Annotated in this window: 103 protein-coding genes, 1 pseudogene and 2 riboswitches (1 of these 106 cut by a window edge); of the genes and pseudogenes, 66 read left to right on the forward strand and 38 right to left on the reverse strand. The window is 46.0% G+C overall.

Annotation, left to right across the window (positions count from 1 at the left end; genetic code table 11):
• Positions 1-193 precede the first annotated feature (193 nt).
• From MHH50_RS01815 to MHH50_RS01825, 3 genes are all read left to right on the forward strand, one after another.
• Entirely contained in the window at positions 194-1,798 is a 1,605-nt protein-coding gene (locus tag MHH50_RS01815) for a sensor histidine kinase (RefSeq protein WP_339174374.1), read from the forward strand.
• Complete coding sequence (locus tag MHH50_RS01820; protein ID WP_076134814.1) at positions 1,795-2,523, forward strand: LytTR family DNA-binding domain-containing protein; 729 nt, start codon at positions 1,795-1,797, stop codon at positions 2,521-2,523. The genes MHH50_RS01815 and MHH50_RS01820 overlap by 4 nt, the downstream gene beginning before the upstream one ends.
• 126 nt (positions 2,524-2,649) lie before the next feature.
• Positions 2,650-3,906, forward strand: coding sequence for an OFA family MFS transporter (locus MHH50_RS01825; protein WP_139330079.1), 1,257 nt, complete (start codon positions 2,650-2,652; stop codon positions 3,904-3,906).
• A 677-nt stretch (positions 3,907-4,583) separates the two neighbouring features.
• Here MHH50_RS01825 and MHH50_RS01830 read toward each other — a convergent pair.
• Positions 4,584-5,495 carry an AraC family transcriptional regulator gene (locus MHH50_RS01830; protein ID WP_340033886.1) on the reverse strand — a complete coding sequence of 304 codons (912 nt, stop codon included), beginning with the start codon at positions 5,493-5,495 and terminating at the stop codon, positions 4,584-4,586.
• Between the two features lie 190 nt (positions 5,496-5,685).
• On the opposite strand from MHH50_RS01830, the gene MHH50_RS01835 reads away from it, so the two are divergent.
• The 17 genes from MHH50_RS01835 (at position 5,686) to MHH50_RS01915 (ending at position 27,513) form a co-directional block, all read left to right on the forward strand.
• Positions 5,686-6,801 (forward strand): glycoside hydrolase family 88 protein, encoded by a 1,116-nt coding sequence (locus MHH50_RS01835; RefSeq protein ID WP_076124674.1) that lies wholly within the window; start codon positions 5,686-5,688, stop codon positions 6,799-6,801.
• Between the two features lie 127 nt (positions 6,802-6,928).
• Complete coding sequence (gene iolG / locus MHH50_RS01840) at positions 6,929-7,975, forward strand: inositol 2-dehydrogenase (RefSeq protein WP_076278932.1); 1,047 nt, start codon at positions 6,929-6,931, stop codon at positions 7,973-7,975.
• Positions 7,976-8,013: 38 nt separating this feature from the next.
• Positions 8,014-8,844: a 5-deoxy-glucuronate isomerase gene (iolB, locus tag MHH50_RS01845; RefSeq protein WP_076219003.1), complete on the forward strand. Its 831-nt coding sequence runs from the start codon at positions 8,014-8,016 to the stop codon at positions 8,842-8,844.
• Between the two features lie 181 nt (positions 8,845-9,025).
• Positions 9,026-10,036, forward strand: coding sequence for a LacI family DNA-binding transcriptional regulator (locus MHH50_RS01850; RefSeq protein ID WP_076307956.1), 1,011 nt, complete (start codon positions 9,026-9,028; stop codon positions 10,034-10,036).
• A 263-nt stretch (positions 10,037-10,299) separates the two neighbouring features.
• Complete coding sequence (iolC, locus tag MHH50_RS01855; RefSeq protein ID WP_076307955.1) at positions 10,300-11,310, forward strand: 5-dehydro-2-deoxygluconokinase; 1,011 nt, start codon at positions 10,300-10,302, stop codon at positions 11,308-11,310.
• 115 nt (positions 11,311-11,425) lie between these two features.
• Entirely contained in the window at positions 11,426-12,886 is a 1,461-nt protein-coding gene (locus MHH50_RS01860) for a CoA-acylating methylmalonate-semialdehyde dehydrogenase (protein WP_076307954.1), read from the forward strand.
• Positions 12,887-12,912: 26 nt separating this feature from the next.
• The gene (iolD, locus tag MHH50_RS01865) at positions 12,913-14,877 is read left to right on the forward strand and encodes a 3D-(3,5/4)-trihydroxycyclohexane-1,2-dione acylhydrolase (decyclizing) (RefSeq protein ID WP_076307953.1); all 1,965 of its coding nucleotides are present in this window, start codon (positions 12,913-12,915) and stop codon (positions 14,875-14,877) included.
• A 39-nt stretch (positions 14,878-14,916) separates the two neighbouring features.
• On the forward strand, positions 14,917-15,813 hold the full coding sequence (iolE, locus tag MHH50_RS01870; RefSeq protein WP_076307985.1) for a myo-inosose-2 dehydratase: 897 nt from the start codon (positions 14,917-14,919) through the stop codon (positions 15,811-15,813).
• A 281-nt stretch (positions 15,814-16,094) separates the two neighbouring features.
• Positions 16,095-18,344, forward strand: coding sequence for a helix-turn-helix domain-containing protein (locus MHH50_RS01875; RefSeq protein ID WP_076302307.1), 2,250 nt, complete (start codon positions 16,095-16,097; stop codon positions 18,342-18,344).
• Positions 18,345-18,721: 377 nt separating this feature from the next.
• Complete coding sequence (locus tag MHH50_RS01880) at positions 18,722-20,332, forward strand: extracellular solute-binding protein (protein WP_076124659.1); 1,611 nt, start codon at positions 18,722-18,724, stop codon at positions 20,330-20,332.
• A gap of 74 nt (positions 20,333-20,406) precedes the next feature.
• Positions 20,407-21,309 (forward strand): ABC transporter permease subunit, encoded by a 903-nt coding sequence (locus tag MHH50_RS01885; RefSeq protein ID WP_038568353.1) that lies wholly within the window; start codon positions 20,407-20,409, stop codon positions 21,307-21,309.
• A gap of 25 nt (positions 21,310-21,334) precedes the next feature.
• Positions 21,335-22,207: a carbohydrate ABC transporter permease gene (locus MHH50_RS01890; RefSeq protein ID WP_038568356.1), complete on the forward strand. Its 873-nt coding sequence runs from the start codon at positions 21,335-21,337 to the stop codon at positions 22,205-22,207.
• 34 nt (positions 22,208-22,241) lie between these two features.
• A complete protein-coding gene (locus tag MHH50_RS01895) occupies positions 22,242-23,192 on the forward strand; it encodes a TIM barrel protein (protein ID WP_076124657.1) in 951 nt (316 codons plus the stop codon).
• Complete coding sequence (locus MHH50_RS01900; protein ID WP_076124655.1) at positions 23,192-23,878, forward strand: hypothetical protein; 687 nt, start codon at positions 23,192-23,194, stop codon at positions 23,876-23,878. Before MHH50_RS01895 ends, MHH50_RS01900 begins: the two co-directional genes overlap by 1 nt.
• A gap of 28 nt (positions 23,879-23,906) precedes the next feature.
• The gene (locus MHH50_RS01905; RefSeq protein ID WP_340033887.1) at positions 23,907-25,655 is read left to right on the forward strand and encodes a hypothetical protein; all 1,749 of its coding nucleotides are present in this window, start codon (positions 23,907-23,909) and stop codon (positions 25,653-25,655) included.
• A 326-nt stretch (positions 25,656-25,981) separates the two neighbouring features.
• Entirely contained in the window at positions 25,982-26,590 is a 609-nt protein-coding gene (locus tag MHH50_RS01910; RefSeq protein WP_076124651.1) for an RNA polymerase sigma factor, read from the forward strand.
• The gene (locus MHH50_RS01915) at positions 26,551-27,513 is read left to right on the forward strand and encodes a hypothetical protein (RefSeq protein ID WP_340033888.1); all 963 of its coding nucleotides are present in this window, start codon (positions 26,551-26,553) and stop codon (positions 27,511-27,513) included. Before MHH50_RS01910 ends, MHH50_RS01915 begins: the two co-directional genes overlap by 40 nt.
• Positions 27,514-27,937: 424 nt before the next feature.
• On the opposite strand, the gene odhB is transcribed toward MHH50_RS01915, so the two are convergent.
• Complete coding sequence (odhB, locus tag MHH50_RS01920) at positions 27,938-29,224, reverse strand: 2-oxoglutarate dehydrogenase complex dihydrolipoyllysine-residue succinyltransferase (RefSeq protein WP_076124648.1); 1,287 nt, start codon at positions 29,222-29,224, stop codon at positions 27,938-27,940.
• A 52-nt stretch (positions 29,225-29,276) separates the two neighbouring features.
• Positions 29,277-32,144, reverse strand: a complete 2,868-nt coding sequence (locus MHH50_RS01925) for a 2-oxoglutarate dehydrogenase E1 component (protein ID WP_076302313.1) — start codon at positions 32,142-32,144, stop codon at positions 29,277-29,279.
• A gap of 470 nt (positions 32,145-32,614) precedes the next feature.
• A riboswitch (cyclic di-GMP riboswitch) is annotated at positions 32,615-32,699 on the forward strand.
• Positions 32,700-32,726: 27 nt separating this feature from the next.
• Here MHH50_RS01925 and MHH50_RS01930 point away from each other — a divergent pair.
• Positions 32,727-32,882, forward strand: coding sequence for an anti-repressor SinI family protein (locus tag MHH50_RS01930; RefSeq protein WP_232061118.1), 156 nt, complete (start codon positions 32,727-32,729; stop codon positions 32,880-32,882).
• A gap of 107 nt (positions 32,883-32,989) precedes the next feature.
• On the opposite strand, the gene MHH50_RS01935 is transcribed toward MHH50_RS01930, so the two are convergent.
• From MHH50_RS01935 to MHH50_RS01970, 8 genes are all read right to left on the reverse strand, one after another.
• Entirely contained in the window at positions 32,990-33,319 is a 330-nt protein-coding gene (locus MHH50_RS01935; protein ID WP_036682795.1) for a helix-turn-helix domain-containing protein, read from the reverse strand.
• Positions 33,320-33,488: 169 nt separating this feature from the next.
• The gene (locus MHH50_RS01940; protein ID WP_036682781.1) at positions 33,489-34,097 is read right to left on the reverse strand and encodes a TasA family protein; all 609 of its coding nucleotides are present in this window, start codon (positions 34,095-34,097) and stop codon (positions 33,489-33,491) included.
• Between the two features lie 90 nt (positions 34,098-34,187).
• Positions 34,188-34,778, reverse strand: coding sequence for a signal peptidase I (locus tag MHH50_RS01945; RefSeq protein WP_076124645.1), 591 nt, complete (start codon positions 34,776-34,778; stop codon positions 34,188-34,190).
• 1 nt (position 34,779) lies between these two features.
• Positions 34,780-35,955 carry a hypothetical protein gene (locus MHH50_RS01950; protein WP_076307952.1) on the reverse strand — a complete coding sequence of 392 codons (1,176 nt, stop codon included), beginning with the start codon at positions 35,953-35,955 and terminating at the stop codon, positions 34,780-34,782.
• 379 nt (positions 35,956-36,334) lie between these two features.
• On the reverse strand, positions 36,335-37,312 hold the full coding sequence (locus tag MHH50_RS01955) for an aldo/keto reductase (RefSeq protein WP_076124641.1): 978 nt from the start codon (positions 37,310-37,312) through the stop codon (positions 36,335-36,337).
• A gap of 52 nt (positions 37,313-37,364) precedes the next feature.
• A complete protein-coding gene (locus tag MHH50_RS01960; protein WP_076307951.1) occupies positions 37,365-37,580 on the reverse strand; it encodes a hypothetical protein in 216 nt (71 codons plus the stop codon).
• A gap of 90 nt (positions 37,581-37,670) precedes the next feature.
• Positions 37,671-38,237, reverse strand: coding sequence for a PadR family transcriptional regulator (locus MHH50_RS01965; RefSeq protein WP_076307950.1), 567 nt, complete (start codon positions 38,235-38,237; stop codon positions 37,671-37,673).
• A 5-nt stretch (positions 38,238-38,242) separates the two neighbouring features.
• Positions 38,243-39,763, reverse strand: coding sequence for an MDR family MFS transporter (locus MHH50_RS01970; protein WP_036682771.1), 1,521 nt, complete (start codon positions 39,761-39,763; stop codon positions 38,243-38,245).
• A gap of 266 nt (positions 39,764-40,029) precedes the next feature.
• Here MHH50_RS01970 and MHH50_RS01975 point away from each other — a divergent pair, with 266 nt between their 5' ends.
• From MHH50_RS01975 to MHH50_RS02015, 9 genes are all read left to right on the forward strand, one after another.
• Positions 40,030-40,377: a metal-sensitive transcriptional regulator gene (locus MHH50_RS01975; RefSeq protein WP_076124636.1), complete on the forward strand. Its 348-nt coding sequence runs from the start codon at positions 40,030-40,032 to the stop codon at positions 40,375-40,377.
• Between the two features lie 53 nt (positions 40,378-40,430).
• Positions 40,431-40,631, forward strand: a complete 201-nt coding sequence (locus tag MHH50_RS01980) for a copper ion binding protein (protein ID WP_076124634.1) — start codon at positions 40,431-40,433, stop codon at positions 40,629-40,631.
• A 113-nt stretch (positions 40,632-40,744) separates the two neighbouring features.
• Positions 40,745-43,207, forward strand: coding sequence for a heavy metal translocating P-type ATPase (locus MHH50_RS01985; protein WP_076278920.1), 2,463 nt, complete (start codon positions 40,745-40,747; stop codon positions 43,205-43,207).
• Between the two features lie 31 nt (positions 43,208-43,238).
• On the forward strand, positions 43,239-43,991 hold the full coding sequence (gene nfsA, locus MHH50_RS01990) for an oxygen-insensitive NADPH nitroreductase (protein ID WP_076220221.1): 753 nt from the start codon (positions 43,239-43,241) through the stop codon (positions 43,989-43,991).
• A 195-nt stretch (positions 43,992-44,186) separates the two neighbouring features.
• Positions 44,187-45,095: an ABC transporter ATP-binding protein gene (locus tag MHH50_RS01995; RefSeq protein WP_076124631.1), complete on the forward strand. Its 909-nt coding sequence runs from the start codon at positions 44,187-44,189 to the stop codon at positions 45,093-45,095.
• A 2-nt stretch (positions 45,096-45,097) separates the two neighbouring features.
• Positions 45,098-45,832, forward strand: a complete 735-nt coding sequence (locus MHH50_RS02000) for an ABC transporter permease (RefSeq protein WP_036682760.1) — start codon at positions 45,098-45,100, stop codon at positions 45,830-45,832.
• Between the two features lie 4 nt (positions 45,833-45,836).
• A complete protein-coding gene (locus tag MHH50_RS02005) occupies positions 45,837-46,991 on the forward strand; it encodes a sensor histidine kinase (RefSeq protein WP_076282343.1) in 1,155 nt (384 codons plus the stop codon).
• On the forward strand, positions 46,988-47,590 hold the full coding sequence (locus MHH50_RS02010) for a response regulator transcription factor (protein ID WP_036682756.1): 603 nt from the start codon (positions 46,988-46,990) through the stop codon (positions 47,588-47,590). The genes MHH50_RS02005 and MHH50_RS02010 overlap by 4 nt, the downstream gene beginning before the upstream one ends.
• Before the next feature lie 18 nt (positions 47,591-47,608).
• A complete protein-coding gene (locus MHH50_RS02015) occupies positions 47,609-48,310 on the forward strand; it encodes a histidine phosphatase family protein (RefSeq protein ID WP_076282342.1) in 702 nt (233 codons plus the stop codon).
• 521 nt (positions 48,311-48,831) lie between these two features.
• Here the strand turns inward: MHH50_RS02015 and infC are convergent.
• Entirely contained in the window at positions 48,832-49,350 is a 519-nt protein-coding gene (infC, locus tag MHH50_RS02020; protein WP_076124627.1) for a translation initiation factor IF-3, read from the reverse strand.
• A 61-nt stretch (positions 49,351-49,411) separates the two neighbouring features.
• Complete coding sequence (locus tag MHH50_RS02025; protein ID WP_076124625.1) at positions 49,412-50,317, reverse strand: LysR family transcriptional regulator; 906 nt, start codon at positions 50,315-50,317, stop codon at positions 49,412-49,414.
• A 110-nt stretch (positions 50,318-50,427) separates the two neighbouring features.
• Here MHH50_RS02025 and MHH50_RS02030 point away from each other — a divergent pair, with 110 nt between their 5' ends.
• The 5 genes from MHH50_RS02030 (at position 50,428) to MHH50_RS02050 (ending at position 56,558) form a co-directional block, all read left to right on the forward strand.
• The gene (locus tag MHH50_RS02030; RefSeq protein ID WP_076124624.1) at positions 50,428-50,832 is read left to right on the forward strand and encodes a tautomerase family protein; all 405 of its coding nucleotides are present in this window, start codon (positions 50,428-50,430) and stop codon (positions 50,830-50,832) included.
• Position 50,833: 1 nt separating this feature from the next.
• Positions 50,834-51,163, forward strand: a complete 330-nt coding sequence (locus MHH50_RS02035; protein ID WP_076124622.1) for a carboxymuconolactone decarboxylase family protein — start codon at positions 50,834-50,836, stop codon at positions 51,161-51,163.
• Positions 51,164-51,247: 84 nt separating this feature from the next.
• A complete protein-coding gene (locus tag MHH50_RS02040) occupies positions 51,248-52,822 on the forward strand; it encodes a sigma-70 family RNA polymerase sigma factor (protein WP_076307984.1) in 1,575 nt (524 codons plus the stop codon).
• A gap of 265 nt (positions 52,823-53,087) precedes the next feature.
• Entirely contained in the window at positions 53,088-55,478 is a 2,391-nt protein-coding gene (locus MHH50_RS02045; RefSeq protein ID WP_076307949.1) for an ABC transporter permease, read from the forward strand.
• Between the two features lie 102 nt (positions 55,479-55,580).
• On the forward strand, positions 55,581-56,558 hold the full coding sequence (locus tag MHH50_RS02050; RefSeq protein ID WP_076307948.1) for a phosphotransferase: 978 nt from the start codon (positions 55,581-55,583) through the stop codon (positions 56,556-56,558).
• A 47-nt stretch (positions 56,559-56,605) separates the two neighbouring features.
• On the opposite strand, the gene MHH50_RS02055 is transcribed toward MHH50_RS02050, so the two are convergent.
• Entirely contained in the window at positions 56,606-57,499 is an 894-nt protein-coding gene (locus MHH50_RS02055; protein ID WP_076307947.1) for a helix-turn-helix transcriptional regulator, read from the reverse strand.
• Positions 57,500-57,644: 145 nt separating this feature from the next.
• Between MHH50_RS02055 and MHH50_RS02060 the strand changes: the two genes are divergently transcribed.
• From MHH50_RS02060 to MHH50_RS02070, 3 genes are all read left to right on the forward strand, one after another.
• Positions 57,645-59,897 (forward strand): glycoside hydrolase family 127 protein, encoded by a 2,253-nt coding sequence (locus tag MHH50_RS02060; protein WP_076307946.1) that lies wholly within the window; start codon positions 57,645-57,647, stop codon positions 59,895-59,897.
• 306 nt (positions 59,898-60,203) lie between these two features.
• Positions 60,204-61,919, forward strand: a complete 1,716-nt coding sequence (locus MHH50_RS02065) for an ABC transporter ATP-binding protein (protein ID WP_076307945.1) — start codon at positions 60,204-60,206, stop codon at positions 61,917-61,919.
• A 35-nt stretch (positions 61,920-61,954) separates the two neighbouring features.
• Positions 61,955-62,437, forward strand: a complete 483-nt coding sequence (locus MHH50_RS02070; protein ID WP_076101239.1) for an NUDIX hydrolase — start codon at positions 61,955-61,957, stop codon at positions 62,435-62,437.
• Between the two features lie 66 nt (positions 62,438-62,503).
• Here the strand turns inward: MHH50_RS02070 and MHH50_RS02075 are convergent, their stop codons facing one another.
• Positions 62,504-63,400, reverse strand: a complete 897-nt coding sequence (locus MHH50_RS02075; protein WP_076124612.1) for a LysR family transcriptional regulator — start codon at positions 63,398-63,400, stop codon at positions 62,504-62,506.
• A gap of 339 nt (positions 63,401-63,739) precedes the next feature.
• On the opposite strand from MHH50_RS02075, the gene MHH50_RS02080 reads away from it, so the two are divergent.
• Entirely contained in the window at positions 63,740-64,411 is a 672-nt protein-coding gene (locus tag MHH50_RS02080; protein ID WP_076307944.1) for an O-methyltransferase, read from the forward strand.
• Positions 64,412-64,625: 214 nt separating this feature from the next.
• Here the strand turns inward: MHH50_RS02080 and MHH50_RS02085 are convergent, their stop codons facing one another.
• The 5 genes from MHH50_RS02085 to MHH50_RS02105 form a co-directional block, all read right to left on the reverse strand.
• On the reverse strand, positions 64,626-66,572 hold the full coding sequence (locus MHH50_RS02085; protein ID WP_076185672.1) for an ABC transporter permease: 1,947 nt from the start codon (positions 66,570-66,572) through the stop codon (positions 64,626-64,628).
• Entirely contained in the window at positions 66,562-67,323 is a 762-nt protein-coding gene (locus MHH50_RS02090; protein ID WP_038568421.1) for an ABC transporter ATP-binding protein, read from the reverse strand. Before MHH50_RS02090 ends, MHH50_RS02085 begins: the two co-directional genes overlap by 11 nt.
• A 106-nt stretch (positions 67,324-67,429) precedes the next feature.
• Positions 67,430-68,434, reverse strand: coding sequence for a sensor histidine kinase (locus MHH50_RS02095; protein ID WP_340033889.1), 1,005 nt, complete (start codon positions 68,432-68,434; stop codon positions 67,430-67,432).
• Positions 68,431-69,120 carry a response regulator transcription factor gene (locus tag MHH50_RS02100; protein WP_076124606.1) on the reverse strand — a complete coding sequence of 230 codons (690 nt, stop codon included), beginning with the start codon at positions 69,118-69,120 and terminating at the stop codon, positions 68,431-68,433. The genes MHH50_RS02095 and MHH50_RS02100 overlap by 4 nt, the downstream gene beginning before the upstream one ends.
• A gap of 77 nt (positions 69,121-69,197) precedes the next feature.
• Positions 69,198-70,088, reverse strand: a complete 891-nt coding sequence (locus MHH50_RS02105; RefSeq protein ID WP_248549116.1) for a TetR/AcrR family transcriptional regulator — start codon at positions 70,086-70,088, stop codon at positions 69,198-69,200.
• 204 nt (positions 70,089-70,292) lie between these two features.
• Here MHH50_RS02105 and MHH50_RS02110 point away from each other — a divergent pair, with 204 nt between their 5' ends.
• Entirely contained in the window at positions 70,293-71,816 is a 1,524-nt protein-coding gene (locus MHH50_RS02110) for a DHA2 family efflux MFS transporter permease subunit (RefSeq protein ID WP_076124605.1), read from the forward strand.
• Between the two features lie 46 nt (positions 71,817-71,862).
• Here the strand turns inward: MHH50_RS02110 and MHH50_RS02115 are convergent, their stop codons facing one another.
• Positions 71,863-72,909 (reverse strand): YncE family protein, encoded by a 1,047-nt coding sequence (locus MHH50_RS02115; protein WP_340033890.1) that lies wholly within the window; start codon positions 72,907-72,909, stop codon positions 71,863-71,865.
• A 185-nt stretch (positions 72,910-73,094) separates the two neighbouring features.
• Here MHH50_RS02115 and MHH50_RS02120 point away from each other — a divergent pair, with 185 nt between their 5' ends.
• On the forward strand, positions 73,095-73,976 hold the full coding sequence (locus MHH50_RS02120) for a nucleotidyltransferase domain-containing protein (protein WP_340033891.1): 882 nt from the start codon (positions 73,095-73,097) through the stop codon (positions 73,974-73,976).
• A 213-nt stretch (positions 73,977-74,189) separates the two neighbouring features.
• Complete coding sequence (locus MHH50_RS02125) at positions 74,190-74,939, forward strand: WecB/TagA/CpsF family glycosyltransferase (RefSeq protein WP_076124599.1); 750 nt, start codon at positions 74,190-74,192, stop codon at positions 74,937-74,939.
• 502 nt (positions 74,940-75,441) lie between these two features.
• On the opposite strand, the gene MHH50_RS02130 is transcribed toward MHH50_RS02125, so the two are convergent.
• From MHH50_RS02130 to MHH50_RS02160, 7 genes are all read right to left on the reverse strand, one after another.
• Positions 75,442-75,831: a hypothetical protein gene (locus tag MHH50_RS02130; RefSeq protein WP_340033892.1), complete on the reverse strand. Its 390-nt coding sequence runs from the start codon at positions 75,829-75,831 to the stop codon at positions 75,442-75,444.
• Between the two features lie 231 nt (positions 75,832-76,062).
• Complete coding sequence (locus tag MHH50_RS02135) at positions 76,063-76,896, reverse strand: ABC transporter ATP-binding protein (protein ID WP_076124748.1); 834 nt, start codon at positions 76,894-76,896, stop codon at positions 76,063-76,065.
• Between the two features lie 34 nt (positions 76,897-76,930).
• On the reverse strand, positions 76,931-77,692 hold the full coding sequence (locus MHH50_RS02140) for an ABC transporter permease (RefSeq protein ID WP_036682669.1): 762 nt from the start codon (positions 77,690-77,692) through the stop codon (positions 76,931-76,933).
• Positions 77,689-77,982: an MTH1187 family thiamine-binding protein gene (locus tag MHH50_RS02145; protein ID WP_036682688.1), complete on the reverse strand. Its 294-nt coding sequence runs from the start codon at positions 77,980-77,982 to the stop codon at positions 77,689-77,691. The genes MHH50_RS02140 and MHH50_RS02145 overlap by 4 nt, the downstream gene beginning before the upstream one ends.
• 78 nt (positions 77,983-78,060) lie before the next feature.
• The gene (locus tag MHH50_RS02150; RefSeq protein ID WP_076124596.1) at positions 78,061-79,110 is read right to left on the reverse strand and encodes an ABC transporter substrate-binding protein; all 1,050 of its coding nucleotides are present in this window, start codon (positions 79,108-79,110) and stop codon (positions 78,061-78,063) included.
• Positions 79,111-79,271: 161 nt separating this feature from the next.
• Positions 79,272-79,382, reverse strand: a riboswitch (TPP riboswitch).
• A gap of 158 nt (positions 79,383-79,540) precedes the next feature.
• Entirely contained in the window at positions 79,541-80,992 is a 1,452-nt protein-coding gene (locus MHH50_RS02155; RefSeq protein WP_052096734.1) for a hypothetical protein, read from the reverse strand.
• 72 nt (positions 80,993-81,064) lie between these two features.
• On the reverse strand, positions 81,065-82,285 hold the full coding sequence (locus MHH50_RS02160) for an MFS transporter (RefSeq protein ID WP_076192749.1): 1,221 nt from the start codon (positions 82,283-82,285) through the stop codon (positions 81,065-81,067).
• 160 nt (positions 82,286-82,445) lie between these two features.
• Here MHH50_RS02160 and MHH50_RS02165 point away from each other — a divergent pair, with 160 nt between their 5' ends.
• From MHH50_RS02165 to MHH50_RS02195, 7 genes are all read left to right on the forward strand, one after another.
• Positions 82,446-82,865 carry a pyridoxamine 5'-phosphate oxidase family protein gene (locus MHH50_RS02165; RefSeq protein WP_038568443.1) on the forward strand — a complete coding sequence of 140 codons (420 nt, stop codon included), beginning with the start codon at positions 82,446-82,448 and terminating at the stop codon, positions 82,863-82,865.
• A 119-nt stretch (positions 82,866-82,984) separates the two neighbouring features.
• Entirely contained in the window at positions 82,985-83,659 is a 675-nt protein-coding gene (locus MHH50_RS02170) for a response regulator transcription factor (protein WP_038568445.1), read from the forward strand.
• The gene (locus tag MHH50_RS02175) at positions 83,656-85,083 is read left to right on the forward strand and encodes a HAMP domain-containing sensor histidine kinase (RefSeq protein WP_076304327.1); all 1,428 of its coding nucleotides are present in this window, start codon (positions 83,656-83,658) and stop codon (positions 85,081-85,083) included. Before MHH50_RS02170 ends, MHH50_RS02175 begins: the two co-directional genes overlap by 4 nt.
• A 70-nt stretch (positions 85,084-85,153) precedes the next feature.
• The gene (locus MHH50_RS02180; RefSeq protein ID WP_076307938.1) at positions 85,154-86,065 is read left to right on the forward strand and encodes an ABC transporter ATP-binding protein; all 912 of its coding nucleotides are present in this window, start codon (positions 85,154-85,156) and stop codon (positions 86,063-86,065) included.
• Complete coding sequence (locus tag MHH50_RS02185; protein ID WP_340033893.1) at positions 86,062-86,778, forward strand: ABC transporter permease; 717 nt, start codon at positions 86,062-86,064, stop codon at positions 86,776-86,778. Before MHH50_RS02180 ends, MHH50_RS02185 begins: the two co-directional genes overlap by 4 nt.
• Before the next feature lie 4 nt (positions 86,779-86,782).
• The gene (locus tag MHH50_RS02190) at positions 86,783-87,514 is read left to right on the forward strand and encodes an ABC transporter permease (protein ID WP_340034577.1); all 732 of its coding nucleotides are present in this window, start codon (positions 86,783-86,785) and stop codon (positions 87,512-87,514) included.
• A gap of 100 nt (positions 87,515-87,614) precedes the next feature.
• Positions 87,615-87,980: a metalloregulator ArsR/SmtB family transcription factor gene (locus tag MHH50_RS02195; protein WP_036682656.1), complete on the forward strand. Its 366-nt coding sequence runs from the start codon at positions 87,615-87,617 to the stop codon at positions 87,978-87,980.
• A gap of 452 nt (positions 87,981-88,432) precedes the next feature.
• Here the strand turns inward: MHH50_RS02195 and MHH50_RS02200 are convergent, their stop codons facing one another.
• The gene (locus MHH50_RS02200) at positions 88,433-89,194 is read right to left on the reverse strand and encodes a CPBP family intramembrane glutamic endopeptidase (protein ID WP_076124584.1); all 762 of its coding nucleotides are present in this window, start codon (positions 89,192-89,194) and stop codon (positions 88,433-88,435) included.
• 264 nt (positions 89,195-89,458) lie between these two features.
• Here MHH50_RS02200 and MHH50_RS02205 point away from each other — a divergent pair, with 264 nt between their 5' ends.
• Together MHH50_RS02205 and MHH50_RS02210 are read left to right on the forward strand one after the other, a co-directional pair.
• On the forward strand, positions 89,459-91,702 hold the full coding sequence (locus MHH50_RS02205; protein WP_340033894.1) for a heavy metal translocating P-type ATPase: 2,244 nt from the start codon (positions 89,459-89,461) through the stop codon (positions 91,700-91,702).
• Positions 91,703-91,883: 181 nt separating this feature from the next.
• On the forward strand, positions 91,884-93,926 hold the full coding sequence (locus MHH50_RS02210) for a methyl-accepting chemotaxis protein (protein ID WP_254848740.1): 2,043 nt from the start codon (positions 91,884-91,886) through the stop codon (positions 93,924-93,926).
• A 99-nt stretch (positions 93,927-94,025) separates the two neighbouring features.
• On the opposite strand, the gene MHH50_RS02215 is transcribed toward MHH50_RS02210, so the two are convergent.
• From MHH50_RS02215 to MHH50_RS02225, 3 genes are all read right to left on the reverse strand, one after another.
• Complete coding sequence (locus MHH50_RS02215) at positions 94,026-94,988, reverse strand: L-lactate dehydrogenase (RefSeq protein ID WP_076124580.1); 963 nt, start codon at positions 94,986-94,988, stop codon at positions 94,026-94,028.
• 400 nt (positions 94,989-95,388) lie between these two features.
• Entirely contained in the window at positions 95,389-95,889 is a 501-nt protein-coding gene (locus tag MHH50_RS02220; protein WP_076185218.1) for a cytochrome c biogenesis protein CcdC, read from the reverse strand.
• Positions 95,890-96,096: 207 nt separating this feature from the next.
• Entirely contained in the window at positions 96,097-96,357 is a 261-nt protein-coding gene (locus MHH50_RS02225; protein ID WP_036682650.1) for a GlsB/YeaQ/YmgE family stress response membrane protein, read from the reverse strand.
• 250 nt (positions 96,358-96,607) lie between these two features.
• Here MHH50_RS02225 and MHH50_RS02230 point away from each other — a divergent pair, with 250 nt between their 5' ends.
• Entirely contained in the window at positions 96,608-97,657 is a 1,050-nt protein-coding gene (locus MHH50_RS02230; protein ID WP_076124578.1) for a lactonase family protein, read from the forward strand.
• Between the two features lie 128 nt (positions 97,658-97,785).
• On the opposite strand, the gene MHH50_RS02235 is transcribed toward MHH50_RS02230, so the two are convergent.
• Positions 97,786-100,053 (reverse strand): hypothetical protein, encoded by a 2,268-nt coding sequence (locus MHH50_RS02235; RefSeq protein WP_076142067.1) that lies wholly within the window; start codon positions 100,051-100,053, stop codon positions 97,786-97,788.
• Between the two features lie 387 nt (positions 100,054-100,440).
• Here MHH50_RS02235 and MHH50_RS02240 point away from each other — a divergent pair, with 387 nt between their 5' ends.
• The 4 genes from MHH50_RS02240 to MHH50_RS02255 all read left to right on the forward strand — a co-directional run bounded on the left by MHH50_RS02240 (position 100,441) and on the right by MHH50_RS02255 (position 103,843).
• Positions 100,441-101,568: a sulfate ABC transporter substrate-binding protein gene (locus tag MHH50_RS02240; RefSeq protein WP_340033895.1), complete on the forward strand. Its 1,128-nt coding sequence runs from the start codon at positions 100,441-100,443 to the stop codon at positions 101,566-101,568.
• Positions 101,569-101,661: 93 nt separating this feature from the next.
• Positions 101,662-102,510: a sulfate ABC transporter permease subunit CysT gene (gene cysT, locus MHH50_RS02245; RefSeq protein ID WP_076124574.1), complete on the forward strand. Its 849-nt coding sequence runs from the start codon at positions 101,662-101,664 to the stop codon at positions 102,508-102,510.
• A gap of 127 nt (positions 102,511-102,637) precedes the next feature.
• Positions 102,638-103,501: a sulfate ABC transporter permease subunit CysW gene (gene cysW / locus MHH50_RS02250; protein WP_076101318.1), complete on the forward strand. Its 864-nt coding sequence runs from the start codon at positions 102,638-102,640 to the stop codon at positions 103,499-103,501.
• A gap of 117 nt (positions 103,502-103,618) precedes the next feature.
• Positions 103,619-103,843, forward strand: a complete 225-nt coding sequence (locus MHH50_RS02255; RefSeq protein ID WP_076101319.1) for a YezD family protein — start codon at positions 103,619-103,621, stop codon at positions 103,841-103,843.
• Between the two features lie 719 nt (positions 103,844-104,562).
• Here the strand turns inward: MHH50_RS02255 and MHH50_RS02260 are convergent.
• Positions 104,563-104,871: a hypothetical protein gene (locus tag MHH50_RS02260; RefSeq protein ID WP_076134873.1), complete on the reverse strand. Its 309-nt coding sequence runs from the start codon at positions 104,869-104,871 to the stop codon at positions 104,563-104,565.
• Between the two features lie 179 nt (positions 104,872-105,050).
• On the opposite strand from MHH50_RS02260, the gene MHH50_RS02265 reads away from it, so the two are divergent.
• The 3 genes from MHH50_RS02265 (at position 105,051) to MHH50_RS02275 (ending at position 108,067) form a co-directional block, all read left to right on the forward strand.
• Positions 105,051-105,464, forward strand: coding sequence for a GNAT family N-acetyltransferase (locus MHH50_RS02265; RefSeq protein ID WP_081383325.1), 414 nt, complete (start codon positions 105,051-105,053; stop codon positions 105,462-105,464).
• 230 nt (positions 105,465-105,694) lie between these two features.
• On the forward strand, positions 105,695-106,327 hold the full coding sequence (locus tag MHH50_RS02270) for an NAD(P)H-binding protein (protein ID WP_076282334.1): 633 nt from the start codon (positions 105,695-105,697) through the stop codon (positions 106,325-106,327).
• A gap of 90 nt (positions 106,328-106,417) precedes the next feature.
• Positions 106,418-108,067 (forward strand): NAD(P)H-hydrate dehydratase, encoded by a 1,650-nt coding sequence (locus MHH50_RS02275; protein WP_340033896.1) that lies wholly within the window; start codon positions 106,418-106,420, stop codon positions 108,065-108,067.
• Positions 108,068-108,083: 16 nt separating this feature from the next.
• Here the strand turns inward: MHH50_RS02275 and MHH50_RS02280 are convergent, their stop codons facing one another.
• Positions 108,084-108,539: a hypothetical protein gene (locus MHH50_RS02280; protein ID WP_076142073.1), complete on the reverse strand. Its 456-nt coding sequence runs from the start codon at positions 108,537-108,539 to the stop codon at positions 108,084-108,086.
• A gap of 31 nt (positions 108,540-108,570) precedes the next feature.
• Complete coding sequence (locus MHH50_RS02285; RefSeq protein ID WP_076142074.1) at positions 108,571-109,470, reverse strand: SDR family oxidoreductase; 900 nt, start codon at positions 109,468-109,470, stop codon at positions 108,571-108,573.
• 125 nt (positions 109,471-109,595) lie between these two features.
• On the opposite strand from MHH50_RS02285, the gene MHH50_RS02290 reads away from it, so the two are divergent.
• From MHH50_RS02290 to sdaAA, 4 genes are all read left to right on the forward strand, one after another.
• Complete coding sequence (locus MHH50_RS02290; RefSeq protein ID WP_340033897.1) at positions 109,596-110,171, forward strand: DUF4269 domain-containing protein; 576 nt, start codon at positions 109,596-109,598, stop codon at positions 110,169-110,171.
• A gap of 2 nt (positions 110,172-110,173) precedes the next feature.
• A complete protein-coding gene (locus tag MHH50_RS02295) occupies positions 110,174-110,593 on the forward strand; it encodes a GNAT family N-acetyltransferase (RefSeq protein ID WP_076142075.1) in 420 nt (139 codons plus the stop codon).
• Positions 110,594-110,747: 154 nt separating this feature from the next.
• Positions 110,748-111,458, forward strand: a complete 711-nt coding sequence (sdaAB, locus tag MHH50_RS02300) for an L-serine ammonia-lyase, iron-sulfur-dependent subunit beta (protein WP_076124558.1) — start codon at positions 110,748-110,750, stop codon at positions 111,456-111,458.
• Positions 111,455-112,333: an L-serine ammonia-lyase, iron-sulfur-dependent, subunit alpha gene (gene sdaAA / locus MHH50_RS02305; RefSeq protein WP_076124557.1), complete on the forward strand. Its 879-nt coding sequence runs from the start codon at positions 111,455-111,457 to the stop codon at positions 112,331-112,333. Before sdaAB ends, sdaAA begins: the two co-directional genes overlap by 4 nt.
• Before the next feature lie 2 nt (positions 112,334-112,335).
• On the opposite strand, the pseudogene MHH50_RS02310 reads toward sdaAA, so the two are convergent.
• A pseudogene (locus MHH50_RS02310) lies at positions 112,336-112,576 on the reverse strand (hypothetical protein).
• 62 nt (positions 112,577-112,638) lie between these two features.
• Here MHH50_RS02310 and MHH50_RS02315 point away from each other — a divergent pair.
• Positions 112,639-112,836, forward strand: a complete 198-nt coding sequence (locus MHH50_RS02315) for a YwbE family protein (protein ID WP_036682616.1) — start codon at positions 112,639-112,641, stop codon at positions 112,834-112,836.
• A gap of 73 nt (positions 112,837-112,909) precedes the next feature.
• Here MHH50_RS02315 and MHH50_RS02320 read toward each other — a convergent pair whose 3' ends face one another.
• Positions 112,910-113,626, reverse strand: a complete 717-nt coding sequence (locus MHH50_RS02320; RefSeq protein WP_076276010.1) for an HNH endonuclease signature motif containing protein — start codon at positions 113,624-113,626, stop codon at positions 112,910-112,912.
• Positions 113,627-113,992: 366 nt separating this feature from the next.
• On the opposite strand from MHH50_RS02320, the gene MHH50_RS02325 reads away from it, so the two are divergent.
• Both MHH50_RS02325 and MHH50_RS02330 read left to right on the forward strand, forming a co-directional pair.
• Positions 113,993-114,382 (forward strand): hypothetical protein, encoded by a 390-nt coding sequence (locus MHH50_RS02325; RefSeq protein ID WP_249267764.1) that lies wholly within the window; start codon positions 113,993-113,995, stop codon positions 114,380-114,382.
• Between the two features lie 52 nt (positions 114,383-114,434).
• Positions 114,435-115,343: the 5' portion of a LacI family DNA-binding transcriptional regulator gene (locus MHH50_RS02330; RefSeq protein ID WP_076276011.1), read on the forward strand. The gene runs 111 nt beyond the window's last position; 909 of the gene's 1,020 nt are visible here — the first part of the coding sequence; it begins with the start codon at positions 114,435-114,437; its stop codon lies off the right edge, out of view.

The following is a 115,343-nucleotide window of genomic DNA, read 5'->3' on the forward strand; positions in this document are numbered from 1 at the left end:
CGAATATTCATGCTTCCAATCTGTTAATATCATACAACAAGAGTTTCAATAGAGGTATAAAGGGACAGGCTGAATGGACAGAGGCATGAACTATCTTTATAATGAATCGACATCGAGACCTTTGGAGGCGGTGACCGTGCAATATACGTTTACTATATTACTGCAATTGTTGGAAAGAGCTGCGTTATTGCTGATGTGTCTGTTTGTATTGACTCGTCTGCCGCGGTTTAAAGAGGTTTTTCAAAAAGGGAGTTACGCTCCGCAAGAGCTTGCTATTGCGACGATGATCTTCAGCTTATTTGCCATTTTCGGCACTTATAGCGGGATTAATGTGGAAGGTTCGCTTGTGAATGTGCGAATTATCGCCATCGTATCTGGCGGGATTTTGTTCGGGCCATGGGTTGGACTTATAACAGGCATCATCTCAGGGGTTCACCGTTTTCTGATTGATATCGGAGGGGTAACCTCTCTTCCTTGTCTGATTACGAGTATCACCGCAGGCATAGTGTCTGGGATAATCTATCGCCGCACCTCTGGTGAACGTCGCTGGATAGCAGGGATTTTGGCGGGAATGGCCTGTGAGGCACTGACGATGCTGCTCATTCTAGCGATGGCTCAGCCGATGTCGCTGGGTGTGGATATCGTGTCCAAGATCGCTTTTCCGATGATTATGAGCCAGATTAGTGTCGGCCTGATTGTTGTGCTAGTGCAGAGCGTGGAAGGTGAGAAGGAACGGATCGCGGCTAAGCAGTCCAAGCTGGCGCTTGATATTGCCAATAAGACCTTGCCGTATTTTCGCAATATTAATCAGGAGTCGCTGCACACCATCTGCCAGATCATCAAAGAGGATATCGGTGCAGACGCTGTAGCGATTACGGATACTCGGTTTATTCGTGCCTATGTTGGCGTGGGTGAGGAGGATTATGAGACAACTAACGATATTATCAGTGAGGAAACTAAAGTAACGTTGTCCAGTGGTGAAATTACCATCCGTAACGATGATAGTGATTACGTGAATCCGCAGATCAAGTCGCTGATCATTATTCCTTTGAAGGAAAAGGGTGAGGTGACGGGAGCGCTCAAAATCTATTACACCAAAGCCCACAAGATTACCTATTCGCTTCAAGCTATGGCCGTGGGTCTGTCACAAATGATCTCTACCTTGATGGAAGTGTCGCGGGTGGAAGGCATTAAGGAAATGGCGAACAAAGCGGAGCTGAAGGCACTGCAGACCAGCATTAACCCGCATTTTTTGTTCAATGCACTGAATGCGATTGCGTCCTCGATTCGAATTAATCCGGATAAGGCACGCGAGCTGATTGTGAATCTGTCCGGTTATATGAGATACAATCTGGAGCTTACCGATGAATTCATTGATATCAAACGAGAGCTACAGCAGGTCCAGCAATACGTAGAGATCGAAAAGGCGCGTTTTGGAAGCCGGCTTAACGTGCTTTATGATATTGATGAGGTTCAGGTTCGAATTCCGAGTCTGATCATTCAGCCGCTTGTAGAAAATGCGATTATACATGGCATACTGAAGGTAAGAGGGACAGGAACAGTAACGATTTCTGTAAAAGACCACGGGGATACCGTACGGGTGGGCATTCGCGATACCGGAGCTGGCATCAGCGAGGAAACGATAGAGAAGGTCTATACTGGCGATATGCCGGAGAATAAAATCGGACTGTTTAATGTACACCAACGGGTAAAGCTGATCTATGGGACTGGACTTACCATTCAGAGATTGGATAAAGGGACGAACATCTTTTTTGATGTTAAAAAGGAGGAACAATGAGAGCGATCATTGTAGAGGATGAAGAGCTGGCAAGACAGGAGCTGGCTTATTTAATAGAGACGCACAGCGGGATTGATATAACGGCACAGTTTGAAGATGGGCTGGACGCGCTTAAATTTTTGCAGAGTGATACGATAGATGTGATTTTTCTGGATATTAATATTCCCTCCATCGACGGAGTGCTGTTGGCACAAAATATCAGTAGATTCTCGGTAAAACCCTACATAGTGTTCATCACTGCGTATAAGGAGCATGCCGCTGAGGCGTTTGAGATTGAAGCTTTTGACTATATTCTTAAGCCTTATAGCGAGGTACGCATCAAAGCCATGCTGCACAAGCTGGAGAATGCGTTTGCCAGCCGTGGACGACAGGGGGAAGAAGAGCGTAATCCGGTCAGTGACAAGGTTAATCTGTGGAAAAATGAAAAGATTATCGTAGTGAATGCCGACGATATTTATTACGCCTCCGCGCAGGAAAAAAGTACAAGTGTGATGACTAAAGGTGAGGAATACAGCATGGCACTTAGTATTAGCGATTTCTTTCAGCGGCTGCCGCAGGATCGTTTTTTTCGCTGCCATCGTTCCTATATTGTTAACCTGTCCAAGATCAAGGAAATCATCCCGTGGTTCAACAATACGTATTTGCTGCGCCTGCATGATTTAGGTTTTGAAGTGCCGGTAAGTCGTAGTAAGGTAAAGGAATTCAGGCAGATTATGCGCTTATAAATGCAATTCATTCTTCATTTCCGTCATCTCATGCCGGATTTCTCTCAACATCGGCTGGTTTAGCTACAATAAAGAGGCGATAGAAGCTCTTGTAGCAGACAACGAGAGAGAAAGAAGGAAAAGACCATGACTACGACAATGGACAGCAAAAGCACCAAACGGTGGCTAATCGTATTAGGTACAGTAATTATGCAAATGGGCCTAGGTACCATCTATACATGGAGTTTATTTAATGCGCATCTGGTAACAAAATTTGGCTGGGAGCTTAACTCCGTTTCGATTACTTTTTCTATAACGAGCTTTGCACTCGCTTTCGCGACTTTGTTCGCAGGGAAGCTGCAGGATCGTTTCGGGCTTCGCCGTTTGACTGCTACTGCTGGGATTGTGCTCGGACTAGGATTGATTCTTAGCTCTCAAGCCAATTCACTCTTCATGTTCTATTTATTGGTTGGGGTGATCGTTGGTTTTGCGGATGGGACAGCTTATATCACTTCATTATCTAATTTAATTAAATGGTTTCCGAATAATAAAGGTTTAATCTCCGGCGTGTCCGTTGGTGCTTATGGAACGGGGAGTTTGATCTTTAAATATATTAACGGCGGGTTGATTGACTCAGTGGGTGTGTCTAATACATTTATGTATTGGGGTTTGATTGTTATGGGCATGATTGTAATCGGTTCCTTGCTCGTAAGAGAAGCTCCGGTTCAAGCGGCCCCAGCACCAGCGGGTTCAACGACAGCTACAGTAATGAGTTCACCGAAAGACTATACGGTCAAAGAAATGCTGCGGACAAAAGAAGCTTATCTGCTATTTATCATCTTTTTCACCGCTTGTATGTGTGGTCTGTATTTGATCGGTATTGTAAAAGATATCGGCGTGCAGCTGGCGGGACTTGATGTACAGACAGCAGCTAGTGCGGTGGCTATGATTGCGATCTTTAATACAGCGGGACGTTTAATTCTGGGTGCTTTATCTGACAAAATGAGTCGCTTGAAGCTGGTAGGCGCATCGCTTGCTGTAACTGCGGCGGCTATGCTGACCCTCAGCTACGCGACCCTGAATTTCGGACTTTTCTTCACTTGTGTAGCAGCCATTGCGTTCTGCTTTGGCGGGAATATCACGGTGTTCCCCGCCATTGTCAGCGACTTCTTCGGACTGAAAAATCACAGTAAGAACTACGGAATTGTTTACCAAGGTTTTGGTATTGGTGCCCTTTCCGGTTCGTTTATCGCCGTCTTCCTAGGCGGATTTAAACCAACCTTTGTTATCTTTGGCCTCTTGTGCCTGCTGGCCTGCATCATCGCGATTTCTCTGAAACCGCCAGTGGCGAAGTCGAAAGAGAAAAAAGCGCTGCGTCTCAAAGCAACGGAACGTACGGCTTAAGATGTAATTGAAGCTAGACCAGGCAGCGATTCTCCCGTTAGTGGAGAATCGCTGCCTGTTTTTTTTGATTTGTGGTGGCTTGCTGAGCTGAGACTTGTTTGGGCGGATTATCTTCAATTGGGAGAAGGAGTTTTGCTGGGATCTGAGAAGTAACTGCATTCTGTGCAACTATTCCGTATGAAATAGTGAATCTTCGGATTTTAGCTGTATTCTGTACAACTAAAAACTCGAGATGTAGCTTATAGGCGAAAAAACCAAGGAAATAGTTGCACCAAATACAGCTATATCTAATGGTGGCGTGATGCGTGAAAAAATAGTTGTATGAAATACAGTTAAACGTGACTACCCTTGCACCAGCACCAGCACCAGCACCAGCACCAGCACCAGCACCAGCACCAGCACCAGCACCAGCACCAGCCCAAGCCCCAGCCCCAGCCCCAGCACCAGCCCCAGCCCCAGCCCCAGCCCCAGCCCCTACATCACTACGAGCACCTACACCAGTACCTGCATCTATCCCAACATGTGTGTGATTGCACCATCGCTTTTGCTATCCCTTTCCCTTCGGCTCTCTTTTGCGTCTAAACATTGCCTCTGTTACTGCTCAATATAGTTACTTAGAGGGTAGATAGATTTGTCGGACGCACAGCGGATTTTTTGTAACTAGGTAAGCAAGTACATCAATAGGAAAATGTGGTCGAAGCAGTGTTGGATATGACCTGATTCTTGCGGAACTCGGATGGGGACATCCCGCTAAATTTATTGAATATGCGGTTGAACTGGGAGAAGCTGTTGAATCCGGATTGCCCGGCGATCTCGGAAATCTTCAGGCGGGTGTAGATCAGCAATTGCTGGGCATTACGGACCCGGGTCATCTGAATATATTCTGTCAGCGTGGAGCCGGTAATTAACTTAAATTGGTGTGATAAGTAATAGGAGCTGATAGAGAACTCTTTAGCGAGGAAATCAAGGGACAACTCGCTGTTGTAATGGCTATGGATGTATGCGGTGATCGAGTAGATTTTTTGCATAATGGCATTTCCAATCTCCTCTGGGACATAGCTGTTCTGGTCTCTACGCTGGTATAAAGCACAGAGGAACTGTTGGAAAAGGCTGTGAATCAGTACTGGATTTAACGGTGAAGTGCTGTGTGATAAGGTGAAGATAGCGTTAAGAGGATCAAATACGGCTTTGCGCAACTCTTTTGGCAAACGGTAGATCGGTATTTCTTCCCAAAATGAGAGAAACATACTTTTGTAAGCGTTCTCTAAACCGGGTATATCCTTGGGCATGGCGAAGTTTATGATCAGCCGCTTAAACGGCGGCCCTTCCGGATATTGTGTCTTATGCAACCGATAAGGACGCAGGAGCACGATGTCATACTGCTGGAGGGCGCAGACATTCCCATCGATAATATGAGTGGCTCGGGAATCCATTAAGATATGAATCTCGTAAAAATCATGAAAATGCTGAAACTCCATATTGATATCGTGAGAACGCTGGTCATAATCAAAATAATAAAAAAGGGGGTCAACGGGCGTGTTGATACGTACGCTATACCCTTGTTCGTACAGTAAGTCGCTTTCAAGCAAATGCTCTCACCGCCTTATTCTGTAATATGCACTTATTATAGGTTCAGAAAAGCAAGATTTGCAATATATGAGGGTTATTACAGCAAATATAAAGTAGTTTTTGTATGGAATGGTTTGATATATTACGGGTGAATGGAACTACCCAACATGAGGGAAGACCCAAAATAGCAGGCGAAGGGGCGGGAAACAGATGAACAACAGCCGGATTAGTAAAGTTGAGATCATTGAAAAGCTGAACCGCGTGACGGATAAGCTGCTGAAGCTGGAGCGGCCGGAAAACGAAGCCGAACTGCAAAATTTAGGGGAGAATGCGGGACGACGGGGGTATTTTGCTCGTGATTTTGGCATGGAGGAATGGGATTGGCCGCAGGGAGTGGGGCTTTACGGACTTCAAAAGCTTGAGCAGCATTTCAAGGATGAGCGTTATCAAGAATATGCCAAGCTTTGGATGAGCAAGCAACTGGGCAAGGGACTGCCGAGCCGGAATATCAATACAACAGCGCCGTTGCTGTCATTAATGGAACTGAAGGAAGCGGAGGAATTAAGCCTGGAATGGGTGCAGTGGTTGATGCATGACCTGCCGCGGACGGAGGAGTCTGGTTATCAGCATGTCACAACAGGAGCGAGCAAGGATGAAGTTACGCTCAATGATAATGAAATCTGGATTGATACGTTATTTATGGCTATTTTGTTCACGGCAAAAATGGGTGTGAAATACGATAATTCCGCATGGCGGCAAGCGTCGCTTTACCAACTGTTGCTGCATATCAAATACCTGTATGATAAAAAGACGGGGCTGTTTTTTCATGGCTGGCATTTTGGCGGCCGGCATAATTTCAGTGGAGCCTTCTGGTGCCGGGGCAATAGCTGGTTTACACTCGGTCTGCCAGAATACCTGGAGTTGATGGGGCCGTATCTGGACAGTGGAGTGTTTGAATATCTTCAACAGATCCTGAACGCACAGGCAACAGCTTTATTAGCCTGCCAGAGCGGAGACGGATTATGGCATACGCTGCTGGACGACTCTAGCAGTTATACTGAAACGTCAGGCTCAGCAGCTATCGCAGCGGGTATTTTGCATAGCGTACGCAGGGGGTTGTTGCCGGAATCGTATGCAAATCATGCCCTGAAAGCGATCCGGGCGGTGCTGGACAGAATTGACGATGAAGGCACGGTGCTTGGTGTATCCGGCGGCACTCCGATTGGTGCTGCAAAAGAAGATTATAAGGAAATCATTATTGCCCCTATGGCCTACGGACAGGCCATGGTTTTAGTCGCACTAGGTGAAGCGTTACATTACTGTTGAGGAGGAGTAGATAGCTAAGGAGAGAGTTAAAAAAGCTGGAGAAATATTTGCTTGTAACTTCACTTGTGCTTGGAGTATACTATTTTCGGGATGGTTAAGCGCTTACCTCAAAGGAGGATAAGCAAACATGGTAAATCCGATCGTAGTTGGCATTATTGGGGCAGGCAGAATTGGCCGGCTTCATGCAGATAATCTGCGTGTGATGCCGTCGTTTAAGTTGAAATCCATTGCGGAGGCTGTGGTAAGTGAGGAATTGCTGGTCTGGGCAGAGAGCCGGAATCTTGGCTCTGCATTTGTGAATGGGCAAGACATTCTGAATGACCCTGAAATCGAGGCTGTGTTTATCTGCACACCTACGGATACCCACGCCTCTTGGATTGAGCTAGCAGCCCGGGCTGGAAAACATATTTTCTGTGAAAAGCCGATCAGCCTGTCGTCAGAGTTTACCCACCAGGCACTGAAGATAGTGGAGGATGAGGGTGTATTGCTACAGGTCGGCTTCAACCGGCGAATGGACCCTAGCTTCCGCAAACTTAAGCAACTGGTTCAATCAGGAGAGCTAGGCAGTCCACATATTGTGAAGATCACATCACGTGATCCGCAGCCTCCGGGTGAGGCTTATGTGCGGTCTTCCGGCGGGATGTTTATGGATATGACGATTCACGATTTTGATATGGCCCGTTATCTGATGGGTGAGGAAGTAACAGAAGTTTATACCCGAGGTGCCAATCTCGTTGATCCGATGTTTGGGCGCTGCGATGATGTGGATACAGCTGTCATCACGCTGACCTTTGCCAGTGGCGCAATCTGCGTCATTGATAACAGCCGTAAGGCTGTATATGGTTATGATCAACGCGTGGAGGTGTTCGGTTCCTGCGGCTCAGCCACCGCCGACAACTGCCGTCCAACAACTGTAGAGGTTTCAACCGCTGCTTCGGTCACACGCGATCAGCCGCTTCATTTCTTTCTCGAGCGGTATAACCAGGCTTTCGTAGAAGAGGTTGCCGCGTTTGCCCGGGCAATCCGCCTGCAGGAGCCTATCATTTGCAGCGGGCCTGACGGGCAACAGGCGGAACGGATTGCCGAAGCTGCTAAGGAATCCTATCTTACCGGGCTTCCGGTCAAGTTGTCTTCTTGTGCCGGAGAGAGAATATCGGCGACACAAGCTTTGTAAGCGGATGCAGATGCTGAAGATGGGGGAGGTCTGTGAAGATGTCCAATCTAATCATAAAAGCCGGAGCACCCGGCAAAGATGGACTTGTAGCGGCAGTTAGCAAGGAGAGCGCTGGATGGGAGTATGTAGGTTTTGAAGTGTACCAGCTGCAGGTTGGGGATACGCTGAGCCGCAGCGCGGAAGGGAATGAAATCTGTCTGGTGCTGCTGGCGGGCAAGGCGGATGTGAGAGCAGGCGCCCAGTTGTTCGCCGGGATCGGTGAACGTATGTCTGTATTTGAGGATTTGCCGCCGTATGCGGTGTATATTCCGGCGGGAGGGCATTATGAAGTTACGGCCTTGACGGAGCTGGAACTTGCGGTTTGCCTTGCACCAGGAACGGGTAAATATGCGCCGCGTTTGATCGCTCCGTGCGATACTGTGGCCGAAGCCCGCGGTTCTGGCAGTATGTCACGGCGAGTGGTCAACATTTTGCCTGAGCAGAGTGAAGCCGAGAGCCTGCTGGTCGTGGAAGTACGTACGGGTGGCGGCAATTGGTCCAGCTATCCTCCGCACAAGCATGACTGTGACAATCTACCTGCTGAGTCTTACCTGGAAGAGACATACTACCACCGGGTTAACCCGGCTCATGGTTTTGTAGTGCAGCGGGTGTATAATGACGATCGCAGCCTTGATGAGACGATGGCCGTGTCTGACCGCAGTATTGTATTGGTTCCGGAGGGCTATCATCCTGTATCGGCTCCGCCGGGTTATGATTCTTATTATCTCAATGTGATGGCAGGTCCGGTCCGCACATGGGTTTTTCATAATGATCCGGAACATGAATGGCTGTTCGAGATGCAGCAACACCAGAAGGATAAGAAGAAATAGTGTAGCAGCACGCACGAAAAGGGGGCTTCCGCAAGGCGGAGGCTCCTTCTTTGTGTCGATGTATTGACCAAATGATCGCCACAGTAAGAGAGTCTCTTGCACCGCTGAATAGACACTGTCAGAAGAGTTCCTTATAATCTAGGTATAGGATTGTACGAACGTAAAGGCGGGCTCACTAACGATGAAACCTACGATATATGATGTGGCACGGGAAGCGGGAGTCTCCATCGCTACGGTGTCCAAGGTGTTGAACAAGAACGGGAGAATTAGCGATAAGACACGGGAGAAGGTTCATCGGATCATGGAGGAGCTGAATTACCAGCCGAGTCTGGTGGCCTCTGCGCTGACGAGTCGCCGAACGGGAACGATTGGGCTGATGATTCCCGATATTTCCAACCCTTTTTTTGCTGAGGCGGCCCGAGGTATTGAGGATTATGCTCAGGAGCAGGGAAGCGACTTGATTGTATGCAGTACTGACCGGGATGATGAGAAGGCGGCCCGGTATATCTCACTGCTCCTGCGTAAACGGGTGGACGGTATAATCATTGCTTCTCATACAGGGAATCCAGATATGGTCCGCCGCCTGCTGGCTGATCACGTACCGCTTGTGTTATTTTCGGCTGATATCCGGATGATGGAGAGCAACAGCGTCACGGTGGATGACTATAAGGGAGGCTATCAGGCGACAGAATATCTGTTGTCCCTGGGCCATCGCAGGCTCGGCATTATCTCTGACAATTTACCGGGGAGTAAGCTGCGCGTGGAAGGCTTTATGGATGCGCTCAAGGCAGCGGGTGTTGGCTTTGACAATCCGGCTAATCTCACGCATACCTCAGCCACACTGGAGAACGGCCGCAAAGCGGCTGCGGCGATGCTGGTTCAGGCGCAGGAAGACCGGCCGACCGCCATATTCGCCTGCAACGATCTGCTCGCGATTGGGATATTGAAGGAGGCGCGCAGCGCAGGCTTGTCAATACCCCGTGATCTGTCCGTGGTGGGTTTTGACAATACAATGCTGGCTGAAATTTGCCATCCCACCTTGACCAGCATTGCTCAGCCTCTGCGTGAGATGACGGAACAGGCGATGATTCTGCTGAACGAATCTATCGACAATCCCGATAGTCCTAAGCGCAAGATGATGCTGATGCCGGAACTGATAGTCCGCCATTCCACCGGACCGGCACCGCATTAGGAAGACACAAACTCTACAAACGGAGTAAGAACGCCGACTCCTATCTGAAGACCTGTACCTCGCTTAGCGGCGAGGTACAGGTCTTTTCTTTGTTTTTTTCTGATACATGGGTTCAGATCCCAACTTCGTTTAAGTTCAGGATTGCCAAACTCCAATTTCTAAACTATACTAATGGAAATTAGGTTAAGCGCTTAACCCATTCCCCGATGATTGTTGTATCTCATTAATCCATTTTACTGAAGTTTTCTCAAGGAGGCCTCATAATGAACGGTTTACAGTTCGATCCTGCACGACCGCTGGATTTAATCGCTGTCGGTCGGCTCTGTATTGACTTGAACGCTAATGAAACCGGAAGACCAATGGAAGAGACACTGACCTTTACCAAATATGTCGGCGGCTCTCCCGCCAATATCGTAATTGGGGCAGCGCGGCTAGGGATGCGCACTGGCTTTATCGGTAAGATTTCCGATGATCAGATGGGCCGTTTTATCCGAACTTATCTGCAACGGAATGGCATTGACGATAGCCAGGTGCGCGTTGACCAGACCGGTGCAGTGACTGGGCTTGCTTTTACTGAAATAAAGAGTCCTCAGGAGTGCAGCATTCTGATGTACCGGGATCATGTGGCTGATTTGCTGCTGAGTACGGAGGAGATCTCGGAAGAGTATATTCGGAAGTCCAAGGCACTGCTGATCTCAGGTACTGCACTGGCACAAAGTCCGTCCCGTGAGGCTGTGTTTGTCGCTTTGGAGTTCGCCCGCAAGCACAATGTTACTGTATTTTTTGATCTGGATTATCGCCCCTATACTTGGAAGTCAGCCGCAGAAACAGCGGTCTATTATAATCTGGCAGCTGAGAAATGCGATTGTATCATTGGTACCCGTGAGGAATTTAATATGATGGAGAGCCTGTACAATGTGACAGGTGCAGATGACGAAGCAACAGTTAACCGCTGGTTCTCGCACCAAGCAAAGCTGGTCGTTATCAAGCATGGCGGGAGTGGTTCAATCTCCTACACGGCGGATGGGCAGAAGCATCGGAGTGGTATTTTTCCCGCTAAAGTATTGAAGACATTTGGAGCCGGAGATTCTTACGCCTCAGCCTTCATTCACAGTCTAATGCGGGGAGAAAGCGTCGGTGAGGCCATGCGCCGCGGCAGCGCGTCGGCATCCATTGTCATCTCCCGCCACAGCTGTTCGGATGCCATGCCAACCTTGGATGAATTGGAAGCGTTTTTATTGTCTAACGAGGAAATCACTTCAGGTGCAGAGTAAGTAGGCGGAGGTTGGAGAGATCACAACTCAAACAACTCCAGATCGAATAGCTATGCAAGATTAGATTAGATTACATTCGCGGGATCGCATTAATAGAGATGAAGGAGTGAGTAGAATGGCACAGCAAACCGTGCAAGTGCTGAACAACTATATTGACGGGCAGTGGGTTGAGGCGGCTGCGGAGAAGACAGAAACGGTATACAATCCAGCGTCTGGTGAGGAGATGGCAAGGGTTCCGCTGTCCAGCAGAGTCGATGTTGATCGGGCAGTGGCGGCGGCAAAGGCGGCTTTTGCAGGCTGGTCCAAGACACCGGTGCCGCGCAGAGCGCGGATCTTGTTCAAATATCAGCAGCTGCTGGTGGACCATTGGGATGAACTGGCGAAGACGATCACGCTGGAAAATGGAAAAAGCTTCAAAGAGGCCTACGGAGAGGTGCAGCGCGGCATTGAGTGTGTGGAATTTGCGGCAGGTGCGCCGACGCTGATGATGGGCCGGCAGCTGCCCGACATCGCGACAGGCATCGAGTCTGGGATGTATCGCTATCCCATCGGTGTAGTCGGCGGGATTACACCGTTTAATTTTCCGATGATGGTGCCTTGCTGGATGTTCCCGTTGGCCATCGCCTGTGGGAATACCTTTGTGCTGAAGCCCTCCGAACGCACACCGCTGCTGGCAGCGCGTTTGGTCGAATTGCTAGAGGAAGCCGGGCTTCCGAAAGGTGTGCTCAATCTGGTTAACGGTGCACATGAGGTGGTAAACGGCCTGCTGGAGCATCCTGATGTGAAGGCGATTTCCTTCGTTGGCTCACAGCCGGTGGCCGAATATGTCTACAAGAAGGGAACGGCGTGTTTGAAGCGGGTTCAGGCGCTTGCAGGGGCGAAAAATCATTCTATTGTGTTGGCAGACGCGAACCTTGAGGCTTCAGCAACACAGATTGTCAACGCAGCCTTCGGCTCTGCGGGAGAGCGCTGTATGGCTTGCTCCGTGGTAACGGTGCAGGAAGAGGTTGCTGATGAGCTGATCTCCATCCTCCTGCGTGAATGTGAGCAGATGACCATCGGCAATGGTTTGGACGACGACACGTTTCTTGGGCCGGTTATCCGCCAAAGTCATAAAGACAAAACGGTCGCTTATATTGAACAAGGCATGGCCGAGGGCGCTAAGTTGCTAAGAGACGGCCGGGCGGATGCTGCGGTGCAGGGACAGGGTTATTTTATCGGCCCAACGTTGTTTGATGGAGTGACCCGGGAAATGAAAATCTGGCAGGAGGAAATTTTCGCGCCTGTCCTGGCAGTGATCCGTGTCAAGGATGTAGAAGAGGCGATTGAAATTGCCAATACCTCTCGTTTTGCCAACGGGGCTTGTATTTTTACGAATGACGGCGGGAAAGTGCGCTATTTCCGGGAAAATACCGAGTCAGGCATGTTGGGTGTCAATGTTGGAGTGCCAGCCCCGATGGCCTTTTTCCCTTTCTCCGGCTGGAAGGATTCCTTCTATGGCGATCTGCATGCGAATGGAAGCGACGGGGTTGAATTTTATACACGCAAAAAAGTCGTCACTGCCCGCTGGCAGTAACAAAAACGGCGAAAGGGAGGTTTCACGTGGATACGATTAGATTAACGACGGCGCAGGCGCTGGTGAAATTTCTGAACCAGCAATATGTGAACTTTGGCAATGGACCGGAGCGTTTTGTACACGGTATATTCACCGTTTTCGGCCATGGCAATGTACTTGGACTGGGGCAGGCACTTCAGGAAGCGCCGGGTGAGATGACGGTCTATCAGGGGAGGAATGAGCAAGGAATGGTGCATGCGGCGACTGCCTTTGCCAAGCAGAGCCGCAGACGGCGAATCATGGCCTGCACCGCTTCGGTAGGACCGGGTTCAGCTAATATGCTGACAGCCGCTGCCACTGCGACGGCGAATCAGATTCCCGTGCTGCTGCTCCCCGGCGATACCTTTGCCACCCGTCAACCGGATCCGGTACTTCAGCAAATGGAGCATACCTACAATCTGTCGATAACGGTCAACGATGCCTTCAAAGCGGTGAGCAAATATTGGGACCGGATTTATCGGCCAGAGCAGCTGATGACAGCATTGCTGAACGCGATGCGTGTGCTGACTGATCAGGCAGATACCGGGGCAGTCACGATTGCGCTGCCGCAGGATGTGCAAGGGGAGGCCTGGGACTATCCACTTGAGTTCTTCCGCAAGCGCATCCATCGGATCGTTTCCCGTACTCCGCATCCGGATGAGCTTGCTGCAGCAGCTGATCTTATTGCTAGCAAACAGCGACCTCTGCTGGTCTGTGGGGGTGGAGTCCGATATGCGGATGCAGGGACGGAATTACGTGCGTTTGCGGAGAAGTTCGCCATCCCATTCGGTGAGACACAAGCCGGAAAAAGTGCCGTGGCAAGCGACTGTGCCTACAATCTCGGTGGCATAGGAGTTACCGGGAATGGCTGTGCTAATACGTTGGCCGCAGAAGCGGATCTGGTGATCGGTGTGGGTACCCGGTTTACGGACTTCACGACAGGTTCGAAGAGTTTGTTCGCCCATCCCGAGGTGGAGTTCCTGACAATTAACGCTTCCCTTTACCATGCCTCCAAGCTGGATGCACTGGCTGTGGTCTGTGATGCTGCCGAAGGTCTTATTGCGCTGTCTGCTACGTTGGAGGAGCGCGGTTACCGCACCGCTTATACAGATGAAATTGTAGTGGCAAAAAAGGCATGGGAAGTGGAAAGAAAGCGTCTATCTGACGTGGAGTATACGGTGAATCAGGAGGCAGATCGTCCAGATCGTTCTTCAGTTTCCTTCGTGCCGGAAGTTGCCGGACATCTTGACGAGAAGCTATCTGAATATGCGACGAAGTTGAACACTTCGCTGGCGCAAACACAGGTACTCGGGATCCTCAATGAATATCTTCCGAAAGACGCCATTGTGATAGGGGCCGCAGGCAGCTTACCGGGCGACATGCAGCGGATGTGGAATTCCACTGTGCCGGATACTTACCATATGGAATATGGCTTTTCGTGTATGGGGTATGAAATCTCCGGTGCACTCGGTGTGAAATTGGCGGAGCCGGACCGGGAGGTATATGCATTGGTGGGCGATGGCAGCTATCAAATGCTGCATTCGGAACTAGTGACGAGCCTTCAGGAGAACAAGAAGATCAACGTCATTCTGCTGGATAACATGGGGTTCGGCTGCATCAACAACCTGCAGATGGAGCAAGGACTGGATAGCATGGCGACTGAATTCCGCTACCGGGGCCCGGAAGGTCAGCTGAGCGGCGAACTGATAGGCATAGATTATGCAGCAAGTGCCGCGGGATATGGAGTGAAGACCTTTCGTGCGTCAACGGTTGAGCAGCTGCGTGACGCTTTGAGGGAGGCTCAGCTGCAGGATCGTTCCACCCTAATTGACATTAAGGTGCTGCCCAAGACAATGACACATGGTTACGGAGCCTGGTGGAATGTTGGTGTTCCAGAAGTGTCCGGCAGTGAAGCCGTTCGGGCTGCCCACGAGCAGAAGCTTGAACAGCTTGGAAAGGCCCGCAGTTATTAGTATTAGTAATACTGTGAAACGGAAGGGGTAGAATCGATGATGTTCAAAGAACATGCGGTCAAGCTGGCGATTGCTCCTATCGCTTGGACTAATGATGATATGCCTGAACTGGGAAAAGACAATACCTTTGAACAGTGCATTAGCGAAATGGCGCTTGCCGGGTTTCAGGGAAGCGAGGTGGGCAACAAGTATCCACGCTCTCCGGAACGGCTGCACCGGGCACTTGAGCTTCGTGGACTTGAGATTGCCAGCGCTTGGTTCAGCGCATATCTGACTGTGCGGCCATATGAGGAGACAGTGGAGGCTTTTTGCGCGCATCGTGATTTTTTATATGAGATGGGTGCGAAGGTGATTGTCGTCTCAGAGCAAGGGCGGAGTATTCAGGGACAAATGGATACGCCGCTATTTGCTAATAAACCTGTATTCACAGAAGCGGAGTGGGCCGCACTTGCCGATGGACTGGGTGGGCTTGGCCGGCTGGCTGCTGAAAAAGGTATGGCGCTTGTATACCATCATCATATGGGGACAGGGGTGCAGACTGGGGCCGAAATTGCTAAGCTAATGGAGCTCACGGAACCGGAAGAGGTGTCTCTGCTGTTCGATACCGGGCATCTAGCCTTTGCGGGTGAGAATCCCTTAGAGGTACTGCGCATCCATTTACCTCGGATTAAACATGTCCATTTGAAGGATATACGTCCGGAGGTTGTTCAGCGTGTGCTGCGGGATCAGCTCAGTTTTCTCCAGGCTGTAAAAACGGGCGCATTCACCGTACCTGGCGATGGATGTATATCCTTTGCGGAGATTTTCAGCGAATTGGCAAGTTACTCTTATACGGGATGGTTTGTAGTGGAAGCGGAGCAGGATCCGGCACTTGCCGATCCGCTGGAATATGCGATCAAGGCGCGCCGTTATATCAGAGATCTGAGTGGTTTATAGGCCGAGGAGGGCTACAACTTGGTGCTTGGCGGCTGCTCGGACAGATTTATATGCGGGGGTTCACGGCTATGGCTGTGCGCACCTCGCCTTTTTAATGAGCAGGTGTAAAATACGAATGGCTTCGTTGGTCGGGCTCATGTTGTATGTGTTATAATGGCAGCAAATTAGGCGGAAGAGTTTCCATTTCCATGATGGTGCAGCCAAATATCTATGAACTACTCGTGCATTAACGGCTGAACCGTGGCCGGGTATCCTAACGGTTGTACAGAGGGGGTTATCTATTGTTCCGTTCCTGGTATCGCCGATTGCTGCTGTCCTATTTTCCTATTTTTTTGCTTACTGTGACGATACTGATTTTTGCCTCTTTTGTATTTATTAATGATATTTCACGAATGGAAACTAAAAAAGCGGACCGTATCACCGCCAGTTATCTTATGGATAATGTGGACCGAACGATCAAGGAAGCTGAACTGTCAGTGCTGGAGGCTGCTGAACGCAGCGATGCTTATAAACGTTATTTTAACAATCAAGGCCAGATTGATATGGCGACCGTCTACGCTGTTGCCCAGAATCTACGCAACCTGACGCGTGAATCGCCCTATATTCAGTCCATCTATCTTTATGACAAGAGAAATGAAAGCGTTTTAACGGAAACTGGATTAAAGGACCTTTCAGGATTTGTAGACGAGGATTGGATTGGCCGCATCACCTCCGGCTCTTTATCGGAAGGCTGGCAGCCTGTTAGGGAATACAAAGATGAATTTCAGCGCACGTCTATACGTGTGCTTACCATAAATAAAGGTATGCCGCTGCCCTTCGGTTCGGAGGGAGTGCTCGTAATTAATCTCAAAATGAGCGGAATGGAACAGATCGTCGACGGTATGGTCAATGAACAGTTGTCCTTTCTGACCATATTTGGCGCAGATGGACAGGTGGTCTATCAGGCGCATTCGGACAGTGAAGGTGCCAAGAATGGGAAGCAGTTGAACACTTTATATATGGAAAGGCTTGGCTGGACGTTTTCCAGCGGGATCAAAACGGGCAGTCTATTCAGCTGGGTGTCAGTGATTTCTTACCTTTGGGTAGCTATTGCCTTAGGTACGGTTGTGTGCGCGATTTTTTACCTGATCTATGTTACGCGGCGGAACTATAAGCCAATTCAGGTGATTATGAACCGGATTGAAGGTCATCAAATTCGCAAGCTGGACCAATCCAGCGACAGACCGGACGAAATGATGCTCATTGACGGGGTGCTGGAAGATCTAATCAACCATATGACGGATTATGATAAGAAAAGCAGAGAGAATTTGCTGTTACAGCGCAGCAAGCTTTTCAACGATCTCTTGCAAAGCGAGCGGTTGGACAATGTCGTCCAGCGGATGGAAGAGCTGTCGCCGCTCTCCGGAGCTCATTCCACATCCCGCTTTATGGTTGTGCTAAGCGAAATCAACCGCTACGACAAGGTTTTTCAAGATCGTTATACAAGGGGCGATCAGAACACGCTTAAATTTGCCCTGATGAATGTCTTTCAAGAATTGGCGCGGAGTGCGGAATTGCAAGCTTGGGCGGAGTGGATTGGGACTGACCGGGCGGCAATTCTCTTCCTGACCACAGGAAGTGATGAAGAGATGGCAGAGAAAATCCGTGTATTCGCTGAGGACTGCCGCACCTGGGTGGAGCAGAACTTGCGCCTCTCCTTAAGCTTCGCTATCGGGCCAGTGGCGGCTGGGCCAGGGGAGATCCGGGATTCCTATGCGGCAGCGGAGAATGTGATGCAGCACAAGCTTTTAATGCACGAAGACATCGCTTTAACGGAATTTGGAGAAACGCGCCAGCCGCTTCTTGAGACATTCAAGTATCTACAAATGATTGCCGAGTTTGTTAAGCAGTTCCGGATGTCGAGCGGCCAATGGCGGGAACTGCTGGAAGGTGTTTTTGATGGTTTTAAACAGGATTATTTACAAGATGATGATATTCGCTCTCTAATTCAGGCCATGTTACAGATGTTGAGCCGGGAAGTGGCTGTCATGTCTGAGCAGCTGCAGGATGAGCTGTCAGCAGAAAATGCGGAGAAGCAGCTGAAGCGGCTGGAAGAGGCAGAATCCATAGATGAAATGAAGGGGATTTTGTTTGAGTATTTGACTGATTTATTCCGTACTTATGTTTCTGTCAGTGAAACTAAAAGCTACCGGGCGATGGTAACCGAGATGAAGAATTATATTGAAGAGAATTTTACAAATCCCGATCTTTCCCTAAAGCATTTGAGCGACCGGTTTCAGGTATCCGGCAAATATGCCAGCTATCTATTTAAAACAGAATTTAAAATGAAATTTGTTGATTTTCTTACAGAGCTACGCATGAAGGAAGCCGAAAAGCTTTTAGTGGAAACGGAATGTTCGCTGCAGGATATCGCACTCCAGGTGGGATATGCGAATGCAATTACATTCGGCAGGGTATTCAAACGAGTATTAGGAATCACGCCGGGTGACTACCGTTCTTTAAAGCGCGGGCGCGGGAGCTCCAGATTATAGGCTGCCGACTTTATTAATCCAATAGCACGTGAACAATAGTTTTTATAACCGCATCTGTGCACGCCAACCTCTATGATGAGGGCGCGAACACCGATGCGGTCTTTATTTTCACACTTTTGAAAGCGGTTTATTCTACGAAAATGGTTGTATGGATAAACCGGAAGTCCGATTTTGCTGGGATATGAGCATCCGAAAGAGGTTTATTGTCAGACTGCCGAAATTCATGAAATACTGTGGGCATCCAGAACAACAAGCGACCCAGTAGCACGGCAGTAAAAAGCATCACGTGATATGGATTCCGCTGGGGATGGATAGAGTTAAGGCTAGGGGATCATAAATACACCATTAAAGCCTGCAAGGGCGAAGGGGATGGAAAAATGACAGTGAACGTACATCAAGGAGTTCTGAAGAAAGCAATCGGGATCGGATTAACCGCAATAATGGGCGTTTCTCTGCTAGCAGGCTGTTCCAATGATTCTAAAAACAACACAGCATCCGAGGGTGCTCCAGCCGGCGAAAGTGCCAAGCGCGTTACATTAAAGGTGGAAGTGTTTGACCGCGGCAACAGCCCAGCCCCTCATACCATTACCAATAACTACTTAACTAAACTAGTGCAGGAAAAGTTCGGAGATCCGAATAACATTGATGTAGAATTTGTACCTATCCAGCGTTCTGAGGAAGTTACCAAGCTGAATGTTTTGATGGCGAGCAATACGGATGTGCCCGATATCGTATTTACGTATGATTCCAGTGTGTTTTATCGGTATGCCCAGCAAGGTGGCTTGACTGATGTCGGAGAAATTCTCGATGAATATGGCCCGAATCTGAAAAAGTTTATTGGCGAGGATACGCTGGCGTTCGGCCAGCTTGAAGGCCAGCAGTATGCGATCCCTGGTAAACGGGCGATCACAGGCCGTTATAGCTCCTACATCCGTCAGGATTGGTTAGATAAATTAGGACTGCCTGTGCCAACGACGACCGATGAGCTGTACACTACTTTGAAAGCGTTTAAAGAAAAGGATCCGGGCAATCTCGGCAGCAAAAACATCCCGATGGGCATGGCACTGGCACCAGCCCAATTCGAGACGTTGATTTTCTCTTTCATGAAGCCGATCAGCGGCGATCTGACCTACAGCCAACGTTATGAGCTGCCGCTGCATGAGGGCTTTAAGGATGCCCTGCAATTTCTCAATAAGCTCTACAATGAAGGGATGATCAGTAAGGACTTCAGTCTGGACGAGGATAAAACACAGTTGGCCAAGGATATCCAGAACGGCAATGTAGGCTACTGGTCGGAGGATGTGGATGTTTTGTTCTATGCCGATGGTACCTTGGATAATCTCTACAAAAATGTAGAGGGAAGCAAGGTGCTGCCGGTAGACGTCTTAACCAACGCCAACGTTGATAACAAGCACATTAAATCCCGGTATGCCTCCAACGGCATGTACATCATGATTCCGAAGAGTAGTAAACGCGCCGTGGAAGCCGTTAAGTATCTCGATTGGATGGCTTCGGATAATAATCTGATTGATATCCAAAATGGCGTAGAAGGTGAAAACTACGACCTGGTAGACGGTATTCCAGTGGCCAAAACAGATGTTTCCCAGGAGTTCGCCGATCGTCTATTTAATGCTGGCGACATGGCCATTATCTCCAACGGCAAAAACATCGGTGATCAGGCCACTAATGAAAAAGCATGGGCGCTGGGCTTCCCGGAACGTAACCGGGAGATGCTGACTCAATCTATCGCTATCGCCAACGCTGACACGGTGGGTCCGCTCGTCTTCGGCAAGCCGATAGAAGCGGAATCGCAATATGGCACAACGCTCAAAGATAAGCTCAACGTAATTATTGTAAAGACGGCAATGGCCAAACCAGAGCAGTTTGAAGCGGTTTACGAGCAGGAAATGAAAGATTACATGACTTTGGGCGGAACCAAGCTGAAAGAGGAACTGGAGAAGTCGTTTAAGGAACTTTCGGCTCAATAAACAAATATATAGTGAAAACCGGGGGGAGATGGTGCTGCGCTCCACCCGGTTTTTCTCCTTAGGAGGAAAACGACTTGAGCAAAGCGACATACTTTAGACGGTATTGGCAATTGTACGCGCTGCTTTCGCTGCCTATTATTTATTTCCTGATCTTCCGCTATGGTCCGATGTATGGTGTGCAGATTGCTTTTAAGGATTTCAATTTGTTTCAGGGGATTGGAGGCAGCGAGTGGATTGGCTTTGATGCGTTCCGCGAGGTTTTTGGAATGAGAGAGTTCTACACCACCTTGCGCAATACCTTTATGCTGAATTTTCTGGATTTACTTGTCTCTTTTCCGGCTCCGATTATCCTGGCGATTATGCTGTTCGAAATTCGTTCGGTGTGGTTCAAGAAAATATCGCAGACGATTTTGTATATCCCCCACTTTATTTCCTGGGTGATCATCGGGGGGATCGTATATCAATTGTTCGGCAACCAGTCCGGTATGGTGAACGGTGTGCTGGAGAGCTTAGGCCTTACTCCCATCCCGTTTCTGACTGAAAAAAATCCGTGGCTGATCACTTATTTATTCACAGGCGTCTGGCAAAGTGCCGGTTGGGGGACTATCCTTTATCTGGCGGCGTTAACTGGTGTCAACCGAGAGCTGTTTGAAGCTGCTGAAGTGGATGGAGCGACAAGGCTGAAGAAAATCCGCTACATTACGCTTCCTAGCATAAAACCAACCATCGTGACGCTGCTTATCCTCAATCTGGGAAAGATGGTCAGCATCGGTTTTGACCGCCCTTACATTATCGGTAACACTGCTGTGCGTGAGTATTCTGATGTGCTCAGTACCTTTGTGTACCGGGTGGGTCTAGAATCCGGACAATATACGTTGGCTACTGTAGTCGGATTGTTCCAGGCCGTGGTGGGACTGGTGTTTATTTTTGGCTCCAACTATATTTCGAAAAAAGTGACCGGAGACGGTATTTTATGATAAAGAAAGAAGGAGGCGGAGTGCTATGAGTGAACGTACCTCAAACCGGATATTCGATATCGTCAATATAACGTTTGTTGCCTTGTTCGTCTTGTTCTGCTTGGCTCCGTTTTTGCATGTGATTGCCGTGTCGCTTAGTTCCAACCGGGCAATTACTTCTGGAGAAGTAACGATTTTCCCCATTGAATTGAACTGGAATGCATACATTAATGTTTTTTCCAATAATGCGATGATCCGCTCTCTTGTCTTTACGGTTATTCTGACGTTTGCCACAACGGTGCTGTGTATGCTTTTCACTGTCGCAGCAGCTTATCCGCTGACCAAAAGAAAATTGAAGGGCCGTAAATTTTTTATGTATCTGATCGTTATCACTATGTTTTTCAGCGGCGGTATTATTCCTGAATATTTGTTGATCCGTGATTTGCATTTGATTAATTCGGTCTGGTCGCTTATCCTCCCAGGTCTGGTCAGCCCCTTTAACCTGATTATCCTGATCTCCTTTTTCAATAACATCCCTGCCAGCCTGGAGGAATCGGCCGAAATCGATGGCAGTTCCCATCTTCGTACCCTGATGAGTATTATATTGCCGCTATCCATGCCGGTTATGGCCACATTGGCGCTTTTCTACGCAGTGGGAAGGTGGAACGGCTTTCAGGATTCTTTGATGTATATCAATAATCCGGATTTGTATCCGCTCCAGCTCAAGCTGTTCCAGATGGTGCAGAACAACATGGTATCCGAACTGACACAAATGGAAGGTGCCAACCGGACCCCACTGACACCAGAGAGCCTAAAAGCGGCCACCGTTATCTTTGCAACAGTACCGATCCTTGCCGTATATCCATGGCTGCAGAAATATTTTGTCAGCGGTGTAATGCTTGGTGCCGTAAAAGGTTGAACCGTAAGCTGTAACAAGGGAGGAGAAAATAATTATGGAGGACAAAGGCATATTTTCGTTCTCAACTTGCTGGAACATTAAGCGTCATTCCATCGGCAGTGAAATGCTGCGGGAAATCCGCGATCTGGGCTTTCAGCGAGTGGAGCTGAACTATAATGTGACTAAGGAAATGCTGGAAACGATCGAGCCGATGCTTGAGCGGGGGGAGATGGGGATCTCCAGTGTCCACAACACCTTCCCGCATGTGCAGGACTCCGATTATGGCACAGATTCCGTGCTGCTAGGTTTTGAGGATGAGGAGAAGCGGCAGCGGGCGATTGAGCTGCTGATTGGCTCGGCTAAGTACGCTCAGCGTTACGGAGGAGAAGCTGTTGTTGTGCATCCCGGTGAGGTACCCTTTCCAAATGATATCAGCAAAGAGCTGGAGCAGATTTATAACGGAGAGGGTAGAGATTCTAACGCTTATCGCAGCAAATGGGCGGAACTGATGGAGCGGCGGGAAGCCTATAGCGCCGGCTATGTGCAGAAAATTATTGAAAGCCTAGATGAAGTATGTAACCGGGCAGTTTCTGAGGGGCTAAACGTACGCTTTGGTATCGAAACACGTTCCAAACCGCAGCAGATTCCGACGCTTGCGGAAGCCAAAACGATTATTAAGGCGCTAAAAGGAGCGCCTGTGGGCATATGGTATGACACCGGGCATGCCATTATGATGGACCGTTTGGGTTTGTACGACAGTGTGGGGGAAATGGAAGGTCTGATGGATGATATTGTAGGTGTTCACATTCATGAGACCATCGGTCTGTCTGATCACTGGTGCCCTTATGTAAACAGCGGGAATATGGAATTCTATGATGCTTATCTGCCGATGATTGAACGGGCGCGGGTCAAGGTGTATGAGCTGAAGGCAGCTTGCCAGCCGGAAGAAATTGCTGAAAGTCATCGGCTGCTTATGGCCAAGTTGGCGCGTAGAGGGCAGGTCTGATGTTGAACGATGAAGACCGTAGGTTAGCTATGAAGTATGCTCCGCGCTTATTATTCGATCAGAACGAGCCATTTTTTCCGGTAGGTCTCGGTATAACGGTGTTGCGGCAGGAGGAAGAGTCTCCTTCCTTCCGGCGCCGTCTAGCTGTGAACCATCCGGATGTGTTGGCCGTTGTAGAATACGCGATTTATTACGATTATGATATTCAGCATTTATATGATCTGGAGCATGTGTGGGTTTATATCGGTAGAGACGGGGAAGTGGTGGATGCCGAAGCGAGCTTTCACGGGAAATTCCTTAAAGCGCTGCTGCGCGGGGGCAGCAATCTAAGCGGGACACGGGTAGATCTATATGTCCAACCCGGCAAGCATGCTCTTGCCCCGTTCCCTGAAGTCTTTGAGCTGTTACCGGGATTCGCATCCAGTACACAGGATGGAGCAGGTGCGGAGGGTCTGATTTATGGCGACTTTTTTCACGGCATTCTGGCGTCCGATGGAGAAACTGACTGTCTTGTCCACCGTTATCTGCAAACCTGCCGGTTCACGCCTTCCCTGTCCTATTCGTGCTGGGAATATGCGGACCGGGAGGAATTGTTCGTTTCTTGGAATCAACTGTTCACGGAAATTCCTGACCGTATCCGACAAGAGCTGGCGCGGCTTCAGCTCCTGTTACCACCCAGACATTGAGCAGATTGTTAACATGGAGGGAAGTATAATGTACAAGCAACTGGTAGCCAGTAATGATAGAGCGGCAGTGGAGGGATTATCCCGGCAGGTGCTTGATCCGACGAGCCGCTATTATGGAGGGACAATAGATCCGGGTACTGGCGTTGCCTGGGTTAATCATACGACCGGCACACCAACCGATATGTGTTATTGGGGAGCGGCTCTGGTTAACCCGGATTCCGCATTCTACCGTGATGAGCTGCTGCTGGCCCGCCTGCTGCTGGCGACGGAGTTCGTGCTGCGTGCACAACATGAGGATGGCTCGATCTCTCCGGGCTGGACGAACTATCATTCTCCCCCGGATACAGCCTTTGTCATCGTCGGCTATGCTCAGCTATACCAACTGTTGGCGTCGCAGGATTGGGCGCCACTGCAACAGGTGCTTGATAATATGCTCTTGTTTCTTAAGCGAACTATTCCCGTCATGCTTACAGGGGGCTGTCACACGCCGAATCACCGTTGGGTATTGTGTGCAGCACTGGGGTTTCTGCATGAACTGTTCGGACTGGAGGAGGCTGTCCAACGGGCGGATCAGTGGTTGGCGGAAGGGATGGATATTACACCTGATGGAGAATGGACGGAGCGCAGCAACGGTATTTATAGTGCGGTCAGCGACATCATGCTGATTCATGCCGCTCGTCTGCTGGATCGGCCGCAGTTGCTGGAGCCAGTTCGTCTGAATTTACACATGATGGTCTATTTGGTGCATCCTAAGGGCGAAGTTGTGACCGATTATTCTGGACGCCAGGATCTGGGGAGCTTTCACGACCTGTCTCCATATTATTTACCGTACGCTATTCTGGCCCGTTCCGATAAGGAGCCATTGTTTGCGGGGATGGCCGAATGGGCAGGCAGAGCACTGGAAAATCCGGGGGTCTGCTCTGTCAACGTACTTGTACGTATGCTGCTGGAGCCGGAGCTTCAGCAACCTTTTGAAGATTCGGCAGCTCTGCCTGTAAAATATGAGAAAATACTGAACGGCGATTTTCCGCGACACGGCTATCTGCAGGATATGGAGAAGTCCGGCCATCAAGGGCGAATTTACCACAGCCGGCTGCATACTGATTTCGGAGCACCGGTTGCGCGCTACAGGGACGGGAACACTAGCGTGACCTTAATCACGGAGACGCCGTCTTTTTTTGCACTCCGTCACGGTGCCGTCAGGCTGCTTGCAGTGCAACTGGCTTCTTACTTTAATCCGGGATATGTCCCGATGCAGAAAATGATCAAACTACCTGACGGATACCACCTGTCAGGAGAACAAAAGAAGGGTTATTACGGTCCTGTAGAAGGTGAACTGCTTCCGCAAACATCTGGGGAGCCGGTAAGCCCTTGGTATCTGCTACCGCATCAGAGCCGCGCACTTACGCATGAACAGACATTCCGCGTGGAGACGGAGGTTCAACGCACGGACAGAGGGTGGACCCTCCGGTTGCATGCTGAGGAACCTACAGAGGTTATGACACAGCTGTCTTTTATTTTTGGACGGGAAGGATGTTTCACATCGGGTGAATTGCAGGCTGTCGGAGAGGACCATTATCTCTGGAACGGCGGTAACCTCCGCTATAGTTGTGAAGAGGACTGGATTGAACTGACAGGGGGCGAGCTTGGCCATCTGGCGGCTACGGTGCGTGAGGCGAAGCTGCAGGATAACTGCAAGGCGGTGTTGGTCAATTTTATGACCCCGTTCGATAAGACGATTACGATCACTCTATCTCCTTCCATGATAAGAGAGTAACCTTTGCAACAATTTACAATTTAGCAGACGTTGACGTTACACCTCAGTCTTAGAATAATAAGCCTTATTAAAAAACCTTCCATTAGAAGCAAACCTGGAGTTATCAGGTCTAATGGGAGGTTTTGTTATGCATCTGCTAAGTATAGACTCACCAGATTTTAACCGTGCATAATGGTATAAGTAAGAAATCCGGGGACACCAGCCGTCAGAAATTCAAACATTCTCCGAAGCCGTGACTGTCAGCTTTTATAAAATTTCTTTTAGTTTGGTTTACATAGGCACTTTTTTCGGTGGTCAAGTGTTATAGAGATATAAAGGTTAAGGAGGTGCTTACATCGCCACAGGATTCGCTAGACTCGACAGAGTTGGAAGAGCTAATCGTTAGGATTCAAAAGGGAGATTCCGAGCAGTATGCTTTAATTGTCAGGTCATTCCAAAAGCCGATCTATCGATATTGCTATCGTTTGTTAGAAAACAAGCAGGATGCGGAGGACGCGGTTCAGGATATTTTGGTAAAGGGTTATCAATCTATCCGGCAATACAAAACGCAAATGCATTTCTCGGCATGGCTCTATCGTATCGCATATCATCATTGCTTAAATCTGCTGCGCAGGCGTCGTCTGCATAAGCAAGTCATGCGTATTTTTCGTCCGGAAGTACTGTCTGCAAGTCCTGAACAGGAGCTGGATGCTCGGTTGTACAGTCCTTCATTGTCTGCAGCTTTAGCGGGATTGTCGCTTGAGGAGAGAAACATGCTTATTCTGCGAGTGTTTGAAGAACAAACTTATGCAGAGATAAGTGAGATTCTAGGGGTCAGTCCCAATGCGCTAACTAAAAGAATGAATCGGATCAAGCTAAAGGTTCAGGAAGCTATGAAGTCAGAGGAGGAGATCACATGGAAAGAAACAAAATCAGCAATGAATACCAAGATATAATTTATGCCTCGGCGGGCAATGAACTTTTGGATGAGGTAGATGTAGAAGATAAGGTCATGGGGCGTATTACTGGCATAACAGGTCGAAAGCGATCGTTCTCGCTGAGGGTGATGAATAAAACAACGGCAGTGGCCAGTATGTTAACGCTGTTTCTGCTGATTTCTGTGACTGCGTATGCTGCGTCTGAATATATCCAAATCCGCAATAGTGAAGGAGTAGTGAAGGTCCAACATGTTGCGCCGACTGAATCTGCAGAAAGGGCTTCTTATGATAAATATGCGCAGCAAGCAGAAGAGTTCGCTAAACCGGGTGAATTGATCGCTTATCTTGTGAAAAATAAAGCAGGTGCAGCAGGCTTGGCGAAAGAATTGCAGTTTAAGTATAAAGAGCAGCGGATAGATGCGTATTCTGATTTTTTAAAAGAAATCAAAAGAACAGGGGCGCCAATGCTTCCCAAAACGGCAGCGGGGTACGCTTTTAAATATGGTGTAATCCATCCTAATTCTCCGACTACGGATACAGCTAAGCCAGGTTCTCTGTATAAGGAAACATTAAATGATCTTACCGCTCAGGCAAATAAGGACAAGGGGACCCGCAATTTGTTTATGAAGGCTATACCGTGGTCCGAGCCAGGGGCGCTAAGTGTAACGTATTCGAAGAACAATGCTTTTATAGGGATCTCAGCAACGCTCATGCATGGCGGCAAGGTTTTCGTGGAACAAACGCCTGAGAATCAAGCTAATAAGCTCACAGTTGCAGGGACAGAAGTTATCTATAACAAGGTAGTAAGGGAAGAGGTCAGCTATGATTATCTGAACTGGTATAACGAGAAGCAGGATGCGTATTATACACTCACCAGCTATGGAGATAAGATTTTGACCCAGGAGCAATTTTTACAGCTGGCTGAGGAGCTATTGAAGTAGAGTTTTGAAGTTTGAAGTTTGAAGTTTGAAGTTTGAAGTTTGAAGTTTGAAGTTAGTAGTTCGTAGTTCGTAGTTCGTAGTGCGTAGTGCGTAGTGTGTAGTTTGAAGGTGCATGCGCTAAGTTAGTTGTATTATGTGCAATTAAAGTTCACCAATAGCTGTATATAGGCCCTTTAGTTGTATTTGATGCAGCTATTACTGGTTAGATTAGTGGAAATAGAAGTTTTTACGGATTTTAGTTGTAGAGAATGCAATTAGAGAAGAGGCTATGAGCGGATCAGAAATAAATAAGTGTATAAAATACAGTTAAATCGTATGCAAGGAAGGCAGCAATTGGATCCAGATATAAAAAAAGGTATCCCCAAAGCGAGAGCTGTAGGGATACCTTCTTTATATTCTTATGTCTTCGAAAATTCGAAGAGCGTTAGCCTTCTAGCAGTAGTGCTTCCGGATCTTCCAGCAATTCCTTCACTTTGACCAGGAAGCTTACCGCTTCAGAGCCGTCAACGATCCGGTGATCATAGGAAAGGGCGATGTACATCATTGGACGGTTTACGGTTCTTTCTTCGTCCAGCGCGATCGGACGCAGTTGGATCTTATGCATCCCTAGAATACCCACCTGTGGTGTATTCAGAATCGGTGTGGATAACAAGGAGCCGAATACGCCACCGTTGGTGATGGTGAATGTTCCGCCTTGCAGCTCGGAGAGGCTGAGCGTATTGGCACGTGCTTTGGAAGCGAGCTCGCCAATCTGGCGCTCGATTTCCGGGAAGCTGAGCCGATCCGCATCACGGACTACGGGAACTACAAGTCCTTCTTTCGCTGCAACAGCAATACCGATGTCGTAGAATTTCTTAACGACCAGATCTTCACCGTCGATTTCGGCGTTCAGCAGTGGATAGGTTTTAAGCGCACCGATCACGGCTTTGGTGAAGAAGGACATGAAGCCTAGTCCAACTTCATGTTTCTCTTTAAATGCATCCTTGCGGCGCTTGCGGATGTCGAGGATCGCTGTCATGTCCACCTCGTTGAAGGTGGTAAGCATGGCCGCGGTCTGCTGCGCTTCGACCAAGCGGCTGGCAATCGTGAGCCGTCTGCGTGACATGCGCTTGCGCTCCACGTTTTTGCCCTCGTCCGGCGTGGCTTTGCCCGCTGCCGGCTTCGCTGGCTCCGGCTTGCCTTGCGGCGCCGGAGCTACCGGTGCAGCGGCCTGCGGTGCTGCTGCACCATGACCGGACACATCGGCCTGACCAATCCGGCCGATAGGATCACGGGCGCTAACCTCGCCGAGGTCGATGCCGCGCTCCCGTGCCAGCTTGCGTGCGCCCGGCGATGCCAAGGCAGCGTGGCTGTCGCCACCTGCTGCAGGCACTTCGGGCGCAGCTACAGGCGCGGCGGCTGCTACTGCGTTGCCGCCTGCCGGAGCCGCTTTAGGCGCTTCGGCTTCGCTTGCAGCGGCCCGCGGCGTACTGCCGCTTGCGGCTCCAATGATGCCGATGGCTTCGCCAACGGCTACGTTCTCGCCCGCTTGACGCAGGATGGTGGAGATGACACCCTCCACCTCTGCACTAATTTCCAGATTGACTTTATCCGTTTCCAGCTCAGCGAGCACATCGCCTTGACCTACCGTGTCGCCTTCTTTAACCAGCCATTTGTAGATGGTTCCTTCGGATATGGATTCTCCCAGATCGGGTACTAAGATTTCTGACACAGGCCGTTTCCTCCCCAAACATAATGGTTTACGCTATTGTGATACCGTCCTCTTAAGAGGACGGTACAGCCGCTTGTACGTTCGAATTTGATTTTAGGGCTTCTGTTACAATTCTACGTTGTTCGAAGCTATGCACATCTGCATAACCACTGGCCGGGCTGGAACGTTCCGGACGGCCGATATATCTTACGCCGGCATTTTTCGGTGCGATGGCGCGTAACCGAGGCTCACTATAGCTCCAGCCGCCCATATTTTTCGGCTCTTCTTGCACCCAGACAATTTCCTGAAGGGAGCTGAAGGAGTTTAAATGTTCGCTTAGCTCCTGTTCCGGGAACGGATAAAGCTGCTCTAGGCGAAGAACATGCAGCCATGACCAATCCTTATCCGGTGCTGCTTCCAGTTCTGTTTGGATGTCGATAGCGACTTTACCGCTGCAGACTACGAGCCGTTTAACTTCATTTGGTTTCTGGCCAAGCAAAGATTCAGCTAATACAGGCTTGAATTGTCCTGAAGCCAGCTCGGTTCCGGCAGAAGTGCTGCGCGTATTCCGAATGAGACTTTTCGGCGTCATAATGACTAGCGGTCTAGCATCTTCCTGCCCGCATAACGCTGCTTGGCGCCGCAGCAGATGGAAATATTGCGAAGCGGTAGTCAGGTTAGCGACCGTCCAGTTCTCCTCAGCGGATAGCTGCAAGAACCGTTCCAGCCTACCGCTGGAGTGCTCAGGTCCCTGTCCTTCGTAGCCATGCGGCAGCATGATGACGAGATTGCTGCGCTGTGTCCATTTGGCGCGTCCAGCGGCAATGAACTGGTCAAAAATAACCTGACCCGCATTGGCGAAATCACCATACTGTGCTTCCCAGATTACGAAGGTTTCCGGTGCAAACACATTATAACCATATTCAAAGCCTAATACTGATGCCTCTGACAATGGACTGTTGTATACGCCAAAGGAGGCACGGGAATCGCTTAGCTGATGCAGCGGAGAGAATAAATCTCCTGTTTTACTGTCGTGCAGCACCAGATGGCGATGTGCGAAGGTTCCGCGCTGGGCATCTTGACCGCTCAGTCGGATGGGCGTTCCATTTTTCAGAATGGTAGCGAAGGCTAATGTTTCAGCTAGTGCCCAGTCGACCTTTTCACCCTCATTCAGTGCATCTTTACGACGTTGTAAAATGCGCTCCAGCTTCGGATAAACCTGGAATCCAGCAGGAACCGTCAACAGTTCACGATTGATCTCCTGCAGGCTGGAGATGGATACCGCTGTAGTGTTTGCCGCTGCGCGGTCCGTTTGTAGAGGAATGAAGGCTTTGGGTTCTTTTTTCTTATGATTGCCTTCCTTCATAGTATCGTACGCACGCTGCAATACGCTTTCTGCTTCAGCATTCATCTTTTGTACGTCTTCGGCGGTAAGAACCTTTTCGTTTTTCAGTCTCTCTGCATAAACCTTGTAGACGGTTGGATGATTGCGAACCTTGCCGTAGACAATAGGTTGTGTGGTTTCAGGATCATCCATTTCGTTGTGACCATGACGGCGGTAGCCGATGAGATCAATTACGAAATCTTTTTTGAATTGATGGCGGTATGCGCTAGCTAAACGTACAGCTGCTACGCAGGCCTCTGGGTCATCAGCGTTGACATGGACTATTGGGATTTCATACCCTTTGGCGATGTCACTCGCATAATGCGTAGAACGGGAATCTTCACTTTCAGTCGTAAAACCAATTCGGTTATTAACAATGATATGGATCGTCCCACCATTTTGATAACCTTGAAGTTTGCCGATATTAAGCGTTTCTGCAACAATTCCTTCACCTGGAAAAGCAGCATCGCCATGCATCAGCACCGCCATAGCTTTACTGGTATCAATCTTCGGCAGTCCTGCAGTGCTCCGATCTTCTTGTGCGGCACGAGTGAAACCTTCCACGACAGGATTGACGAATTCCAAGTGACTTGGGTTATTCGCTAGTGTTATTCTTGTGCGTACGGTTTCTCCTTCACGGACAGCACGGTCTGCACCGAGATGGTATTTCACATCACCTGTCCAACCATAGTTAATGCCTGTGGAGCCTTCGGAAGGGAAAAGCTCCTTGTTCGGAGAATGATGAAACTCTGAAAATATGATATCATAAGGTTTGCCCAAAATATGTGCAAGAACGTTGAGGCGGCCGCGATGCGCCATGCCCATCAAAATATGCTCCGCACCGTCATGTGCAGCAGCACGTACGATTTCATCTAACATCGGCACAAGAGCATCATTGCCTTCAAGACTGAAACGCTTCTGACCTACAAAAGTCTTGTGGAGGAAGGTTTCAAATTGCTCTACCTGAATCAGGCGGTTCAGGAGCTCTTTGCGTTCTGTATTATTTAGGGGTGCTGGTGAGCTGGTGGATTCTGCCTGTCTATTTAGCCATTGCAGTTCTTTTTCTTCATGCACATGCCCGAATTCATAGGCGATAGTCTTGGTGTATGCCTGACGCATACGTTGCACGGCATCCCATCCGGTATGCACATCATTCGGCGCATTTTCCCATATAAGCGTGGCAGGCAGTGCGATCAGGTCTTCGCGGGTCAGCCCATAGGTTTCAAGCTCAAGATATTTTGCCATGGGATTCTGATCGCGTACCAGCGGATCAATTTCAGCGGCCATATGGCCATATATACGAATATTGGCGATTAGCTTGGAAGCTCTTACTGCTTTTCTAAGCCATTCGGTGTCTCCCGAGATGCGCGGCTGAGGAGCCGGTTCGCTATCCGGAGTTAGGGGAGGAGGTCCCGAATTTGTAAAAAGCTCGCGATAATTATTTTCTACGGTGGAGGGATCTTTCACAAACTGTTCATATCTTTCTTGAATGTAGCCTAAATTGGGTCCGTAATACTTACTCCAAATGGATTCGTTATAGGGCTCTTTGGCTGCCATGAATACATCCTCCTTAACGGATGAACTCCATACGTGACATTTTGTGTCAACGCTTACTGGAGCTGTGATGATTGCGGTTTCATTTCTCATCTTATTGTGCTACTTTCGGCCACTGTAATCAATTCATTCTTTCGTCCAATACGTTCGCAAAATGGTATGGGTTAGCTTGTTCTAATGAAAAGAAGGGTGTTTCTTCTCATTACCCATTCTAAAGGCCTATTAAAATGATTCTATTATCCTTATTTTTAACTATTAGGTCAGTAAATATTTATTTTGCTAGTACAATTTATTTTATGTAACGGACGAGTATCGTGATAATCGGACAAGATCTTTGAAAAAAAATCTTTTATTTTTCGTTTTTAAAATAGAAAGTAACCAGGAATCGACACACTTTTCCGCTTTCTTTTTGTATAATGTTATTGCAGATAGTAATTTTATAGTTTTTTAAGTAGATCCTTTCGTGAAAAGGGTCCAGTAAAAGGTAAACTTGCCGAAAGGCAGGGGCACAAAGTCGCGGGTCTAAGGTAGAGATACTATGACAGCCGGATTGCCTGGGGACGTAAAATCTTAGGGGGAGATTTTTTGGAAAAGTCCAACCAGGGTAGCAACAGAGAACAGCAGTTTATTGATCTGGATCAAGAGTGGGTACATTTATTATTAGCAGCTAAGAAGGCTGGCATTAAGGCAGATGAAATCCGCCAGTTCTTTCATGAGAAAACTGTGCAGATCGTGCAGTAATACATTAGAGGGGTTACATATCGAAAAAGGGCACAGCGGTTCTTCGCTGTGTCCTTTTTCGATATGATTTAGTAGAAGAGAGGATCGTACCAGATTAGTAGGAAGTATTAATCCTTTTGATCGAGCTTCCATTTCTGATAGTCCAGAAATTCTTTGAATTCGCGTTTGCTAATGCCTGAGTCCATAGCTTCCTGCACCAATCGGAACCATTCCGAATCTAAATGTGATTCCTCTGCATCATTGGGTTCTCCATAGAGTAGGGCATGAATGGATACCTGAAGCGCGTCAGCGATTTTTTCGATAAACTGGATGGATGGATTGGATTGGATGTTTCTCTCCACGTTGCTAAGATACGACTTAGCTACATCTGCTCTGTCCGCAAGCTCAGATAGGGAGAAACCCTTGTCTAGGCGGAGCTGCTGGATACGTTGGCCCATATTCTGTGGCACTATGCTGACGCCCCTCCGTAATTTTTGTTATTAGTATAGCAAATATCAATAAATCGGACAAAGTTTATTGTAAAGAGAAGAGCAGCAATCTGCTTATCCGTGGCCGGATTCAGGATCTGCTGCTCTTCGAGTATTTTATTAAATTACTTTATTGATCTTAGTAGTCTTTTTTCGCACCTTGTTTAGCTACGAAATCCCAAGTCAGTGTTAAGCTATCGCCTTGGAAAATATTTTGATCTTGGTTATTTTCCACAAATTCGAATTGGACGGAGAAGCTGTCGTTGGTACCGGCTTTAATACCGGATGCTTCGGTAAAGAGTTGATCCCAACCTGTATTTTTTACGAGATCCGGATGCTGACTTTTTAAAGCAGCAAGTGTAGTCTCATAAACTACATTTTCAGGAGAGACGATAGGTACTCCTTTATCATTATTTCTAAGGAATTTAACTTTAATGAACTCGGCTAAATCCAGGTAGTTATCTCCTTTAGCATCCGTGATTTGAGTCGATGTATTCAGAATAATAGATCCGATATCGAGCGAACCATCGTTTTTCAATTTGAAGGATTTAGTTACAGTATCACCTGGTTTCAGGTTAGGAATATTAACGATGACAGAAGGGTCGGAGTTCAGATCGAGCGTGCCCGCTGCGAATGTAGCTGTGCTTTGCGCAGTGTCGCTAAAGTATGCGAAGGTTCCTCCGCCGATTAATGATAAACCCAGTGCTGCAGATGCTACGCCAAGACCCAATGTTTTCTTGATACCCATAATAAAATTCCTCCTCAAATTTGTGTTTGAATTTTTTATAAAATTTATATATTGTATCTTCCGGTTCGTAAGCGGAAGTGGACAATCAACTTAGGGCTGTGTTTCTGTTGGGGGCGGTGAGGCTGGCAGTAGGGCAGCATTTTTCTTTTCTAATGCAGCTACAGCCTTCCAAGAGGTATACAGAGCATAGAGCAGAAGCATCAAGCCAGGCACGATCATGAGGACTACACTTCCAGCTTTGGAAACCGCGAAATTCATAGCGTAACCGACATAGGGTACAGTGACCCCGGTATACTGAGCTACAACATTCACAGAACTGGTAGGGTTCATGTCGGGCGCGTCGTTGTTATCGCCTTTAGTGCGATAAACAGCTTCACCAGTAGCGTTATTGACGGTCGCTTCTACAATTCGGTGAGTAATGAGCAGATTATCTTCATTCCTAAAGGTGATGACATCGCCTGGTTTGAAACGATTCATATCCCCTCCGGGTTTTAATGCGACAATTGAGCCTGTCTGAATTCCTGGTTCCATCGATCCTGAGAGTACGGTTTTGATCTCATATCCGAAGAAAGCAGGTTCACCGCCGGAGGCCTTGGATAACACTACGGCTGCCACCAGCAGAATAAAGATCACAAGCATTAAGCTCGATAGGGTATTATTGATAATTTTTTTAATTCGCATCTTATTCTCCACCTTTCTCAGGTTGAGGGTCCGAAGGAGCTTGGGTTGCTACCGGCGGGGTAGTCGTACTGTCTTCCGCCTTTGGCGTCTCTTGTGGAGCCTCTTGCTGAGGGACATCTTTTGGAATTGTGAGCTCTTCGTCAATTTCCGGCTTTACCGGATCAGTGGCTGGGGCTTCAGGTTGTTCTTTATTTGGGGCTTCCGGAGCAGTTTCGCCTGATGTTGGAGGGGTTGCCTCAGCTTTCGCTTTATCCTCGGCTTCTTGTTGCTTTTTCTCCTCAGCCAAACGTTCTTCTTCTTTTTTCGCTTCTTCTTCTTTCTTTGCTTGCTCTTCTTCTAGCCGAGCTTTTTCAAGCTCTTCTAGTTTTTGCTCGCGAGCCTGACTGATCAATTGGAGTTTATCTTGAAGGGTAGTGATACCTGAGGTTGCCGATTCTTTATGGTTAGTCAATTCGGTATTTAGAGCTTCATAAGATGAGGTGAGGTCGCTAGAGATCACGCCGTCTGGTTGAGTGAAGGTAATCAGGAGTGGCAGTGGCTGTGGGAACTCTCCTTCGCGTAATTCAAGTTGTCCATAAACATCACTGGTAACTACCGAAGCGAATGGAAGACCGACATCGTGTATGGAGGTTAGGTAACTAATAACTCCATTTAAGGAAGCATTCAAGGATTCCGAGATCACACCGCTTTGATTTAGGCTGCTTTGTAAATCTCTGAAAAATTGCTCGTCCTTGATTTCTAGACAGTTGGAATCTAGAGAAGTCATATATCCTCCTATCTGGAAGAGTAAGGCTGCTGCTGCACTTAGCTCATTGTGGATTTGATTCCAAATTTGGCTGTTAGCCGCCAGTTGCTCGTTAACGCTATCTATTTGGGATTGAAGCGCCGCTATTTGCGAAGAAATCTCTTCTGCAGCGACATCAAGCTCTTCCAGCGACATCCCTTCTATTCCCGAAACGTCCGAGTAGTTAGCTGATGAGGAAAAGGGCTGTAGTGATTCTTTTAAAGTGAGCGCTCGATTAACATGCTCTTTGAACTCTGTAAGCAGTGCCTTGATCGAATTCGGAAATACTTCGCAAAAGCTAATCGTGCTAGTGGTTTGCGTAGCGGCTCCAAAGCCTCCATAGGTACCACCAACTTGCTGCGAGGTATATAGAAATAAGACGGAGACAGCCATTCCTGATTGCAGTATACGTAATCCGATTTTCCTGTTTCTTCTAGGTCTTCTCCTTGCTGATCTGGGTCTCAGAGGAATACCTCCCCTCAATGTCTGTTTCTTTGGTTCGTTATTATCGTTCTTTATTAAGAACAACTTCTGTAATGAATCATACATGGAATAAATCAAAAAGAAAACTGCCAATAACGCGCATTTGTACTCTATAAAGAACGAAAATGATAATTTATCTCTAAATAACTCCATATATCGCTCGATTACTAAATATATTCGCAATAAAGAACGATAAGTTAGAGTGATTCGCAAAAAAATACCCGGCTCGCAGTAGTAACGCGAGCCGGGCATAAGCGGAGTAATGAAGTTGAGAATATAAATGTATATGTTACGGAAGTTTTGAACCGCGTGAACTAACATACAGGTCATACCATTCTTTACGGCTAAGCTCCAGCTTGTCCGCATCGGCACAGGCAGTAATACGCTTCGGATTCACAGTTCCAATAACAGGCTGAATGGCAGCTGGATGTGTCATTAGCCAAGCCAGTACAATGGCTTCGGGTGTTGTTCCTTTTTCATCTGCGAGCTGTTGGACCATAGCTGCTGTTTGGACGATATTCTCCGGTTGATCCTCTAATGAACGCCCGCTAAATAGACCTTGGGCGAGTGGCCCCCAAGCTTGAAGCTGAATGTTCTCCATTCGACAATGTTCAAGGGTTCCCTCAGGGAAGATAATATCCTTCCAGGGTTCACGATTTACACTGATTCCAGCATCCACCCAGCTGATCTTAGCCAAGCTCATATGCAGCTGGTTTACGATAAAAGGTTCATCGCAATAAGTCTGCAGCAGCTTGATCTGAGCGGCGCTCATATTGGAAACCCCGAAATGACGAACCTTACCAGCGGCCTTCAGTTGATGTAATGCGGAGGCTACTTCCTCGGGATCCATTAAGGGATCAGGTCTATGCAGTAGAAGAATATCAATGTATTCGGTCCCAAGTCGTGACAATATTCCATCTACACTGTTCAGAATATGTTGGCCAGAGAAATCAAACGTATTAGTGCTGTCTCCAGGCTCCATTAGCTTAATTCCACATTTAGATTGAATTATGATTTCTTCACGTAGTCTTGGACGATCCTTAAAAATCTGACCGAATACCTTCTCCGCCTTCCCACGAGTATAGATATCTGCATGATCAAACATGTTGATGCCGATGGAAAGGGCGGCATCAACCGCTTCATGTCCCTGTTTAACATTCTCCGCAGTAATCGGCTCATGGTCCCAGTCACCGCCTAGCCCCATGCAGCCTAAAGCAATGCGGCTTGCGGGAATCCCGCGCTTGTTTAAAGGTAACGCTTTCAACAATGTGATTCCTCCTTGGAAATTATGATTGCGTACTTGTAGATATTGTACACTCTCAGAAGCCCGTATGGTATTTTTTGTCGCTGGAAGAGCGGTGTTTGGTCTCTTCTTTATTCTTTTCTTCGTGCTTTTCCAGCGTCAAATCTTCCATCGGAATCGGGTCTACATTCTGCTCACTTTCATGAAGATCGAATAGACTTTCTTTTTCTGTTGGATATTGTTCCGGGTGATCCCGTTTGTCACTATTCAGCTGATGTTTTTCTTGAGTCATTTTTACCGCCTCGCCTTTCTTTGAGATTTAATGGCTATTGTGCTCGTTAATAAACGTATTTTGCCTCCCTTAAACAGAAAAAAGAGGCCATTAGGCCTCTAAATTCAACGGTGTCCCTATGTCTTTTAGCTTGCGCGCTACAACATCATCGTATAGGCGCTGCAGCCATTTCAGCTCAGTCAGGGTGTGCTCATATGTACCGTACATTAGATGCAGGGCAGAACGAGGCACGATGGAGATATGCTCCTCGTATACCTGATAAGCCAGATTAACCTGATGTTCTGTTTCCCGGAGGCGTTCCTCGAGCAGCCTCTCGACCTTGCTCTGATCGATATGACGGGACATTGCTAGGGCCATATACATCGGATGATAGAAGGGTTCGTTTTTCTTAATCTGTTGCAGGATAAGCTGTTCGAATAAAGCTTTACCTTGCTCCGTTATGGCATAGATTGTTTTGTCCGGCCGATCACTGCTGCGGATGACCTCTAAAGCTTCTATATAACCATCTTGTGCAAGCTTATCCACAGCATAATAGAGTGATCCCATCTGCAGCTTCGTGATCCGGTCCATGGAACGTTCCTTCATCACTAATGTGATTTCATAGGGATGCATGTTCCGCTCCAGCAGTAAACCTAGAATGGCTAATTTCATGGACATAATGGTTACCTTTTGCCCTCGGACGCCTGAACAGCTTTAGCAGGAATGGTAAGACGGTCTTTTGGCATGAGCAGTACAAAGACTAGACCGAGCACTGCAGGAATCAAGGCCCACATAAAGGTTTGTGCAATAGAGGTGGATAACGCACTTGATATTTTCTCTAATATTTCAGCAGGGATCTTCGCTCTTGCTTCAGGTGTTAACGCAGCGCGTGGATCTCCGAAAGCTGCTGACTGTTCACTACCGCCAAAAGCATCGCTTAGACTGTTAGTAAAGCTATTCCGCTGAATAATCCCGAAGATCGTAATTCCCAGCGTCATTCCAAGGGAGCGCATGAAGGTACTGGTCGATGTTGCCGACCCCCGTTGGCGCATATCGAAATTATGGATAGCTGCCATACTCAGCACGGAGAAGGAAAAGCCTACGCCGAACCCAGTCAGAGCCATAAATACATTAAGCATGAGGCGGGAGGTATCTGGTGATAAAGTGCTTAGGCTGTAGACCCCTGCGACAAAGCAGACTGCGGATAGGATCATAATGTTGCGGAAGCTGGTTTTTGTTGTAAGCAGCCCCCCGGTCTGACTGCCAACGACCGTACCGATCATCATCGGCATAAGGATCAGCCCTGAGTTCGTAGCTGAGCCGCCAAATACACCCTGCACAAAGATAGGAATGTAAATAGTAGCTACGATAAAAGCAGAGCCATAAAATAGGCTGGTCACACTGCTTGTTGCAAACAACCGTTTGCGGAACATAGCGAACGAGATCACAGGTTCAGCAGCTACTCTCTCAATAAGGATAAACGCCAGCAAGAGAACAGCAAAACCTACGAATAAGCCAAGGATGGCACTGGAATCCCAAGCATATTGATTACCACCAAGTTCCAGAGCGAACATTAGGCAGATAATCGCGCCAACCAGAGTGAAGGCTCCACCCCAGTCAATGCGCTGTTTAGCGTGGGAGATCGACTCCTTATAAGAAGTTGCAATCAGGAACAGTGCAATAATTCCTAGCGGCAGGTTAATGTAGAATACCCACTGCCAACCAACATAGTCGGTAATATAGGCACCGAGTAAAGGTCCAAGTACACTGGAGATTCCGAAGACGGCTCCAAAGAGACCGGTCAATTTCCCTCTTTTTTCAGGCGGGTAAATGTCGAAAACGATGGTGAAGGCGATTGGCATTAGTGCACCGCCGCCGATCCCTTGAATGGCACGGTAAATACTGAGCTGTGTGATACTGGTGGCAGTACCGCACAAAGCCGAACCAATCAGGAATACAATCAATCCGAAAATGAAGAAACGTTTACGTCCATACATATCAGAGAGCTTGCCGAAGATAGGGGTTCCGGCCATTACCATTACCATGTAAGCGGAGGTTACCCATACGATTTTATCCAGACCGCCAAGATCTGAGACTATCGTTCCCATAGCTGAAGCTACAATGGTATTGTCCATTGCGGACATAAGAATACCAAGCAGCAGGCCAACCACTACGAGTTTAAGATTACTTTCTTTAGTATGCATGCTTCGCAGCTCCTTTTTCTTAATAGTGATAGTGATAGTTCTGTTCGGAAAATGTTCATAATTAGAAGCAAAATTTATTATATTCAAATTTGAATAGGGAGGCAATAGTTTTTTTAAAAAAATAGAGATGTATAGCCAACCGTAGAAGAATACGGCGGTAATATAGGGACAAACTACCCTTGGAGATCATCTGTGGATGAATTAGGAATGCCTCTTGACATACCCTACGGGGGTATATTATATTATAACCAAGGAGGCTGATTCTTATGTCTACTGCCAAGAAAGAGCAAGCTGCAGAATCCTGCGACATAAATTGTCATTCTTCATCATCAGGAGAACGAAAAAGTCATCATTCGGCAGAATTCAAGAATAACTTGAATACGCGCCTCAACCGGATTGAAGGCCAGATCCGCGGGGTAAAGGGTATGATTGAACGGGATACCTATTGTGATGATGTACTCAACCAGCTCGCAGCGGTACAGGCGGCGTTAAATGGTGTCGGTAAGATGCTGTTAGAAGGACATATGAAAAGTTGCATTGTTGAGCGAATCGAAGCTGGCGAACATGAGGTTATCGACGAGCTCCTAATTACGGTTAACAAATTAATGAAATAATAAGCTAATGCTTCTAGAGCATAGCTTCACAACATTTATTGGAGGTTATATTAATGTCAAACGCTACATTAAACGTTGAAGGAATGTCTTGTGGTCACTGTGTTAACTCCGTAGAGAAAGCCGTAGGCAATCTTGGAGCCACAGCTAAAGTTGATCTTGCTGCTAAGAAAGTTTCCGTCGAGTATGATGAGAACAAAGTAAGCCTTGGTGCGATTAAAGAAGCAATTGTAGATCAAGGGTATGACGTAGTTTAATTTGAAGCACAGTAATAAGGCTTGGAGTGATATGGGGAAGCTACCCAAAGCTCCAATGCCTTTTCTTTTAGAAATTATCATACCCTATAGGGGTATGTGGAGGCGTGGAAATCATGGATAAAACCAAAACAACAGCTTCACCAAACGAACAGCAGGCAACTGTACAGATTACAGGCATGACCTGTTCCGCTTGTGCAACCCGAATTGAGAAGGGTTTGTCCCGAATGGACGGCGTATCTCGTGCGAATGTGAATCTAGCCTTGGAACAGGCTACAGTTGGATTTGATCCGACAGTATCAGGGTTGCCACAAATTGAGGATAAAATCCGTTCTCTTGGTTATGACACTATTAAAGAATCTGCGGATTTTGATATATCGGGGATGACCTGTGCTGCGTGTTCCTCACGGATTGAAAAAGTGTTGAGCCGTACACCGGGTATAGCAGCAGTTAATGTGAATTTAGCGCTGGAAACAGCACATGTAGAATATACACCCGGTAATATCAGTCCAAGGGAGATCATGGAGAAGGTAAGCAGTATCGGCTATAAAGCTTCTCTTAAAGAAGACCGCAAGGATCATGTGGATCGTCGTGGAAAAGAAATTCAGCATAAAAAGTGGAGATGGATCATTTCTGCAATTCTTTCGTTCCCATTGTTATGGGCGATGGCTGGTCATTTCTCCTTCACCGGCTGGATTCCAACACCGGATATATTTATGAATCCTTGGTTCCAGCTTGTACTGGCTACCCCTGTGCAATTTATCATCGGTTGGCAGTTCTACGTCGGTGCTTATAAAGCCCTTCGTAACCGGAGTGCCAATATGGATGTGTTGGTCGTATTAGGGACGTCGGCAGCTTATTTCTACAGTCTTTATCTGACCATTGATTCCTTAAGCATGAAGGGAATGAATCATACTGTAGAAATGTATTATGAGACGAGTGCTGTACTCATTACACTTATCCTTGTCGGTAAATGGTTTGAGGCGCTGGCGAAAGGCCGTTCCTCTGACGCAATCAAAAGCTTAATGGGTCTTCAGGCAAAAACCGCCCTCGTAATTCGGGATGGGCAAGAAATGAATATCCCGACAGATGAAGTTATTCCTGGTGATATTGTATTGGTGAAGCCCGGAACAAAGGTACCTGTGGATGGTGAAGTTGTCGAGGGGTCTTCTTCTGTGGATGAGTCGATGTTGACCGGAGAAAGTATTCCTGTGGAGAAAAAACCAGGGGATACCGTGATCGGTGCCACTATGAATAAGAACGGTATCTTGAGAATCAAAGCCAATAAAGTGGGTCGCGACACTGCGCTGGCTCAAATTATCCGAGTAGTGGAGGAAGCTCAAGGCTCCAAAGCTCCGATTCAGCGGATTGCCGATGTAATCTCAGGGATTTTTGTGCCGATTGTTGTGGGTATTGCCGTAATAACTTTTCTGATCTGGTATTTCTGGGCAGCCCCTGGCCAGTTCGCTGATGCCCTCGAAAAAGCCATTGCAGTGCTCGTAATCGCTTGTCCATGTGCGCTAGGTCTGGCAACGCCAACCTCCATTATGGCAGGATCGGGCCGGGCAGCAGAGCTTGGAATTCTCTTCAAGGGCGGGGAGCATTTAGAGGGAGCGCAAGGGATTCAGACCGTTGTGCTAGATAAAACAGGTACAGTGACGAATGGTAAACCCGTGCTTACCGATGTTGTGACTACTACTGGAATTGCAGCTTATGGAAAAGAAAACGCGGAAAACCGTTTGTTAGCTTTAACTGCAGCTGCTGAAAAGCTATCTGAGCATCCACTTGCGGAAGCTATTGTTGCTGGCGCTACTGATAGAGGTTTGGTTTTGCCTACTGCTGAGCAGTTTGATAATGTGCCCGGACGTGGAATTATGGCCGTTGTCTCCGATCAGCAGGTTATGGTAGGCACGCGGCGGATGATGGAAGATCATCAGCTTGATATCACAGAATGGACTCCAATTATGAAGAAGCTGGAGGAGTCGGGAAAGACAGCTATGCTAGTAGCGGTAGAGAGTGAAATCGCTGGGATTGTGGCCGTTGCTGATACGATTAAACCGACCTCAAAAGCGGCTGTAGCCGCGCTCCATGATATGGGTATTGAAGTCGTAATGATCACTGGTGACAATAAAATTACAGCTGAGGCTATTGCGAAGCAGGCAGGGATCGAAAAAGTGTTAGCAGAGGTTCTGCCAGAGGGCAAAGCCGAAGAGGTTCGCAAGCTCCAACAGAATGGGACTAAGGTTGCCATGGTTGGGGATGGGATCAACGATGCTCCGGCACTGGCTACTGCCGATACGGGTATGGCGATTGGGACAGGAACGGATATAGCTATGGAAGCAGCTGATATTACGCTGATGCGCGGGGATCTGAAGAGTATTCCTGATGCGATCATGATGAGCCGCAAAACGATGAGAAATATTAAACAAAATTTGTTCTGGGCGCTTGCTTACAATACAATAGGAATACCGATTGCTGCACTTGGGTTTCTAGCCCCATGGCTGGCAGGAGCTGCGATGGCATTTAGCTCCGTGTCTGTTGTCTTGAATGCACTTCGGCTACAGCGGGTAAAGCTGTAATATCACTATCACTATTTAGGGAGTGGCCACAGTGCAAGTAAATAACGATACAATTTCTCTGTTAATGAAACATGCATCTGTCCGCAAGTTTCAGGATAAGCCAGTAAGTGAAGATCAGCTTAGCGCTATTATTGGAGCAGCTCAGATGGCTTCAACCTCAAGCAATGTTCAGGCTTATAGTGTTATTGCAGTTACTGACCCGGCACTAAAGACGGAGCTTGCGGGACTAGCGGGCAATCAGGCTTATATAGAACAATGCCCAGTGTTTTTGGTCTGGTGCGCTGATCTGTATCGGCTGCGCGAGGTGACGAAACCTCATTTGCAGGGAGAGACTTCTTATGAAGATTCTGCTGAGAACCTGATTGTAGCTACCGTTGATGTTGCGCTTGCTGCACAGAATGCTGCAGTGGCTGCGGAATCACTAGGACTTGGAATTGTATATATCGGTGGAATCCGTAACCGGATCGCGGAGGTATCGGAATTGCTGGGACTGCCTGAATTGGTCTATCCGCTATTCGGGATGTGTGTAGGTTATCCTGACGGAGCTTCGGGCCTGCGTCCGCGGCTTCCACTAGAGGCTGTTCTGCATCGTAATCGCTACAATGCGGAAACCACTGTGGAGCAGGTCAAAACTTACGATAAAGTCTCCTCAGACTATATGCGTGAGCGGACCCACGGCGCCAAAGACACCCCTTGGTCGGCCATTATGGCGGAGCGATTGGCACAGCCAGCACGGCTGCATATGAAGGAGTTCCTGCTGGAAAAAGGATTCCTCCGGAGATAACTAAACTCTCTTCACCTAAAGAGGCTGCCTTATTAGTAGTTCATTCTACTGATAGGGCAGCCTCTTTTTTTTATTCGAAGCCAGGAAGGTGACAGTTGTCATCTTAAAGAAATGACAGTCCATACTAATGTCATGTCTTCTTTTTCCATATGATTGAAATAGATCAAACGCATTCGGAAGCGGAGGGATTACGTTATGGATAATATTATAGAAATGCACGGGGTCAGCAAAATATATAAGGATAAAAAGGCCGTAGATAATATCAGCTTTAACATTGCTAAAGGTTCGATTACAGCTATTCTGGGACCGAACGGAGCGGGTAAAACAACGGCATTAGGCATGCTGCTGGGGCTAATAGAGCCTACCGAGGGTACAGTGGAGTTGTTCGGTCATCATCCGAAGGATAAAGCAGTACGTGAAAAGACTGGAGCGATGCTGCAGGAGGTAAGTGTAATGGATCGGCTAAAGGTGCGGGAGATCATTGATCTGATCCGCAGTTATTATCCAAAGCCTATGGATATGGAGTTCCTAATTAAGGCTACTGGACTTGCGCCAGCCGATTTGAATAGATACGCCGAGAAGCTCTCGGGCGGTCAAAAGCGTAGTTTGGGCTTTGCGCTAGCCCTCGCGGGTAATCCGGAGCTGATCTTTTTCGATGAACCTACAGTCGGACTTGATATTACTTCCCGGCGGCGGTTCTGGGAAACGGTTCGTGGACTTGCGGAGCAAGGAAAAACGATTGTGTTCACGACCCATTATTTGCAGGAAGCAGAAGATATTGCGGATCGTATTCTATTATTCAGTAAAGGCCACTTAGTTGCGGACGGAAGTCCAGATGAGATTAAATCGCGGATTGTGAAGCGTTCCGTGTCCTTCCTGCCTGTGGGTGATCGCTCGCAATTGCGCAGAAACCTGCTAGATTTAGCTGCTATAGAGGATTGTTATGAAAAAGATGGCCGCATTCACGTGACCACAGAGGATACAGATGAGGCGCTTAAAGCGATTTTTGTGGCTGGACTTCCTGTGAAGGATGTTCGAATTGATCAGGGACGTTTGGATGAGGCTTTTGAACAATTGACCATGAACCAAGAGGAGGCTGTCTAACCATGAGACTAATAACTGTACAGTGTAAAGCGGAAATGCTGCGGATCATCCGTAATCCCTATTATGTGTTCTGGTCTTTGCTCATGCCCATCATGTTCTATTTCATCTTCACCCGGGTGGTCAATACAGGTAGCGATGACCTAACGTGGCGTGCTCATTATTTAATGTCTATGGCGACCTTCAGTGTAATGGGCTCAGCCATTATGACGCTTGGTATCCGGTTGGTGCAAGAACGAACACAAGGCTGGACCACCTTTATTCGGATTACACCGCTGCCGGGATCGATCTATTTTTTCGGAAAAATGTTCGGACAGACGATGATGCATCTGTTTTCGGTCATTTGTATTTTTATCGCAGGCTATTTAATCAATGGCGTCTCTTTATCCGCAGGTCAATGGGTGCTTAGCGGGCTGTGGATCCTGATCGGTTCTCTACCATTTTTAGCGATTGGTACGCTTGTAGGTGCTATGAAACGGGTGGATACAGCCAGTGGAGTCAGCAACGTGATTTATATGGCTCTTGCTGTAGCAGGAGGCATGTGGATGCCGATTGAGATACTGCCACGATTAATGCAGCGGATTGGTCATTGGTTGCCTTCCTATAACTATGGGAATGGAGCCTGGGAAATCGTTCGTGGCTCAGCTCCGACATGGAGTAATGTCTTGATTTTACTCGGATATTTGGTAGTTTTTATGTTACTATCGGTCTATATTCGAAAAAAACAGGAAGCGGTGTGAATGAATGTCTGAGCGTGCGAAGTTCCGGTTATTTCCACAAAAACAGGGTTTTTTCCCTTTTGTATGGGCTGTTTATCTGGTTTTGCCCATCCTGAATTTGCGCGGGGAGACTGGAATGAAGCTCATCCTGGGCGGGATTATGATAGCGGTGTTTGCCATCAGCTATCGCCAGCTGTATTGGGTGCGGGGTGGAGTGTTTAATGTTTGGTTATTTATTCAAATGTTAATCATCGTGGTGCTTAGTTTGTTCTATACCCCCTATAATCTGTACATGGGCTTTTTCACCGCAAATTTTATCGCATATTATACGGAGAATAAAGGGTTCAAAATTGCATTTGCTTCTTTTGTCATCATGATCCTTTCGGTGCTGGTCTTAGTGGGTCGTGAGATGGAGTGGGGAAGCGTGATGTTTTTAGCTCCGTTTATTATTATTATGTTGATTAGTCCGTTCGGAGTGAGGTCCATGAATCGGAATCAGAAGCTGGAGAAAGAGCTGGATCAAGCCAATGAGGTGATTAAAGAGCTGGTGAAGCGTGAGGAACGAATGCGAATCGCCCGTGACCTGCATGATACCCTTGGCCATACCTTGTCCTTGATTACGTTAAAGAGCCAACTCGTAGAGAAGCTGGTGACGAAAAATACGGAGCGAGCCCAAGAGGAGGCGCGAGAAATTCAGCGCACTTCACGGGCTGCGCTCCGTCAAGTGCGTGAGCTAGTGTCGGAAATGCGTGCGGTCTCAGTGGCAGAGGAACTGGCTGAAGCTGGAGAGATGCTGCGAACGGCAGAGATCGCCTTAGAAGTGGAAGGGGATATCTCTCTGGAGGGGGTATCCGACCTGACGCAAAATATCCTTAGCCTCTGTATCAAAGAAGCAGTGACTAATATCGTAAAGCATAGTAGAGCGGACAAATGCTTCATAGGAGTGGCAAAGCTGGCTGGAGAAGTGCGAATTACCGTTAAGGATAACGGCATTGGTCTACAGCATGGGGAGAGAGGGAATGGTGGGCTTAGCGATGGAAATGGCATGAAGGGAATGGCAGAGCGTCTATCCCTGATTGATGGCTCCCTGTCGCTAAGCTCAGCTGAGGGTCAGGGAGCTACGCTGATCGTTACCATCCCGCTAATCGTAAAAGATGCACAAGGGGGTGAGACTGCATGATAAGCATTGTTATAGCGGAGGACCAACGTCTGCTTCGGGGAGCGATGGCTTCTTTGCTGGATCTTGAAGACGATATCGAAGTAGTCGGAGAAGCTTGTGATGGGGCGGAGGCGTTAGCTTTAATCGACAAGCTTCAGCCAGATGTCTGTCTCATGGACATTGAAATGCCGTTCAAGAGCGGGCTGGAGGTTGCAGAAATATTGCGGAGTAAGGGTTGTCCGACCCGAATTATTATTTTGACCACCTTTGCCCGTCCAGGGTATTTTGAGCGTGGAGTAAAGGCTGGTATTCAAGGGTATTTGTTGAAGGACGAGCCTGTAGATAAGCTAGCTGAATCTATTCGTCGTGTCATGGCTGGACATCGGGAGGTATCTCCTGAGTTAGTCTTCGGCAGTCTGCGGGAGGAGAATCCATTAACAGCACGGGAGCGCGAGATTTTAAAACTGGCTGGAGAAGGGCAAACCGCGAGCGAGATAGCCTTTTCGCTGCATCTGTCTTATGGCACTGTCCGCAATTACATCTCTGAAATACTCAATAAGCTGGAAGTGAAAAGCCGGATTGAGGCGGTACGGCTGGCGGAAGAAAAAGGCTGGATTTGAGGGGAGGAGGGCATTGTTATGCAAATATTTCTGATTCGTCATGGTGATCCGGACTATTCCATAGATGATCTAACGGAATTCGGGCATCAGGAAGCAGCGGCATTGGGAAAACGCATGGGATCTATCGGACTGGATGAATTATATGCTTCACCATTGGGTAGAGCACAGACAACAGCAAGTTATGTGGCCAAAGAGACGGGACTTGTAATTCAGACAGAACCTTGGACTTGTGAATTGAATTGGACAGGGGTTATGTTGGATGGACAAATGGCGCCTATATGGGATAGTCCCGGAGAACATATTAGTGAACTATCGAGTGGAAAAAGAGAATGGTCTGATCAAACAGATCATTGGTTAAAACAAGAGGAATACAGATTGCGGTTTAGCGAACTACAAGCGGCTTCAGATCAATTCTTGCTTAGCCACCACTATAAAAGAGAAGATGGCCTATATCGTATCCTCGAGCCTTCTACCAAGAAGATTGGAGTTGTGTGTCACGGTGGCTTTGGCCTTGCATGGCTAGCCCATTTATTGCAGATTCCTTTAGCCTTGGCTTGGTCCGTATTTTGGCTTGCTCCAAGCTCGGTAACGACGATCTTGTTTGAAGAGCGCAGCGAGCACTATGCAGTTCCCAGATGTATTGGATTGGGAGATGTCTCCCACCTCTATGCTGGGGGTATGAACTATCGCCCAAGGGGATTAATGGGTAATCATGTTTAAGGTGACTGATTAAGAGCGAGCAAGAACATTGTCTATGAAGTGAAAGACCATCCCGCAGAGGATGGTCTTTTTTAATAATACAAGAAAGTATAAGTTTGGCACGAGACATTATCCTTCTATTTCTCGCATAAGCGCTTACCGTTCTTTAGGGACACCGAAGGCGCTTTTGCTTGCATATAAGAATCATGCCCCTTGCCCAGTTCCTGATTTCCACTTGCTATTGTGCTAACGGACTTAGATGCAGCTATTTGTACATTTTAAGCCTTTTGGAGGAAGTTGCGGACTCGAGAGATCTTATTTGCCATAAATGGAGAGAATATCGTGCTATTTTAGTGATATAAAGTCTCTGAAGTCCGTTAGCATCCCAGAACAGCGAAATAGTTACGAATAAGGGCTGTGGTGTCCGAACGCAATTCTGAATTCTGCTCGCAATAAAGCTACATTTGCAGATAGCAGCAGCTTTTTCATGAAATGGTCCACTAATTTTGGTTTTGAGCCTAAATTATCTGAAATTCCACTCTTCACCGTGGATTTAATTTCACCTGTGAACCTTTGCCGCCTGTCTGTATGCCAGTTTCCTTCGTTCCAACTTCCTTCAAGTCAGTCACTAGTCGTTCCAATACGGCCTTGGAGGCAGCAGCTTCCTTCGCACCGGATGCTTTGACAACTAATTGCACCGGCTTGCCGGAGCGTAGATGCTTCTCGGCCTGACGGAGCTTCGTATCGTAGTCATGCTCTTCAATATGAGCAGTGAAGCGGAGCTCTTTGACCTTCTCCTTGCTGCCGCCCTTTGCAGCTGAGCCACCACTGGCCTTGCGTGCTGAGGCTGCTTCTTTCTGCGCGGCCGCTTTTGCTTTGCCCTTTGCAGTTAGGCTGCAGGGCGGTGGGCTGCTCATTAGCGAGGTGCATACCAGATCAGCTCCCGCTGATCTGGCCATGGCCAGCGCCTCTTCCCGTGAGACGATACCCAGCTTCTCACCCCTAAGTCCTGTAAGAACTACTTCGGATGCTCTGATTTGTTCATTGATTAATACTGCCACTTCTATGAATCCTCCCCTGATAACGATGATAAAGCTATCATATATGGAACTAGCTTGAGGTTCAAATGTGGAGCGTAGGATTAGCATTACTAATCCTCTCAATTTCTTCTTTTATGATTTGTAGGATTAGTTCTTTAGATGATGTTGCTAGATATTCTCGGTTGCGCCGCTGCAATATACCCACTTGAATGAACGGCTCGCTTAGTTCAACATCTATTTTTACGATATCTGTCATTAAAGCTGTCGAATCAAGCACTACCCCCACCCCAGGGTTCTTTCTTACAAAATGAGGAATAGCAGAAATTTGGCTTATGGTGGATAAAGTGGGCTTTGATTCGAATCTCGAAAATTGCTTAGCTAACCGAAGGTAATATAAGCAAGTGCGTCCTCCAGCTATAATTGGATATTCAAGAATTTCTCGAAATGAAATATCGTCTCGTCCGTTTAAAGGATGATTTTCATCTACTATAAAAGCGATTTTCTCGTGATAAAGCGGTTCGAAATAAAAGAAAGACAGGTCGGACGGCTCACCGCAGATGGCGAAATCCAGTTCTCTTTGTAGAACAAGTTGTGAGAGGGAATCAGTGTTACCCTGAATGAAGTTACATGCCATCTTTGGTTTTTGCTCCTGAAACTTTCGCAAGGCGTTCGGTAGGACGGATTCCATCATGGATTCAATGCTTCCGATATGAAGTGTACCAATTTCGTCATGCTGTAAAGCTTTGGTGAGTTCTGTTACATAGTTCCAATGTTGAATAAGGTTATCGATTTCCCCTGCAAAAACTTGCCCGGCACTTGTCAGTTCTACTTCCCAGCCTCTGTGAAAGAGTTGTATGCCCAGTTCTTTTTCAAGTCGTTGAATTTGGTTGGTAATAGTAGACTGTGCATAATTCAACTTCTCTGCAGCGCGTGAGAAAGTGCCTTCTTGAAGAATGGTCTTAAAAGCCATCAGTTCTTTTAGATCCATCGATTGTCACCTCTATCGGTATAATTGATTAAAATTATTATCTTATTCAATTATATAAATCAAAATACTGAGAGTACAATAAAAGAATTCCAAAGAAGGAGTGAATTATAATGCCATTCATTAGAGTCAGTTATCTGGAGCAACAATACGACACTCATCAGCTAGAAGGAATATGCAGAGCGATTATGAGCGCGTTAATTCAGCATTTCCATGTACCGGAGGATGATATGTTTCAGGTTTTTCATGCGCATAAAGCGGGGGAATTTTTTTATAGTAAAGATTATTTAAATATTGAACGAAGCGACGGACTGATATATATCCAAGTTACGCTAAAATCCGGAAGATCAACGGAACAGAAGAAAAGCTTTTACGCGAGGCTAGCCGAGGAATTATCGATGACGCTAAACATCAGAAAAGAAGATATATTCATTGTGCTCGTCGATACGGAATTCGAAGATTGGTCGTTTGGTAACGGTGTTGCTCAAATGCTACAACCTCCGGTTAGGGAGGTGTAATATGGCGCATCAGAAAATCGTCACAAATGTACGGGAATCGTTAGGGGAGTTCGCTCCGGCATTCGTCGACTACTCGGAAAATGTGTTATTTGGGGACTTATGGAGACGTGAGCAATTATCACTTCGGGATCGTAGCATGATTACGATTTCTGCCTTGGTGATGGGGGGCATGACGGAACAACTCCCCTATCATCTGCACTTGGCTTTAGAGAACGGCTTACAACTTGAAGAAATCGTGGAGGCCATCACCCACCTTTCTTTTTATGTAGGTTGGCCGCGAGCCTCTTCAGCTCTAGAAGTTGCAAAGGATGTAATAGGAAAAAATAAATAACGTCTGACTTTTCAATCCCATCCGTAACCTTTAGGAACTTCATTGGCACTTGTATATAATACGGAAGAAGGGAGCGGAGGACAGATGCTTCAGTATATAGAAGAGGCTAAACAAGGAGACCGACAAGCTTTTGAACAGATTGTTAAGCACTTTACACCGATGGCCAATGCAGTTGCGTTCGAAAAGCTGCGTGACTATCAATTAGCGGAAGATGCTGTGCAGGAAGCTTTCACAGAAGCCTTTTTGCATTTGAATAAATTACGAGCAGTAGAGGCATTCCCGGGCTGGTTTAAAGCTATTGTGGTGCGGCAATGTTATCGCATCTTGCGAAGAAAGCAGCATCCTGCATTACCCTACGAGGAAGCTGCGCAAGCGACAGAATCTTCATTTTCTATAGCAGATATTATTGAAAAAAAGGAAACCCAGCGGCTGGTTCACGAGTCTATAGCTGCATTAACGTCCAATATGCGGATTGCCGTTCAATTATATTATTTTCAAGGCTACTCACTACAAGAGATTGCTGACTTTCTGGGGACTTCGGTTTCGGTATTGAAGAAGCGACTTTTTGATGCCCGCCGCAAGCTGAAAGGTGCATTGCCTGTGGCAGATGTTCTTTCCGTATTCAACCATTTGTACGAAGGGGGAAAAGCTGTGCTTCACATTGTAAATGGAGATGTAGTGGGAGAGAAGCTGCGGCAAGGAATCGTGAAAGGTGATGTACTAGTGTGGAGAGAGGTATATTCGCATGGACCGGTATTTTTGGATCCTGCCGATGGAGATAACCGCGCTGTTCGAGCGCAATATTTGGAACAAACGATGGGGATTCCGCAGAGGGAATTTATCGCCAATAGTGAGAGGCAAGAGAAGATTTTAGCTGATTTCCATAAATATGAAGAAGTGGTGTTATGGTTCGAGCATGACCTTTTCGATCAGACGATGCTCAGTTATTTACTCCATTGGTTCTCGAAGCAGAAAATGTTAACCACCAAGCTAAGCTTACTATGCATTGGAGAGTATCCGGGAATAAAGTTATTTCGAGGACTTGGACAACTTTCTATAGAGCAGATGGAAACATTATCAGGCACATGGAAGCTAATCGGAGCCAAAGAATTAGAAGCAGGTCAAGCACTCTGGGAAGCCTATGTATCACCGAATCCAGAATTGCTGCAACAACGATTAACTACAGATACATCGGCTTTACCCTTTGCACATGACGCCTTCCGGGCGCATTTATCGCGCTTTCCTTCTACTACAAACGGACTTGGCATCGTAGAACAAATCACGCTGGAGATGATCCGTGAGGGAATAAAATCACCCTATGAGCTGTTCAAAAATGTGGGTGATAAGCTTCATATCTTGGGAATGGGCGACTTGCAATATTGGCATATCCTAAGAAAGATGGTACAAGGCACGTACCCTTTGCTACAAACCCATGGATGCAATGAGTTCCCTGTTTATAACGATTCAGTAATGCAATTTAAAGACTGTGAGCTTGTATTAACAGAGCTAGGTAAGAGTGTAATAGCTGGAAACGAAGACTGGGTGCAGAAGAATGGCAGCGATGAGTGGTTTGGAGGTGTACATCTGCAAGGATTGACTCCGCGCTGGCGGTGGAATCCGTTGGTCGGTGCGCTTCAGGAGAGAAGTACCGAGGCGTAATTTATTAATCTAAATGTTTGCTACACAAGGCATATTGAGCATAAAAAGACTTCCACTAACTTGGAGATACTCAAACGCTCCAGAGGGGGAAGTCTTTTTTGTTGTATCCATATATTATATGAATAGTAAATATAGTATATATCATCTATTTAAAGGGTGATTGATCTTTGTTGGAGAATATTATCTATAGAATAAATAGTGAAAGTATTCACTTGATGATGCAAAGGGAGGAATATTCGTTATACGATAGGAGGATGATGTATCAATGTCCATACAGAATAAAACAGCAATGATAAGAATTGCAAAAGCAAATTTAAAAGCGGAAAAAACCAAAAATTACTTTGTAGGCAGTGTGATAGCTTTAGCTGCGTTTTTATTAACTGTTGTAATGACCTTTGGTTATAATTCTTTTACTAACCTACAACATGAGTCGAATTTCCAGGCTTTATTCTATAATCTCAATAACAATGAAATCTCACGATTGAAAGAAATAGAGGGAATTAATAAAATCGGACTCTATAAGGAAATAGGCAGAGAGAAAAAAGAAGAACGCTTATTGTCCATTCTCTACACGGATCAAGCCATGATGGATTTATCAAATGCCAATATCGTTCTGGGGAAGTTCCCTACAAAAGAAAATGAAATTGCAATAGAAAAAGACTTTCAGTTATCCGATGATCGAAGCCTGGGGCTTGGCGATTCTATTTCTTTGCAATTTAGAAACAATGCCAGCAAAGAATTTCAAACCAGCCAATTTGTGATTTCTGGAATTCTGCAAACAACCGCATCAGGTAACGAGAATCGAATCGGCTACAATGCTCTGGTATCAAGCGCGTTCGTTGAGGAAGATCCATTTATTTCCAAAGAGGATTTCTCCGCGGCAATTAGCATCAACAACAGCAGCAGTTATTCCAACGAGGAACTGAAGTCAAAAATCAAAGAAATAGGGCAGCGAATGGGTATCTCTGAGAGAAATATTCAGATCAATAATGTAAATGTGGACAGTAATAATCTGTCAGGAAGCACTGTGATATCCATCCTGTCTATCATGCTGATCATCGCACTGGCTTGTTGGCTAGTTATCTACAATATCTTTTATATTTCAATTACTAAGCGAATTAAACAATACGGACAACTTAGAGCAATCGGTGCAACAAAAAGGCAGATAAAACAGCTAGTTCTATATGAAGGGAAAAATCTTTCAAGAAAATATATCCCTATTGGAGTTATCTTAGGATGTTTAATGAGCTGGATTTTAAGTGGCTTTCACTGGAATGCAGTTCCAAGTTTTTCACTTGCCTTTTTAGCCGGTTTGCTCACCAAAGTAACAGTTAGAGCTTCATTAAACGCACCATCTAAATTCGCATCTAGAATCTCTCCTATAACAGCGATTAGACATGTAGATGCCGATGTTAATACAAAAAAGGAGAAAAGAAACTCGAAAAGACTCACACCATTTTCTTTAGCTGCATTGAACTTATCAAGAAGCAGGAAAAAGACGGTGTTAACTTTGCTGTCTCTTTTTTTAAGCGGAACGCTATTTGTTTCCTTGGGGACATTGTTAAACTCGGTCGATCCAATCTCAAAAGCAGAGAAATATTTTCCGAACCATGGTCGGTTTGATATTCAAATTAATAATGAGTTGTATTCTGAAACAACCTCATTAAGTGATCTTCAGACGGAAGGGCAACTATCTACTTCTTTAAAAAATAAAATCCTAGCTATAAATGAAGTTGAGGACGTAATCGAACATCAGTATATTGAAGCTGCTATCGAAGGAATAAAAACGGATGACGGGGCCGCGATAGTCAGTATTGAGAATATCCCTACGTTAAACAACGAAAGATGGAGTAGTCATTTGGCTGAGGGGAAGATCCCAGATGTTGATTCGTCGGATGCATCCTACATTCTCCTTAACAGCGCCAGTAGTGACTTAGATTATTACGGGGCTCATTACGCTGTCGGTGATCATATTTCATTCATAATTGCTAATGATCAGGAGAAGGTTAAACATGATTTTGAGATCATTGGAGATATTACGGATAAGAATTCAGGAACTTCATTTTATCTTCCACCCAAAGTAATGAAAACTGTAGCCCCTTTTAATAGCAATAAGAGCTACGAAGTTATTACTATGGATAAATCGAATGAAGAGTTAATAAAGAGTGAGTTAGAGGGTGTGATTCTCAATGAGGATACACTCAAATTATTGTCTTTTTCCGAAGTTGTGGAATCCAATAGAATTGCTTTTAGAACTATCACTATTTCAGTGTATAGTTTTATGGTTTTTATAGCAGTATTCAGTATGATCAATCTCTTGAACACCATAATCACCACTATTTCTGCAAGAAAAGGGGAGCTAGGCCTTATGCAAGCCATAGGAATGAGCCGAAAACAATTAATGGCTATGTTAACCTATGAAACAGGATTTTTAGTGGTTGAAAGCTTTACGATGGCTCTTTTTATGGGCAATCTAATGGGATACATGATAAGTAAGAGTGCAGGGAATATGGGGGGGCTTTCCTACATTCAATACCAATTCCCTTGGAGTGCTATTTTCCTGTATTTCTTGGTTATTTTACTTGTCCAGACTGGTATGGTTCAGTTTGTTAGACGATCAATATCGAAGCAGAGCATTATAGAGCAATTAAATTAACGATGCGGAAAGTTTAGCTATATTTAATAAATCCCTCGCCTTTATACGGGCCAAACGTGAAAATAAATAGTGAGTAGCAATTAACGTTGAAGGGTGATTTATATGCTGAAACTACCGGTGTATCATTCCGTAATTTCTTCCCATGCCATAGTACCCGTAATTAATGATCTTTATGAAATCGGGGATGTTTTGGAGTGTAGTTTTTATGAGAACGGACTTAATGATACCTATTTACTAAAGACCTCTATTGATAAATACATTCTTAGGATCTATAAAGCTCATTGGCGAAATAAACATGAGATTGATTTTGAACTGGAGTTATTGAATCACTTAAATAAGAAGAATATCCCTGTATCGGCTCCGGTAATCAGCAGGGATGGTGGTTACCTAATTGAGCTGGAGGCTCCTGAAGGAACACGTTACGCAGTTCTGTTTACTTTTGCAAAAGGCAATTATTCCGATGAAAAAGCTAGCTGTGAATTATACGGTGAACAAGTGGCTAAGATGCATCTGGCTATGGATGATTTCGAATGTGGGCAGCAAAGATTTACGCTTAATCTGGATCATCTGCTTAAAGAACCGCTTCAATCGATTCGCAAGCCTTTATCCCACAGGCAAGAGGATATCGATTATCTAGAATCTTTGTCGGAAGTATTGGCAAATAGCATAGCTGAAATCTCATCAGAGCTGGATTGGGGGGCATGTCATGGTGATCTTCATGGAGCGAACGTACATTTCTACGAGGATACCCTGACTCATTTCGACTTTGATTGCGGAGGTTTTGGCTGGAGGGCCTATGATGTTTCCGTGTTTTTGTGGTCAAGGGTTAGAGGGAAAGAACGAGAGCATTTTGACAATGAACAATGGACTGTTTTCCTGAACTCATACCAAAAGCATAAAGTATTATCTGAGAACGATTTAAAGGCAATCTCTATATTTGTTGCTATCCGGGAGATATGGTTGATGGGTCTGCACACAGGGAACGCACAGGTTTGGAGTTGTGGGTGGCAAAACGATCATTACTTCAATACTAATCTGCAATTCCTACGTAATTGGTGTGAAGTTCATTCTATCCAATAGACAATACCCAAACAAGAAGCCACTCCATATTTAGGGGTGGCTTTACTTCAGTCATTATTCATAAACGTCTTATGATAAGCGTTACGATATTGGGTGGGTGTCATGTTTTCGTATTTTCGGAAGAGGCGCATGAAATATTTATCGTCGGTGAATCCCGTCTCTGTCGCGATGTCCCTCACGCTTAATGCGGTTCTGGTTAGTAGCTCCTTCGCTTTAGTCACACGTACTGAATGGATATATTCTAATGGCCCCATGGAGGTATGCTGTTTAAATAGCCGAGCTAGATAGTCCTTGTTGTAATTGAATTTATCCGCGATGATGGCCACGGTAAGTGGTTCGCTTGCATGTATCCTTGTCCACTCAGCTATTTTGACGAAGGTGACATCTTGCTGTGCGCGGATCAGCTTACTGGCGAACGGCTGAAGTGCATGCTCAGACAGCTCAATTAAAAGCGAGGTCAGCAAATAATTAACGCTGGAATAGGTTAAATACCCCGAGTTGGCCACATGAAGGATTTGATTCGCCAGAATATGAATCCGGTCACTATGTTCGATTTTTATGATTTGGGGCAGATATAGATCATGTACGGACCATAAGCGCTGTGTGCGCGAAAAGATTTCTTCTGCCTCAGGCTTCATTTCCTCCTCACTCAGTAATAACCCCTCGGTTGTCAGTTCGAAATGAAACCAATAAAACTTAACCCCGGGTCGTGACTCTCTATAGCCGACATGTGTGCGATTAGGCATGAGCAGAAGAGCTTCGTCAGGGCCTACTTCAAATTGTTTGTTCTCCTCACTCAAATATACCGTTTCGTTCACCCCAATGATTAGTTCGTAGTTCCCCATAACACGCTCCACATGCTTCCATGGTGTTTCTGAGATAAATTCACCTGCCGCTGTAAAATGAACAGGTACATCTGCATTTATTTTTAAGTAGGTCATGCGGTCCTCCTAGCAATCAATAAGTCGGGTTTGTCCACTATTTGTACGACTGATCTACCGACAAATCAACGTTCCGGTGTTATCTTATGGATACAAATATACACTTGTCATCTAACCCTGACAAGATTACGAGGGAGCGATTTCATTGAAGACGCAAGCTTTTGATCTACAGAACGTACGAATTGATTCAGGTCCACTTCTCCATGCGATGGAGTTAAATACTGATTATTTACTCAAGCTTGAGGCAGATCGGCTTCTGTCGCGTTTTCGCGAATATGCTGGCTTAGAGCCTAAGGCTGCTCACTACGAGGGCTGGGAATCTCAGGGCATTAGCGGCCATACGTTAGGCCATTATATTTCTGGATGTGCGTTAATGTATGCCTCTACGGGAAATGAAGAGCTGCTACAACGCGTGAATTATGTAGTAGATGAATTAGAGCTATGTCAGGATGCGCATGGCAATGGCTTTATTTCCGGCATTCCTCGTGGCAAGGAGTTATTTGAGGAAGTGAAGGCAGGCGACATTCGCTCACAGGGCTTTGACCTCAACGGAGGTTGGGTGCCGCTTTACACGATGCATAAGCTGTTTGCAGGTCTTCGCGATGCTTATCGATTGGCCGGCAATCAGAAGGCGCTCGTTATTGAAACGAAGCTGGGGCTGTGGCTTGAGGATATTTTTGCAGGGCTGAGTAAAGATCAGATCCAAGAGGTGCTGCGTTGTGAGTTTGGCGGCATGAATGAAGCGCTGACGGATTTGGCAGAGGATTCCGGAGAAGATCGTTTCCTCGCGTTAGCGGAAAGCTTTTATCATGGGGAAGTGCTTAATGATCTGGCCGTAGAAAAAGATACCCTAGCTGGAAGACATGCTAATACACAGATTCCAAAAATCATCGGAGCTGCTAGACAATATGAGGTAACTGGGCAGGAGCATTATGCAGGTATTTCCCGCTTCTTCTGGGATCGGGTCGTGAATCATCATTCTTATGTGATCGGCGGCAACAGCTATAATGAGCATTTTGGTGAACCGGATAAGTTAAATGATCGATTGGGTGAAGGTTCCTGTGAGACATGCAACACGTACAACATGCTGAAGCTGACTAAGCATATGTTCCAATGGGATGCGTATGCAGCGTATGCGGATTACTACGAACGTGCGATGTATAACCACATCTTAGCCTCTCAGGAGCCGGTAGATGGCCGGGTATGTTACTTCGTATCTCTCGAGATGGGTGGACATAAATCGTTTAATTCGCAGTTCGAAAGCTTTACGTGTTGTGTAGGTTCGGGAATGGAAAGCCATTCTATGTATGGCTCGGCGATATACTTCCATAGTGCAGATGAGCTTTATGTCAATCAGTACGTACCTTCTACAGTGGCTTGGAAAGAGCAAGGCATTAGCTTGCAGCAAGAGACCAAGTTCCCGGCAGAGGGACAAGGTGTACTGCGGATCAGTGCAGCACAGCCAACGAAATTCACATTAAAGCTAAGATATCCTTACTGGGCTGAGCAAGGGATGAGTGTTAGCGTAAATGGTGAAGATGTTCAAGTAAATGTAGGCAAATCTAACTACTTTACTTTGGATAGAGAGTGGCAGGATGGAGACGTTGTCGAATACGATATTCCGATGTCGGTGAGAATCGAGACGATGCCGGATAATCCGAACCGAGTTGCATTCCTTTACGGGCCACTTGTGCTCGCAGGTGATTTTGGGCCTATAAATGCAGAGACCAATAGCGATCGCGCCCTTGCTTCCGTATTAATCGGAGATCGGGACACACTGACGGACAACCTCATCCAATCTAATGTGAGCAATAATGTGTTCCGGATGAAAGGTTTAGGGTATACAGGGGATCATGAGCTTCGTCCGTTCTACCCTATGCATGATCATCGTTATTCCGTGTATTGGGATTTGTTCACACCGGAAGAGTGGAAGCTGGCAGAGGCTGAATATCGCGAAGCTGTGGAGAATAACTTGCTGCTTGAGCAGTTAACTGTCGATTCGGTACAACCTGCTGAAATGCAGCCTGAACGCGATCATAATTTCACAGGTGAATTTGTAGGCTTAGGTAAAATCCACAATCGCAAGTATCGGGACAGCTGGATCAATGGCTGGTTCTCCTTCACGATGGAAGTTTTGCCGGATAAGCAAGTGGATTTGGTGGTCACGTATCTGAAGTCGAACGATACTTCGCTGGCATTTGATATTTTGGCGGATGGGGAGCAACTTGGTGTAGGCACTCTTGAGTCTGAGGAGATGAATAAGCTGGAGACGATTCGCTATGAACTCCCGCAGCCGATCACGAGCGGCAAATCAGCAGTTACGATCAAGTTTGCTTCTCATGAAGGACATAAGGTTGGCCAAGTGGCCGGACTACGTATCGTTAAACGTAATTCTTGAATAAAAAGGCTTACAGAATTATAATAGGGTCAATTCTTTTAATTGAGGTGAAATGGATGTCTTTCCGTACCGTTACAAGGAACTAGTTATCGGGCTGGGTGAAACGCGTACCAGCTATCAAGGGGGGAGTCTACCCTTTTGATTACAACTAACTAGAGCTTTGAACGGTGCCATGGGCAGCTATTTTTGTAGAGCCAGGCACTTAACCTATTTAACTTAGAAAACCGTTTATTTGTGGATGGTTTTTTACAGTGGGATAGGGGCGCCTGGCTTTTTTGCATTCAATTAAAAGAGGGGATAAATGATATGTTAAAAAAGAGTCTAGCTCATCTAAAGTGGTGGGTATGTGGTTATATTTTATTGGGTTTTGCCATTCAGCTGTTAAGTAGTTTAGGGGTTGTTGTCTTTCAAAAAATATTAGATAAGGCCACGGTAATCAACAGTTTTGGTGAAATATCCACATTAATTATGGTGTATGGGTTTCTGCTAGCTGGGGTGGCGATCCTGAATTATATAGACGAATACCCGAGTGTGTTTTTATCGAACAGCATCACGGAGCGGTTAAAGATTCTTGCACTGTCCAAAATATCAAAAATGGATTATCAAGCGTATCAGGATATGGGAACAGGGCAGATGATTAAGGTGATCGAGAACGGGGCAGCGGCTGGAAACAGCATTATTTTTTCTTTTTTTCTCAAAACATTACATGAGTTGTTACCTACTCTTCTATTCAGTCTAGTCTTTATCAGCTTCTATGATCTAAGGATCATGTTAGTGATTGCAGCTGGCTACGTGGTTGTCTTTCTGATAACAAATCTGTTGTTGAAATTTCTGTATGCCATGAAGGCTACCATTCTCCAAGAGCAAGAAAAGATGTCCAGATTCTCTATCCGCGGGTTTATGGAATTGGTCGTCTTTAGAACCAACAAGAGATATGAGAAAGAGATCGATAAATTAAGCCAGACTGCACGCACTATCATTCATAAAAATGCTCAGCTAAAAATGATCCATGAAGCTTTTTTTGCTATATTCGAGTTATTTGTCACGATCATTAAAGTTGTTGTCCTGATTTATGGTGTGAAAAGCATTGTCGCAGGCGAGACCTCACTAGGTATTGTGGTCGCATTGTTTATGTTCATCGATAAAATTTATACCCCAATTGCCATCTTTAATGTTTTATTTGTAGATTACAGACTGAATAAAGTGACCTACAGAAGATTCGAGGAATTTATTGCTGCCCCAGAAGATAAGAACTTGGAATCCGGAGAAGCCATCACTGAGCTCCAAGGCAATATTGAGTTTAGGAAGGTGTCCTTTACTTATGGGAATGTGCAGATACTGAATAACCTGTCTTTTTCGCTTACGCGAGGAACTTCTGTTGCTATTGTCGGATTAAGTGGAGGCGGGAAATCTACGCTGATTAAATTGATTGTGGGGTTATTAAAAAAGGGCGAAGGTGAACTCTTACTGGACGGTAAGGATATCGATGAGATTCGTTTGAATAGCTACTATGATCATATTTCCTATCTATCCCAAGATACGCCGATTTTTGATGCTACGATAAGGGATAATATTGTATTTGATGAGGATACTCTGTCCGATGAAGAGCTATATGAGATTCTGGGAAAAGTTCATTTGCAGGAAAAAGTAAGCCATTTACCGGATCGCTTAGATACTTTGGTAGGCGAAAAAGGTCTCAAATTATCAGGAGGCGAAAGACAGCGATTAGCGTTTGCCAGAGTCATTGCCCAAAAAAGAAATATTCTAATTCTGGATGAGCCCGTGTCAGCGCTTGATAATATCACTGAGCAAAGTCTTACGGAGACGATTTTGAATGAATTTAAGGATAAAACTATCATCATTGTGGCCCACAGGCTTAATTTTATAAAAGACGTTGATAAGATATTGGTAGTGGATCAAGGGTCAATTGTTGGGGAAGGGAAGTTTGATGATTTAATAGAACAGTGCGAAGCTTTTAAAGCGTTATGGAATAGAAAAATATCGTTTACAGATTATCGATAAATTGCTAGACTCTTCTAAAAAAAGAGGTGCTATCTATGGCTTGGCCAACACATATTGTAGCGGTGGGTGGAATTGCAATAAATGAAGAGGGAGATATTCTTTTAGTAAAAACACATCATGGTGGGTGGGTATTTCCTGGAGGACAAGTGGAAGTTGGAGAAAACCTAATGGATGCACTAATTCGCGAGATTAAAGAGGAAAGTGGAATAGATGTTGTTGTTTCTCAATTGATTGGCGTGTATTCGAATACAGGTATGCATAAATGGTATGACGGTGAGACGGATGTTCCTACCAAGGTCATGTTAGACTTTATCTGCAAGCCCGTGGGTGGAGAATTAAGTACTTCGGAGGAAACATCTGAAGTGATGTGGGTAGCCAAGGAGAAGGTGCTGGATCTGATTTCTGCAGCGGCTATTCGTACCCGCTATCAAGCTTATTTGGATTTCGACGGAAATACTAGGTACATGGATTATGTAACTGGAGGTGCGTTTGAAGTTAAATTGGATCGGACGGTGTAAAAAAAGAAGCTTAGAGGCTTTCCCGAAAGGGAAGGCCTCTTTTGTTGGGAATGAGCAATCATTCCGCTATATCGTATAAGGATTGTGTCGAATCATCTCAATTAAATTCACTGCGGCTGCTGATAAGGGCTCATTTTTACGTGTACAGATCGCAATGGTATTTTTCAGATGGACGCCTTCTACATATACTCGGCACAATTCTCCACGCTCTACATATTTGCGTACGACTAATGAAGAAACGAAGTTTGCACCATATCCGGCGATAACGGCTTTGATGGCTTCATGTAGTCCATTAAATTGCAAAGAGATGATAGGAGCGGGTGTGTTGTATGTGCGGCATAAAGATAATAATCGCTCCCGCGTTGAACTCCCTTCTTCACGCATAACGAAGGGTTCCTTCATCATTTCGGATAGAGAAACTTGCTGATTGGCATAACGATGATCGGGTGCGACTACAAACCATAACTCGTCCTGAAATAACTCCTCTGTCTGGATTGTATCTGGATAAGCCTCGGCGATTCCTCCATAAATAGCTATATCCACATCTACATTTAACAGCTGCTTGAGGGCATCACTTGAGTTGGTAGTGGTGATCATCATCTCCACTTGTTCATATTGCTGCTTAAACTTTGCAATCCAGGTAGGAATGAGAAAGTGAGCAGGCAAATACGTTGCGGCTAGACGGATACATCCGTTACTGCCGTTAACATAATCTTGAGCGAATTGCTCAATTTGTTGTTCTACGGCGAACAGTCGCTTGGCGAGTAGAGTAAGCTCTTCCCCTGCATCCGTTAAAGCAATTCCTCTGCCTTGAGGTTTAAATAGGGCAAAGGACAGTTCCTTTTCGAACTTCTTAATCTGCGCAGTGATGGCAGGCTGACTTATATTTAAAATTTCTGAAGCGCGTGTCACACTGCCTGCCGATGCGATTACATGGAATAAGCGTAAGGCATGTAGGTTCATGGTTAAACTCCCATTCTTCGATTCATATATTAAATATATAAATTAAATATAAAGATATATTATATTTATGATTATAACTGATTTACAATACAGATATAAAGATGAACTTGGAAAGATGAGATTAGGGAAAGGAATAATGGAGAGGAGGTTTGGAACTTTAGGAGCGTAGCGATCGCCTTTGTCTCCGGATTTCAACCATGAACAGTGTTTAAATTGAAGAAATCTGGAGACAACAGCGACCGGAAGTCCAAACACTCCTCGTAGTTACGAACGATCCCTAAATGTGGAATTTATAAGTTCATCTAAACCAAAATCAATACTAAAGGAGAAGTGATAAATATGAATCAAACGACTACTTGGGATAAAGTCGATCAGTATATTACAGAGCGCCTGATTCCACAGGACGTTGTATTGGAAGAAGTGTTGGTCACCAATCAACAGGCAGGGTTGCCGCCCTTTGATGTTTCGCCTAGTCAGGGGAAATTCCTCAATCTACTGGTGCAAATGAAAGGTGCACGCCGGATTTTGGAGATTGGCACCTTGGGCGGGTACAGTACGATTTGGATGGCAAGAGCCCTGCCGTCTGACGGACAGATAGTTACCTTGGAGCTGGATCCTATTCATGCGCAGGTAGCTAAAGCTAATCTTTCGCTTGCCGAGGTGGATCATCTGGTAGAGCTTCGTGTAGGGGATGCATTAGAGCAACTGTCTCAGATGAAACAAGAGGGCGTTGAACCCTTCGACTTTATTTTTATAGATGCCGATAAACCGAATAATCCTAACTATTTAAAGTGGGCGCTGCAATTCTCCCAGCCAGGAACGGTGATCCTTGGAGATAATGTGATTCGTGAAGGGGAGGTCATTAATGAGAATAGCGAAGACGCTCGTGTAGTAGGCGTACGGGAATTCTATGATCTGTTGGCTGAAGAGCCTAGAATTTCGGCTACTGCCATTCAGACGGTGGGAAGCAAAGGTTATGATGGATTTGTATTGGGGATTGTGAATAGCTGAGGGATTCGACAGATCCTCTTAGCGTTACGGACCCCGTTGGCGTTATTTGCGAATTTTTAGCCTATAGAGCAGGGTTTCGGACTCCAGTGACGCTATTACTTAGAAAGAGGTTCATCTGTGTCCGATAGATGCCGGTGCCTCCTACCTGTAAATGATATCAAATCAAACAAAGGTGTCCCTAAGCCATGATGGCTTTTGGAACACCTTTGTTATTTTAAAGCGCCTCTTTAATTACCTTTTTGTAATAGAAGACGGACAATATTGCAAAGATCGAATACAAAGCAGTGTATAACAGCATCACCAGAATCATCGGTGTCCAAAGCTCTGTGCCGAATAAGAACCAGCCGGATTTAACGGCGAAGTAGCTGTGAAGCAGACCTATGACTAATGGAATACCGAAGTTGAACAATTGCTTCATCTGTATACCTCTGAGCAAATCACCTTGCGTGAACCCTAGCTTTCTCAGAATGGTGTAGTTAGGTTTTTCATTTTCACTTTCATCCATTTGTTTAAAGTATAGAATACATCCGGAGGTAATCAAGAAGGTTAACCCCAGAAAAGCAACGATAAACATAATGAGTCCCATATTTTGTTTTTGACCTTTTATCGACTCTAATTGAGAGTCTTGTTTGTTTTTCTCATCAAATTTCAAGGTCTTAAAAAGTTCATTTGCCTGTTCAACGCTGGCCCGGACTTTCATATCAATCCCGATATTAAGGGAGGATCCTCTTTGAAGGGCAGGATCTAAATCCTTCTTTAAGCGCTTAAAGATCGATTCGTCTACAACCGCAACCGGTAAGCCACCTCCTGTGTAATACCCTGAAATGGGACTTTCGATATCTAATCTTTTATAATCCTGTGGAAAAACCTCATGTAACCCTTTGAGTTCAATCGCACCTTTATCTTTCATAGTAACAAAATTATCCAGTGCACTGCTTGATTTCGTAAAATAAGCTTTATCTGGAGTTAGATCAACGTCTTCAAGTGCATTTTCACTTATGACCGCCAGGGTCATAATATTTGAAAACATATTGTCTCCGTCCGGTTTTTTAACAAGAATCTCTTCAACATCTACATCGACCTGAAGGACTTGGGTCCTTCTTTCTGTAAATACTAAATCATTTGCCGTTAGGATCTTTGTAAATTGTTCAGCCTCTTGGGCATTCGTGAATACAAAATCCGTTGGGACATATTGCTTGGAAGTTTTCTCAGCAGAGTAAAAGGAAATGTAGCTAAGGGATAATAAACCCAGGGCTAGTGCCGATACGGTTGTGATGATGGTCAATAATACGGCATTGGATTTCATGCGAAACATAATGGAGGAAAGAGATAGAACCTCTCTAATGTTCAGATAGCCGTTTTTCCGCTTACGAATGATATGAAAAATAAAACTTACCGAGCCTTTATAAAATAGATAGGTCCCAATAATGACGGATCCCAAAATAGTAATCATGGATATAGCCAATTGATTCATTGAGGTTACGTCGTCGGTAAGTAATTTAGAGGAGAGCACATAGCCCAGTAGGATTAGGCCAATTCCGACAATCCCTATGATCATTTCAAAGAAGGATAACTTTTTCACTGTACCTTCTGTTGTTGAGGTCACCCGGAACAAGGATAAGATACTTTGTCTTTTAATAAATCCATAATTCATCAGCATGATCAAAAGATAAATCACACAGAATACGATCAATGTCTGAATCAAAGCTTCGATAGAGAAATGAAGGGAGGCTATAGCATCGACCCCCATTATTTTAAATAAGATCATGAGGATCAATTTTGAGATAGAAAAGCCTACTAATATCCCCAGGATCAAGGAACCGAAATATAGGATAAAGTTCTCTGCCGAAAGAATGCGGAAAATTTTATTTTTGGTCATTCCAATTAACTGAAATAAGCCAATTTCTTTGCCGCGTCGTTTGATAAAGATCGTATTAGCATACAACAGGAAAATAGAGACAATTACGACTAGTAAAACCGAGGCAGCCGTGATGGCTGCGCCCCCTTTGATAGAGCTTTCCAGCTCATCCATCGAGGGATCATATTGCAAGGTGACAAAGGCGAAATATAAGGCCACACTAAAAACTAGCGCAAATACGTATAGGTAGTAATTTCGGATGTTTTTTCGCAGATTTCGAATCATTAATACATTAATGCTCATTCTGCACACCGCCTAATACACCCTGTGTTTTTATAATGTCGTTGAAGAAAACTTGTCTTGATTGTTCTCCTTTATTTAGTTGCGTATAGATTTTTCCATCTTTTATAAAAATAACTCTACTGCAATAACTGGCAGCCACTGGATCATGTGTAACCATAACGATAGTTGCTTTTCGTTTTTGATTGAGTTCACTTAGCTTATTTAATAAATCAGAAGCGGATTTAGAATCCAGCGCCCCGGTAGGCTCATCTGCAAAAATAATACTTGGATCATGAATGAAGGCACGAGCTGCTGAGGTACGTTGTTTTTGACCGCCAGAGATTTCATTGGGGTACTTATTTTTTAATTCCAAAATCCCCAATTCCTTTGCGAGACTTTCGAATTTCTGATTGGCGGCTTTCTTGGGTGTATTGGTAATGGATAGTGGCAGCAGGATGTTTTCCTTTACCGTCAGCGTGTCCAAGAGATTATATTCTTGAAATATAAAACCTAAATGATTCTTGCGAAATTCAGCAAGCTGCTTCTCTTTCATATTGGAGATTTCATTGCCCTCGATGGTAATAGATCCGTTACTGATTTTGTCGATCGACGAGAGTACGTTGAGTAGGGTGGTTTTACCTGAACCGGAAGGCCCCATGATGCCAACGAATTCGCCTTCTTCTATACGAATATCGAGTCCGCTTAACACGGATTGTTTGTTTAATTTATTGCCATAGCTTTTATGAATTTTAGTAGCTTCTAGAATTGCCATAATGATTCACTCCTTCGTTTCTTCTTGTATAGCTTTATTATAAAAAAGTTTATTGTTCTTATCCTGCGATTGCCCGAACAAAATATAAAAGCATGTGACATTGTTGTCACATGCTTGAGATTCTAACGAATTCATTTTTGAGTGGGAAGGTTAGCGTAAATGTTGATCCCGCTCCGAGCTTGGATTGAACCCCGATGATGATGAGTAAGGATTGAGCTGCTTTCTGAGCTAAATATAAGCCCATGCCTGTGGCGGCATTGTCGCGATGTACAGTAGTGGAAGTAAACCCTCTGTCGAAGATGCGCGGCAGGTCCTTCGGATCTATCCCGCGCCCGCAATCCTTCACCTCAAGAACGATATGTTCAGCTTGCTGGTAGCTATTCACTGTAATATCAGAAGCCTCACTATATTTTACGGCGTTGGTTAGAAGTTGTCTGAGGATAAAAGCCAGCCATTTAGCATCACTAAGCACTTCAGCAGCTTCTAAGTTCAACTCAAAGCCGATTCCCTTCTGAATACACCAAGATTGTAATGTCTTAATCTCACTAAAAATAAGCGTTTCTATATCGATTTGCTCCATGTACAGGTCGTTTTCAATAAATGGTATCCGTCTTTGATGGAGCTGCTGATCCAGGAGCAGATGAATACGCAGCCACTCATAGGTCAAGTGCCCCTTCATAACATCATCTTCTATACGCTCAATCATTAGATGCATTGCGGTCAGTGGAGTCTTTACTTCATGAATCCAGGATAACAGCTCATCCTTCTCTTGCTCCAAATTCATTAAATTGTCTGAAGCAGTCCGCCTTAACAATTTCACTTGGTTGGTGATGCTCTCTTCGATGATTTTCTCAAAAGGACTTTCGGCAAGAGCGATGCTTGTCAGATCGAGATCATCGTCGCGCTCATTTAAGCTTTTATAAAATCTGGTTTCCTTAGGATAGCGAATGACTAGAAAAATTACGAAAAAAATCATCGATAAAGAGACCAGATAGAGCACTGAAGACAGGGGGATGGTCGGGTCCATAAAGGTGATAAAGAGCATAAATAGATGTACAAAAAGAAAAAGCAAAATCCAACCGAGTCTTTCGAGCAGGTACTTTTTAATCATAGAGAATCCTCTTCAATGGCTACGTAGCCTTGTCCAACCTTCGTCTCAATAAATGCCCCTAATTCAAGCTCGTCGAGCTTTTTGCGCAGCCGATTTACGTTGACGGTAAGGGTGTTATCGCTAATAAAGCGCTTATCGTCCCATAAGCTATTAATTAATTCCTCGCGGGTGACAATTTTATTCTTTTTCTCAATGAGCAATTTCAATATGAAAATCTCATTTTTGGTAAGCTCAATCGTTCCCGTGTCGTTGGTCACTGAATTCCGCTCATAATCGACGGTAGCTCCGCACCACGTTTTGAGTTCAATGTTATCCGTATTGTAATTGTACACCCGCCGGAGAATGGCTTGCACCTTGGCAATGAGTACATCGAAATGGAAGGGCTTTTGGATATAATCATCGGCTCCCAGCTGCATGGACATCACCATATCTGTCGGATGATCCCGAGAGGATAAGAAGATAATCGGCAGATTAGAGTGAGAGCGAATCATTCTGCACCAATGAAATCCATCGAATTTGGGTAATTGGATATCAATTATCACTAAATCAGGTTTGATTTCCGTGAATTCCTGCGTAACATTGTTGAAATCTTGAATGCCATATACATCATAAGACCACTGCGTAAGCCGTTCTTTGATCTCATTAAACAGCGTTGTATCATCTTCGATTAATAAAAGCTTGAACAAATCGGTCACCACACTTTTAGTTTCGTGCCTTGCGTTTAGAATACGCTTAAATGATTGAAGCCATACTTTGATTGTGCTTAGAGCATTGCAGATAACACTGTCTGATAATGTGCAAATTCCTTCGTTTCATTAAACTGAGGGCACATTTTCAAGGAGAGCAGGGCGCTTTCGATTAAGAACTCTCTTGGTTCCTTATTGTTCATGATCTCTTCTTGGATAAAATATAACAGCTTCAGTGCATTGGACAGGCTGGGATCATCGGCGGCGAATGATTTATCAATGATTTTTTTTAAGCTTACGGTCGCAAACGATAAATCATTATTAAAAAAATCAGTGTATTCAGCAACAGGCAATAGTTTCCCTACATGATCGGGGGAGATAAGCTGCATTCCTTTTTCACTTAAGTCCTCAACAATCGTCTGGATAAGAGTAGTGCAATAATTAATGATTTGTTGAGAGGTAATGACTTCATTCATGGCACTGTTAATTTGCAGCATATGTTGCAAGATGCCTGTGAAAATGATGGCTCCATCCAGTAGATAGGGTTTTTTATCTTCAGAAAATATATGCAGGAAACGTTCATGCACCCAGGTTAATAAGGTGAATTTAGTTTTTTTGATGAACGTAATTAAATCCGGATCATTGGAGACCAGGGCATCTTCAACCAGCTGCAACAATTTATTTTTTTTATTGATTTTCATAACCAGTTGAACTTGTTTAGCGAATATATCAATGTCAGAGGGGTCCTGGCCAATGAGCAGGCCATTTCTGCCTTCTTCCAGCTGGTCATGAATAGAGGTGAATACAGCTTTAAAGAGATCCCCCTTGGAAGGAAAATAATTATAAAAAGATCCTTTGGAGATCCGGCTGTGATTCAGAATGTCCTGTATGGATGTGGCGTGGTAGCCTTTTTCAATAAATAATTCATGTGCTTTTTGAATCACTTGCTCTTTCCGTTTATTTATCATCTTAGGTGCCCCTTTAAGCTGGACTCTTTTGTGCAAAAAAACACTTCACGTAGAATAGACTAGCTTATATTTCCACTTAATACAATTTAGTTTTTAAATGAATTCTGACTTGCCAAGCAGTAAATATAAGAGTAATATATTCTACATTGTAACATAAGTTCAAAATTGAACCGACGGTATGATTATAGAATGGAGGATTCCAAAATGAAAACGAAAGAAAGTAAAGCGTCCTATGGGATTTTGGCAATCCTTATGATTGGTGCATTTGTTGCTTTACTGAGTAATACCTTGCTCAATATAGCTTTACCATCGATTATGAAGGATTTTGATGTCAGTGCCTCAACGGTACAGTGGTTATCGACGGGTTATATGTTAGTGAACGGGATCATGATTCCTTCAACGGCCTTTTTAATTCAAAAGTATACAGCCAGACGATTATTCCTAATCGCCATTGGATTATTTGCAATAGGGACCTTCATTGGAGGCTTTGCTCCAAGTTTCCCTGTATTATTGATTGCGAGAATGGTCCAAGCCTCAGGGGCCGCGATTATGATGCCATTATTAATGAATGTATTGTTCACCACATTTCCACCTGAAAAACGTGGCTCGGCCATGGGGATGTTTGGTTTGGTTATGATTTTTGCACCAGCCATTGGTCCTACACTCTCAGGATGGATTATTCAGCATTATGAATGGCCTGTGCTGTTCTTTATGATTGCACCGATCGCCGTATTGGTGTTCATTCTTGCCTTCTTCAAACTGCATGATCCTAAAAAAGATGTGGCTATTAAAATTGATATTCTATCTGTAGTTCTATCAGCGATTGGGTTCGGGGGTCTTCTATACGGCTTCAGTTCCGCTGGGAATAAAGGATGGGATGATCCAATGGTCTACTCCACCCTTATTATCGGGGTTATTGGTTTAGTGATATTCATTATGCGCCAGATGAAGATGAAGGAGCCTATGCTTAACTTCAGAGTGTACAAATATCCGATGTTCGCTTTATCCTCAGCGATTTCGATTACACTGAATATGGCGATGTTCTCAGCCATGATGTTAATGCCGATTTATCTGCAAAATATTAGAGGTATTTCACCTCTGGATTCGGGACTCCTAATGTTGCCTGGTGCGTTGATTATGGGGGTTATGTCTCCAATCACAGGTAAATTGTTCGATAAATTCGGCGGCAAAGTCTTAGCGTTAATCGGTCTGGCTATCGTAGTGATCAGTACGTATTTCTTTAGTGATCTAACTGAGACAACGAAATATTCGACACTTATGATTTTGTATTCTGTGAGAATGTTCGGGATTTCAATGGTTATGATGCCTGTGATGACCAATGGTCTGAACTCCATCCCGGCTAAATATACACCACATGGTACAGCCATGAACAGTACGATTCAGCAAGTCTCCGGGGCGATTGGCGGGGCGCTGCTTGTAACGATTATGTCTAACAGTACTACTTCACATGTCAAAGATATGGTAGCTGAGGCTGTGAGTAAATTAACGGCTAAGCCTTCTGCAGAGCAATTGCTTGGCATTCAAAACCAAGTCATCGCAAAAGCAACGATCGAAGGAATTAATGATGCGTTCTTAGTGTCAGTAGGCGTTGCCATTATTGCCTTTATCCTAGCTTTCTTCATAAAAAGAGGGATACAGCCTAAGGATACAGAAACAGTCGAGGAAAAAGTGGCTGTTAAACAAGTTTCATCCGCTAGATCGATGTAATTTGATATGTAGAAAGACGCTCACCTATGGTGGGCGTCTTTTTGTCTTAATTAAAAATAGAACTCTGAGTGAGTCTTGGTCCATCCTGAATGACCGTTATGGAGTCGTTTCCACCTACATAAATTCTATTTGTGAGCGGGTTTAGCACAGTGCTGCCTGATACGGAGGAGAATCTTGCGAGCCGTTTAAACGTGGTGGCGTTATAAACGGACATATGATTCTTATCAAAATTACCAACAAATAAATGATTTGTATTCGGGTTGATAATCATGTTGGAGGAGGTAGGCAACACCTTTGTGGTTATAATTTTGTTGTTGCGCCCGTCTATGACAAACAGCCTGCCCTTACCCTCCACTTGTGCACTTGAGACATAAATACGATTCGTCAGCGGATTTATAACGACCTCACTTTGCAAACGTCCCAGCTGTACACTACGCAACAATTTATTGGTTCGGCCATTGATCACAGAAAGAAACCGGCTCAAGTTATTAGCGACATAAATACGATTGGTAATTTTATTAAGTGCTGGCGCTATCACGGGGTTACTTCCGACTTTTATTGTCGCAATGATCGCCTGTGTAGTTCCGTTAATGACGGTGACGCTATCATTTACTGTATTGGTCACATAGACACGGTTGGTAAGCTCATTGATAACAATTCTGGAGGGGCGTCCACCGATTTCAATCTTTTTACGGACCTGATTTGTTTTCCCGTCTATGACGAATAGGGTTCCGAATGCGCTAGTTACATAAATCAGATTGGTTCGAACATTTACTCCGATATTGTCTGGGAATCGGCCTACTTTGACAGTTTTGATTACCTGGTTTGTCCGCCCGTTTATGACAGATACGTTTTCGTCACGGAAGTTAGGTACATAAATCCGGTTGGTTTGGGGGTTGATTCCGAGCTGAGACGGCAGTCTTCCTACAGGGATCCGAGCGATAATGCGATTAGTTCTGCCCTCCAATACCCCGATAGTTCCAGCCTCGGTGTCTGGGTTTACAAAGTATACTCGATTCGTGACGACATTTACTTTTATATCTCCGATCGGTCCGGCAGAGCGGACTGTAGCAATCACTTTTGGCTGCGCCATGCTTTTACCCCTTTCCAAGTAAATAGATACTTCATTATATTTAGGCTTAGGCAAAAGGGTACTTCATTTATCCTTGCAAGATATATATTAGGAGTGTAGAATGGTACTCCATTATCCAAATATTAGGTTAGGTGTAAGCGTTTTATTTTTTGAGAAATTGAGATTGATTGGAGGTTGGGGTTGAAATGGTGAAATCAGTGTTGTCGGATATTTTATTAACACCTGATAAGATGCAGGTTCATAGCGAATTATTAGAGGAAATTGGGCAGTATTTCACACAAGAAATTCTAAATCATCCGTTAATGAAAGAGGAGAGTCAGCGGGTAAGTATTCTCCTTGATGGATCGACCGCACTTGGTGTGGTGGATGAGCAGTCGGATGTGGATGTAATCATTATTTGTCAGGACGAGTATTATAGCAGCATTAATCATCGGTTCGAGCAAGCGGGGCTGATCCCGGAGCAAAGTAGTTTTTTTATGGATTTACGACTTCCCAGCGGCAAGACCGGACATTACACACTGCATAAAATATCAGAAATCAAAGCGGCGTTAATGAGCGGAAATATGGAATGGCTGTGGAATGCTTCTATTTCTTATATCTACTATGACCGATTGGATGTAAAGTCACTTTTTGATGCCTATGTGCCCCTCCAACCTGGAGTCCTAATGAGATTTCGTAAGAATTCATACATACAGTTACGAAGTTATGCCAAAAGCTTAGATAATCCTGTAGTGCGTGGCGACGCCTTTCCTATTTTATTTTTAGCGGTTTCTCTTTATAAAGAAGCATTACGCTGTGCCATTACTATTGAAGGTCACCCCTACCCCTATGACAAATGGCTGGTACCTGTAGCCAAACAAACGACTGTCGGCCAAAAGATTTTGGAGTGTGCAGGCGATTTTTGGAGTTTTATTAGAGATGATGAATCCTTTGCCCCTATGTACCAAGAGGATAATAACTTTGTCAAAATGGAAAAACGATTCCGGAAGATACTTGTAGAGGAATTCCGCATGCGGGGGATCGATGAACCTTGGTTAGTAGAGTGGTGGAAGTTTATGGAGGAGTGAGTGGAGCTATAGGGTGTTTGGGTGAGTAGAGTAGCTGTGGTGGCGGGGTTGCTGGGGATGGCTGTAGTGGGCTGAAATGGTTGAAGCGGTGGAATGGCTGAAGTGTTTGGGTAGCGTAGTAGCTGTGGTGATTAAGTAACTTAAATGACTCCCCTTCCTCCTCTTGATTATGGTAAGGTATATTGAAGTGGAATTTTAGTGAGAGGTGATTATATGGACGGGACAGTTTCAATATTAGGAGTTCCCTTTTCAAAACTAACACTACATGAGACAACACTTCATCTAACAAAACATATTCAATCTGGGGAATCGAAACTTTTCCATTTGATCACGGCTAACCCGGAAATTACGATAACAAGTCAATCGGACGAGCTGCTACGAACCATACTTCAAGAAGCGGATTTAATCACTCCTGACGGGATTGGCATTGTGATGGCATCAAAAAGAAAAGGCGATCCTATTGCTGAGAGGGTAACTGGATATGAGCTGCTTCTTGAGCTTTTGGAGCAAGGAAATAGCTTGGGCTGGAGTTTTTATTTCTTGGGAACAGATGAGCTTACCAGCTGTAGAGCGGTCGAAAAGATCACGGAGTTATATCCGAATGTGAAGATTGCAGGAAGACATAATGGTTTTCTTACCAAGGAAGAGGAGCCTGCCATTGTAGCAGAAATACAGCGCGCACAGCCAGATTTCCTGATCGTTGCGATGGGTGCGCCATACTCTGACAAATGGGTATATAAGCACAAACAGGAGCTTACGCAGGTAAAAGTTGTTTTTGGCGTGGGGGGCAGCTTAGATGTAATAGCGGGAAAAGTTACTCCTGCACCAGCGCTATGGAAAAAACTCAATCTGGAGTGGTTGCATCGACTTTTGTTCGCTCCCGTTGCGAAGGGACAAAAGTCGCGATGGCGCAGACAGGCAGTACTGCCCAAATTCGTGTTCCGAGCTATGATTAGGAAATGAAGAAAAGGCCTCGTTTATGGGGGCCTTTTTTAGGTTCGGTTGGTGGGAGAGGAGGAGGGGGCAGATGTGAGTGTAGGAAGTAAGGAGCAGGGGTAAGTATTGGGATTGAGGTAAGGAGTAGGAGTAAAAGTGAGTAGTGGGAGTATGTGTAAGAGTAGTGAGTAGAATGTAAGTGCGACTATAGCTGTGACCTTTAAACAAATTAATAATAATAAACAACACCGATTCTGGTTGATGCCATAGTCTCGTATTTAATTCAAACTAAAAGCTAAAGAGGAACAATAAGGGCAAAAATGCCCCTGAGTCACTGGAATTCCGCCCGAAGTGGGAAATAGAAGGCAAAAATGCCCTAGATCGGGTGCAATACAACCCGAAGTGGCAAAAGAAAGGCAAAAATGCCCTAGATCGGGTGCAATTCAACCCGAAGTAGCAAAAGTAAGACAAAAATGCCCTAGAATCGGTGCGATTCAGCCTAAAGAGGCAAAAGAAAGGCAAAAATGCCCTAGATCGGGTGCAATTCAGCCCGACGAATCAAATCAGCGTTATAAATCCCGTAGACTGAGCCGAATCCGGCCCGACGAAACAAATCAACGGTATAAATCCCGCAGAATGAGCCGAATCCGGCCCGACGAAACAAATCAACGGTATAAATCCCGCAGAATGAGCCGAGTCCGGCCTGAAGCAGCAAATCAACGGTATAAATCCCGCAGAATGAGCCGAGTCCGGTCCGACGAATCAAATCAACGGTATAAATCCCGCAGAATGAGCCGAATCCGGCCCGACGAAGTGAATCAACGGTATAAATCCCGTAGAATGAGCCGAGTCCGGCCCGAAGCAGCAAATCAACGGTATAAATCCCGCAGAATGAGCCAAATCCGGCCCGAAGCAGCAAATCAACGGTATAAATCCCGTAGAATGTCCCCAGCCCGCTCGGTTACTATCCATTACCAACAGGGAGTCGGTTTTCGTCACACATTTAATGTGATCCCTACTATGATGAGTGAAATTTGTTTAATTGAGCAGATACATCCGCGTTAATTGAAAATAGGGTAGGAGTTTATCGCTGCAAAATAAAAAAACTGACACCGCTATACCAGCGATATCAGTTTACAGAGCTTAGCGATTAAGCTAGCGGCTGCCTATTTTTAGCTTGTTCCTCTCGCATCCACTGTGACAACTGGCGTTTGAGCTTAAGGAACTCGGGAGAGTCCGTAATCTCATCACGGCGTGGCCGCGGAAACGGCACATCGACTGTATGCAGAATGGAGCCGGGGCGACCGGAAAATACATAGATACGATTAGAGAGCAGCAACGCTTCTTCGATGTTGTGAGTGATGAACAGCACAGAGCGGCGATTCTCTTCCCACAGCTCAAGTAGCCAGCGCTGCATTTCACTGCGAGTTAGTGCATCCAGTGCGCTGAAAGGTTCATCCAGCAACATTAGCTCCTGCGGAGCGAGCAATGCTCTGAGAAAAGCTGCACGCTGCTGCATCCCGCCAGACAGCATATGCGGATAAGCATGTTCGAACCCGCTTAACCCAACCTTGGCAAGCCACTGGCGCGCTTCCTCGCGGGCTCCATCCCGCAGTGCGCCCTTGATCTCCCCAGCAAGCAGCACATTATCCTCAATCGTACGCCAAGGAAAAAGAGCAGGCTGCTGCGGCATATAACTAATTTCACCGCGTTGACCTGTAACGACCTTACCGTTCATGCGGATCGTGCCTGCATCGGGTTTCACAAGGCCGCCAATCATATGGAATAAGGTGCTTTTTCCGCAGCCGGAAGGACCAACGATCGAAACGAACTCTTGTTGCTCTACCTTGAGAGAGACATTATTCAGAACGTTCGTCTCACGGCGACGATGGGAAAAAGATTTGGAGATGCCGCTCACTTCAAGGGCGGGTGCCACGGTATGAGCTTCAGGAGAGCTTATGACTTCTGTTGTTCTGTGTTGCATTTGCGTCGCTTGAGACATACAGGCATCTTCCTTTCTATGAGTTACGGCGCGGCTTCCAGCGAACCAGCCATTTTTCCAGCAATGCAATAATAGCAAAGAGTACAAGACTTAAAAGTACAATAATAACAATAGCAACAAACATCCGATCCGTACGATATGCGGATTTCTGCAGAAGCATATAATAGCCAATACCTTTATCCGCGCCAATCCATTCAGCGACCACGGCGCCCATAACCGCATAAGTAGCAGATATTTTTACGCCGGAAAATAGTGCCGGGATAGAAGAGGGCAGCTCCAGCTTGGTGAAAATTTGCCACTTGCTTGCGCCAGCCATTTTCATATAATTCATCATGACCTGATCACTTTGGGCCAGACCGCCCATCGCAGCGACAGCTACCGGGAAGAAACATACTAGTGTAATCAGCACGATTTTGGGCAAAAGACCAAAGCCGAACCAGATAATGAGCAGGGGTCCGAGCGCGATGGAGGGAACATTTTGACTCAGAATAATAAGTGGATAAAAAGCCCGTCTAGCCCAAGGCAAAAGATGCAAAAGCAAAGCAACGATCAGGCCTACCCCCGTACCAATGGGAAAACCAATTAAAGTGAGCCGCAGCGTAGCCATCGTATGAGCCCAAAGACCAGAAGCGTTACTGGTGGATTCACGAGCAATATCAGCAGGACTCGGCAGAATCCAGGATTCAATATGAAATACAGATACAGATAGCTGCCATACGGTTAAAAAGAAGACGACCGCCACAAGGGGCGGCCATATTAGCTTCCAGGTCGATCTCACGGCCGATATTTCTCCGTCAATTTATCCATGCTGATTCCGTTAGGATTATGAGCGATTTTGATCTGCGAAATTACGCTTGGACTGCCTGCTTCGATCAACGCCTCCTGCATCTGACGCACAACCTCCAGCAGCTCGCTAAGCTCACCTTCCATTGTGGTTTCCAGCGGATTCACTTGATGTTTAACACCGGATTTCTGAATGACCTCAATCGCTTTATCTACGTATGGGATGGAATCCTCGTTGTTCGGAGTTTTTGGAATTACTTGAATGCTTAGTAGGGTGTTAGCCACAATAATCAATCCTCTCATTTTATAAGGTAAGTTCAAAAAGCCAACTTTGATAACGAAGTAATTCATTACAATTGTTGTTTACTCCGCCGGTAAAAAATCATTACTGAATGCACTAGCAGCATCCAGCGGTTTATCCAGCAACTTCAGATCATACATCCAGTCGCCGTAATTTTGCCAGACCTCGGTTTTTTGCTCGCCCCAGCGGGCAGCATCGTCCTTGTATTTTGGGCTAAGCCATTTTTGGCTAGCTAGGACAAGGTCGGCGTCCAGGTCAGGAACGGCCTTCGATAACATACCGGCAGCCTCTTCCGGATGATCTATGGCATATTGATAACCTTTTGATGTGGCTTTCATGAAGGCCTTCACCAGATCAGGATGATCTGCAATTTGCTTCTCACTCGTCGTCAGCACAGGCGTGTAATAATCGAGCTGCGGCGCATAATCCTTTAAGTACAGCATATCCAATGGCTCGCCACGTAACTCAGCCTCAACACCAGTCCAAGCGTAGAAAATCCAGGCGAAATCAATGTCACGTTTGACGGCGGTAAAATAATCAGCTTCACCGATACTGATCAGCTTCACCTTTTTCACATCGCCACCTTCAGGATCCATGATAGCTTTCATGGCTGCTTCTTCGGCCGGTGAGCCCCAGCCTCCGTAGGTTTTACCTTCAAAATCCTTTGGTGATTTAATATTGCGATCTACTGGAGCAGCGAATCCCGACGTATTATGCTGAATAATAGCTGCTATCGAGACAAGGGGTACGCCTTGTAGACGGGCTAGTGTTAATCCTTCTTGGGCGCTGATGCCAAATGCGGCTTCGCCAGAAGTAACCATAGTATCAGAACCCGCTGCGCCTGGCTGAACGATCTCGACGTCCAGACCTTCTTCAGCGTAGTAACCAAGATCCTTAGCTACGTATAGACCGGTATGATTTGTGTTCGGTGTCCAGTCGAGTGCGACTTTAACTTTGGTGAGCTCTTTTGGAGCATCCGTCCCAGCCGCAGCAGTTGGATCAGTAGCATTTGCTTTGTTTCCGGCTGTATTCCCATTGTTGCTGCCGCATCCGGCAATGGCAAGAATGAGTACACAGGTGAGGCACAACGTAAGTGCTTTTTTAAGGTGCATGTCTTCTTCTCTCCTTTAAGGTTACAAGAATCCCGTCTTCACAACATGAACCGTAAAGTGTAGTATGTACGTTTTTCTACATCTTTTAGTGATCTTACAAAAAAAGCGCCCCGAGTGATCGGGACGCTGGCTTGGCGCAAGGTTAGTTAAGGTCACAGGGACCAGAACCAATTGGCGATTCCTACGCTGGCATTATCCAGATCAGGTATAAGGGTCAGTATCTTGTGGGATACAATCTCAGCCGGCCAATTCCAGCACCCCTGGTTCTATGAAGTTAACGGGTATTTCTATGTGCAATATAAGTAAGCATAAGTTTTGTACCCATACTTTATATCTTATATTTCTCGCATACGGTGTATTATAGACGGCTGTACTCGGAATGTCTAGTAGTGCACTCCTGAATTTTTCCAATCCAGTAGTTTCTTTTTTGCTAGTCTAGATCTTTATATTTCTTGCGGTGACGCCGTTTAAGCTCACTAACCAGCGCCCCTAGCGTGAGGACAACGCTGATCAGAATCCCGCTCATGATCACGAAGAGGGCAAGAAATTCAAAGGGAGAATAACCAATCATTTTACTCCATTGAATCTTTCCATCCAGATCGTCAATGACCTGATTCATGCCGTAAATCCCGCTTACTACCGTAAATACAGTAAGAATCATCAGCAGATTATCCCGTCGCTTGGATTGAAACTTATCCTGATACTGAAACAGGTCATTTAAGGTTTCTTTCACTTCCTCGAACAAAGCATCGTTTCCGTATACTTTACGCAGCTGAAGAAATATCTCCCGGCCCTGCGACTGGGAAATCAACTCCAAGAAGTAGAACTTTGCCGAGAACTTATTAATGGAGTAGATTAGATTGTCTATTTCCTCATAATCATGATTAATCCGAAGTCGGGAGTGCATATTGGCTAGCTTTAGCAGAACGATTTTGTGGAAAATATTGAGTAAAAATCCGTAATAATATTGCCCGTACATCTGGTTGGCTAGACTAACAGCAATCTCCTGTTCAGCGCGGGTCATGCAGCAAAAGGTCTGCTCATTCATCATATAATACGTGTCTGGACCCCAGCGATTATAGGAGTGTTCATGACAATAGTTCGCAATATATGCTGGATCGCTGGCACTGGCATAGGGCTTTCCGTTTAGATCAATTCCATCAAGCTGTGAGGCACGATAGCGCAGATTTACACTAATCTCATCAGAGCTTTCTTCATTCTGAAAGCCATAAAAAGCTTGCACCTGCATTCTTTCATCTACGAAAAAAGGAAGGGTCTCGAAATAAGCCCCATTGATATCCGATTGATCCAGATATGGCTCCAGTCCATCCACCAAATTTCGGAAGACAAAATCCTCTACCATCTCATAGGTCTGTTCCCCGCAATGAATATAAGTGTAATCATCCTGTATGAAGGTATTCTCTAGCGCACGGAAACGATCCGCGAATTCTAGGGCAATACTAAAGGGAATTGAATCCCCCTCCAGCTGGACACGTATCGTCACGAATCCAAGCTGAAAAGGACATATGAATATATCCGTCGAGAGAATTTTGAAAAATATAGATTGCTGCGGAATCTCCAGAATGCAGTCGAGATTATTTACTCTGGAAAAACGGCGAAACGAGTCGGCATCCTTCCTGCGTGGAAAAAGGACATGTGCAGCAAACGGTAAATAGGTGCGCTCCATTCGTTCATGGGAAACACAGTAGCCATCTCCGTAGTAGGCAGCTTCAAGCTCTTTATTATCCAGAAAAAAACGTGTGAAGCCGTCATCCTGTAATTGCTGGATAAGCTGCTTAGAATCGCCCTTTTTTATAGAAAAGGGAAATATAAACTGCATGAGCGCAGTATGTAACAAAGGCTCAGTTGAAGACTCATTCATTCATCGTCCATCCTTGTGCTCAGAATATGCTTATAGATCACATTACCCTAAAAGGATAACGTTGATACTGTTCTAAATACGGGAACTCTTTCCTTTCACCGCTTGCATGGACTGGAACCTCCATGCGGCAATGCTTAGCAGAAACAAGAAGGCGGCAAAAGCGGCGAGTAATCCGGCTGTTTGTGCCACTTCTAAATGGTCCATAGACCAGCCCATAAACAGAGGTAGCAAAGCACCGCCAACACCTCCGGAAGCAATCATAATGCTGGGTGTTGACTCTTCGGTGCCAGGCAGCATTTTGCTGGAGAAGACTAAAGCAATGGAGAAAATACCGGACATAAACAGCCCCAGCAGCAGAATTACAATGAAAGCAGCCATTCGATTGTCAGTGAACGGAAAGAGTGTCAGCAGTAACAAGGTAAGTAAACAGCTGCTGAGAATGTACACGCGGTAAGATATTTTTTCGGCAATTACACCCGCAAACAATCTTCCTGTAGACATCGCCAGCCAAAAGAAAGTGACTGTCAGTGCTGCGGCAGACTCCGTCATCCCTAGCTTGGCAATAAAGATAGCCGGCATAAAGTTGACTAAACTCATCTCTGTGCCTACATAAAGAAAAAAGAAAACGATGAAGATCCCTAACAGAATCCATTGCTTACCTTTATACGGAAATTTTTTGTTAGAACGTGAGCTTGAGGATTGCGAATTGTCTGCTCCTTGGACAGAGGCACGTTCATCCAGCATTCGTTGTAGATTACCGAAATGCCCTCTTGTCCAGAGGATAAGAGAAATTAAGGAGAAGGCAGCGACGATTAGAAAGGCCAATCTCCACGCTCCGGCAGCAATGAGTGGACTGGCGATAAGCGGCATCACGAGTGCGCCTATCCCGAATAGCACTTCAAGCCGGCTCATTGCAATAGCAGTTCCTTCGGTTACAGCACCAATAATAATGGTGCCGATAACCGCTTCGATCATCCCGAAACCAAAACCTGCGGCAACAGCGATAACATACATCCAGCCCCAAGGTGGTAGAAAGGCGTAGGCAATTTCTGCAACTAGTAGAAGACTGGTGGCAATGAGGATGCCTCCACGTTTACCGAAGCGGCGATTAAGCAGGGGAGAGACCAACACGCCTGCTAAAAAACCAGCGAATTGACTAAAGATTAATTCACCGCCAGCACTATAATTTTGATCATAATGTTGCAGTAGAACGGGCAGAATAGATCCCAGCACAACATGTGCCAGACCGATAACGAAGTAGGAAAGACAGCCGATCCAAATCAGTTTTTTCACGAAGTAAGCTCCTTATCTTGAAGTAGTTTATGAAGTAAGGTCGGATTCAATGTGAACCTGAAGGGTACATTATAATAAGCACCATTGTTATGATAAATCCAAACGGTGAGCTTGGATATATAAACTTTTGTTTACATGCTTGAAGGGAGAGATTTACGTAATGGATAACAAACAACTGGAGCAACTCATTATTAAGGCATTGGATGACAACAAGTTCGGTTCCTTTGGTACGATCGAAGAAGGAAATAAGCCGAAAGTACGTTATATGGCCATTTTCCATGAGGGTTTGAGAATTTATTTGGCTACAAATCGCAAAACTCATAAAGTGGAGGAGTTATCCGATAATCCGAATGCTTTTGTACTGCTCGGCTATGAGGCAGGCGGAAGCAAAGATGTGCTGGAGATTGAAGCAACTGCTACCGTCTCTAAGGATGAAGGCTTGCGCTCCAAGGTATGGAATAAAGAGCTGGAGCCATGGTTTACAGGACCTGATGATCCTAATTATGTAATTCTGGAGCTTACTCCAACACGTATTGAGTATGTAGGCAGCAATAAAGAGCATGGAGTATGGCAGCCGTAAGCTTTAGCGTTGAATTGATCAAACAGCCCTCCTATCCCATATGGGGTAGGAGGGCTGTTTGATGTGTTATAATGACTTCAACTTTTTAGGTATTCATATCGGGGAGGAGCTAAAGCTACATGAGCGTTACTCTGTTATATATTGAAGATGATCGTGAAATTGGCAGTGTAGTGTCTGCTGATTTAAGCGAAAGAGGATATAGTGTCCGCTGGTTACGGAGCGGCGAAGGAGCGATGGAAGAAGCCGGCGCCTGCCAACTGGCTATTCTCGATGTTATGCTACCAGGTCTGGACGGGTTTACGATCGGGCAACGTTTGAAACGTTCTTACCCTAAGCTGCCCATTTTGATGCTCTCCGCCCGGACCTCGATTGATGATAAGCTGCAAGGTTTGGAGTTCGCAGATGATTATTTGACCAAGCCCTTTCATCCGGATGAATTGGCCGCTCGAATCGAGGTGCTGCTCCGAAGGAATGGGGCATCGGTTCAGGATTCACTCACACTTAAACATCTAGTCGTATATGAAGGGGATAACCGCGTGATGAATGCTCAGACTCAGGAAGAAATCATGCTTACAGGTAAGCAATTTCAGATTTTTTCCTATTTGCTGCGTCATCTTAACCAAATTATGACGAAGGAGCAGATCTACGAGGCCGTGTGGGGTGAGGCTTATATCGAAGGAGATAAAACTCTGATGGTACATATTCGTTATTTGCGTGAAAAGCTGGAGCTTGATCCGGGTAATCCGGAAATTATCGAAACTGTCCGTGGGATCGGCTACCGGGTAAGAGCATGAGAGGATTAGAGCGCATTCGCAAGAAACGTAATTCCTCTTTGTTATCAGGGTATTTGCTAATTATCGTATCTGCACTGCTATTTATCCCTGTGGTCCTTCCGTTGTCTTTTGTTGGCTACAATATCCTTAACGAAGTGACCAAAGGTGCCTCGCCTGTAGATACATCCCTGTATTCGAATATTGCACCGCTGGAGACTATGTGGCATAAAGAGGCACTTCACTTAGAAAGTGCCTCTTCGGAAGCCATAAATCAGCGGCTGCATGAATTGAGTCGAAAATACACTGAGGCTACTATGTTTTGGGTAGACGGGCAGGGAAAAACCCAGTTGATTCTCACGCCTGAAGAAGGGGATAAGGATAAGATTTACCCTGAAGTTCCTGATCAGTGGACTGCGGCTGAGGCTATTTCATTTATGAAAGAAAGTACGAATCGTGATCCTTTAGCCATCGTTGCTTTCGTGGGGGACAAAGTGGAGGCAGACAAGGGATTTATGGTGATGCAAATTCCAAGCAAGCTGCTGAACAAAGGGGCTTATGGGGGATTAGGGGCTTGGGCTTGGTATAACTTTGTGTTATTTACCCTTTTTGGAGGGTTCGCTCTGGTTTCATGGATGTTCTTTAGAAAAATTCGCAAACGGCTGCTGCAACTGCAAACCGCGATGACGATCACAGGCCCGGATAGAATGCCTAAGTCTATAGTGACAGGAAAACTGGACGAGATCGGTCGCTTGGAGGAAGCTTTTAATACGATGGTAACTAAACTGGATGAAAGCCGACGCAGGGAAATAGAAGAGGAAGAGTTGCGTAAGCGTCTAGTCTCGAATTTATCTCACGATTTACGCACACCCCTAACCGTCATTCGCAGCCATATCCATGTTATGACCAAAGAGGATCTGACCTCAAAAGGTAAGCAGTCCTTACAGCTTATGGATGAGCGTATTGCGGATCTTAGCGTCCTGATCGAGAATCTTTTATCTTACAATCTGCTCAATAGTGGACGGGTAACCTTAAAGCTGGAACGTAAAGATGTTTTACGCTTGTTACGGGAAAGTGCGGCTGCTTGGTACCCCGTATGGGAAAAAGAGGGCTTCGATATTGATATTAACCTGGAAGCCGAACCGCTATTCTGGAGGGTGGATGAGGTCTGGTTCCGCCGTATTCTCGATAATTTGTATCAAAACATTGTACGACATGCCAGCAGCGGGCATTATGTCGGGATCTCAACGGAGCAACGTAATGAACAACGTGCCATAATTATTGCGGATCATGGTCGAGGCATTCAGAGTCCATCCGATTACAAGGGGGCAGGTTTGGGATTGTCTATCGTCGATCTTTTGATGAAGCATATGGAGCTGGAATGGGTTGTGGAGAGCACAGGCAAAGGCACTTCTATTGTAATCTTTGATCCGCGTCGTGAAATTTAAACAAAACTTAAACTTGGCACTTCCTTGTTCTTAACCTTGGGACGTTATGCTGTATACCGAGGTGAAGAACATGGAAGAAACAGTGATTAAAACTAAGGATTTATTGAAAAAATATCGTGGCCGGGCTGCGGTAGAAAATTTGAATTTAAATATCCGTAAGGGAGAGATTTATGGTTTTCTGGGTCCTAACGGAGCTGGGAAAACTACAACAATCCGTATGCTGCTTGGCCTAATTACACCGACATCTGGAAAAATTGAAGTGTTCGGCCAGGATCTTCGGAAGAATAAGATGCAAATTTTACGGAAGGTAGGGTCGCTTGTCGAATCCCCCTCGTATTATGGGCATCTGAGTGCTGTGGACAATCTCGAAGCGATCCGCCGCATTCTGGATGTTCCGAAGTCACGAATCGCTGAAGTGCTAGATATTGTTTCTCTAACCGGGGAAGAGAGACGTCCGGTCAAAGGGTTCTCCCTCGGGATGAAGCAGAGACTCGGTATCGCAGCTGCCTTGCTAGGGAATCCAGAGCTGCTTATTCTGGACGAGCCAACGAACGGACTCGACCCGTCAGGGATTCAGGAAATTCGTGGGCTTATCAAACGTTTGCCACAGGAACAAGGAATTACGGTTGTAGTATCCAGTCACCTGCTTAGTGAAATTGAACAAATGGCAGATACCGTGGGTATTATTCGCCAAGGGCAAATGGTATACCAAGATACAATAGCTAATCTGCAACAACAGGCTGCTGGCGAGATACGCCTTGCGGTTTCGGAACCAGAGTCTGCGTTACGTCTCGCTGGAGGCCGGGGGTATGAAGGGACACTACAAGAGCAAAAACTGATTTTTTCAAGAATGAACGATGCAAGAGTAGCGCTGCTAGTCAAGGCTTTGGTAGAGAATGGGCACGCTGTCTATCGTGTAGAGGAGCGGAGACAATCGCTTGAGGACTTCTTCCTACAGGTTGTGGGAGGCGGGGAATCATGATGTGGCGGGCGTTGTCAGCGGATTGGCTTAAAATCCGCGGCAAAGGAATTTGGTTTCTAGTGTTTCTAGGACCGATTGGTCTAGTAGCCATGCAGGGCCTTAACTTTGGCCTTCGTTATGATTATCTGCGTCAACAGTATAGCGCGGATTTATGGGGAGGACTTCTGGATAATGTGTCCGGGTTTGTGCCCACAGCTCTTTTTCTGGGAGGCACTTTAGTATGCTCGTTGATTGCAAATGTCGAACATCAGATGAGTTCATGGAAGCAGCTCTTGGCACTGCCTATCTCTCGTACCTCAGTGTTTATGGCTAAGTTAATGCTCTGTCTGCTGCTAGTGGCAGTTTCCTGCTTGTTGCTCTCAGTGGGGATAGTTGTTTTAGGGCTTATTTTGGGCTTCAAAGCGGATCTTATTCCTTATGTGGATGTAGTGCGGATTGGCTTTATGTCCTATATTGCGGCTCTGCCGGTCATCGCGCTACAGCTGTGGCTTTCCATGGCTAATCGTAATCAGACACTGCCAGTTGCCCTGGGGATCACATTATCTTTGACGTCATTTTTCTCCATGTTCCTTTCGGCGTGGGTGCCTTTAACATGGCCATATTTGGCGTGGGACTCTTCTAATCGCCTTTTGTTCAGCGGTGCGGGTCTGCTGCTGGGAATGCTGGTGTTTTTGCCGGGTGCAGTGCATTTCGCTCGAAAGGATGTGGATTAAGATGATGTCATTTTGGAGAGTATTGTCCTCAGAGCGATTAAAAATGTCTAAATCATATGTTTGGCTTTTAGTCATAGGAAGTCCGGTTTTATCACTGGTTCCCGGATTGTTATCGGATAATCAAGGTGAGAAGATGTCTTGGGAGCTGCTGTTAAGTGTGATGTCAATGATGCATGCTTTGCTGTTTCTGCCTGTGCTTTCAGGCATTTTTGCGGCCCTGATCTGTCGTTATGAGCATCATGACGGTGGTTGGAAGCTATTGTTGTCTCTGCCTGTAACCCGGTTGTCGGTGTATCTCTCAAAATATGTGATGATCATCGGATTGCTGGCAGCTGTGCAAATAACGTTCCTCGTTATGGTGCTGGGAATGGGCTTGTTCCAAGGGGCTCCAGATCCAATCCCTTGGGCGCAACTGCTAAAATCAGTATTTGGCGGCTTTGTAGCCTGTCTACCTCTCGCCGCATTGCAGCTGGCGATCTCGCAAAGCTGGAGCAGTTTTGGCGCACCGCTGGCGCTGAATGTGAGTCTGACCATTCCCAATATACTGATCGCTAATTCTTCAACCTACGGCCCCTATTATCCTTGGGTACAGCCGTTGTTGGCCATGATTCATTATGGTGATGACGGATTTGGTGCCTTTAATCTGCCTTTAGAGACACTGATGATGATAGTGGGAGGAAGCTTGATTGTCTTTTTTGCCGCAGGACTAATCTCCTTTTATCGTAAAGCAGTCTAATTCACAATCAGAGGCTATAAACTCCTCCTCAATGGACATCCCGTGCTGTTTTTCTTATAATTAAAGAATATAATTAGCTAAGATGGAGGAGGGCGAGAGCATGGAACCAACGGCATTAGAGGACTGCGACAATACATGCAAGGGTTCAGAGCTTGAACCGGAATCCATTGCATTGATCCTGCCAGACCGTGGGATTACTGATAAAATGGCAGAAATGTTCAAAGCGTTGGGTGATCCAACACGAGTGCGGCTCATTTACGCTTTGTCACAGCAAGAATTATGTGTACATGATTTGTCCGTGATCCTTGATATGGGCCAATCTGCGATATCCCATCAGCTCCGTTATTTACGGAATCTACGGATCGTGAAGCGGCGTAAAGAGGGGAAAACGGTATTCTATTCGCTGAACGATGCGCATGTGGAGCAGATCTTTTTGCAGACCCACGAGCATGTCCGACACGAATAGCTAGTTGCAAAAAAAGAGGGACTCCAGCAGCCATTGAATGGCTTTTGGGAGTCCCTCTTTTTATTATGCCGACGAGTCCCAACCATCCACTACGGCTTACGGACCCAGCTGACGTTATTTGCACAATAATCGCTTTTTGAGCAGAGTTGCGGACCTCAGTGCAGTTATTCTTTAGAAAGAGGTCTTATTTTGCTCTTTTTCATGCCAATAGCGCCTATGGGGTCCGATAATATGCTAAACCGGGGATAATACTGCTTTTAGTGTCAATTGGGTCCGTTAGCTGTGTGGTTTGCGACAAATATTGCTCTAATGAAGCTAAGTGGCATCTCAGCTTAACTAAGTAACATCTCAACTAAACTAAGTAGCATCCCAATTAAACCAGGCTGCGTCGGGGTTAACCAATGCGTTTAAATCCACTGAAGCCTTGTATTTCGAAGTAAGGATTAAGCTTATTAGCTGGCTTGATTTAGGTTCTTCGTTAGGTTTGGTTTTCTAAAGGACAACACTAGCCAGACACATTGCACAGCAAGCACTAGCAGGATAAATAGATCGATTCCCATGTATTCACTCGTATTATCGTTGCCCACAAACTGAATTAAATTATGTATAAAGTGAAAGGATATCAGCGGAAGAATATTATTATTTTTTAGCATCAACAAGGCTAGCGCAAAACCGATCAGAAGCGCATATACGAGTTGTAGAAGAATTTGTGTGATATCTGTGCTGGATAATGCATTAAGTAAGTGGGTAATAGAGAAAAGAATACTTGAAGTGATCACTGCTGTTTTAGCCCCTTTAGGAAGCAAGGTCTTAAAAATCAAACCGCGATAGATACTTTCCTCCACAAAAGCGACCAGCAGGGTGAAGAAGATAAAGAACAGTACCTCAGATGCACTGATCTCACGAAATCCCTTAAAGGATATGGTAATCAGGACCACTACTAGCGGGGCATAATAGATCCAGTTGCCCGAGGATATGGTGTTTAGAGGTCGGAAGCCAAGCGTGCTCCATTTGCGCTTAACTGTAAAGTAGATGATGAGTACAAGCGCGATTGGGATGAAGGAGATAAGTACAGGGGCGGTGTACGCAAGTTCCTTAATTGTTGCGTAAGCCCCGGCGGCAGTTACGGCTACAAGTAATAACACCTCGATAATAACTACGCTCCAAATAGGGTGTTTCTGTGAAAAAGAAGACGTTTTGGCTAGCTTTGACATGTTCTAAATTCATCCCTTCTGTGTAAATCATTTGCCCATCGAGCTTCATTGATAATGGGGTCATTCGTATGTAAGAAACTTACTTTGGGTCATACATGATTTTACATATTTTCACGTAAAGGTCAATTGATTTAATTTTTAAGATAATGTAGAAAAATGGTGTATATCGCGTATTGACCTTGAAATATAAAGGGAATATAATAGGGCTAAGATAACATATGAACAAGTGCTCATATATGGTTTTTATTTGAGGAGATGTGCCGTATGGATACAATGCAAGGAAAATTAAAACGTCAGTGGGAATTAGAAGGCTTGGATTGCGCCAATTGCGCGATGAAAATTGAAGATAAGGTGAAGAAGATTGAAGGTGTATCGTCTTGTTCCGTTAATTTTGTAACAAAAACAATGACGTTGGAAACTGCCGCAGGGTATGAGGAGTCAGCGATTGTAGAAGCGAAGAAGACGGTGAAGGCACTTGAGCCCCACGTAAATGTGAAAGAGAAGGTTGGGGGCAATCACAAGGCGCGCAATAGTGGCGCTCATGAACATACGCATGATCACGAGCATGGTCATGAGCACGGCCATCAAGCTGCTGGACATCATCATGGTCATGAGGATGCTGAAGGTCATGGTCATACTCACGAGCACGGGGAAGGTGATACACGCAAAATATTGCTGCGGTTAGGCGCTGGTGGAATTCTTGCTCTAGCTGGGATATTCCTGCCCGTGAATGGAGTAGTTGAATTGCTGATCTTTTTGGCAGCCTATCTTATCGTGGGTGGTGAAGTTGTCTGGCAGGCGGTTAAGAACATCATCCGTGGCCAGGTGTTTGATGAGAATTTCCTGATGGCTCTGGCAACTATCGGTGCATTTGCGATTGGTGAGTATCCAGAGGGCGTGGCAGTAATGCTGTTTTACCAGATTGGAGAACTGTTCCAAGGTCTGGCTGTGAATCGTTCACGCCGATCTATTACGGCACTTATGGATATTCGCCCCGAGTTTGCCTATCTCAAGCTTGGAAATGATCTGAAGAAGGTCTCACCTGAGGAAGTAGCCATCGGAGATTTGATTGTTGTTAAACCCGGTGAGAAGGTACCCCTTGACGGAACAATACTTGAAGGTAACGCCATGATGGACACATCTGCACTTACTGGAGAGTCGGTACCACGATCAGCTGGTCCAGGAAGTGCGGTGTTAAGTGGTTTTATTAACCGGAACGGCGTAATTACTGTGCAAGTTACTCAGACCTTTGGAGAATCGGCCGTATCCAAAATACTGGAGCTAGTGCAGAATGCGTCAAGCAACAAAGCTAAAACGGAGAACTTTATTACTAAATTTGCACGTGCCTACACGCCTGTAGTAGTGATCACAGCAGTCCTGCTGGCCGTCGTTCCTCCACTGCTGATCAGTGGTGCAACTTTTTCGGATTGGATTTACCGTGCACTTGTATTCCTCGTAATCTCTTGTCCTTGTGCGCTTGTGGTCTCGATTCCACTGGGATTCTTCGGAGGGATTGGTGCAGCTTCAAGCAGCGGTATTCTGATTAAGGGAAGTAACTACCTGGAAGCCCTAAATGATGTGAAGGTAGTTGTCTTTGATAAAACGGGAACGTTGACCAAGGGACAGTTTAAGGTGACAGGAATTTATCCGTCGGGTGGCAAATCTAAGGATGAATTACTGCGGACAGCCGCTTATGCGGAGAGCCATTCCAATCACCCGATCGCTGAGTCGATTCGGACGGCTTATGGTGAACAGATTTCTAAGGAAGCTATCTCGAATTACAATGAAATCTCTGGTCATGGTATCGAAGTAACTATCGAAGGCAAGACCGTATTTGCAGGTAACGCACGTCTGATGGAGCGTGAGGGAATTGCTTATGAGGTCCCAGAGCAGAGCGGTACAGTTGTTCACATAGCGGTAGATCATCAATATGAAGGTTATCTGGTGATCGCTGATGAAGTGAAGGAGGACTCACTGCAGGCCATTCAGCGCCTCAAAAAGCTGGGAATACGCAAGACGGTGATGCTGACAGGTGATGCTTCCGCCGTAGCTGAAGATGTAGGGAAGCAGTTAGGGGTAGATGAGGTACACGCAGAGCTTTTACCACAGCATAAGGTAGAGGCCATCGAGAAGCTGGATCGTGATAAGTCTCCACGCGAGAAGATTATTTTTGTCGGAGACGGAATTAATGATACTCCTGTACTGGCTAGAGCCGATGTCGGGATCGCTATGGGAGGACTTGGTTCCGACGCTGCCATTGAAGCAGCAGATATTGTAATTATGACCGATGAGCCTTCGAAGATTGCTGTAGCTATCGGAATTGCCAAGCGTACTCGAGCCATCGTATGGCAAAATATTATTTTTGCTTTAGGTGTAAAAGCTATATTCCTTCTGCTCGGTGCATTTGGGATTGCCACGATGTGGGAGGCTGTATTCTCAGATGTAGGGGTAACCGTACTTGCCGTACTGAACAGTATTCGAGCTTTAAAAGTGCAAGACGAGGGTTAAGAATCTTTGGTGTATTAAATAAATGATTTCAACAAAAGTAAGCTTTAGGATTCCGGTTTTAAGGGTCTTAGGGCTTATTTTTTTTATTCTCCAGCAAAGAATTTGTCTATTTTTGCCGATATAGAAGATATATCCACATCAGGAGATATTATAACAAATGGAGTGAGGAGGCTATTACATCGTGAATGAAAATGAAATGAAAGGAAACAAGATGAAAAAAATGAGAAAAAATGTAACGAAGAGAAAAGCGACGTCAATTCAACTTAAGTGGTCATCTGTTATATTAGCTATTGCAATCGTGCCGCTCATGGTAGCGACCATATTTTTACTTGATTATTTCGGCAATGTCACACGCACAGACAGTGAGCAAATGGCGCAGGACACCATTAATACGAACACATTCCGGATGGATGAGTGGCTATCCAACAAAACCTCGTCCGTAAAGGATCTGGTGTCCCAGCATCCTGAGTTCGATTTTACAAATCCGGCAAGTATCTTCCCTGTGATAGAAGTGCTGGAGGAAAGTGACAGTGAGACAGAAGGTTACAGTGTCATTAGTAAAGACGGCCAGTTAACCAATATGATGAACATGACCGCAAATGTAGCAGATGCGAGCTATTTCTTGAAAGCGAAAGAAACACATGCGCCTGTGTTGGGGGAAATGTCCTATCTGGAGCAGCTTGATAAATATATCATTCCAATCGTAGTTCCTGTCATGGATAAGGATAAGCAATTTATGGGAGGTATTGTCTTCTCGATTACTCCTGAAGTTCTTGCCCAAATGAGTAATGAAATTACTATGGCGGATACCGGATTTGGATATGTAATCTCAAATGATGGCATGTATTATACATATCCAGACGTCAGTCGTATGGGCAAAAAAATTACCGATTACGCTAAAGAGCCGGCTCTTCAGAAGGTCGTTGACAAGATTTTGAGCAACAAAGAGGGGTCCGAAACTTATAAGGGCGAAGATGGTAAGAAAGTCATTACATACTTTAAGACAATTCCAGATACTGATCTGAAGCTTCTTGTAACAGTGCCGGAGAAAGAGGTTTTTGCTAAAGTGACCTCTGCACAAAGAACAGCAATGTTCATCTTACTGGCAGTTATACTTGTCATAATTTTTGTTTCACTGTACCTTACTCGTCTTATCGTTAGACCCATTAAAGCAATTTCCTCGACTATGAAAAAGGTGGCAGAGGGTCATCTGAATGAGAGGGTTAAAGTGCAGTCCGGAGATGAGATCGGCGAGATGAGTCAAAATATCAATGATATGATTGAGACACTCTCCGGTATTGTCAACAAGATTGATACAACAGTAGTGGAGGTTACTTATTCCTCAGAAGGAATGCTGAAATCGGCTCAACGTTCGTCCTATACTTCAGCAGAGGTTGCCACAGTTATCCAAGAAGTAGCTCAAGGAATGGAAGAGCAATTTAGAGGGTCCGAGCAATCCGCAAGAGCAACGGAAGAGATGGCCGTAGGTTTGCAACGTATTGCTGAGTCCTCTGCAGCGGTATCAGATCAGGCTGAGACAGTCAACTCAGAAGTAGAGAGTGGTTATTTGGAAATTCAATCTACACTGCAACAGATGGCTGTTATCAGTTCCACAGCTAATCAGACTGCCGAGATGATTGGGAAATTAAGTGAGCAATCGGAACAAATCGGACAAATTGTGGATGTAATTTCTGAGATATCCAATCAGACAAGCTTATTATCTTTGAATGCTTCTATTGAGGCTGCCAGAGCTGGAGAACATGGTCGTGGCTTCGGTGTAGTTGCGAATGAGGTGAAAAAGTTAGCAGAGCGGACGAACAGTTCCATCATTAGTATAGTGGAGCTAATCGGCGGCATTCAGTCTTCAACAACAAGTGCAGCGGATTCCATGAAGAAGAGTATTGAGGAAATTGGCGATGGAATGGGGAAAATGCAAAACGTCGGTGTTTCCTTTGATCATATCCGTTCTTCGATCCGTGAAGTATCGTCGCAAATACAGGATGTGTCAGCAATTAATGAAGAGATGTCAGCCGGCACGGAAGAAATAACGGCTTCTATATCCGATATGCTCGGAATAGCTAAAGAATCTGCTGAGAATGCTCAGGCGGTGTCCTTAGCTTCAGCGGAGCAGACAGAGATTATGAAGGATGTCGTGTCCTCCGCGGAATCACTTAATGAAGTGATGTCTGTGCTGAAAGAAGAAATCGAAAAGTTTAAAAAGTAGGAGATAAACTGAGATTCATCTCCTAATAATACAAAAAATCGCTCTCTGGGAGCTGGCGGGTGATCTCACCAATTCCCAAAGTAGCGATTTTTTTACGAATTAAACGCTGTCTTCCAGCTGTAGGCTCTCGATGCCTGCACGTACAATGTTGCAGGAGTGGTTCAATTTCTGGGTTTCCTCTGTATTTAAATTAAGCTCCAGCAGCTCTTGAATCCCAGTGTTGCCTATGATGGCGGGCACGCCCGTGCATACACCGCTATGTCCGTACTCTCCATCCAGAATGGCCGATACGGCGATAATTTTGTGCTCATCATTCAGGATCGAACGGGTAATGTAGGCAAGTGCGCTGCCAATCCCGAAATGTGTGGAGCCTTTACGGGTGAAAATTTCCCAGCCGGCATCTTTTGTCTTGCGGGAGATATCCTCCAGATCCAAATGCGGGAACCGCTCGCGATGCTGATCTAAAATTTGCAGAATAGGCTTGCCGCCAATTGTTACATGGGACCAAGCTACAAATTGAGATTCGCCATGTTCACCTAAGGCGTAGCCATTAACACTACGCGGGTCAATGGAGAACACATCGGAGAGCAGGGTTTTTAGGCGCGACGAGTCAATGGAGGTCCCGGTACCAATAATTCTGTGGCGAGGCAGACCTGATATTTTCCAGACCATATAAGTGACAATATCGACCGGATTAGCGGCGACTACGAATATTCCATCAAATCCCCCAGCCATGATGTTGGTAATGATTTCTCGAGTAATAACCGCAGAGGCTTCCAATACGTCAAGTCGGGTCTGCCCGGCTGTTGGATTAGCGCCAGCGGTTAAGATAACTACATCCATTTTTGCACAATCGCTATAGGTTCCGGCATACACCTTTGTGCGTGTGCTTGTGAAATCCATACAGTGCGAGAGATCAAGTGCTTGTGCCATAGCCCGATCATAGGTGCGGTCGATCATCATAATTTCGTCGCAAATGGCCTGATTAACCATGGAGTAAGCACAGCTTGAACCCACCATTCCGGCCCCGACGATGGCTACTTTTCTCGATTTACTTTTCAATTGCCTTGTCCTCACTCTCTAAAAGTTATACGCAGTATAGGCTTCCAAATGATATTTATTTCAGCATTAAGGTCTTTTGGAAGCTTATCGTTAGGTATGCTTATAGTTTAACGTATCCCTTCGCAAGTTACCTGACATCGGACTTGCAAAGATTATATTTTTTCTGTTTAATGCTGGATAGGTGACATGATGAGTTAGTTATTTCAGGAGATCTATCCCTATAGTGTATGTAAAGTGCTTAAAGAGGATGTAATAAGAGGATGGCTAATTGATGTCAGAAAAGGGTGAAAAGTAGAAAAAAGCAGAGGAGAACATAAGCTTGAGTTACAAGAGGTAAGAAGTCATCTCAAGGATATCGGGTAAGAACCCTGAGATGGCTTCTTAGGATTATTATTGATAATCATGGCTGCGGCAGCAGACTCACCGAGGAGGTCATAGCCTTATAACGCTTGAACATAAAAAATCTCCAATGAACAATCATGCCGAAGGCTAAAATAAAGAACAAACCACCGGACTGTGGAATAGACACATAACGGTTAATAAATTCATGGAGTAAAGTGCGGACTAGAAGAAGTCCGAGCAGGATAAACGCAAAGCTCTTGGAGCGTTGAGCGTAAATTTGTCCATCACGTTGTTCAAAGTGGGTGCTGCGTATAAGAGGATACGCGAAGATGAACCAGCCAATCAAAAAGGCGACTGCCGCCCACCATAATGGGAATCTGACCGCAGGTGCCACAAACATGGCAAAACCCGTCGACATACCGAGAGGTGGAATCCATATTTTTCGAATAGTAACCGGACGTGCGCTTGCTTTTAGACGAATGAAAATAACCATCAGCGCCATGAACAAAGCCCCTAATGTGGAGCCAATATGTAGAAGCGAGGGGTTTATGTTACCCATGATACACGACCTCTCTATGATTTCAGTCACTTGTATCTTCATTATAACAGAAAAACGATGGCAAAACATTGAAGTGTATTGGCTCCATCCCCGCAACAATTCCAGCAGAGGAATTTTTTCTTAAAGGAACGATACATACAAAAATCCCCGCCAGAGCATACTCTGACGAGGATTTATTGATGTGAATATTATTATCTCATCTCAGACTTACGAACGGCTGCGTCCACTTGTCGAGCGAAGAATAAGGCTCACGATAAAGATCAGCACAACGGCACCGATCAAAGAAGGGAAGAAGTAGAAATCACTTACTTTAGGTCCCCAGCTTCCCAGAAGCACGCCACCCAGCCATGAACCGATAATACCAGCGATGATATTACCGATAACACCACCAGGAATATCTCTGCCCATAATCAGACCAGCCAACCAACCAATAACCCCACCAACGATTAACATCCATAGAAAACTCATGTTACTTCAACTCCTTCGTTTTGTTGTTTGCGATGTCTACTATTAACCTTTGTGACCATCTTTAAACCACATGGAAAAACTTACTTCTTCCGGAATGGTTAGGAAGTAGGCTCTAAATGCAGTTTCGATAATGTATTACAACTATAAACATGCTATAGTGAAAAAATATTATAAAATTATGAGTAAACCCCTATTAGTAAAGGGTAAGTAAGAAGTAATACAATACATAAAAGATAAAGGAGCCACTATTATGGAACGGGCTAATGAGGCATTGTTTTATGTAGGAACGTATAACTCTGAGAACGAGAAGGCGATTCAGTTATGTGCGCTTAGTCTTTTGTCGGGGGAAATGAGAATTCTTGAGGGTACCGAGGGAATTGAGAATCCATCGTTTTTAGCTGTGAATAAAGCAGGCAGCGTGTTGTATGCAGTTAGTGAGAAGGATCAAGGTGAGGTTTACGCATATGCAATTGATCCTGCAACTAAAGCGTTGCAATCACTTGGAAGTCGTCCTACGGAAGGTGGCGCTCCTTGTTATGTCTCCATTAGTCCTAAGGAAGATTACATATTCGTCTCCAATTACTCGGGAGGCAATGTTAATGCTTTTCCTGTAAATGAAGATGGTTCGCTTCAAGAGATGTCCGACCAAGTAAAACATGTGGGTTCAGGCATTCGTGAAGACCGTCAGGAGGCTCCGCATCCGCACTCTGTCATTCCGGACGCAAGTGGTAGACATGTGCTGGTGTGCGATTTGGGACTAGATCAAATTGTGATCTATCGCCCTGAAGAGGGCAAACTGGTAAAACATCGTGAGCTTAATCTGCCACCTGGTTCAGGTCCACGTCATCTGGCGGTGCATCCCTCTGGACAATGGATCTACCTGGCGAATGAACTGAATTGTACAGTAACGGCATTTGCTAATGATGAACAGGATGCAAATCTAAATGTTTTACAGCATCTTAGCACGCTTCCTGATAATTATACTGCCGGTAGTGACGATACAGCTTCCGATATTCATGTCTCCCCTTGTGGCAGATTCCTGTATGTCTCCAATCGGGGACAAGACAGTATCGCCCTGTTCCATATCGATGAATTAACGGGTCTGCTTGAAGCAGTGGATTGGCAGGGTACCGGCGGGCGTACTCCGCGTAACTTTGCAATTATTGGGGATAAGCTGCTTGCTGCTAATCAGAATAGTGATAATATTACCTCGTTCTCCATCGATAGTGAGAGTGGCAGATTAATCCCTACAGGAAATGAATTGGAAATGAAGTCACCTGTTTGTGTGCAAGCGTTGTAGGCTGAGACTAGGTTATTGTATGTCGTAAAAATAAGGGCTATTCCCGTATCCATTCATTTTTTCGTGAGTGGAGGTTGGGAATAGCCCTATTTTGCAAATGAAGTCCTAAGGATAATAGCAAGTGATTTTTAAAATGTATTTCGGATACCTAAATCGTAAAAACCGATGTCATCCAGCATGATCCGGTCGCCTTCTTCATCAAGATAGAAGGTGATTTCTGTCAGGTTATCAGGATCCAGCTCTGGTTCTTCCTCTTGAAATTGTTCGAACGGCATCTCGTAGGTTTGAAATACAGCTTCGGAAAGGTCACCGTATTTGCCATCGTTTATCCGCTCTTCAAGCCATGGGAATAACGTGAACTGAGTTTGTGGAAGCGGCAGTATGTCCATTACTTCATCCAGCGTCAAGCGGGCTGAGGTATCATTATGGTCAGTTAACTCCACCTCAACCTTTGGAGGTAGTGGAACATCCATTTCTTCACTAATGTCACCATTCAGATTTGCCATAGAGAACGTAAGGCCATCTGCCCCTAAAAGAGCAGTTTCAGTACGGACACTGTCGTTAAGCTTAATGTTGTAATAAGCTTCTTCGTTTTTGCTGGCTGTGCGTTCAAGGACAACACCATAGGTGGCTTTGCTTTTTGACTCCCGGTCTTTAGCCAGCTCTTCTGACCAAGAAACACCCGATGCTTCTGCTGTTCCCAGTTCTACTGTGTTTTTGTTACGGTCATCGTCGAATGTGGCTACAGGACGATATCCCCCGCTTTGGAATCGATTGTAGTAGGCGGTATCTGGTAACCACTTCAGCCCGCTGCGATAATCCCGGAACAAGCTTTGGTATTCCTCTTTTTCATGCAAGGTGGTCTCCAAGAAAGCTGATACATAGACCTTAGCGATTTGCCGTTGTTTGTCTGCATCCATGATTTGTGCCCGATTTAAAAAGAGTCCAGCTGGCAAGGTCTGATCATACCCGCCCCAATCGCTGTTGAATTGACTGTGATTGGCGTCCGCAATATACAGCGAGCTTTTGAAAGCAGGCGATCCTTGGGAATAGGAGGTACGTATATACTGCCGATCACCATAGAAATCATGTACATCTCCATCGCGGGCTCCCTGCAGGGTCAAATAATTGATGTCTTTGAGACGGGCTTGCTGGTCATCTATCGTTTTGTCCGTTGGTGCAAGCGCGATTACAGAGGTTATATTAAAGCGATTAACTGCCGCCATCACCGGATCATCCTTGAACCAACGAGTGGCATCCGCGGCCATAGCTACGGCTTGTCCTCCGCGGCTATGGCCGAGCAGGGCGGTTTTTGTGAAATCTATTTTCTGATAAAAAGGACTGCCCGGATCATCTGAAAAGTCTGCTAGCTGCTCTAAATGTTTCAGTAGGATCCAAGTCCGTACTTTAAAATCATTGTCCGGAATACCGGACCAAGCAGAATAATTCAGGAAATTCTCATCGAGCGAGATCGCGATAAATCCCCGGCTTGCCAATAGTTCGCCGAGATAAGCGTACCCGCCATCAGAGTAATCTTCCATCATATGATTGCCGTGCACCATCAGTACTACTGGATATGGACCTTCGCCTTCTGGCATCCATACGCGACCATTCAAGGGAAGTGCCTTATAATCGAAACCCCAGAATAAAGTGCGCAGCTTTGACCAATCCTTAATATAAGCAGAAGCATCGGCCGTAGAGGATATCAAGCTTGTATCCTTACCGTATTCGGCACGATGTAGATCGGTACCACTGGCATAGGTGAAGGTCTGATAAGCTAGATTACCTGGTTTTCCCGGATCGGAGGCTGTAAGTGGAACAACTTCCGTATCGTTGATGTCGACCGACTCTGAAATAGGCAGTTCTTGCACTCCGCTTGCCAGCGCAAGTGGGGAAAAAGTCACTGCCACTGTTAGCAGAAGTCCTAATGTTATTCTTTTGCTGCGGAGCAGGCCAATGGCTAATCCGCCTAGTGCTCCTAGCAGTGCAAGCACGACCGCAATGACAACCGCAGCCTCAATCTCAAAATCCGCATAATATAAGATTAGTAGAATAGCTCCAAAATCACTCAATACACAGCCTGCGAATAATCTTGGGATACGCAGTCCGGTCAACGCTAGCAGAACAGCCAAAATATTGCCGGAAATCGCCAGCAGGACAGTGCCTGCACCTGCAGCAAGAGCGATATCGGTAGGTTTACCTAATCCAGTAGGAATGCCTAACACGGCAGTACTAAAGGCTAAAAAGCATATTATCCACAGACCGGCTATAGCTGTTCTCCAAACTGCTGTATCGTAACGGTAGGTTCCCCTAATTCTTCGTCCAATTTCTTGAGCCATACGTCTGTGGAGCCGCGGTTTCAACGGCGCAGGGACGTACTCTAAATCCATACCCATGACTCTCTCCCCTGACATAAAGCGGTAATTTCTCTTAACCCATAAGCTGTAGCAATAATATTACTTTATAGCATCAATAACAAGTGGATCTTACAGGAACCGACCCCATAGCTTGTATGGTGTGGTGTGTGTGAGTTTTCTTTGACATAGGCTGGAAAAAAAGGTTTGACACAGTTAAAGGGTTTCAGTATTATATCCATATAAACCAACTAAGTAGATAGGAATAATTGAAGAAAGTTCTTACCGTACGAACGGAGGAACGCCTGCATTAGGCTCGCAGACACGGTCTTAGGACCGGTTTGACCTGCCATACGTAGGCTTTCCTCCGTTCTTTTTGTGTTACCCAAGGGTTAGTTTGGTACGAAAAAACATGGGGGAGTGGAAAAGATGAAGAAAAAGATGAATAAAGGGCTTCTTGTAGGGTTTAGCTTGTTGCTTACGGCAGGGCTTACTGCTGCTTGCGGCAGCAATAACAATAACGGCAATAGTGCTAGTCCGGCAACAGACGCACCAGCAACAACCAATTCAGCGGAGGCTACAAATGCGGCTGAAGCCAGCAAAACTCCATCTAAAGATCCAGTAGAACTACTGAACGTATCTTATGACCCTACTCGCGAATTGTACGAGAATTATAATAAAGCTTTTGCTGCCTATTGGGAGAAAGAAACAGGACAGAAGGTCACCATTAAACAATCCCACGGTGGATCGGGGAAACAAAGCCGTGCTGTGCTTGATGGCCTGGAAGCGGATGTTGTGACATTAGCACTTGGTTATGATATTGATGCCTTGCAGGAAAAGGGACTGATCAACGAGGGCTGGCAAAGTAAATTCGATCATAACAGCTCACCTTACACCTCGACTATCGTGTTCCTTGTACGCAAAGGGAATCCGAAAGGAATCAAGGATTGGCCAGATCTGCTCAAAGAGGGCGTAGAGGTTATTACACCAAACCCGAAAACATCAGGTGGAGCACGCTGGAACTACTTGGCGGCTTGGGGTTATGCACTAGACCAGAACAATAACGATGAGGCTAAGGCTGAGGAATTTGTAAAAGAACTGTTCAAGCATGTGCCAGTGCTGGATACCGGCGCGCGTGGATCTACGACAACGTTTGTGGAGCGTGGAATTGGTGATGTGCTGATCGCATGGGAGAATGAAGCCTATTTATCCGTGGAAGAGCTGGGACCAGACAAATTTGATATCGTGAATCCTTCGGAGAGCATTCTGGCTGAACCGCCAGTAGCTATAGTAGATAAGGTTGTGGACAAAAGAGACACGCGTGAGGTATCCGAGGCGTACCTGAAGTATCTCTATAGTGAAGAGGGACAAAAAATCGCGGCTGAGAACTATTACCGTCCTACATTAGATAGTGTGAAAGAAGAATACAAAGATAAGTTCCCGGAAATCAAGCTGTTTACATTGGCTGACAAATTCGGAACCTGGAAAGAAACGCAAGAGAAGCATTTTAATGATGGCGGGATCTTTGACAAGATTTATGTGCCGGGTGCCAAATAACAGATGAATGAAATGCAGGATATGATCATTGAGATTTGTCCCGGTAGGGGCTGATCGGCTAAAAGGCCGAAGGCGAGAAAGGATGAATAGGGGATGAATGTCACCACTACGGCTGCACCAGCAGCAACGCGGCGCAAAATACTGCCCGGCTTCGGGCTGACGATGGGCTACAGTGTTTTATACCTGAGTCTAGTGGTTCTACTGCCACTTTCGGCGCTACTGTTCAATTCTACAGGTCTGAGCTGGGCGAAATTCTGGGATGTAGCTACGGACCCGCGGGTATTAGCTTCGTATCGTGTGAGCCTGTCGACAGCTGCTGCGGCTGCTTTTGTAGATGCAATTCTAGGTCTTTTGCTGGCGTGGGTACTGGTACGTTATGAATTTCCGGGCAAAAGAATATTTGATGCGCTGATCGATCTCCCGTTTGCCTTGCCGACAGCTGTAGCTGGTGTCTCCTTGACGGCGCTCTATGCAGGCAATGGCTGGATTGGGTCTTGGCTTGAGCCGCTGGGATTAAAGGTGGCATTCACTCCGCTCGGGATTACCTTGGCTTTGATGTTCATCGGCATACCGTTCGTTGTCCGGACGGTGCAGCCGGTGCTGGAGGATTTGGACAGAGATATGGAGGAGGCTTCGGCAACCCTTGGCGCAGGCCGCTGGAGAACCTTTCGTTCAGTAGTTCTGCCTGAGCTGTTTCCGCCACTGCTAACAGGTTTTGCTCTAGCTTTTGCTCGGGGCATCGGTGAATTCGGCTCCGTCGTGTTCATCTCCGGTAACATGCCGATGAGGACGGAGATTGCTCCGCTGCTTATTATGTCTAAACTGGAGCAATATGATTATGCCGGAGCTACCGCCGTAGCCCTGCTATTGCTCCTCATCTCTTTCTTAATGTTACTTGTTATTAACACACTTCAGCGCTGGGTTCGTAAGACTTCTCGTTGAGGTAATTGCCATGACAGCAGACGTCCGAACATGTTCAAACTTACTCGGAGACACTCGATATCTGCCGTTGATATTGAATATTTCAAGCTATCTTGTCTTCGTAAAACCCTTTAAAGGAGGAATAATTTTGGCCGGTACCGTCCCTCTCCATACCCCCCGGCTACAAAAGAATGCGTCCTCGTCCGCGACAACGGAAACCCCAATTGTAAAATGGGTGTTGATCGGAGCGGCTGGGCTAGTCCTTTTTTGGCTGATTGCTCTGCCATTAGTTGTTGTGTTAACCGAGGCACTTAAGAAGGGCTGGGACGTATATATTGCTGCCCTGACTGATCCGGATGCCCGCTCAGCGCTGCGATTGACGCTGCTTGTTGCGGCGATAACTGTGCCTCTGAATACCTTTTTTGGTGTAACAGCGGCGTGGGCTGTAACCAAGTTCCGTTTCCGCGGCAAAGGGTTTCTGATCACCTTGATTGATCTCCCTTTTGCAGTCTCGCCAGTCATCGGCGGCCTAATCTTTGTACTCGTCTTCGGAGCAAACGGATGGTTTGGCCCTTGGCTGAGCGCCCATGATATTAAGATCGTATTTGCGCTTCCGGGTATCGTGCTAGCCACGTTGTTTGTGACGTTTCCTTTTGTAGCGCGTGAGTTAATCCCGCTGATGGAGGATCAGGGTACACAGGAGGAAGAAGCGGCAATTACACTCGGCGCACATGGGTGGCAAATCTTTTTCAGAGTCACGCTGCCTAATATTAAATGGGGGTTACTATACGGCATTATTTTGTGTAATGCGCGGGCCATGGGTGAGTTTGGTGCGGTTTCTGTGGTGTCCGGGCACATCCGTGGGGAGACGAATACGCTGCCGCTGCATGTTGAGATTTTGTACAACGAATATCAATTTTCAGCATCTTTTGCAGTAGCTTCTTTGCTCCTGTTATTGGCTTTGGTAACGATGATTATTAAAAGCTGGTTGTCGCGAAAAAATGCCCATTGACATGACTTTTAGTTCCATGCTAAGTTAATTCATAGTATACTGGTTGGTAATAACGGAATTGAGGAAAAAAGGAATTTAGGCGGATATAATCCTTTGGTGAGAAAGGGAGGCTAGAGAATGGCTAAACCGCTGAAAGTGGACGATTTATGGCTTACGCGGATTGCAGGACTTCTGGATGATATGGAATTTGGCTCATTGCATATTGTGGTTCATGAAGGTCAGATTGTTCAGATGGAGCGTACGGAACGCAAACGGTTTGAGAATAGCAGTGGCAACGCAAATGGACGTTATATTGGTGAAAGCGGCAGCCGGCGGGCCGATTCTCAATCGGCGGGACGTTGATTCAATCTCTGGGCAATCATAAAGGTATATATCATCTTTTTGGATAAAAGATTATGGAGTTGTCACATAAGCCACGAAATGGCTGCTGGGGCAACTCCTTTTTCTTCGTATGCTTGATATTTGGCACGTATGACGCACCATATGACGCACCCCATCGGACTCAGTTGACACTAAACGCAGTATTATGCCACATTTGCCCCGCTAACGGACCGCATAGCCGCTATTGGCATAAAAAACACCACATATGGACCTGATTCTAAGCAATAACGTCCCTGGAGTCCGAAACCACGCTCCAAAAGCTGAAAAGGTGCAAATAACGTCATCTGGGTCCCTAGGTCGCAGGAATGATGATTGTTGAAGCAGACCGCTCATGAGTAAAAACACAGCAATATGTCATCTGGGTCCGCAGGTCGCAGGGAATGATGATTGTTGAAGCAGACCGCTCATGAGTAAGAACACAGCAATATGTCATCTGGGTCCGCAGGTCGCCGGGAATGATGAGTGTTGAAGCAGACCGCTCATTAGTAAGAACATACAATACGTCATCTGTGTCCGTAAGTCGCAGGAATGATGAGTGTTGAAGCAGACCGCCCACCAGTAAGAACACAGCAATACGTCATCCGGGTCCATAGGTCGCAGAGGATGATCTGTCCCTTTACGACATATACAAATGATCAGCCCGTAGGGCAGCTACATATTTTGATGACGCAGTACGTTTGTTAATAACGAGGGGCTTGGCGTGAGGCGGATACGCCCTCCATCAACAGGATGAACGCAGTAATGGCGTGCATAATCCAACCAACGATCGGAACAAAAGCTAAAATCGAGGTGATAATGCCCAGAACGTTACCCATGAATGGTTTATGCTCTCTTTGCAGCACAACAACGGCTACAGCATGAAGCAAAAAGGCAATGGCCAAAGGGACCCAACCATTAGCAATGATAAAGAGTCCGCCAATCAACGGCAGAGCCAGAAAAGCTTCATAAAGGCATGTTCCCCATTTGAACAGCTTGGCTACAGGAGACATAATGCTTCACCCACCCTTTTATAAATATTGTTACAGATACTATTCCACACAGTCAGTAAAGGAATTCAAGAATATAATGCTTATCCCTCAGTTTCAAAAACATCCCTAGCAGTGAGCCTTGCCTGTGAACCATGCAGTCGTATATAGTGGGAACAGCAATGCTGAACGGAGGAGTGCGGATGGAAACAACAAGTAAGCTTGATATACGCCATGAACAGCCTTCAGTGGAACAGTATTTGGCGCTGAGAAAAGAAGCTGGGCTGAGTGAAATGAGTGTGGAAGGTGCAGCGATCGGTTTGCCTCGTTCTATTTTTGCGGTAACTTTGTATGAGGAGAATAACCTAATCGGGATGGGGCGGGTGATTGGCGATGGGGGATGCTTTTTTCAGGTCACGGATATCGCGGTCAAGCCTTCACATCAAGGACGAGGTTTGGGAAAGCTGATCATGCGGGAAATCAGGGAGTTCCTTAATACTGTACCTGACAAGGCTTATGTAAGTCTGATTGCAGATGGAGAAGCCTCGAAGCTCTATGCACAATACGGATTTGAATCGGTTATGCCACGTTCTCAGGGAATGTTTTTGCGTCGCTAAGCTAAGGCGAATTCATGCTGCTTTTTTAGTAGGAGTGCCCCTTGTATTGGTTAAGGGGTTTTTGGTCTGGAAGTGGAGTAGTAGGTGCGATCTGGTTTCGATTGGATCTCAGGGGATAAATAATGTTTAAAGGCTGTAAGGGAAAAGCTATTCAGATGAGCATCAAAAAAATAATTGAGCAGAAGGCTGCACGATAATGGTCTTGCTCGTAGAATGTGAGGAACAACAAGATGGATGTTGTAATATTGGGCGCTTCAGGAACGATTGGAAAGGCAATTGTACAGGAGGCATTAAAAAGAAAACACGAAGTAACAGCTGCGGTACGCAATCCAGAGTCAGTAACTCTCGAAAACGAGCGTTTACATGTAACAACGGTGGATATTCTTGATCCGGCTTCAGTAGCGGCTGCGGTCCGTGGCCATGAAGAGGTAATCAGTGCTTATGGACCAGGAGCGGGCCACGAGCTGGATCTGATTACGGCGGCAAAAGCGTTGGTGGAGGGTATGCAGACGGCAGGGTTAAATCGGCTGTTGGTTGTTGGAGGTGCAGGTAGCTTAAAGACTGAAACTGGAGAGCTGCTGATGAATACACCGGATTTTCCGGAAGAGTTTAAACCAGTTGCAGAGGCGCATGCACAGGCTTATGAGATTTACAAAAATACAGAATTGGATTATACGTATCTCAGTCCTGCTGCGGTAGTTCATCCAGGTCGTCGTACAGGTCATTTCCGCATCGGATTGGACCGTCTTATTCTAGATGAGAATGGTGAAAGCAAGATTAGTGTGGAGGATTTCGCTGTAGCTATGGTGGACGAGCTGGAGGAAGGGAATTTTAGTCGGGCCAGATTTACTGTCGCTTACTGATATCTGACTTGCGCCGGACTTGCGCTCGGGATTGTACTTGGAATTGCGTGTGAAGCTTTGGAACGGTAGATAGCGGAAAGGGGCTAAATCATGTATCTGGTAACTGCTGAGCAAATGAGGCAGCTGGACAGCGAAACCATCCAGCAGCTGGGGATTCCAGCGATTGCGCTGATGGAGAATGCGGGAAGAGTTATCGCAGAGGAGATCATCGCGCTTTGCCGGGAGAGAGGCGGGGCAGGCTGCAGGAATGCAGCCAAAGGGAACGATGCCGGGCTAAAGCAGGCCGCACTGGGTGACCTAGGCAAGGCATTTAAGGTCAGCGCAGATCATGCGCTGACGCTTGCCTCTGCCGCCGCCGAGCGATGGTTCATCCTCGTCGGCAAAGGCAACAACGGCGGCGATGGCCTCGCCGCCGCACGGTACCTTCGCGAGACCGGCATCGCCGTCACGCTCGTCTATGCGGTGCCGCCGGAGTCGCTCTCCGGCGAGGCCGCCCTGCAGCGCGATGCGGCTGCAGTCATGGGCCTGCCTGCCGTAGTATACGGCAGGGATCGGCTGGACCTTGCCGAGTGCAGCGGCATCCTGGATGCGCTGCTCGGCACCGGCGGCGCGGGAGCCCCGCGCGGCGCCTATGCGGAGCTGATTGCCGCAGCGAACAGCAGCGGCAAGGTCATTGTGTCCGCGGACATCCCCAGTGGTCTGAACGCGGACACAGGAGAGACGCATGAGCCTTGCATTCATGCGTCAGTGACGGTATGCCTCGCGTTTCTCAAGCGAGGCCTCCTGCAATACCCCGGTGCAGGCGCAGCGGGGCATGTCAAGGTACGGGCCATCGGCATTCCGACTGCTCTGGCTCTTAACAGCGGTGTGCAGGTTCACCTGCTGACACCGGAAGTGCTGCATGCCCATCTGGGGGTCGATCTGGCCCGGCGGCGGTCGCCAGAAGGCCATAAGGGAACTTATGGGCATGTACTCCTTACTGCCGGCACCTTACGGATGAGCGGCGCCGGACTACTGGCAGCCCGTGCTGCGCTGCGCACGGGCTGCGGACTGGTGACGTGGGCGCTTCCTAAGAAGCTGTTACCTTCCGTCATCGGTGTTGTTCCTGAACTCATGCTGGCTGATGTAGGTGGCAGTGAAGAGGGAAACTGGGAGGCTGAGACCGCGCCCGAGCTACTGAAGTTAAGCGAAGAGCGAGATGTAATCGCTGTGGGACCAGGTCTTGGACGGTTCCCGGGTGATACAGATTGGCTTCGCAGTCTTTGGGAAGGCAGTGATTGCCCGCTGGTTATCGATGCGGATGCTTTAAATATTCTGGCTGACTCCGATTATAAGAGTTGGGCGCGGCGCCGTCATTCTGTAATTCTGACACCTCACCCAGGCGAAATGGCTCGCCTGGCTAACCTAACTACGGCTGAGGTCCAACGTGACCGAATCGGTCTGGCTATGGACTATGCCAAGGAGCATGGGGTTACGCTTGTGTTAAAAGGAGCACATACCGTGATAGCAACTCCTGAAGGGCAAGCTTATGTAAATACCACAGGCCATCCCGGCATGGGCACTGGTGGAGCTGGTGATGTGCTAACGGGCATGATTTCCAGCCTGCTGGCTCAGGGACTTCATGCTACGCAGGCAGCAGCTTTTGGGGTATACCTGCACGGATTAGCAGGAGAGGGAGCAGCCCGTCAGCGGAATAATCCGGCGGCTATTATTGCCGGAGATATCATTGAAGCGCTTTGAGTATCCCTAATAAGGCTTATGACAGCAGTAAGCAGAGCAGTGGCAGAAATAGGGCGAATACTGGCAGCAACAGAGGAAACCTTTCTACACCAAGCTGGGTCACTCTGAGAAGGAGTAGTCCAAGGACTCCACCCAGACCCCATAGCAGATACTCTGCACCTTGTTCCGCTGCCAGCCATAGACCTGCACCAAAACCCGTGACGACATATACAGCAAGGGGCAGGATAGGGGATTTGGAGCGCAGAATACGCAGCAGTACATCTGCTACTAACGCCGCAGGCAATCCATAAGCATAAATGGCATAAGGAATCGATAGTGGCCAGCCTTCAGGAATTCCATCGGATTGTGGAAATCCAAGCATAAGTAAGGTAATAAGGACGTAAGTTAGCCCTGCGCAGGCTAATTTGGTTAATGCGTACATGCCACTGCTTAGGCGGACAGAAGAGATATCATAATCATTTATCTTATTCATTTGATATACATTCCTCTCGTGGTGTAATGCATCAGCTGGTGACCATGTCTCCACCATTGACATGAATACATGTCCCGGTAACATACGAAGAATCCGGTCCCGCTAAATAAAGATAGGCTCCTGCTAACTCATATGGCTGTGCGGCACGTTTAAAGGGTGTATCCGTCCCAAATACACTAACCTCATCTGCAGAGTAGCTGGAGGGAATTAGTGGTGTCCATACAGGTCCGGGAGCTACGCTATTGACACGAATGCCAGAGTCTACGAGTGATAAGGCTAAAGAGCGGGTAAAGGAGACGATCGCGCCTTTAGTTGAGGAATAATCTATAAGCTCTTTATTTCCTTGATAGGCAGTAATGGAAGCAGTGTTGATGATGGCTGCGCCTTTTTTTAGATGTGGAAGTGCGGCTTGTGTCAGGTAAAAGAATGGAAATATATTCGTCTGAAACGTTTGGTAGAGCTGTGCTTCCGTGATATCCAGAATACTTTTTTGCGGATACTGGACGCCATGATTGTTGACGAGGATGTCCAGCTTGCCAAAAGTGCGAAGGGTATGCTCCACAGCCTTGAAGCAGTTTTCCTTATGGCGTAAATCAACTTCGATCCGCAAACAACGTTGCCCTAATTCTTCAATTCGCCGCTGAGTGACCTCTGCATCTGAAGCTTCGTATAAATAAGCTATAGCGACATCTGCGCCTTCCTTTGCAAAAGCAATAGCCGCCGCTTTACCAATTCCGCTGTCGCCTCCGGTGATGAGCGCAATTTTTCCTTTTAGCTTTCCGCTGCCGGTGATCTCCGGATTTTCACTGATGGGGCGAGGATTCATTAGACTCTCTAGACCAGGCTGACGGTCTTGGTGCTGTGGGGGAAAAGCAATAGGCTGTTCCTTACATATCGTTTGTTCCCCATAATAGGGGTAGGTGGGGTTCATTTTTACATACACTCCTCCTTGCCTTCTATCTTCCGTATATTTCTATGCATGCGCCTAGAAAAGCGTGCGCTGTTATCCGGTCCTGCCTGTGTTTATAACCTAGTTCGAGGGAGCGTTTGTCAGAGATGAATGATTGGCGAAACATAGAGTATCTGAATCGTGGAACTCCAGTGCAAAAAGAGGTCTATACCCTGTTAAGAAAATTAAATATTATGAGTTTGCTGGCCGACTATAACCCGGTGCTGGTTGGCACAGTGCCGCTTGGAATTCAGGTGAAGGGCAGCGACCTGGATATTATTTGTGAGGTGCATGATTCCGTAAAGTTTACGGACATTGTTAGTCGATATTTCGGAACCATGGATGAGTTTACTAGTGTATCGCGTGTGGTTGATGGGGTCCCACGAACGAAAATTAACTTTATGGCCGGGGGCTGGCCTATAGAACTGTTTGGGCAGCCGCGACCCACAGCTCTGCAGAATGGTTACTTACATATGATCATTGAAGCGGAAATTCTAGCTCAGCTGGATAATGATTTTCGCCAGCAGATCATTACAATGAAAACAAACGGGTGGAAGACCGAACCTGCCTTCGCGCAAGTGCTGGGCTTGGAAGGCGACCCTTATGAAGCGCTGCTGATGCTGGAAAAGCTTCCGCGGAGTGCTCTTTATACTTTTTGTCATTCTATACAAGCGAGGGGATAGACATGAATTATCGAGAGATGATTGCGGATGATTATGAAGCTGCCCACCAGCTATGGGAAAATACAGAGGGAATGGGACTTAGTGAAGCGGATTCGAGACTGGAGATTACGCGTTATCTGGAGCGTAATGCTGGCTTCAGCCAGATCTGCGAGAATGAAGACGGCCGGATTGTAGGAACTGCATTGTGTGGACATGATGGGCGAAGAGGTTATATGTATCATGTTGCAGTTAGTAATGACTGCCGAGGCATGGGCATCGGGCGTGAGCTTGTAAAGCGTTGCCTCGGTAATTTACATGCAGCTGGTATCGCAAAATGTCATCTGATGGTGATTGGAACCAATGAACAAGGAAGAGGATTCTGGGAAGGGATAGGCTGGCAGTATAGAGGTGGAATTATGTTATACTCCCAGGATATCTTGTGATACAAATATGCGAAATGAAAATACTATCTAAGTAAAATATCATTAGATTAGAAGTGGATATATCACAGCAAATGTAACGGTGAACTCCGACTGCCAGTGCAGTATACTATATATGAGTTTGATAATTGCCTATTTTGCAGGCAGGAGGTCTTTTATGCGTTTTAAAGATGTGTTTTCAATTATTGGTCCGGCCATGGTCGGGCCTTCAAGCTCGCATACAGCCGGTGCGGCACGGATCGGAAGGGCTGCAAGGCAGGTGCTGGGTGAAGTGCCGCGTGTGGCAGAAGTGACGTTTTTTGGTTCTTTTGCAGCTACTTATCAGGGCCATGGCACAGACAGGGCTATTGTCGGAGGACTTTTGGATTACGCTACCGATGATCATCGGTTACCCGACTCTCTGGAGTTAGCGGCTGAAGCTGGGATGGACGTATCTTTTGAGCAAGGAACGGGATTGTTTCCTCATCCTAACACAGTTAAACTGCATCTTATCGGACAAGAGACAGGAAGTGAGCTGACTTTAACGGGGACATCCATCGGTGGTGGAAACATTGAGATCGTCGATGTGGATGGTTTTGGAGTAAAGCTTACGGGAATGTATCCGACGGTATTGATTCATCATATGGATTATTTAGGTGTTTTGGCGAGTGTTACAGAAGTGATGCGTAACGGACAATTTAATATAGGGCATATGTCTCTGGATCGGAAGAATCGCAGCGGTGCAGCCTTAACGGTGCTGGAGCTGGATGAAGCTGCTACTCCAGAGCTTATTGAAGCGCTTAAAGCGCTCACTGCGGTGAAATCGGTGAAATTGGTTAATTTAAACGAGGGTAAGCAAGATGAGAAGGGGAAGGAAAGCTTAACATGAATTTTCAAACACTTAGCCAACTGGCTGTATTATGTGAGGAACGTGGCCTCACCATTGGAGCCCTTATGCTTGAAGAGCAAAGCGCGGAATCGGGACGTTCCAGTGAACAGGAATTTGCCACTATGCGTGAATATTATGGGGTGATGAAAGAGGCTGTTCATCGTGGGATGCATGAAGATACCACTTCGCGCAGCGGTCTTACGGGAATGGATGCCCAGCGTGTAGGAGCCTATAACGCAGCAGATGAACCATGCCTAGGTGGACCCGCTGGTCAAGCAATGGCCTATGCCTTGGCTGTGTCCGAGGTTAATGCCTCAATGGGCCGCATAATTGCTACACCTACCGCAGGTTCATGCGGAATTATTCCGGGTGTATTTCTCAGCTGCCAGGAACGGTTTGGCTGGGATGATGACTATATGGTTACCGGTTTGTTCGCTGCAGGAGCGATCGGTTATGTCATTGCCAACAATTCGTTTGTATCTGGTGCAGAGGGTGGCTGTCAGGCGGAGGTCGGGTCGGCCATCGGGATGGCGGCAGGAGCTTTAACCGAACTGCGTGGAGGAACGCCTGCACAAGCAGTGCATGCTGTTGGACTGGCGCTTAAGAACACCTTAGGACTGATTTGTGATCCGGTGGGAGGACTTGTAGAGATTCCTTGTATCGTTAGAAACGGATTCGGTGCAGTGACCGCGCTCGCCGCCGCCGATATGGCACTGGCTGGCGTACGTAGCGTGATTCCTTCAGATGAAGTAATCAAGGTCATGCTTGAGGTAGGCTCAGCTATGCCAGAAAAACACCGCGAGACCGCAGGTGGCGGATTAGCACAGACACCTACCGGCCGCAAGATCATGCAGGATTTACGTAAAAAGAAGTGATTTTAGAGCATTTTGAAACGTTCCAACTGTTCCCATAATCCTTCCTTCCGAAGGATTTCTGCTTGTTTGGGTCCCAAAAGGTCAAAGTGGGGGAATGGCGAACGATTATGAATATATTTAGCCGGCAGTCCATATGCCGGGAAAACGCGGGTCTAGCCAGTAATGGGTTAAGAAAGCGATCTCTCCTGCGGAGACAGCCTTTTTCCAGCGGGTTAATTCTTCTCTGTTGATGCCGAAGGCCATTACGTCTCCTCCTTATGTAGTATAGTTGACAACATTATAACCCATTGAAAGGGGATTACATCATGAACGGACAGGTAAGAGCCGATATTCGTCCTGGGCTTGAAGTGGATATTGTGCTTAAGCAGGATCAGCCGACGGGTAAGCTAACACATGGAACGGTAAAGGATATTCTCACGAACTCACCTCGACATCCGCATGGCATCAAGGTGCGTTTAACCAGTGGACAGGTAGGACGAGTTAAGAATATTGTTGCTAACTAACAACAATAAACTTTACCTTTGATTTTTATAAAAAAGCGCCCCTAATCAACAGAGATTGGGGCGCTTTTCTTTTTTATCTGCTCATAAAATCCTCAACGGACTGATCGGCTTTGGTCTGATTACATAACGTACAAGCGCAAACGCAATTATCCGGAGTAGTATGGCCACCTTTAGCACGGGGGAGCAAGTGATCTATAGTGTCTCCATAGGAGCCACAGAAGTAGCAAGTATAGTTGTCTCTGGTCAATATATAAGCACGGAAATCCTTATTGCTGTAAATCCGGCGGATGGTTCGGCGATTCACTACGATAGCGGCATGTTCTCTGACTAGAGTAACTGCAAGCTCGTAGTCAATTTCCTGATGCCAGCGCCGTCCTTTATCACTGTGGCCACGCATTAGAATTTTCCCTTTGGCAGAGGGAATCAATTGCGTTGGATCTTCGGGACTCAGTTTCGCGCCTTGAGAATGAGAATGTTTCCTTCGTTGTTCCAAGCCCTGTATGCGCTGATTTGGGTTGGATTGCGGTGAAGAAGCAACCGTAGGCTTTCCTTGTTTGGAGCGTTCCTTGACAGCCAAAGAAGGGGATTGAATGGTATCAGTTTGTACTGGAATGGGACCTGCTGCAAGAGTGAGATCTATGTTTTGTCGTTGATTGCGGCACTCCCGACAAGCGCCACGGCGAGACTGACCTTTGGAACGTTTGCCGGTACGTTTACGAAATTCAGAGAGCGGCTTCTGTTGCTGGCAATAGGTACATTGTTTGGTGGATAAAAGATGGGTATCGTTCATAGATATGTTAGGTTCAGCGCAACTTAGCGCCCGTCCTGTCTCCTTGTTTTTTAGGATCCAATGTATTTTATTTATTAGATTCAGTCGGCAGGGTTAACATTTCGTTCTAATCTTAGTATAGCGTAAAATACAATCGTTCACATCGCACTCAAAAAAAGCTTAAATACGGCTTTTTGTGTGATATCTGTCTTGGTGACATTCAGGAAAAACATGTAAAATCGAAAAGAGCTGTAAGGAATGCTCTACTTTTTAAACATGGGAAGGGGTACTGAAATGAAGCCAACCAAAAGAAGGCCGTTTACGGTAACATTGCTTTATATTTTTCATATATTTTTGGGGGTTGGAGCGTTAGCAGGAGGCGGGTCAATGGTCATAGATCCTAGTGGTGATCTGATACACATACCCACATCTATGCTGGAAAGATCGCCATTTTCAGATTTTTTAATTCCGGGTATTTTGCTATTCATCGTATTTGGTATCCTGCCCATGCTCGTGTTATATGGGTTGATCAAGAGACCAGAATGGCATTGGGTGAATACTTTGAATCCCTTTAAGAAATTATATAGCTTCTGGGCATTGTCCCTATATATCGGCTTTGGTCTAATTATTTGGATTATGGTACAGACGTATATGCTCGACAGTGTGGTAATCATACATCTGGTCTATATGAGTCTAGGGCTTTTGATCCAAGCTGTTACGCTGCTTCCTTCCGTACAAAGTTACTTTTTGCTGGACGGCGGTACCGAAAGACGTTAAAATTGCAGTGAACAGAAGGTATTTCATTAGTCTGGGCAAGGAGTGAACCGGATTGACAACTATATACGATATTGCCAAAAGAACCGGTTACTCTCCTACAACGGTATCCAAGGCGTTTAATAATTATTCCGATGTACGGGAGAAGACTCGCCAGGAAATTTTCCGGGTTGCCCAAGAAATGGGATATTTGCCGAATTCCCATGCCCGTACACTGACTACTAAGAAATCATGGACCATCGGTGTATTATTTGTAGAGAATACGGGATTTGGTATTCGCCATCCCTTTTTTAGCGCTGTGATCGAGAGCTTTAAGAAGGTTGCTGTGGATAAGGGGTATGCCCTCATGTTTATTTCCAAGGATGTTGGGGGTAAACAAAGTGGGTATTTGGAGAATTGCCGAATCCGTGGTGTAGATGGTGTTGTCGTTTTCTTGTCTGATTACGAGGACCCCTATTTCCGTGAGCTGCTAGAGAGTGATATTCCTACTGTGATTCTGGATTTTGAGACTAACCAGTCGCATACGGTATGTTCGGATAATACGGCTGGAGCTCAGCTTGCGATAGAGTATTTAGTTTCTTTGGGTCATCGCAAGATTGCTCATATTTCCGGGGGGATGAACACTTTTCCCGGTAAAACTCGGGAGTTAGGGTATAAGAACGCTATGAAGCGGCAGGGGCTTGAAGTGCCGGAGTCCTATGTTGTGAATGGAGCTTTTTATTCTCGTGAAAGTGGTTATAACGCGATGCTGGAGCTTCTTAAGCTACCTGATCGGCCAACCGCTGTTTTTGCTTCGGGTGACATGTTAGCTTTAGGGGCTATTATGGCAGCAAAAGATAGTGGACTTTCCGTCCCGCTGGACCTTTCAGTTGTGGGATACGATGATATTGATCTAGCTGAGTATGTTACACCTGCATTGACAACCATTCGTCAGGATACAGCACTTTTAGGAAGCCGGGCAGCG

Origin of the sequence: Paenibacillus sp. FSL H3-0302 (assembly GCF_037982245.1) — a bacterium.
In the GTDB taxonomy this organism is placed as follows: domain Bacteria; phylum Bacillota; class Bacilli; order Paenibacillales; family Paenibacillaceae; genus Paenibacillus_AQ; species Paenibacillus_AQ odorifer.

Bases quoted from the DNA above. Each gene is read 5' to 3' on its own strand.
- MHH50_RS02125 (WP_076124599.1), top strand. From the start codon at position 74,190: ATGGACGGGACAGTTTCAATATTAGGAGTTCCCTTTTCAAAACTAACA.
- MHH50_RS02095 (WP_340033889.1), bottom strand. From the start codon at position 68,434: ATGATTAAAAAGTACCTGCTCGAAAGACTCGGTTGGATTTTGCTTTTT.
- MHH50_RS01975 (WP_076124636.1), top strand. From the start codon at position 40,030: ATGTCTACTGCCAAGAAAGAGCAAGCTGCAGAATCCTGCGACATAAAT.
- MHH50_RS01915 (WP_340033888.1), top strand. From the start codon at position 26,551: ATGGAAAGAAACAAAATCAGCAATGAATACCAAGATATAATTTATGCC.
- MHH50_RS01860 (WP_076307954.1), top strand. From the start codon at position 11,426: ATGGCACAGCAAACCGTGCAAGTGCTGAACAACTATATTGACGGGCAG.
- MHH50_RS02010 (WP_036682756.1), top strand. From the start codon at position 46,988: ATGATAAGCATTGTTATAGCGGAGGACCAACGTCTGCTTCGGGGAGCG.
- MHH50_RS02025 (WP_076124625.1), bottom strand. From the start codon at position 50,317: ATGGATCTAAAAGAACTGATGGCTTTTAAGACCATTCTTCAAGAAGGC.
- MHH50_RS02065 (WP_076307945.1), top strand. From the start codon at position 60,204: ATGTTAAAAAAGAGTCTAGCTCATCTAAAGTGGTGGGTATGTGGTTAT.
- MHH50_RS02260 (WP_076134873.1), bottom strand. From the start codon at position 104,871: ATGTCTCCTGTAGCCAAGCTGTTCAAATGGGGAACATGCCTTTATGAA.
- MHH50_RS02270 (WP_076282334.1), top strand. From the start codon at position 105,695: ATGGATGTTGTAATATTGGGCGCTTCAGGAACGATTGGAAAGGCAATT.
- MHH50_RS02030 (WP_076124624.1), top strand. From the start codon at position 50,428: ATGCCATTCATTAGAGTCAGTTATCTGGAGCAACAATACGACACTCAT.
- MHH50_RS02135 (WP_076124748.1), bottom strand. From the start codon at position 76,896: ATGCAACACAGAACAACAGAAGTCATAAGCTCTCCTGAAGCTCATACC.
- MHH50_RS02110 (WP_076124605.1), top strand. From the start codon at position 70,293: ATGAAAACGAAAGAAAGTAAAGCGTCCTATGGGATTTTGGCAATCCTT.
- MHH50_RS01895 (WP_076124657.1), top strand. From the start codon at position 22,242: ATGGAGGACAAAGGCATATTTTCGTTCTCAACTTGCTGGAACATTAAG.
- MHH50_RS02275 (WP_340033896.1), top strand. From the start codon at position 106,418: ATGTATCTGGTAACTGCTGAGCAAATGAGGCAGCTGGACAGCGAAACC.
- MHH50_RS01820 (WP_076134814.1), top strand. From the start codon at position 1,795: ATGAGAGCGATCATTGTAGAGGATGAAGAGCTGGCAAGACAGGAGCTG.
- MHH50_RS02265 (WP_081383325.1), top strand. From the start codon at position 105,051: ATGGAAACAACAAGTAAGCTTGATATACGCCATGAACAGCCTTCAGTG.
- MHH50_RS01945 (WP_076124645.1), bottom strand. From the start codon at position 34,778: ATGCGAATTAAAAAAATTATCAATAATACCCTATCGAGCTTAATGCTT.
- iolC (WP_076307955.1), top strand. From the start codon at position 10,300: ATGAACGGTTTACAGTTCGATCCTGCACGACCGCTGGATTTAATCGCT.
- MHH50_RS01890 (WP_038568356.1), top strand. From the start codon at position 21,335: ATGAGTGAACGTACCTCAAACCGGATATTCGATATCGTCAATATAACG.
- MHH50_RS02000 (WP_036682760.1), top strand. From the start codon at position 45,098: ATGAGACTAATAACTGTACAGTGTAAAGCGGAAATGCTGCGGATCATC.
- MHH50_RS01980 (WP_076124634.1), top strand. From the start codon at position 40,431: ATGTCAAACGCTACATTAAACGTTGAAGGAATGTCTTGTGGTCACTGT.
- MHH50_RS02155 (WP_052096734.1), bottom strand. From the start codon at position 80,992: ATGAATGAGTCTTCAACTGAGCCTTTGTTACATACTGCGCTCATGCAG.
- MHH50_RS02050 (WP_076307948.1), top strand. From the start codon at position 55,581: ATGCTGAAACTACCGGTGTATCATTCCGTAATTTCTTCCCATGCCATA.
- MHH50_RS02075 (WP_076124612.1), bottom strand. From the start codon at position 63,400: ATGAACCTACATGCCTTACGCTTATTCCATGTAATCGCATCGGCAGGC.
- MHH50_RS02080 (WP_076307944.1), top strand. From the start codon at position 63,740: ATGAATCAAACGACTACTTGGGATAAAGTCGATCAGTATATTACAGAG.
- MHH50_RS02185 (WP_340033893.1), top strand. From the start codon at position 86,062: ATGATGTGGCGGGCGTTGTCAGCGGATTGGCTTAAAATCCGCGGCAAA.
- MHH50_RS02015 (WP_076282342.1), top strand. From the start codon at position 47,609: ATGCAAATATTTCTGATTCGTCATGGTGATCCGGACTATTCCATAGAT.
- sdaAA (WP_076124557.1), top strand. From the start codon at position 111,455: ATGAATTTTCAAACACTTAGCCAACTGGCTGTATTATGTGAGGAACGT.
- MHH50_RS01815 (WP_339174374.1), top strand. From the start codon at position 194: ATGTGTCTGTTTGTATTGACTCGTCTGCCGCGGTTTAAAGAGGTTTTT.
- MHH50_RS02040 (WP_076307984.1), top strand. From the start codon at position 51,248: ATGCTTCAGTATATAGAAGAGGCTAAACAAGGAGACCGACAAGCTTTT.
- iolG (WP_076278932.1), top strand. From the start codon at position 6,929: ATGGTAAATCCGATCGTAGTTGGCATTATTGGGGCAGGCAGAATTGGC.
- MHH50_RS02320 (WP_076276010.1), bottom strand. From the start codon at position 113,626: ATGAACGATACCCATCTTTTATCCACCAAACAATGTACCTATTGCCAG.
- MHH50_RS01835 (WP_076124674.1), top strand. From the start codon at position 5,686: ATGAACAACAGCCGGATTAGTAAAGTTGAGATCATTGAAAAGCTGAAC.
- MHH50_RS01880 (WP_076124659.1), top strand. From the start codon at position 18,722: ATGACAGTGAACGTACATCAAGGAGTTCTGAAGAAAGCAATCGGGATC.
- MHH50_RS02285 (WP_076142074.1), bottom strand. From the start codon at position 109,470: ATGAACCCCACCTACCCCTATTATGGGGAACAAACGATATGTAAGGAA.
- MHH50_RS02195 (WP_036682656.1), top strand. From the start codon at position 87,615: ATGGAACCAACGGCATTAGAGGACTGCGACAATACATGCAAGGGTTCA.
- MHH50_RS01965 (WP_076307950.1), bottom strand. From the start codon at position 38,237: ATGTCCATGAAATTAGCCATTCTAGGTTTACTGCTGGAGCGGAACATG.
- MHH50_RS02175 (WP_076304327.1), top strand. From the start codon at position 83,656: ATGAGAGGATTAGAGCGCATTCGCAAGAAACGTAATTCCTCTTTGTTA.
- MHH50_RS02055 (WP_076307947.1), bottom strand. From the start codon at position 57,499: ATGACCTACTTAAAAATAAATGCAGATGTACCTGTTCATTTTACAGCG.
- MHH50_RS02005 (WP_076282343.1), top strand. From the start codon at position 45,837: ATGTCTGAGCGTGCGAAGTTCCGGTTATTTCCACAAAAACAGGGTTTT.
- MHH50_RS02255 (WP_076101319.1), top strand. From the start codon at position 103,619: ATGGCTAAACCGCTGAAAGTGGACGATTTATGGCTTACGCGGATTGCA.
- MHH50_RS02045 (WP_076307949.1), top strand. From the start codon at position 53,088: ATGTCCATACAGAATAAAACAGCAATGATAAGAATTGCAAAAGCAAAT.
- MHH50_RS01960 (WP_076307951.1), bottom strand. From the start codon at position 37,580: ATGACTCAAGAAAAACATCAGCTGAATAGTGACAAACGGGATCACCCG.
- MHH50_RS01900 (WP_076124655.1), top strand. From the start codon at position 23,192: ATGTTGAACGATGAAGACCGTAGGTTAGCTATGAAGTATGCTCCGCGC.
- MHH50_RS01935 (WP_036682795.1), bottom strand. From the start codon at position 33,319: ATGGGCCAACGTATCCAGCAGCTCCGCCTAGACAAGGGTTTCTCCCTA.
- MHH50_RS02170 (WP_038568445.1), top strand. From the start codon at position 82,985: ATGAGCGTTACTCTGTTATATATTGAAGATGATCGTGAAATTGGCAGT.
- MHH50_RS02225 (WP_036682650.1), bottom strand. From the start codon at position 96,357: ATGAGTTTTCTATGGATGTTAATCGTTGGTGGGGTTATTGGTTGGTTG.
- MHH50_RS02235 (WP_076142067.1), bottom strand. From the start codon at position 100,053: ATGGGTATGGATTTAGAGTACGTCCCTGCGCCGTTGAAACCGCGGCTC.
- MHH50_RS01995 (WP_076124631.1), top strand. From the start codon at position 44,187: ATGGATAATATTATAGAAATGCACGGGGTCAGCAAAATATATAAGGAT.
- MHH50_RS02230 (WP_076124578.1), top strand. From the start codon at position 96,608: ATGGAACGGGCTAATGAGGCATTGTTTTATGTAGGAACGTATAACTCT.
- iolE (WP_076307985.1), top strand. From the start codon at position 14,917: ATGTTCAAAGAACATGCGGTCAAGCTGGCGATTGCTCCTATCGCTTGG.
- MHH50_RS02325 (WP_249267764.1), top strand. From the start codon at position 113,993: ATGGTCATAGATCCTAGTGGTGATCTGATACACATACCCACATCTATG.
- iolB (WP_076219003.1), top strand. From the start codon at position 8,014: ATGTCCAATCTAATCATAAAAGCCGGAGCACCCGGCAAAGATGGACTT.
- MHH50_RS01925 (WP_076302313.1), bottom strand. From the start codon at position 32,144: ATGGCAGCCAAAGAGCCCTATAACGAATCCATTTGGAGTAAGTATTAC.
- MHH50_RS02105 (WP_248549116.1), bottom strand. From the start codon at position 70,088: ATGATAAATAAACGGAAAGAGCAAGTGATTCAAAAAGCACATGAATTA.
- MHH50_RS02205 (WP_340033894.1), top strand. From the start codon at position 89,459: ATGGATACAATGCAAGGAAAATTAAAACGTCAGTGGGAATTAGAAGGC.
- MHH50_RS02150 (WP_076124596.1), bottom strand. From the start codon at position 79,110: ATGCACCTTAAAAAAGCACTTACGTTGTGCCTCACCTGTGTACTCATT.
- MHH50_RS01825 (WP_139330079.1), top strand. From the start codon at position 2,650: ATGACTACGACAATGGACAGCAAAAGCACCAAACGGTGGCTAATCGTA.
- MHH50_RS02190 (WP_340034577.1), top strand. From the start codon at position 86,783: ATGTCATTTTGGAGAGTATTGTCCTCAGAGCGATTAAAAATGTCTAAA.
- MHH50_RS02290 (WP_340033897.1), top strand. From the start codon at position 109,596: ATGAATGATTGGCGAAACATAGAGTATCTGAATCGTGGAACTCCAGTG.
- MHH50_RS02070 (WP_076101239.1), top strand. From the start codon at position 61,955: ATGGCTTGGCCAACACATATTGTAGCGGTGGGTGGAATTGCAATAAAT.
- MHH50_RS02220 (WP_076185218.1), bottom strand. From the start codon at position 95,889: ATGGGTAACATAAACCCCTCGCTTCTACATATTGGCTCCACATTAGGG.
- MHH50_RS02295 (WP_076142075.1), top strand. From the start codon at position 110,174: ATGAATTATCGAGAGATGATTGCGGATGATTATGAAGCTGCCCACCAG.
- MHH50_RS02085 (WP_076185672.1), bottom strand. From the start codon at position 66,572: ATGAGCATTAATGTATTAATGATTCGAAATCTGCGAAAAAACATCCGA.
- MHH50_RS01850 (WP_076307956.1), top strand. From the start codon at position 9,026: ATGAAACCTACGATATATGATGTGGCACGGGAAGCGGGAGTCTCCATC.
- MHH50_RS02035 (WP_076124622.1), top strand. From the start codon at position 50,834: ATGGCGCATCAGAAAATCGTCACAAATGTACGGGAATCGTTAGGGGAG.
- MHH50_RS02120 (WP_340033891.1), top strand. From the start codon at position 73,095: ATGGTGAAATCAGTGTTGTCGGATATTTTATTAACACCTGATAAGATG.
- MHH50_RS02315 (WP_036682616.1), top strand. From the start codon at position 112,639: ATGAACGGACAGGTAAGAGCCGATATTCGTCCTGGGCTTGAAGTGGAT.
- MHH50_RS02180 (WP_076307938.1), top strand. From the start codon at position 85,154: ATGGAAGAAACAGTGATTAAAACTAAGGATTTATTGAAAAAATATCGT.
- MHH50_RS02280 (WP_076142073.1), bottom strand. From the start codon at position 108,539: ATGAATAAGATAAATGATTATGATATCTCTTCTGTCCGCCTAAGCAGT.
- MHH50_RS01970 (WP_036682771.1), bottom strand. From the start codon at position 39,763: ATGCATACTAAAGAAAGTAATCTTAAACTCGTAGTGGTTGGCCTGCTG.
- MHH50_RS02090 (WP_038568421.1), bottom strand. From the start codon at position 67,323: ATGGCAATTCTAGAAGCTACTAAAATTCATAAAAGCTATGGCAATAAA.
- MHH50_RS01940 (WP_036682781.1), bottom strand. From the start codon at position 34,097: ATGGGTATCAAGAAAACATTGGGTCTTGGCGTAGCATCTGCAGCACTG.
- MHH50_RS01950 (WP_076307952.1), bottom strand. From the start codon at position 35,955: ATGGCTGTCTCCGTCTTATTTCTATATACCTCGCAGCAAGTTGGTGGT.
- MHH50_RS02200 (WP_076124584.1), bottom strand. From the start codon at position 89,194: ATGTCAAAGCTAGCCAAAACGTCTTCTTTTTCACAGAAACACCCTATT.
- MHH50_RS02115 (WP_340033890.1), bottom strand. From the start codon at position 72,909: ATGGCGCAGCCAAAAGTGATTGCTACAGTCCGCTCTGCCGGACCGATC.
- MHH50_RS01905 (WP_340033887.1), top strand. From the start codon at position 23,907: ATGTACAAGCAACTGGTAGCCAGTAATGATAGAGCGGCAGTGGAGGGA.
- MHH50_RS02240 (WP_340033895.1), top strand. From the start codon at position 100,441: ATGAAGAAAAAGATGAATAAAGGGCTTCTTGTAGGGTTTAGCTTGTTG.
- sdaAB (WP_076124558.1), top strand. From the start codon at position 110,748: ATGCGTTTTAAAGATGTGTTTTCAATTATTGGTCCGGCCATGGTCGGG.
- cysT (WP_076124574.1), top strand. From the start codon at position 101,662: ATGAATGTCACCACTACGGCTGCACCAGCAGCAACGCGGCGCAAAATA.
- MHH50_RS01985 (WP_076278920.1), top strand. From the start codon at position 40,745: ATGGATAAAACCAAAACAACAGCTTCACCAAACGAACAGCAGGCAACT.
- MHH50_RS02165 (WP_038568443.1), top strand. From the start codon at position 82,446: ATGGATAACAAACAACTGGAGCAACTCATTATTAAGGCATTGGATGAC.